Annotated in this window: 106 protein-coding genes, 1 pseudogene and 2 riboswitches (2 of these 109 running past the window's edge); of the genes and pseudogenes, 56 read left to right on the top strand and 51 right to left on the bottom strand. The window is 66.4% G+C overall.

Features of this window, described 5'->3' with window-relative positions; genetic code table 11:
* The 3 genes from BDI24065_RS18315 to BDI24065_RS18305 all read left to right on the top strand — a co-directional run.
* Positions 1-839, top strand: partial view of a phage late control D family protein gene (locus BDI24065_RS18315; protein WP_175032471.1) — the 3' portion only. It extends 250 nt beyond the left edge of the window; the window shows 839 of its 1,089 coding nt (coding positions 251-1,089); its start codon lies beyond the left edge, outside the window; its stop codon occupies positions 837-839.
* A gap of 379 nt (positions 840-1,218) precedes the next feature.
* Positions 1,219-2,082: a hypothetical protein gene (locus tag BDI24065_RS18310; protein ID WP_254609793.1), complete on the top strand. Its 864-nt coding sequence runs from the start codon at positions 1,219-1,221 to the stop codon at positions 2,080-2,082.
* Positions 2,083-2,119: 37 nt separating this feature from the next.
* On the top strand, positions 2,120-3,217 hold the full coding sequence (locus BDI24065_RS18305) for a patatin-like phospholipase family protein (protein ID WP_175032469.1): 1,098 nt from the start codon (positions 2,120-2,122) through the stop codon (positions 3,215-3,217).
* A gap of 158 nt (positions 3,218-3,375) precedes the next feature.
* Here the strand turns inward: BDI24065_RS18305 and BDI24065_RS18300 are convergent, their stop codons facing one another.
* Positions 3,376-3,885, bottom strand: coding sequence for an IS21 family transposase (locus tag BDI24065_RS18300; RefSeq protein WP_175032468.1), 510 nt, complete (start codon positions 3,883-3,885; stop codon positions 3,376-3,378).
* Positions 3,886-4,138: 253 nt separating this feature from the next.
* Between BDI24065_RS18300 and BDI24065_RS18295 the strand changes: the two are divergent.
* A pseudogene (locus BDI24065_RS18295) lies at positions 4,139-4,585 on the top strand (helix-turn-helix domain-containing protein); the annotation flags it as partial.
* Between the two features lie 46 nt (positions 4,586-4,631).
* Here the strand turns inward: BDI24065_RS18295 and BDI24065_RS18290 are convergent.
* From BDI24065_RS18290 to BDI24065_RS18230, 13 genes are all read right to left on the bottom strand, one after another.
* The gene (locus BDI24065_RS18290) at positions 4,632-5,222 is read right to left on the bottom strand and encodes a PqiC family protein (RefSeq protein ID WP_254609792.1); all 591 of its coding nucleotides are present in this window, start codon (positions 5,220-5,222) and stop codon (positions 4,632-4,634) included.
* A complete protein-coding gene (locus BDI24065_RS18285) occupies positions 5,219-6,838 on the bottom strand; it encodes an intermembrane transport protein PqiB (RefSeq protein WP_175032467.1) in 1,620 nt (539 codons plus the stop codon). Before BDI24065_RS18285 ends, BDI24065_RS18290 begins: the two co-directional genes overlap by 4 nt.
* Positions 6,813-8,132 carry a paraquat-inducible protein A gene (locus BDI24065_RS18280; protein ID WP_175032466.1) on the bottom strand — a complete coding sequence of 440 codons (1,320 nt, stop codon included), beginning with the start codon at positions 8,130-8,132 and terminating at the stop codon, positions 6,813-6,815. The genes BDI24065_RS18285 and BDI24065_RS18280 overlap by 26 nt, the downstream gene beginning before the upstream one ends.
* On the bottom strand, positions 8,129-9,622 hold the full coding sequence (locus BDI24065_RS18275) for an efflux transporter outer membrane subunit (protein WP_175032465.1): 1,494 nt from the start codon (positions 9,620-9,622) through the stop codon (positions 8,129-8,131). The genes BDI24065_RS18280 and BDI24065_RS18275 overlap by 4 nt, the downstream gene beginning before the upstream one ends.
* A 1-nt stretch (position 9,623) precedes the next feature.
* Positions 9,624-12,818: an efflux RND transporter permease subunit gene (locus BDI24065_RS18270; protein ID WP_175032464.1), complete on the bottom strand. Its 3,195-nt coding sequence runs from the start codon at positions 12,816-12,818 to the stop codon at positions 9,624-9,626.
* Positions 12,819-12,830: 12 nt separating this feature from the next.
* The gene (locus BDI24065_RS18265; protein WP_175032463.1) at positions 12,831-14,012 is read right to left on the bottom strand and encodes an efflux RND transporter periplasmic adaptor subunit; all 1,182 of its coding nucleotides are present in this window, start codon (positions 14,010-14,012) and stop codon (positions 12,831-12,833) included.
* Positions 14,009-14,419: a hypothetical protein gene (locus BDI24065_RS18260; RefSeq protein WP_175032462.1), complete on the bottom strand. Its 411-nt coding sequence runs from the start codon at positions 14,417-14,419 to the stop codon at positions 14,009-14,011. The genes BDI24065_RS18265 and BDI24065_RS18260 overlap by 4 nt, the downstream gene beginning before the upstream one ends.
* 87 nt (positions 14,420-14,506) lie before the next feature.
* On the bottom strand, positions 14,507-15,124 hold the full coding sequence (locus tag BDI24065_RS18255) for a YSC84-related protein (RefSeq protein ID WP_254609791.1): 618 nt from the start codon (positions 15,122-15,124) through the stop codon (positions 14,507-14,509).
* 101 nt (positions 15,125-15,225) lie between these two features.
* Entirely contained in the window at positions 15,226-15,612 is a 387-nt protein-coding gene (locus tag BDI24065_RS18250) for a response regulator transcription factor (RefSeq protein ID WP_175032461.1), read from the bottom strand.
* 120 nt (positions 15,613-15,732) lie between these two features.
* On the bottom strand, positions 15,733-16,365 hold the full coding sequence (locus BDI24065_RS18245) for a response regulator transcription factor (RefSeq protein ID WP_175032483.1): 633 nt from the start codon (positions 16,363-16,365) through the stop codon (positions 15,733-15,735).
* A complete protein-coding gene (locus BDI24065_RS18240) occupies positions 16,362-17,993 on the bottom strand; it encodes a sensor histidine kinase (RefSeq protein WP_175032460.1) in 1,632 nt (543 codons plus the stop codon). Before BDI24065_RS18240 ends, BDI24065_RS18245 begins: the two co-directional genes overlap by 4 nt.
* 118 nt (positions 17,994-18,111) lie before the next feature.
* A complete protein-coding gene (locus tag BDI24065_RS18235) occupies positions 18,112-19,452 on the bottom strand; it encodes an SLC13 family permease (protein WP_175032459.1) in 1,341 nt (446 codons plus the stop codon).
* 17 nt (positions 19,453-19,469) lie between these two features.
* Positions 19,470-20,504: an amino acid ABC transporter substrate-binding protein gene (locus tag BDI24065_RS18230; protein ID WP_175032458.1), complete on the bottom strand. Its 1,035-nt coding sequence runs from the start codon at positions 20,502-20,504 to the stop codon at positions 19,470-19,472.
* A 638-nt stretch (positions 20,505-21,142) separates the two neighbouring features.
* On the opposite strand from BDI24065_RS18230, the gene BDI24065_RS18225 reads away from it, so the two are divergent.
* Complete coding sequence (locus BDI24065_RS18225) at positions 21,143-21,802, top strand: response regulator transcription factor (RefSeq protein WP_175032457.1); 660 nt, start codon at positions 21,143-21,145, stop codon at positions 21,800-21,802.
* Here the strand turns inward: BDI24065_RS18225 and BDI24065_RS18220 are convergent.
* Positions 21,769-23,817 carry a sensor histidine kinase gene (locus BDI24065_RS18220; RefSeq protein WP_175032456.1) on the bottom strand — a complete coding sequence of 683 codons (2,049 nt, stop codon included), beginning with the start codon at positions 23,815-23,817 and terminating at the stop codon, positions 21,769-21,771. The genes BDI24065_RS18225 and BDI24065_RS18220 overlap by 34 nt on opposite strands.
* A gap of 579 nt (positions 23,818-24,396) precedes the next feature.
* The gene (locus tag BDI24065_RS18215) at positions 24,397-25,371 is read right to left on the bottom strand and encodes an NAD(P)H-dependent flavin oxidoreductase (protein WP_175032455.1); all 975 of its coding nucleotides are present in this window, start codon (positions 25,369-25,371) and stop codon (positions 24,397-24,399) included.
* A 144-nt stretch (positions 25,372-25,515) separates the two neighbouring features.
* On the opposite strand from BDI24065_RS18215, the gene BDI24065_RS18210 reads away from it, so the two are divergent.
* From BDI24065_RS18210 to pal, 5 genes are all read left to right on the top strand, one after another.
* A complete protein-coding gene (locus BDI24065_RS18210) occupies positions 25,516-26,514 on the top strand; it encodes a GlxA family transcriptional regulator (RefSeq protein WP_175032454.1) in 999 nt (332 codons plus the stop codon).
* A gap of 164 nt (positions 26,515-26,678) precedes the next feature.
* A complete protein-coding gene (locus BDI24065_RS18205; protein WP_175032453.1) occupies positions 26,679-27,134 on the top strand; it encodes a VOC family protein in 456 nt (151 codons plus the stop codon).
* A 42-nt stretch (positions 27,135-27,176) separates the two neighbouring features.
* Entirely contained in the window at positions 27,177-27,755 is a 579-nt protein-coding gene (locus tag BDI24065_RS18200) for a hypothetical protein (protein ID WP_175032452.1), read from the top strand.
* Positions 27,756-27,996: 241 nt separating this feature from the next.
* A complete protein-coding gene (locus BDI24065_RS18195; protein WP_175032451.1) occupies positions 27,997-29,208 on the top strand; it encodes a porin in 1,212 nt (403 codons plus the stop codon).
* A gap of 409 nt (positions 29,209-29,617) precedes the next feature.
* Complete coding sequence (pal, locus tag BDI24065_RS18190; protein ID WP_175012020.1) at positions 29,618-30,109, top strand: peptidoglycan-associated lipoprotein Pal; 492 nt, start codon at positions 29,618-29,620, stop codon at positions 30,107-30,109.
* A 107-nt stretch (positions 30,110-30,216) separates the two neighbouring features.
* Here pal and BDI24065_RS18185 read toward each other — a convergent pair whose 3' ends face one another.
* The gene (locus BDI24065_RS18185; RefSeq protein ID WP_254609790.1) at positions 30,217-30,633 is read right to left on the bottom strand and encodes a hypothetical protein; all 417 of its coding nucleotides are present in this window, start codon (positions 30,631-30,633) and stop codon (positions 30,217-30,219) included.
* Positions 30,634-30,888: 255 nt separating this feature from the next.
* Here BDI24065_RS18185 and BDI24065_RS18180 point away from each other — a divergent pair, with 255 nt between their 5' ends.
* The gene (locus tag BDI24065_RS18180; RefSeq protein WP_175032449.1) at positions 30,889-31,059 is read left to right on the top strand and encodes a hypothetical protein; all 171 of its coding nucleotides are present in this window, start codon (positions 30,889-30,891) and stop codon (positions 31,057-31,059) included.
* A gap of 89 nt (positions 31,060-31,148) precedes the next feature.
* On the opposite strand, the gene BDI24065_RS18175 is transcribed toward BDI24065_RS18180, so the two are convergent.
* From BDI24065_RS18175 to BDI24065_RS18165, 3 genes are read right to left on the bottom strand one after another with little or no spacing between them, the layout of a single operon-like run.
* On the bottom strand, positions 31,149-32,408 hold the full coding sequence (locus BDI24065_RS18175; protein ID WP_175032448.1) for a cytochrome c: 1,260 nt from the start codon (positions 32,406-32,408) through the stop codon (positions 31,149-31,151).
* Complete coding sequence (locus BDI24065_RS18170) at positions 32,405-33,100, bottom strand: (2Fe-2S)-binding protein (protein ID WP_175032447.1); 696 nt, start codon at positions 33,098-33,100, stop codon at positions 32,405-32,407. The genes BDI24065_RS18175 and BDI24065_RS18170 overlap by 4 nt, the downstream gene beginning before the upstream one ends.
* A complete protein-coding gene (locus tag BDI24065_RS18165; RefSeq protein WP_175032446.1) occupies positions 33,097-35,973 on the bottom strand; it encodes a xanthine dehydrogenase family protein molybdopterin-binding subunit in 2,877 nt (958 codons plus the stop codon). Before BDI24065_RS18165 ends, BDI24065_RS18170 begins: the two co-directional genes overlap by 4 nt.
* A gap of 521 nt (positions 35,974-36,494) precedes the next feature.
* Between BDI24065_RS18165 and BDI24065_RS18160 the strand changes: the two genes are divergently transcribed.
* The 11 genes from BDI24065_RS18160 (at position 36,495) to BDI24065_RS18110 (ending at position 47,834) form a co-directional block, all read left to right on the top strand.
* On the top strand, positions 36,495-38,045 hold the full coding sequence (locus tag BDI24065_RS18160; protein ID WP_175032445.1) for a sensor domain-containing diguanylate cyclase: 1,551 nt from the start codon (positions 36,495-36,497) through the stop codon (positions 38,043-38,045).
* 245 nt (positions 38,046-38,290) lie between these two features.
* Positions 38,291-38,566, top strand: coding sequence for a hypothetical protein (locus BDI24065_RS18155; protein ID WP_175032444.1), 276 nt, complete (start codon positions 38,291-38,293; stop codon positions 38,564-38,566).
* Positions 38,567-38,824: 258 nt separating this feature from the next.
* Positions 38,825-39,865: a succinylglutamate desuccinylase/aspartoacylase domain-containing protein gene (locus BDI24065_RS18150; RefSeq protein WP_175032443.1), complete on the top strand. Its 1,041-nt coding sequence runs from the start codon at positions 38,825-38,827 to the stop codon at positions 39,863-39,865.
* A gap of 103 nt (positions 39,866-39,968) precedes the next feature.
* Positions 39,969-40,265 (top strand): type II toxin-antitoxin system MqsR family toxin, encoded by a 297-nt coding sequence (locus BDI24065_RS18145; RefSeq protein ID WP_175032442.1) that lies wholly within the window; start codon positions 39,969-39,971, stop codon positions 40,263-40,265.
* Positions 40,266-40,267: 2 nt separating this feature from the next.
* Positions 40,268-40,669 carry a type II TA system antitoxin MqsA family protein gene (locus tag BDI24065_RS18140; RefSeq protein WP_175032441.1) on the top strand — a complete coding sequence of 134 codons (402 nt, stop codon included), beginning with the start codon at positions 40,268-40,270 and terminating at the stop codon, positions 40,667-40,669.
* 317 nt (positions 40,670-40,986) lie between these two features.
* Entirely contained in the window at positions 40,987-41,547 is a 561-nt protein-coding gene (locus BDI24065_RS18135) for a GNAT family N-acetyltransferase (protein ID WP_175032440.1), read from the top strand.
* Positions 41,548-41,603: 56 nt separating this feature from the next.
* Entirely contained in the window at positions 41,604-42,551 is a 948-nt protein-coding gene (locus BDI24065_RS18130) for an ABC transporter substrate-binding protein (RefSeq protein WP_175032439.1), read from the top strand.
* Between the two features lie 48 nt (positions 42,552-42,599).
* A complete protein-coding gene (locus BDI24065_RS18125; RefSeq protein ID WP_175032438.1) occupies positions 42,600-43,649 on the top strand; it encodes an LLM class flavin-dependent oxidoreductase in 1,050 nt (349 codons plus the stop codon).
* 7 nt (positions 43,650-43,656) lie between these two features.
* Entirely contained in the window at positions 43,657-45,009 is a 1,353-nt protein-coding gene (locus BDI24065_RS18120) for an LLM class flavin-dependent oxidoreductase (RefSeq protein WP_175032437.1), read from the top strand.
* 64 nt (positions 45,010-45,073) lie between these two features.
* Entirely contained in the window at positions 45,074-46,864 is a 1,791-nt protein-coding gene (locus BDI24065_RS41380; RefSeq protein WP_175032436.1) for an amino acid ABC transporter permease/ATP-binding protein, read from the top strand.
* Positions 46,865-46,898: 34 nt separating this feature from the next.
* Complete coding sequence (locus BDI24065_RS18110) at positions 46,899-47,834, top strand: ABC transporter substrate-binding protein (protein ID WP_175032435.1); 936 nt, start codon at positions 46,899-46,901, stop codon at positions 47,832-47,834.
* Between the two features lie 100 nt (positions 47,835-47,934).
* Here the strand turns inward: BDI24065_RS18110 and BDI24065_RS18105 are convergent, their stop codons facing one another.
* Together BDI24065_RS18105 and BDI24065_RS18100 are read right to left on the bottom strand one after the other, a co-directional pair.
* Positions 47,935-49,029 carry an LLM class flavin-dependent oxidoreductase gene (locus tag BDI24065_RS18105; protein ID WP_175032434.1) on the bottom strand — a complete coding sequence of 365 codons (1,095 nt, stop codon included), beginning with the start codon at positions 49,027-49,029 and terminating at the stop codon, positions 47,935-47,937.
* A gap of 52 nt (positions 49,030-49,081) precedes the next feature.
* Positions 49,082-50,047 (bottom strand): ABC transporter substrate-binding protein, encoded by a 966-nt coding sequence (locus tag BDI24065_RS18100; RefSeq protein ID WP_175032433.1) that lies wholly within the window; start codon positions 50,045-50,047, stop codon positions 49,082-49,084.
* A gap of 301 nt (positions 50,048-50,348) precedes the next feature.
* Between BDI24065_RS18100 and BDI24065_RS18095 the strand changes: the two genes are divergently transcribed.
* Positions 50,349-51,266 carry an alpha/beta hydrolase family protein gene (locus BDI24065_RS18095; RefSeq protein ID WP_175032432.1) on the top strand — a complete coding sequence of 306 codons (918 nt, stop codon included), beginning with the start codon at positions 50,349-50,351 and terminating at the stop codon, positions 51,264-51,266.
* Positions 51,263-51,694: a MarR family winged helix-turn-helix transcriptional regulator gene (locus BDI24065_RS18090; protein ID WP_175032431.1), complete on the top strand. Its 432-nt coding sequence runs from the start codon at positions 51,263-51,265 to the stop codon at positions 51,692-51,694. Before BDI24065_RS18095 ends, BDI24065_RS18090 begins: the two co-directional genes overlap by 4 nt.
* A 105-nt stretch (positions 51,695-51,799) precedes the next feature.
* On the opposite strand, the gene BDI24065_RS18085 is transcribed toward BDI24065_RS18090, so the two are convergent.
* Positions 51,800-52,306 (bottom strand): 6,7-dimethyl-8-ribityllumazine synthase, encoded by a 507-nt coding sequence (locus BDI24065_RS18085; protein WP_175032430.1) that lies wholly within the window; start codon positions 52,304-52,306, stop codon positions 51,800-51,802.
* A 66-nt stretch (positions 52,307-52,372) separates the two neighbouring features.
* A riboswitch (FMN riboswitch) is annotated at positions 52,373-52,529 on the bottom strand.
* Between the two features lie 366 nt (positions 52,530-52,895).
* On the opposite strand from BDI24065_RS18085, the gene BDI24065_RS18080 reads away from it, so the two are divergent.
* The 3 genes from BDI24065_RS18080 to otsA all read left to right on the top strand — a co-directional run bounded on the left by BDI24065_RS18080 (position 52,896) and on the right by otsA (position 59,110).
* Positions 52,896-54,974 carry a TonB-dependent receptor gene (locus BDI24065_RS18080; RefSeq protein ID WP_254609789.1) on the top strand — a complete coding sequence of 693 codons (2,079 nt, stop codon included), beginning with the start codon at positions 52,896-52,898 and terminating at the stop codon, positions 54,972-54,974.
* A 452-nt stretch (positions 54,975-55,426) separates the two neighbouring features.
* The gene (locus BDI24065_RS18075; RefSeq protein ID WP_175032429.1) at positions 55,427-57,061 is read left to right on the top strand and encodes a methyl-accepting chemotaxis protein; all 1,635 of its coding nucleotides are present in this window, start codon (positions 55,427-55,429) and stop codon (positions 57,059-57,061) included.
* A gap of 642 nt (positions 57,062-57,703) precedes the next feature.
* Positions 57,704-59,110: an alpha,alpha-trehalose-phosphate synthase (UDP-forming) gene (gene otsA / locus BDI24065_RS18070; protein ID WP_175032428.1), complete on the top strand. Its 1,407-nt coding sequence runs from the start codon at positions 57,704-57,706 to the stop codon at positions 59,108-59,110.
* 16 nt (positions 59,111-59,126) lie between these two features.
* Here the strand turns inward: otsA and BDI24065_RS18065 are convergent, their stop codons facing one another.
* Together BDI24065_RS18065 and ftsH are read right to left on the bottom strand one after the other, a co-directional pair.
* Positions 59,127-59,594 carry an OsmC family protein gene (locus BDI24065_RS18065; protein WP_175032427.1) on the bottom strand — a complete coding sequence of 156 codons (468 nt, stop codon included), beginning with the start codon at positions 59,592-59,594 and terminating at the stop codon, positions 59,127-59,129.
* 83 nt (positions 59,595-59,677) lie between these two features.
* Complete coding sequence (gene ftsH / locus BDI24065_RS18060) at positions 59,678-61,660, bottom strand: ATP-dependent zinc metalloprotease FtsH (protein WP_175032426.1); 1,983 nt, start codon at positions 61,658-61,660, stop codon at positions 59,678-59,680.
* 480 nt (positions 61,661-62,140) lie between these two features.
* Here ftsH and BDI24065_RS18055 point away from each other — a divergent pair, with 480 nt between their 5' ends.
* Entirely contained in the window at positions 62,141-63,805 is a 1,665-nt protein-coding gene (locus tag BDI24065_RS18055) for an acid phosphatase (protein ID WP_175032425.1), read from the top strand.
* A 93-nt stretch (positions 63,806-63,898) separates the two neighbouring features.
* Here BDI24065_RS18055 and BDI24065_RS18050 read toward each other — a convergent pair whose 3' ends face one another.
* Together BDI24065_RS18050 and BDI24065_RS18045 are read right to left on the bottom strand one after the other, a co-directional pair.
* Positions 63,899-65,395, bottom strand: coding sequence for an FAD-dependent oxidoreductase (locus BDI24065_RS18050; protein ID WP_175032424.1), 1,497 nt, complete (start codon positions 65,393-65,395; stop codon positions 63,899-63,901).
* A 253-nt stretch (positions 65,396-65,648) separates the two neighbouring features.
* Positions 65,649-65,858 carry a hypothetical protein gene (locus BDI24065_RS18045; protein WP_175011990.1) on the bottom strand — a complete coding sequence of 70 codons (210 nt, stop codon included), beginning with the start codon at positions 65,856-65,858 and terminating at the stop codon, positions 65,649-65,651.
* Positions 65,859-66,319: 461 nt separating this feature from the next.
* Here BDI24065_RS18045 and BDI24065_RS18040 point away from each other — a divergent pair, with 461 nt between their 5' ends.
* The 5 genes from BDI24065_RS18040 to BDI24065_RS18020 are packed head-to-tail and all read left to right on the top strand — an operon-like array spanning position 66,320 to position 70,237.
* Complete coding sequence (locus tag BDI24065_RS18040; protein ID WP_175032423.1) at positions 66,320-66,736, top strand: nuclear transport factor 2 family protein; 417 nt, start codon at positions 66,320-66,322, stop codon at positions 66,734-66,736.
* A gap of 3 nt (positions 66,737-66,739) precedes the next feature.
* Positions 66,740-67,597: an SDR family NAD(P)-dependent oxidoreductase gene (locus BDI24065_RS18035; RefSeq protein ID WP_175032422.1), complete on the top strand. Its 858-nt coding sequence runs from the start codon at positions 66,740-66,742 to the stop codon at positions 67,595-67,597.
* Positions 67,598-67,637: 40 nt separating this feature from the next.
* Positions 67,638-68,396, top strand: a complete 759-nt coding sequence (locus BDI24065_RS18030; protein WP_175032421.1) for an SDR family oxidoreductase — start codon at positions 67,638-67,640, stop codon at positions 68,394-68,396.
* A gap of 40 nt (positions 68,397-68,436) precedes the next feature.
* Positions 68,437-69,270, top strand: a complete 834-nt coding sequence (locus BDI24065_RS18025) for an SDR family NAD(P)-dependent oxidoreductase (protein WP_217481823.1) — start codon at positions 68,437-68,439, stop codon at positions 69,268-69,270.
* 58 nt (positions 69,271-69,328) lie between these two features.
* A complete protein-coding gene (locus tag BDI24065_RS18020) occupies positions 69,329-70,237 on the top strand; it encodes an NAD-dependent epimerase/dehydratase family protein (protein ID WP_175032419.1) in 909 nt (302 codons plus the stop codon).
* A gap of 97 nt (positions 70,238-70,334) precedes the next feature.
* On the opposite strand, the gene BDI24065_RS18015 is transcribed toward BDI24065_RS18020, so the two are convergent.
* The 5 genes from BDI24065_RS18015 to BDI24065_RS17995 form a co-directional block, all read right to left on the bottom strand.
* A complete protein-coding gene (locus tag BDI24065_RS18015; protein WP_175032418.1) occupies positions 70,335-72,200 on the bottom strand; it encodes a phosphoenolpyruvate carboxykinase (GTP) in 1,866 nt (621 codons plus the stop codon).
* A gap of 525 nt (positions 72,201-72,725) precedes the next feature.
* Complete coding sequence (locus BDI24065_RS18010) at positions 72,726-73,502, bottom strand: glucose 1-dehydrogenase (protein WP_175032417.1); 777 nt, start codon at positions 73,500-73,502, stop codon at positions 72,726-72,728.
* A 113-nt stretch (positions 73,503-73,615) separates the two neighbouring features.
* Positions 73,616-74,371 carry an SDR family NAD(P)-dependent oxidoreductase gene (locus BDI24065_RS18005; RefSeq protein ID WP_175032416.1) on the bottom strand — a complete coding sequence of 252 codons (756 nt, stop codon included), beginning with the start codon at positions 74,369-74,371 and terminating at the stop codon, positions 73,616-73,618.
* A 9-nt stretch (positions 74,372-74,380) separates the two neighbouring features.
* Positions 74,381-75,247, bottom strand: coding sequence for an SDR family NAD(P)-dependent oxidoreductase (locus tag BDI24065_RS18000; protein ID WP_175032415.1), 867 nt, complete (start codon positions 75,245-75,247; stop codon positions 74,381-74,383).
* A 50-nt stretch (positions 75,248-75,297) separates the two neighbouring features.
* Positions 75,298-75,798 (bottom strand): nuclear transport factor 2 family protein, encoded by a 501-nt coding sequence (locus BDI24065_RS17995; protein ID WP_175032414.1) that lies wholly within the window; start codon positions 75,796-75,798, stop codon positions 75,298-75,300.
* Between the two features lie 212 nt (positions 75,799-76,010).
* Between BDI24065_RS17995 and BDI24065_RS17990 the strand changes: the two genes are divergently transcribed.
* Complete coding sequence (locus BDI24065_RS17990; protein ID WP_175032413.1) at positions 76,011-76,523, top strand: nuclear transport factor 2 family protein; 513 nt, start codon at positions 76,011-76,013, stop codon at positions 76,521-76,523.
* Positions 76,524-76,573: 50 nt separating this feature from the next.
* Positions 76,574-77,290: an EthD domain-containing protein gene (locus BDI24065_RS17985; protein WP_175032412.1), complete on the top strand. Its 717-nt coding sequence runs from the start codon at positions 76,574-76,576 to the stop codon at positions 77,288-77,290.
* 211 nt (positions 77,291-77,501) lie between these two features.
* On the opposite strand, the gene BDI24065_RS17980 is transcribed toward BDI24065_RS17985, so the two are convergent.
* The 3 genes from BDI24065_RS17980 to BDI24065_RS17970 form a co-directional block, all read right to left on the bottom strand.
* Positions 77,502-77,867, bottom strand: a complete 366-nt coding sequence (locus BDI24065_RS17980; RefSeq protein WP_175032411.1) for a hypothetical protein — start codon at positions 77,865-77,867, stop codon at positions 77,502-77,504.
* Positions 77,868-78,061: 194 nt separating this feature from the next.
* Entirely contained in the window at positions 78,062-78,616 is a 555-nt protein-coding gene (locus tag BDI24065_RS17975; RefSeq protein WP_175032410.1) for a GNAT family N-acetyltransferase, read from the bottom strand.
* A gap of 11 nt (positions 78,617-78,627) precedes the next feature.
* Positions 78,628-79,392 (bottom strand): alpha/beta fold hydrolase, encoded by a 765-nt coding sequence (locus BDI24065_RS17970; protein WP_175032409.1) that lies wholly within the window; start codon positions 79,390-79,392, stop codon positions 78,628-78,630.
* Between the two features lie 214 nt (positions 79,393-79,606).
* Between BDI24065_RS17970 and BDI24065_RS17965 the strand changes: the two genes are divergently transcribed.
* A complete protein-coding gene (locus tag BDI24065_RS17965) occupies positions 79,607-80,026 on the top strand; it encodes an NUDIX hydrolase (protein ID WP_175032408.1) in 420 nt (139 codons plus the stop codon).
* A 189-nt stretch (positions 80,027-80,215) separates the two neighbouring features.
* Here the strand turns inward: BDI24065_RS17965 and BDI24065_RS17960 are convergent, their stop codons facing one another.
* Together BDI24065_RS17960 and BDI24065_RS17955 are read right to left on the bottom strand one after the other, a co-directional pair.
* Positions 80,216-81,127, bottom strand: a complete 912-nt coding sequence (locus tag BDI24065_RS17960; RefSeq protein WP_175032481.1) for an alpha/beta hydrolase — start codon at positions 81,125-81,127, stop codon at positions 80,216-80,218.
* Between the two features lie 346 nt (positions 81,128-81,473).
* Positions 81,474-82,394 (bottom strand): proline dehydrogenase family protein, encoded by a 921-nt coding sequence (locus tag BDI24065_RS17955; RefSeq protein ID WP_175032407.1) that lies wholly within the window; start codon positions 82,392-82,394, stop codon positions 81,474-81,476.
* A 772-nt stretch (positions 82,395-83,166) separates the two neighbouring features.
* On the opposite strand from BDI24065_RS17955, the gene BDI24065_RS17950 reads away from it, so the two are divergent.
* The 4 genes from BDI24065_RS17950 (at position 83,167) to BDI24065_RS17935 (ending at position 85,773) form a co-directional block, all read left to right on the top strand.
* The gene (locus BDI24065_RS17950) at positions 83,167-83,670 is read left to right on the top strand and encodes a YbaK/prolyl-tRNA synthetase associated domain-containing protein (RefSeq protein WP_175032406.1); all 504 of its coding nucleotides are present in this window, start codon (positions 83,167-83,169) and stop codon (positions 83,668-83,670) included.
* Positions 83,671-83,732: 62 nt separating this feature from the next.
* Positions 83,733-84,371, top strand: a complete 639-nt coding sequence (locus BDI24065_RS17945; protein WP_175032405.1) for a helix-turn-helix transcriptional regulator — start codon at positions 83,733-83,735, stop codon at positions 84,369-84,371.
* A gap of 61 nt (positions 84,372-84,432) precedes the next feature.
* Positions 84,433-85,407: a threo-3-hydroxy-L-aspartate ammonia-lyase gene (locus tag BDI24065_RS17940; RefSeq protein ID WP_175032404.1), complete on the top strand. Its 975-nt coding sequence runs from the start codon at positions 84,433-84,435 to the stop codon at positions 85,405-85,407.
* Between the two features lie 117 nt (positions 85,408-85,524).
* Positions 85,525-85,773 (top strand): hypothetical protein, encoded by a 249-nt coding sequence (locus tag BDI24065_RS17935; RefSeq protein ID WP_175032403.1) that lies wholly within the window; start codon positions 85,525-85,527, stop codon positions 85,771-85,773.
* A gap of 35 nt (positions 85,774-85,808) precedes the next feature.
* Here the strand turns inward: BDI24065_RS17935 and BDI24065_RS17930 are convergent, their stop codons facing one another.
* The 5 genes from BDI24065_RS17930 to BDI24065_RS17910 are packed head-to-tail and all read right to left on the bottom strand — an operon-like array spanning position 85,809 to position 89,551.
* Entirely contained in the window at positions 85,809-86,633 is an 825-nt protein-coding gene (locus BDI24065_RS17930; RefSeq protein ID WP_175032402.1) for an SDR family NAD(P)-dependent oxidoreductase, read from the bottom strand.
* Between the two features lie 5 nt (positions 86,634-86,638).
* Positions 86,639-87,514, bottom strand: coding sequence for an SDR family NAD(P)-dependent oxidoreductase (locus BDI24065_RS17925; RefSeq protein WP_175032401.1), 876 nt, complete (start codon positions 87,512-87,514; stop codon positions 86,639-86,641).
* A gap of 31 nt (positions 87,515-87,545) precedes the next feature.
* A complete protein-coding gene (locus tag BDI24065_RS17920; protein WP_175032400.1) occupies positions 87,546-88,538 on the bottom strand; it encodes an NADP-dependent oxidoreductase in 993 nt (330 codons plus the stop codon).
* Positions 88,539-88,584: 46 nt separating this feature from the next.
* On the bottom strand, positions 88,585-89,217 hold the full coding sequence (locus tag BDI24065_RS17915; RefSeq protein ID WP_175032399.1) for a Dabb family protein: 633 nt from the start codon (positions 89,215-89,217) through the stop codon (positions 88,585-88,587).
* Positions 89,207-89,551, bottom strand: coding sequence for a hypothetical protein (locus BDI24065_RS17910; RefSeq protein ID WP_175032398.1), 345 nt, complete (start codon positions 89,549-89,551; stop codon positions 89,207-89,209). Before BDI24065_RS17910 ends, BDI24065_RS17915 begins: the two co-directional genes overlap by 11 nt.
* 167 nt (positions 89,552-89,718) lie before the next feature.
* On the opposite strand from BDI24065_RS17910, the gene BDI24065_RS17905 reads away from it, so the two are divergent.
* The 7 genes from BDI24065_RS17905 (at position 89,719) to BDI24065_RS17875 (ending at position 96,773) form a co-directional block, all read left to right on the top strand.
* The gene (locus BDI24065_RS17905; protein WP_175032397.1) at positions 89,719-90,777 is read left to right on the top strand and encodes an AraC family transcriptional regulator ligand-binding domain-containing protein; all 1,059 of its coding nucleotides are present in this window, start codon (positions 89,719-89,721) and stop codon (positions 90,775-90,777) included.
* An 89-nt stretch (positions 90,778-90,866) separates the two neighbouring features.
* A riboswitch (cobalamin riboswitch) is annotated at positions 90,867-91,059 on the top strand.
* Between the two features lie 89 nt (positions 91,060-91,148).
* Positions 91,149-91,316 (top strand): hypothetical protein, encoded by a 168-nt coding sequence (locus tag BDI24065_RS17900; protein ID WP_175032396.1) that lies wholly within the window; start codon positions 91,149-91,151, stop codon positions 91,314-91,316.
* Between the two features lie 83 nt (positions 91,317-91,399).
* Positions 91,400-93,328: a TonB-dependent receptor domain-containing protein gene (locus BDI24065_RS17895; protein WP_175032395.1), complete on the top strand. Its 1,929-nt coding sequence runs from the start codon at positions 91,400-91,402 to the stop codon at positions 93,326-93,328.
* Positions 93,329-93,551: 223 nt separating this feature from the next.
* Positions 93,552-94,121, top strand: coding sequence for a YdeI/OmpD-associated family protein (locus tag BDI24065_RS17890; protein WP_175032394.1), 570 nt, complete (start codon positions 93,552-93,554; stop codon positions 94,119-94,121).
* A 113-nt stretch (positions 94,122-94,234) separates the two neighbouring features.
* Positions 94,235-95,080: a GNAT family N-acetyltransferase gene (locus tag BDI24065_RS17885; RefSeq protein ID WP_175032393.1), complete on the top strand. Its 846-nt coding sequence runs from the start codon at positions 94,235-94,237 to the stop codon at positions 95,078-95,080.
* Between the two features lie 95 nt (positions 95,081-95,175).
* Positions 95,176-95,748 carry a TetR/AcrR family transcriptional regulator gene (locus BDI24065_RS17880; protein WP_175032392.1) on the top strand — a complete coding sequence of 191 codons (573 nt, stop codon included), beginning with the start codon at positions 95,176-95,178 and terminating at the stop codon, positions 95,746-95,748.
* A 29-nt stretch (positions 95,749-95,777) separates the two neighbouring features.
* Complete coding sequence (locus BDI24065_RS17875) at positions 95,778-96,773, top strand: alpha/beta hydrolase (RefSeq protein ID WP_175032391.1); 996 nt, start codon at positions 95,778-95,780, stop codon at positions 96,771-96,773.
* A gap of 53 nt (positions 96,774-96,826) precedes the next feature.
* On the opposite strand, the gene BDI24065_RS17870 is transcribed toward BDI24065_RS17875, so the two are convergent.
* On the bottom strand, positions 96,827-97,459 hold the full coding sequence (locus BDI24065_RS17870; protein ID WP_175032390.1) for a LysE family translocator: 633 nt from the start codon (positions 97,457-97,459) through the stop codon (positions 96,827-96,829).
* A 116-nt stretch (positions 97,460-97,575) separates the two neighbouring features.
* On the opposite strand from BDI24065_RS17870, the gene BDI24065_RS17865 reads away from it, so the two are divergent.
* The gene (locus BDI24065_RS17865) at positions 97,576-98,037 is read left to right on the top strand and encodes an Lrp/AsnC family transcriptional regulator (protein WP_175032480.1); all 462 of its coding nucleotides are present in this window, start codon (positions 97,576-97,578) and stop codon (positions 98,035-98,037) included.
* Positions 98,038-98,159: 122 nt separating this feature from the next.
* Here BDI24065_RS17865 and BDI24065_RS17860 read toward each other — a convergent pair whose 3' ends face one another.
* Positions 98,160-99,551 carry a collagen-like triple helix repeat-containing protein gene (locus BDI24065_RS17860; RefSeq protein ID WP_175032389.1) on the bottom strand — a complete coding sequence of 464 codons (1,392 nt, stop codon included), beginning with the start codon at positions 99,549-99,551 and terminating at the stop codon, positions 98,160-98,162.
* 352 nt (positions 99,552-99,903) lie between these two features.
* Between BDI24065_RS17860 and BDI24065_RS17855 the strand changes: the two genes are divergently transcribed.
* Positions 99,904-100,368 (top strand): cupin domain-containing protein, encoded by a 465-nt coding sequence (locus tag BDI24065_RS17855; RefSeq protein ID WP_175032388.1) that lies wholly within the window; start codon positions 99,904-99,906, stop codon positions 100,366-100,368.
* A gap of 22 nt (positions 100,369-100,390) precedes the next feature.
* On the opposite strand, the gene BDI24065_RS17850 is transcribed toward BDI24065_RS17855, so the two are convergent.
* From BDI24065_RS17850 to BDI24065_RS17820, 7 genes are all read right to left on the bottom strand, one after another.
* Positions 100,391-100,690 carry a hypothetical protein gene (locus tag BDI24065_RS17850; protein WP_043186617.1) on the bottom strand — a complete coding sequence of 100 codons (300 nt, stop codon included), beginning with the start codon at positions 100,688-100,690 and terminating at the stop codon, positions 100,391-100,393.
* Positions 100,691-100,970: 280 nt separating this feature from the next.
* Positions 100,971-101,219, bottom strand: coding sequence for a hypothetical protein (locus BDI24065_RS17845; RefSeq protein ID WP_175032387.1), 249 nt, complete (start codon positions 101,217-101,219; stop codon positions 100,971-100,973).
* A 98-nt stretch (positions 101,220-101,317) separates the two neighbouring features.
* Complete coding sequence (locus BDI24065_RS17840) at positions 101,318-101,845, bottom strand: transferase hexapeptide repeat family protein (RefSeq protein ID WP_175032386.1); 528 nt, start codon at positions 101,843-101,845, stop codon at positions 101,318-101,320.
* A 3-nt stretch (positions 101,846-101,848) separates the two neighbouring features.
* On the bottom strand, positions 101,849-102,793 hold the full coding sequence (locus BDI24065_RS17835; RefSeq protein WP_175032385.1) for an electron transfer flavoprotein subunit alpha/FixB family protein: 945 nt from the start codon (positions 102,791-102,793) through the stop codon (positions 101,849-101,851).
* A gap of 16 nt (positions 102,794-102,809) precedes the next feature.
* Positions 102,810-103,559, bottom strand: a complete 750-nt coding sequence (locus tag BDI24065_RS17830; RefSeq protein ID WP_175032384.1) for an electron transfer flavoprotein subunit beta/FixA family protein — start codon at positions 103,557-103,559, stop codon at positions 102,810-102,812.
* Between the two features lie 38 nt (positions 103,560-103,597).
* Positions 103,598-104,386 (bottom strand): SDR family NAD(P)-dependent oxidoreductase, encoded by a 789-nt coding sequence (locus BDI24065_RS17825; RefSeq protein WP_039350771.1) that lies wholly within the window; start codon positions 104,384-104,386, stop codon positions 103,598-103,600.
* A gap of 66 nt (positions 104,387-104,452) precedes the next feature.
* Positions 104,453-105,289 (bottom strand): alpha/beta fold hydrolase, encoded by an 837-nt coding sequence (locus BDI24065_RS17820; RefSeq protein WP_011355066.1) that lies wholly within the window; start codon positions 105,287-105,289, stop codon positions 104,453-104,455.
* A 137-nt stretch (positions 105,290-105,426) separates the two neighbouring features.
* Between BDI24065_RS17820 and BDI24065_RS17815 the strand changes: the two genes are divergently transcribed.
* From BDI24065_RS17815 to BDI24065_RS17785, 7 genes are all read left to right on the top strand, one after another.
* Positions 105,427-106,206, top strand: coding sequence for an SDR family oxidoreductase (locus BDI24065_RS17815; RefSeq protein WP_175032383.1), 780 nt, complete (start codon positions 105,427-105,429; stop codon positions 106,204-106,206).
* A gap of 155 nt (positions 106,207-106,361) precedes the next feature.
* Positions 106,362-107,927, top strand: a complete 1,566-nt coding sequence (locus BDI24065_RS17810; RefSeq protein WP_175032382.1) for a DUF1302 domain-containing protein — start codon at positions 106,362-106,364, stop codon at positions 107,925-107,927.
* Positions 107,928-107,967: 40 nt separating this feature from the next.
* On the top strand, positions 107,968-109,350 hold the full coding sequence (locus BDI24065_RS17805; RefSeq protein ID WP_175032381.1) for a DUF1329 domain-containing protein: 1,383 nt from the start codon (positions 107,968-107,970) through the stop codon (positions 109,348-109,350).
* 109 nt (positions 109,351-109,459) lie between these two features.
* Positions 109,460-110,242: a 2-oxopent-4-enoate hydratase gene (dmpE, locus tag BDI24065_RS17800; protein ID WP_174915519.1), complete on the top strand. Its 783-nt coding sequence runs from the start codon at positions 109,460-109,462 to the stop codon at positions 110,240-110,242.
* Between the two features lie 13 nt (positions 110,243-110,255).
* Complete coding sequence (locus BDI24065_RS17795; RefSeq protein WP_046547936.1) at positions 110,256-111,155, top strand: acetaldehyde dehydrogenase (acetylating); 900 nt, start codon at positions 110,256-110,258, stop codon at positions 111,153-111,155.
* A 16-nt stretch (positions 111,156-111,171) separates the two neighbouring features.
* Positions 111,172-112,203 (top strand): 4-hydroxy-2-oxovalerate aldolase, encoded by a 1,032-nt coding sequence (gene dmpG / locus BDI24065_RS17790; RefSeq protein ID WP_175032380.1) that lies wholly within the window; start codon positions 111,172-111,174, stop codon positions 112,201-112,203.
* A 453-nt stretch (positions 112,204-112,656) separates the two neighbouring features.
* Positions 112,657-113,811 carry the 5' portion of an MFS transporter gene (locus BDI24065_RS17785; RefSeq protein WP_254609787.1) on the top strand. 177 nt of this gene lie beyond the right edge of the window, so the window shows 1,155 of its 1,332 coding nt (coding positions 1-1,155); its start codon is at positions 112,657-112,659; its stop codon lies off the right edge, out of view.

Here is a 113,811-nt window from a genome sequence, read left to right as displayed (position 1 = left end):
AACCATTGGTCGACAAGGGCAGTTTTACGGTCGATGAAGTCGAATTCCACGGCGCGCCGGATCAGATCACGATTAGCGCGCGATCGGCATCCATGACGGGAGCCATGCACGAACGCCGGGATAAAAGTTGGCACGCGCAGACCATCAGCGCGATTGTGAAGGCGGTCGCGGTGCGCCACAAAATGACGCCAGTTGTCGGCGAAGCGCTCGGCAAAATCAAGATCGATCACATCGACCAAACGGGCGAAAGTGACCTGTCATTTTTGACGCGGCTCGCGAAGCGGTACGACGCCGTTATGACCGTGAAGGATGGGCGGCTGTTGTTCCTGCCGATCGGCGCGGGTGCGACCGCGAGCGGTAAGCCGTTGCCGACGATTCAGATTCGGCGGTCGAGCGGCGACTCGTACCGTTATCACGTTTCGCAGCGCGAAAGCTATTCGTCTGTTCGCGCGCGCTGGCACTCATCGAAGAAAGGGCGCACGCAATCTGTCACGGTCGGCGGCGACAACGGCAGCAGTGTGAAGCTGTTACCGGAAACCTACGCGACGCAGGCGGAAGCAACGGCCGCAGCGAAAGCGGAGTACACGCGCACGCAGCGCGGGCAGGCGACGTTCGACATTTCGCTGGCGCTCGGCCGTGCCGATGTGTACCCGGAGATGCCCGCAATCGCGAAGGGGTTCAAGCCCGACATAGACGAAACGCCGTGGCTCGTGAAGCGCGTAACGTCCCGCCTGGACGGAAATGGCGGGTTCACTACGTCGCTTGAGATGGAGATGCGCGACGATCCGACGACGAGTCGGCACCGTACACATTTCCGAAAGGGAGGGAAATCGCAGTAGGTATGCCCGTCAGGGTTAACCGCAGCACCGCTGGATTCGGGTAGCACGGTTGCGCGCGAGGCGCAACAGCAATTATCAATCCCGACGCACTGAAAGTTGCGAAATTTCCGCATGTAGTGCATTGACCGCTAACGGAACCCCACATACAGTATTAACACCTCTGCACGAGAGGGATAATCGATCCGCAGCAGCCCCCACAAAAGGAGACACTGCGCGGCGCTAAATTCAGATCGCTGGTAGCGGAGACATGACTTGATGGAGCACGGCTCTTGGGAGCGGTGCCCCCCGATTTCGTGTCGCCGTTAGATAACAAGACCTAGCATCTGCACCGGGGTTCCACATGTCTATCGTCAAGAGCTTTTCCGTTGGAAACGGCGACATGTTCTACATCAAGCACAACAGCGATAACTTTACAATTATCGACTGCAATCTCACTGATGAGAACAAGGACGCAATTATCGCCGAGCTGAAAAAAGAGTCGGCCGGCAAGGGCATAACTCGCTTCATTTGCACCCATCCAGATCAGGATCACTTTGGGGGTATAGAAATACTCGATGATGAAATGCCCATCCTAAATTTCTATGTCGTTAAGAATCAGGCCATAAAAGATTCGAATACGGACTCGTTCAAACGCTATTGCAAGCTTCGAGACGATACCGATAAGGCGTTCTACATCCATAAAGGCTGCAAGCGAAAATGGATGAACGAGAAGGACGATACGCGCGGCGCGTCTGGCATCAACGTCCTGTGGCCGGATACCAACAACGCTGATTTTAAAGAGGCTCTGGAATTCTGCGAAGCAGGTGAGTCGTATAACAATACGTCGGCTGTAATCCGATACTCGCTTGAAAACGGAGCAACAGTGATGTGGCTGGGTGATCTCGAAACGGAATTCATGGAGAAAATCGAGGCACACATCAAGCTGGAAAAAACTACGATCGTTTTCGCCTCACATCATGGTCGTGAATCAGGGAAAATTCCTGACTCGTGGCTTGAGAAGCTGGACCCGCAAATCATCGTGATCGGTGAAGCTCCGTCACGGCACTTGAACTACTACACGGGCTACCAAAAAATCACCCAAAACCGTGCAGGCGACATCACTATGGAATGCGTGGAAGGCAAGGTTCATTTTTACGTTTCCAATTCTACATACAATGGGCCGAGCAATCTCAATGACGAGTCGATGGCCAATTTCCCCAACTACATCGGTAGTCTCGACGTAGAAACGGAATACACGCTCTGACTCTTAAGTCGACATGTAATGCTCGTCGGGATAGCGTATGAACAGCAGTAGTGTCGCGCCGGATCAACTTGAAATCGCGCTGGCACTGTCAGGTGGGGGCGCTCGCGCTATGGCGTTCCATCTCGGCGTGCTGCGGTACTTGGCTGAGCAGGGTGTGTTGGAGCGCGTTTCGCGAGTTTCGACTGTCTCCGGCGGCAGCTTGCTTGTAGGCCTCATCTTTAGCCAGTGCAATATGAATTGGCCGTCGTCCGCAAGCTTTAATGAACAGGTGTACGAGCCGCTTCGTATGCAGATGAGTCGACGTAGCCTCGTCTTCGACGCGATATGCAAACTGGCGTTTCCGCAAAACTGGCGCTATATATTGTCTCGTGCGAATCTGATCGCGAAATCGCTAAGCGGCTGGGGTGTTACACATTGCCTCAAAGATTTGCCCGTGCGTCCGGAGTGGTCGATAAATGGGACAACTGCGGAGACCGGGAGACGGTTTCGGTTTAAGCGTGACTCCATCGGAGATTGGAAATCTGGGTACGCTTACGGGGGAGAGTTCGCGCTAGCGAGTGCGATGGCAGTGTCGGCGGCATTTCCCGGATTGATCGGTCCGCTCTCGATCAAGACTAGACCATTCTCATGGATGCGCCGTAAGGAATGGGGCGCCAGCAAGCCAGCGGAACCTGTCACGTTGCCCTTTAGGAACCTGCATCTTTATGATGGAGGCGTCTACGACAACCTAGGGCTAGAGCCGTATTTCGATGTCGGCAAACAGCAATCCAAAATTGACGGGACCGTCATTTACGTTTCGGATGCAGGGGCCCCACTTACCGATTGGCAAGCATCCTTCTTCAGCTTGTTTCGGGCGAAGCGCCTCGCCGACATCATGTCGGAACAGTCGCGGACATTGCGGGTGCGTTCGTTTGTTAACTACCTCGAACGATCAAGCAACGCGGGCGCTTACACCTACATTGCGAGGAAGATTCAAGGTGGAGGCCAAGAAAATGCAAAGCTCGCACGCAGTTTCCCGACAAATCTCTCACGAATGAAGGTTGAGGATTTTGATGCGATTGCAGGCCACGGATACGCTCTTGCGCAGGACATCGAACGCCAATATGGCTTACTCACAAGTTTGAAGAGGTGCTGATTGCGCGACGCCAACTGCGTTGGCAAGCGATAGGACAGGTACAGGCGACAGAATGCGCGCCGCATGCGCGGCGTCCCCGGAATGGTCACGTTATTTCCCTATTTTTCAGTTGCTTGAGCGGCGGCGGATCGCAAAGCGCCGTGCTTGTGCGATCCGAATCACTTCCGCCTGTACGCTGGTGGTCCGATTCCGGCCCACATCGGGCCAGATCGCCACATGCGCGGTAGTTCGACGGCGAGCAAACGCCAGCGAGCCAGCACGGCGGCAAACGTACCTTCGGACTTCGCGCGCCGAATCTTGTCGATGACGTTCCAGCCGCGCACGTAATGCGCGAGGCTTCGTTTGCTGGACAGGTGATGTGGCGAATGAACGCCGACCCATGCAAGCATGTCGTCGGGCGTTACGTCCGGTGCGGACGGATCGGGATCGAGTGTGGCAGCGACGGGAGTTTCATCGGCGGCTGACGCACGGCCGATATCCCCAAGCGCCTCAAGCGCAAGCAGGCGTAGCATTTCAATGCGGTGCCAAGGGATCGGGGCGCGCCCGGCAAGGTAATTGCGGACAGTGCGTGTGCAGCAGCGCAATCGGCGGGCGATTTCGGCGGTTGCTAGACCGTCGATCAGGTCGAGAAACTCCCGCAGCGTGCCGTGGCGTGTTTGGTCAGACACGGGGTATTTTGTAGGGCTACGGAAAGGCGGCGGTAAACTATCGTAAACCCGCGATCTTTGCTCAGACGAAACCCGTTTCGCGGCCGATGGTAGGTATCGGGAAAGTTAGCGACCAAACTTTACATAACGTGAATTATCAACAGTTTATGTTGTAGCAGCCATATCCTAATGTCGTGTTCTGGCTATTTACAGATGTCGTGTTTTTGACTGCTGCCATGCTGAACGGCTCATTGAGCAAGCACGGGAGCCGACCATGCAGCCAGCTGGATTGGTGACACTGACGATGCGGGAGCTGGATCGTCTGAAGGTCGTGGAAGCTGTGATCGAGCGGCGTCTGATGCCTTGGCGAGCCGCGGAGCGGCTCGGGATCAGTCGACGGCAGATCGAACGGCTGGCCGCCCGGTATCGGGCTGCTGGCCCGGCCGGGCTGCTTTCGCAGCGGCGTGGCCACGCGAGCAACCATCAACTACCCGAGGATTTGGCACATCGTGCCTTGAGCCTGATTCGGGAGCGCTACGCCGATTTTGGCCCGACGCTGGCGCGCGAGAAGTTGTCCGAGTGCCATGGCATCCAGTTGGCCAAGGAAACGGTACGGCGGCTGATGACGGATGCCGGTTTGTGGATGCCACGCCGGCAGCGGCCGCCCAAGGTCTACCAGCCGCGGGCGCGGCGCGCATGCTTGGGCAAACTGATCCAGATCGCCATTCGCGACCTCCTCGGCGTCCTCGATCACGCACGATCCACCGTCATCGAATCGGGTTCGTCCGGATGACCGATGCGATATCGCGACTCACCGCCCCCAGCGCGCGGTCGTGCGCCGTGACCAGCGCGTCGTAACCCTGCCCGTGCACCGGTTCATGCACGACGGAGCGCCCCATTACCACGCCCGGCTTCCCCGGCGGACGGATCGTCCACTGCGCGTCGACCGTGACCGAATCGCCTGGCGTGGAATCGAAGCGCATCACGTCCACGCGCACGCGCCACGCCGGCGCAGCACCCGCGCCGGCATCGAACACGTTCACCTGCGCCGAACCAAGCAGCGTCCCGAGATCGGCCGCGATTACGCGCGCGATGTCCGTCTTCAGCGGCTCGGCCCAGCGCGCAAATTCGTCGATGTTCACGCGGCTACCGGCACCGCGCGTGACGATCTGCGGACGGTCGACCAGATCAGGAACCGTGACCGGGCCGACCACGACACGGACCGCCGCGATGTTTTCGGTGCTCGCGAGCATCGCATCGGGGGCCAGCGTGTAGAAGCTCGCCTTCGGCGAACTGCCGCAGCCGCCCAGCGATCCGACGATCATTACGGCAGCGAAGATCATGTCAATGCGTCTCACTGCGCACCCTCCGTCTTGCCGCGCACCATCGCTTCCGGATGCCGTTCCAGGTAATCGGCGAGCGTCCGGAACGCCGCGGCCGTACGCGCGATCTCGCGCATCGCATCGCCCGTGTTCTGCTGCAGCTCCGAGCCCGGCTGTAGCGCACTGTTCGCCGAATCGAGCGCGGAATGAGCTGATGCCAGCGTATCGCGCGCCTGCGGCACCACGTCGGAATCCAGTTGCTTGAGCAGCAGATTGGCACTGGCAAGCGTCTGCTGCGCGTTCTTGCCGATCGCGTCGAGCGGAACACCATTGAGCTTCGCCATCACGCGCGTCACCGAATCCTGCAACGATTGCAACGTCCCGGGAATCGCCGGTATCTCGGGCGGATTGGCCGCCCAGTCGATGGTCGCCTTCTGCGCGTCGGGAAAGAAATCGAGCGCGACATAGAGTTGTCCTGTCAGCAGGTTGCCGGTCCGCAACTGCGCGCGCAATCCGTGCTCCACGAGCGTGTTCGCCAGCTGTTCGGGGTGCTGGGACAGGCGCCCGCCCTTCGCGCCGGTCCGGTATCGCGATGTGAAGCGTTCCGGATACAGGTTGATTTCGACGGGAATGCTGAATTTGCGGGTTCCGCGATCGAAGCGTGTATAGATGCCGGTCACTTCACCGACCGTCACGCCGTGGAAATCGACCGGCGCACCAACGGCCAGCCCGCGCACCGAATCGGTAAAGTCCACGAGGTACTTCTCGACGATGCTGTCGTGGCGCTTCATCGCCTCTGCACGATCGTGATACAGCATGAACGTCGTGTCGGTCGGCGCCGCTGCCTGTTGGAGCGGCTCGCCGGGCGTCTCGAACGCGATGCCGCCGATCATGATCGACACCAGCGACTGCGTCTCGACGCGCACGCCGGTTGGATCGAGCGCGACATCGATGCCGCTCGCATGCCAGAACCGCGAATCCGCATTCACGAACCGATCGTAGGGCGCATTGACGAACGCCCTCACCGTCACGCCCTTGCCGTCCGAATCGAGCGTGTAGGAAACGATCTGCCCGACCTGGAGCCGCCGGAAAAAGACCGGCGTGCCGACGTCGATCGATCCCATGTCCGCGCCTTTCAGCACGAACGCCCGGCCCGGCTCGTCGCTCGTGAACACCGGCGGTGTCTCGAGGCCGGTGAAGTCGCGGCGCACCGCCTTCGCGTCGCCGACGTCCGTCCCGATGAACGAGCCTGACAACAGCGTGTTGAGGCCTGACACCGTCCCGCCGGAAATGCGCGGGCGCACGACCCAGAAGCGGGTGTTGTCGACCAGCAGCGACGTGGCGTCCTTGGTAATGTCCGCAGTCGCCAGCACACGCTTGTGATCGGCGGACAGCACCACCGACTTCACCACGCCGATGTCGACGTTCTTGAACTTGATCTTCGTCTTGCCCGCTTCGAGCCCCTCACCGGTCTTGAAACTGATCGTGATGGTCGGGCCCTGCTCGATGACGGCCTTCACGGCCAGCCACCCGCCGATCAGCACGGCGACGATCGGCACGAGCCACACGAGCTGCAGGCGCCAGCGCGAACGCGCGGTGGCAACGGCATCCGGTATGTCGGGGACGTCAGGCTTCTGTTCGGGGCCGCCCATGATCATGCTCCGCTGTGTCCCAGATCAGGCGCGGGTCGAACGTCATCGCCGCAAACATTGTCAGGACCACCACTGCGCCGAAGGCAATCGCCGCCGGGCCGGCCTTGATCGTCGCGAGTGCCTGGAACTGCACCAGCGCGACAAGCATCGTGATCACGTAGATGTCGAGCATCGACCAGCGCCCGACGAATTCGACCATGCGATAGATGCGCGTACGCTGCTCCGGCAGCCATCGCGAATGTCGCTGCGCGGTGAACGCGAGGTACGCGAGCGCCAGGATCTTGAGCATCGGCACCGCGACGCTCGCGACAAACACCACGATCGCGAGCGGCCATGATCCGGAGACCCACAGATAGACGACTCCACTCATGATCGTGTCCGTCTGTGCACCAAACAGCGAACTCGTGTACATCACCGGCAACACGTTCGCGGGCACGTACAGCACGATCGCGGCAATCAGCAGCGCCCATGTGCGCGACACGCTCGCGGGCTTGCGCACATGCAGCACGGCACCGCAACGCGGGCACGCGAGATTGTGTGCATGGCCGGGTACCTTCGCGAGCAGTCCGCAATCGTGGCAAAGCACGAGGCCGCATTCGGCCGCGGTGACGATACGGGACGGGTCAGGCGCGCACGTCCCGCCCTCACCCTCACCTTCACATTCGCCCACGCCCTCACCCGCCACGCCGCGCACCGCGCCGATGCGCGCCCAAAAGTCGCGCGCGTCGAACGCCGCGCGGGCGGCCGCGAGCACCAGCATCAGCGCGCCGAACGAATACAGCGCGACGCCAATCACGACACTCGCGATATGCGCGAGCTTGACCAGCGCCACCAGCAGGCCGACGATCAGCACTTCCGTCATCCCCCACGGTTCGGCAAGATGGCACATGCGAAACACGAGCGCCGCGCGCGCGGGCACGCGTGTCGCCCGCAGCGGCAACAGCAGCCAGAGCATGCCCGCGATCTGCACGACCGGCATCAGGATCGTCGTCGCGAACACGAGGCCGGCAAGTGGCCACATGCCGTCGTCGTACAGCACGCGCACGGCGCCCGCCAGCGTCGTCTCGACGAGTGTCCCGCTGACCGACAGGCCAACGATCGGATAGAGGTTGGAAATCACCAACAGCACGATCGACGCCACCGTGAACGCGAGCGCGCGTTCGAGGGTGTCGGTGCGGTTGCGGTATAGCTGCGCGCGGCAACGACGGCAGCGCAGCGTGCCGCCGGGCGGCACCGGCACGTCGCGCTGGAGCAAGTCGCATTCGTGGCAGGCGACGAGACGAGCGTGGCTCATTGCGTCACTCCCGCGCCCGGCGCCGCAGCGACAGGCTCGCCGGCGGCAGGCTCGCCGGCGGCAGGCGGCGGCGCCGTCATTCGTTCGGCCATGACGACCCAGCCGCCGCCCATCGCCACGTAGAGGTTGACGAGCGACGTGAGTGTCGTGCCACGCGTCTGCGTATACGACAGCTCCGCATTGAACAGCGTGCGCTCAGCGTCGAGCACTTCGATATAGCTTGTGTAGCCTTCCTCGTAGCGCATCCGGGCGAGGCGCTCGTAGGTGTGCAGTGCTTCGATCTGCCGGCCCTGCGTATCCAGCTGCTCGCGCGATTTCTGCAGCGTGATCAGCGCGTCCTCGACTTGCTGGAACGCCACCTCGATCGCCTTCTGGTAGCTGTAGAGCGCTTGCTGCTGCCGTGCGTTCGCCTGCCGCACCTGCCCCGCGATGTTGCCGCCCGTGAAGATCGGCACCGTCACCGAGCCTGCAAACGACCATACGCGCGCGGGCCCCGTGAAGAGATTCGAGAACCGCGAGCTGACCGAGCCGAACAGCCCGGTGAGCGAAATCGACGGGAAATACAGCGCACGCGCCGCGCCGATCAGCGCATTCTGCGCAACCAGGTTCTGCTCGGCCTGAAGCAGGTCCGGCCGGCGTTCGAGCAAGTCCGACGGCAGGCCTGAGGGCACCGCCGGCGTCGCGAGGTCGGCCAGCTCGCGGCCGCGCACGATCGGCCCCGGATTTCGGCCGAGCAACACGGACAGCGCGTCCTCCTGCTGTGCGATCTGCGTTTCGAGTTGCGGGATGGCGGCCTGCGTCGCCTCGTATTCGGACTGGCTTTGCGCCAGTTCCATCTGTGATACCTCGCCGCCCTTGAAGCGCGCGGTGAACACACGGACGGATTCCGCGCGGCTCGCGGTCGTCGCTTTCGCGATCTCGAGCTGGCGATCGAGGCTGCGCAGCGTGATGTAGGACGACGCGACCGACGCCACCAGCGTGAGGATCGTCGCGCGGCGCGCGTCCTCGCTCGCATGCAGGTTCGCGCGTGCGGCCTCGGTCTCGCGCCGGACCTTGCCGAACAAGTCGATGTCCCACGACGCAGACACGCTCGCCTGGAACTGGTTGGAAACCGGTGAAACGGTCGCCGGTAGCGGCACCGGACCACTTTGCGACGAGCGCTGGCGCGACACGTCGACACCCGCGCCGATCTGCGGCAGCAACGCGGAACGCGTCGACACGAACTGGCCGAGGAATTCGTCGACGCGCGCCGATGCGATCTTGACATCGCGATTTTCCGCGAGCGCGGCCGCAATCAGGTCGTTCAACGCCGGATCCTGAAACTGCTGCCACCACGCGGTATTGGCAACGTCCTCCGCCTCGGCCGACTGGAAGCGGAAGGTGGCCGGCACATCCACCTTCGGCCGCACGTAGTCCGGGCCGAGCATGCAGCCGCCCAACCCGGCCAGCAGGAACGGCGCACCGAGGCGCCAGAGTGCAGCGCGGCGCATGTCAGTCGTCCTTGCGCCGCGCCGAGGGCGCAGCATGCGGCGAGCCCGGTCCCGATTCGGACGGCGGCGGTGCGGCCTTGTCGCGCGAACGCGACGACATCGATTCGAGCAGGTAATAGAACATCGGGATGAAGAACACGGCGATGGCCGTCGCGCCGAGCATCCCGCCGATCACGCCCGTGCCGATCGAGTGACGGCTGTTCGCCGACGCGCCGAGCGCGATCGCGAGCGGCACGACGCCGAGGATGAACGCGAGCGAGGTCATGATGATCGGCCGCAGGCGCTCCTCCGCTGCCGTGAGTGCCGCGTCGAACGGCGAAGCGCCGGCCTCGCGGTTGATCACCGCGAACTCGAAGATCAGGATCGCGTTCTTGGCAGCGAGCGCGACCAGCATCGTCATCCCGATCTGGAAGTACACGTCGTTGTTGAGCCCGCGCAGCATGATCGCGACCAGCGCCCCGAACAACGCGAACGGCACGGCCATCAGCACGCCGAACGGCAGCGACCACTTCTCGTATTGCGCCGCGAGGATCAGGAACACCATGATCAGGCCGAAAACGAACACGAGGCCCGACGTGCCGCCCGACTGGCGCGCTTCGTACGCCTCGCCGCTCCACGCGACGTCGTAGCCGGCCGGCATCTGCGCGGCAAGCTCCTCCAGCGTGGCGATCACCTGGCCCGAACTGTAGCCGGGCGCCGCGTTCGCGGTGATCTTGACGGCGGGGAAATTGTTGAAGCGCGTGATCAGGTCGGGACCCGTGACGTACTTGTAGGTCACCACCGACTTGAGCGGCACCATGTTGCCGCTGTTGCTGCGCACGAAGATCTGGTCGAGATCCTGCGGCTTGAGCCGGTACGACGGTTCGGCCTGCAGGATGACCTGCCAGAGCCGGCTCGCACGGTTGAACTGCGATACGTAGAGCGAGCCGAACATCGTCTGCATCGCACTGTAAACGTCCTGCACCGGCACGCCGAGCGTCTCGGACTTGTCGCGATCCACGTCGACCAGCAACTGTTGCGACGATGCGTTGAAGGTCGACGTCACGCCCACCAGCTCGGGCCGCGCCTTCGCCTTGCGCACGAAGTCGTCCACGACGTCGGCCAGCTGCGCGATCGATGCGTCGCCCTTGCTCTGCACCCACACCTCGGTGCCGCCCGTCGTGCCGAGCCCCGGAATCGACGGCGGGTTGACCGGAATGACGATCCCCTCGCGGATCCCGGACAGCGTCTTGTATGCGTCGATCAGCACCGCGCGCGCGTTCTGCGTCCTGATGTTCGCGAACTTGTAGCGTTCGTCGAAGCCTTTGAGACCGACGAAGAAAGTACCCGCGTTGTTCTTGTTCTGGCTGTCGAGCAGGCTGAACCCGTCCACCGTCGTAATGCTGTCGACCGCCGGCTGCTTCATGAAGTAGTCGCCGACGCGCGCCGACACATCGCCCGTGCGGTCGAGGCTCGCCGCATCGGGCATGATGATCGCGCCGAGCAGGTAGCCCTGGTCCTCCGGCGGCAGGAACGCGCCGGGCACCGTCCGGAACATCACCACCGTCAGCGCGATCATGCCGCCGAACAGGATGAGCGCCATCACGAAGCGCTTGATGACGAACCTGACCGCGTGCGTGTAACCGGCCGTCATCCTCGCGAACACGCGCTCGAACCACCGGAAGAAGCCCTTCTTCTCATGGTGCCCGCTCTTGAGCAGCAGCGCGGCGAGCGCGGGCGACAGCGTCAGCGCGACGATGCCCGAGATCACGACCGAAATCGCGATCGTGATCGCGAACTGCTTGTAGAGCTGCCCCGTGATGCCGCCGAGAAACGCCACCGGCACGAACACCGCGCACAGCACCAGCACGATCGCCACCACCGGCCCGGCCACCTCGTCCATCGCGCGCTTCGCGGCCGCCTTGGGGTCGAGCTTGTGCACCGTCATGTTGCGCTCGACGTTCTCGATCACCACGATCGCGTCGTCGACCACGATGCCGATCGCGAGCACCATGCCGAACAGCGTCAGCATGTTGATCGAAAAGCCGAGCACGGCCATGCCCATGGCCGTGCCGAGGATCGACACCGGCACCGCCAGCACCGGGATGATGGTTGCGCGCAAGCTTTGAAGGAACACGAATACGACGATCACCACCAGGATCAGCGCCTCGAAGAACGTGTGGACGACGTCCGTGATCGACGCGCGCGTGAAATCCGTCGTGTCCATCGCGATCTTGTAGTCGAGCCCTTCCGGAAACGACTTCTTCATTTCCGCGAGCGCCGCGCGCACGTCGCGCGACACGTTGAGCGCATTCGCGCCCGGCTGCTGGTACACCGCGATGATCGTGGCCGGCTTGCCCTGGAAGCGGCTGCGGATCGAATAATCCTTCTGCCCGAGTTCGGCGCGCCCGACGTCCTTCAGGCGAACGATTGCCGCGCCCTGGCTCGCGGCGCGGATGATGATGTTGTCGAAGTCGGCCGGCTCCGCCAGGCGCCCCGGTGTCGTCACCGCGAACGATTGTTCGACCGGGTTGCCCGTCGGCGCCTGCCCGAGCCGCCCGACGGCGAACTGCTGGTTCTGGTTCGCCACCGCTCGCTGCACGTCCGCCGCCGTGATGCCCAGTTGCGCCATGCGGTCCGGCTTCAGCCAGATGCGCATCGCGTAATCCGGCGTGCCGAAGATCGACGACTGGTTCGCCCCGCCGATGCGCTTGATCGCATCGAGCACGTAGATGTTCGCGTAGTTCGCGATGTAGGTCGCGTCGTAGCGCTGCTCGGGCGAATAGATCGCGATCACCATCATGAACGCGGACGATTTCTTCTGGATCTGCACGCCCTGCGACTGGACCGACTGCGGCAGTTGCGGCAGCGCCAGGTTCACGCGGTTCTGCACGTCGACCTGCGCGAGTTCCGGGTTGGTGCCGATCTCGAAGTACGCGTTGATCGTCAGGCTGCCGGTCGACGAGCTCGACGAGTTCATGTAGATCATGTTGTCCGCGCCGTTGACCTGCTGCTCGATCGGCGCGGCCACGTTGTTGGCCACGACGTCGGCGCTGGCGCCCGGGTACGACGCGGCGATCGTGATCTGCGGCGGCGTGACATCCGGGTACTGCGCGACCGGCAGCGCGAGCATCGTCAGCGCGCCGCCGAGCGTGATCACGATCGAGATGACGGACGCGAAGATCGGCCGGTCGATGCAGTAGTGGGAGATGCTCATGTGGCCGCTCCGTCATGGCGTCGCCGTGCCGCCCGACCCGTTCGACGAAGTCGCCTGCGCGGCCGGCGCCGGCGCCGACACGATCTTCAGCGGCGTGTCGGGTGCGACACGGATCGCTCCGTCGACGACGACGCGCTCGCCGGCCTTGAGCCCGTCGGTGATGAACCAGTCGTCGCCATGCCATTCGCCGACTTCGACGACGCGCTGGTGCGCCTTCGATTCGTTGTCGACGACCCAGACAAAATGGCTCCGCGCCCCCTGCAGCACCGCGCGTTGCGGCACGAGCACCGCCGCCGGTCGCATCGCGCCTGACACGCGCGCGCGTACGAACTGTCCGGGCCGCAACGTGCCTTTCGGGTTGTCGAATACCGCGCGCACGAGGAACGTGCCTGTCTCGGTGCTGAACGCGGGGTTAGCGAAATTGATCCGCCCGCGCTCCGGAAACTCGGAACCGTCCGCGAGCACGAGCGTCACGACGAACTCGTCGTTCGGCGGAAAACGCAGCCGTCCGCGCGTGATTTCGTCGCGGTACTTCAGCAATTCGTTTTCCGAGATGCTGAAGTTCACCCACATCGGGTCGAGCTGATACACATAGGTCAGCAGCCCGCTGCCCGTGGCCGTCACGTAGCTGCCGTCCTGCTGCCGCGCGAAGCTCGACAGCCCGGTGATCGGCGACTTGATCGTCGTGTAGCCGAGATTGAGCTGCGCGCTCTGCACCTGCCCCTGCGCGGCGATCACCGCGGCTTCCGCCTGCTGTGCGTTGCCCACCGCGTCGTCGAGATCCTTCTTGCTCAATGCGTTCTGTGCAGCGAGCGGCCTGACCCTGGCCAGATTTTCCTTCGCGACGTTGAGCCGCGCCTGCTGCTGCGCCAACTGGCCCTTCGCCGTCTGGAGCGCGGCCTCGAACGGCTTGTGGTCCATCAGGAACAGCGTCTCGCCAGTCTTCACCATCTGGCCTTCCACATAGGTACGCTTGTCCAGAAAGCCGTCCACGCGTGCGCGAATCTCGACTTCGTGCGAGCTCTGCGTCTGCGCAGTGAATTCGAAATCGACCGGCGTGTCGCGCGGCGCGACCGCGACGACCGTCACCTGAGGCGCGCCGAGCGCCGGGACGCCCGCCGGCTTCTTGCATCCCGCGCACAACGCGAGAGCCACGATCAGCGGCATCGAACTGAGAACGGATACGGGCTTCATGAGTTGATCCCCGAGCGCCACTTCGCCATGCAGCTACCGAATACCACGACGGCATCGTCGCGATTCACGAGCGTCGCGGCACCCGCTGCGGCACCGCCCGCGGCCCCTCGGAGCATGCCGCCCTGCGGCGGCGGAGCGGGCGCATACGCGCTGCGCTGCGCGAGGGCCACCGGGTCGATGCCCGTGGTCTGCTTCGCCCACCCCTGGCATTCCGCCGTATCGGTCTGCTGCTTCCGGGCGCTCCGGTCCTTCGCGGGGTAGTCGATCGGCTGCTGCCGGGCGAATGACGCACCGACGATCGTCAAGGCGACGACGCCGGCCACGACGCGCGTGAACCGCCGGATGCGCACGACGCTCGCATGCGTGCCTTGCCACGTCCCTTTCCCTCGCTGTCGTCCGGATGCCATGTCCGGCCTCGCTTCCGTCCGATCTTCCGTCGACCTGCCAGTCGTCGTGCGCGCGTGGATCGCGGCCTCACGACCCATGACATGCCGTCATCGCCGATTGAGGCGGGTAATCTTCGATCCCCTGAGGCCGATCCCGGCCATCAGCCCTTTCTGATCGAAGATGAACGCGTAAATGTCGGATTGAAGCGTCGCCGTCGTCAGGTTCTTCGCGGCGCCCGCATCCCCGATCACCACTGTCGGTGCCATGCCGACCTCGAATCCAGCGCTCGTCTTCAGGTTGTCGAGCGCCTTGTCCGACATGAACATCATCACGTAGCCGTAGGTCTGCACGCCGGCCTGTAGACCGTAGGTCACCGAGGTGGTTGCGTAGTAACCGGTGACCTTGCCTCCCTCGATCAACTCGCCGGTGCCGTGCGACGCTCCGGCAATGAACCCTGCCCGGACCACGGTCGGAAATACCAGGATGCCCTTCGCCTTTTGCGCGACGTCCTTGGCCTGCGGCGTGCCGGCATAGAGGTTCGCCAGTGCGGCCTGCACGTCCTGGTCGAGCACGGCATCCTCCGACGACGAACCGGATGGCGATTGCCCGGTCGAGCAGGCGGCCGTCACGGCGAACAGGGAGACTATTGCCAGCTTGCGAACACAATCGAACATGATGCGTACTCCCGTTGATTTCCAGCCGTCGAGCGAGCGTGTGCGACGCATGCGCCGACAATTCGCGCGTTGTCGCATTTCAGTGTGGTTGGCGTACCTGCCGAAGACAATCGGACTTTGGTCCCATGTCGCGTCACCGCGCGGGCGGGAATTCAGAGCGACGACGGGATGCCCAGCGCCGTCTGTACGGTCTTGATCAGCAGTGCGTCGTTGAACGGCTTGCGCAGATATCCGGCTGCGCCGGATGCGAGCCCATGCTCGCGCACGGCGACGTCGTCGTAGGCGGTGATCAGGATGACGGGCATGCCGCTCCCGACCAGGCGCCGCTGTACTTCAAGGCCGTTGAGGCCAGGCATCTGGATGTCGAGGATCACGCAGGCCGGGCGGTAGGCGGGCATGGCCGCCAGTGCGTCGAGAAAATCGTCGCCGCTCGAGAAGGTGTCCGAGCCGATGCCGACGGAACGCAGCAGGCGCTTGATCGCCCGACCCACCGATTCATCGTCGTCGACCACCGCAACGAATGGCTTGACGTTACCCATTGTGATCTTTCCGGATTCGACAAATGACTGGGTCGCAGCGATCCCGCAGATTGAGGCTATCAGCCGCGGGGCGAAACCGGTATAGGACTTTGGTCCACCGACCGTGCGCCGCACGTTCCCTCAGCGAAGCGCGCGGGCGTTCTGCATTGCGCCGATGCCGACCTTGTCGGCGAGTCGCACGAGGTCGGCGAGCGACGCCGCCTCCATTTTTTCCATCACGCGTGCGCGGTGGATCTTGATCGTCTTCTCGGCGATACCGAGATCGTCCGCGACCTGCTTGTTCAGCCGTCCGCTTACCACCAGCGCCATGACTTCCCGCTCGCGTGGCGTCAGGCGGCCCACCCGCGCCTGAATGGTCTCGATCTCCCTGCGGTACGCCCCCATCTGCATCGACCGTCCGAGCGCACGCGCAATCGCGTCGAGAAGCACCGCCTCGTCGACCGGCTTCGGCAGGAAGTCGGTGGCACCGGCCCTCATCGCGTCCACCGTCTTGCCGATGTCGCCGTGCCCCGTGACGAAGACGATCGGCAGCACCGCGCTCAGTACACGCTGCAGTTCGAGCCCGCTCACGTCAGGCAGTTCAAGGTCCAGCAACAGGCACTCGGGGCAACTGGTCAGATCCGCGCCGGTCAGGAGCGCGCGCGCCGACTGGAATGACTCGGCACGATAACCGACCGAACGCGCAAGCCGTGTCAGCGCGCGGCAAACCGACGGGTCGTCATCCACGACGAATACGATTCCGGAAGCGTTCATGGTTCGCGACACGCGCCCTCCGACGGCAATGCAACGTAGAACGACGCACCGCGGTCCGCATTGTTTTCCGCCCAGAGACGGCCGCCGTGCGCGGTGACGATCGTGCGGCTGATCGACAGGCCAAGCCCCAGCCCGTGCGGCTTCGATGTATAGAACGGCTTGAAGATCCGGTCGATCTGATCGATCGTCAGACCGTGCCCCCGATCCCGCACCCCCATGCGCACCGTCGCGTCCGGCTCGGCCCACACGCGCACCGCGACGACCCGATCCGACGCGAATCCGCCCTGCACTGCATCGAACGCATTGAGCAGGAGATTGAGCACGACCTGCTGCAACTGCACCTTGTCGCCGCGCACGGCCGGCAGGTCGCCGTCGACGTCGAACGTCGTCCGCACACCGCGCAGCACTGCATCGCTGTGCACGAGCAGCACGACATCGCTGACGATGCCGCCGAGGTCGAGTGGTTGCAGGTCCACATCGCCCTTGCTGACGAGCGCACGCATCTTGCGGATGATTTCCCCGGCGCGACAGTTGTCCGCCACGATGTCCTCCAGGGTTTCGCGAATCTCCGACAGGTTGATCGGGTCTGCGTCCATGAAGCGCTGCGCGGCCTGAGCGTTGCTCAGGATCGCGGTGAGCGGCTGGTTCAGTTCGTGCGCGAGCGATCCCGCCAGTTCGCCCAGTGCCGAGATGCGCGTGAGGTGCGCAAGCTCGCGTCGGTTGCGGTTAAGCTCGACCCGCTCGCTGCAATCCACGATCACCGCGAGCCGCGTCGGCATGCCGTCGACACGGCTCGTGCTCGTCGTGACCTCCGCCGGAAATACGCCGCCGTCGCGGCGCTTCGCGACGACCGTTTGCGTGGTCTGCCCCACCGACTGCGCATGCGACATGACAGGCGCTCGCGCTTCGGGCGCCGTATCCGAAAACAATCCGGGAAACAGGTCGTGCTCCGACCTGCCGATCAACTCGTCGGCGCGGTAGCCAAACATCGCCCTCGCCTGAGCATTCGCAAAACCGATCCCTGCCTGCACGTCGAAGCCGACAATGGCGACCGGCACGAGTTCCAGCGCATCGCGCACGGAAGCCGCCGCGTCCCGGCTGCCGCCCCCAGGTCTGAGGCGTTTGCCGAACCACGGAATGTATCCCGCCGCGCGGGTCGCGCGAAACAGCGTCGGTGCGATGCGCCGACCGGACGCCGACAGCATCTTGCCGCTGCCCCATTTCCGGTGTGGCACGGCACGCGGCGGCGTGTCGATCGTGTCGCGCTCACTGGATACAGGCGACACCTGGATCGCCGAATCGGCTACCGCGCCGTTTGCCGAGGGGTCTGGACGGCGCCAGTTAAGTAATCGCCAAAAGAATGGCGGCAACCTATGCGCCGGAACGAGGTCGGTACGCAGCGAGGACAGAGACATGGCCATTTTTCTCCGTGACGACGCGCGGAAAATCCGGCACCTGTCGAGCGTTCCACGGTGCGCAACGGCGATGGCTGAGCGCGTGATCGATGCGACAAACGGGCAGCCTTGATGGCCCCGGCGTGCCCGAATCCCGATCGACGTATTGATTGTTTGGTCTCGCGCGACAGACCGCCTGGACATCGGCGTCGGGGGCCGCGATTCACGGCTCACCCGGAATCAATTCTAGGTATACGCGTGCATTGCATGCCAGGACAACGGGAATAATTTGCCGTTGGCACGCGCAGGATGCGCGGATTTTGTCTATGTAATCGCTTCGACAGGATTCCTGCTAATGCATCAGTCGCGATACCGCCATCACGTAAAGCGCAGATGCCGTGAGTTGACAAAGCGTGACGGGCAACCCGAAGCGCAGGAACCGCGCGAACGTCACCGGCGTGCCGTTGCGAGCGCACGCACCGGCCGCGACGATGTTTGCGGACGCACCGATCAGCGTCGCGTTGCCGCCGAGCGTCGCGCCAAACATCATCGCGATGAACACCGGAATCGTCGCGGACGGCCATTGCGTGAAGTGCGCGGACAGCGCACTCTCGGGCACGATCTCGGCCGCCACCAGATAGCCCTTGATCATCACGACGGACGCCGCTGCCACCGGCACATTGGCGAGCAGGCTGGACAGGAAGCCGATCCCCGCGATCACCGTCAGTGCGACGAGCGTCAACTGCGTGCCGAACAGGTCATACAGCCGCAACGCCAGCATCTGAAGCATGCCCGTCTTGACCGTCGCCTGAACGAGACAGAAGATGCTCGCCAGAAAGACCAGCGTCCTCCAGTCGACATCGCGTAACACGTTGTCGGTGGGCTCGACGCGCGCCGCGAACCCGACGAGCAGCGCCAGCGCGCTGGCGATCAGCGCAGCGGCCGGCGGAACGATCGGCGCCGGCAGATGCTCGCCGAAGATGAACAGCACCACCATCGCGGCCAGCACGGCGAGCGTGATGCCCGCATAGATCGGCCGTGCAACGCGCGTTGCCGCTTCGCGCGGCGGCAACGCACGTTGCATGCGCCACACGCCCGGCATCAGCCGGGGCAACAGCGGCACGATGATCGCCAGCGCCATCACGCCGCCGAGGCTCACGTGACGCAGATACGACGCAAACGTCATGCCGATCGAGCTGCCGACGAGGTAGGTCGCCGGATCACCGACGAGCGTCAGCAGGCCGGCGGAATTGCTGACGATCGCGGTCAGGATCATCGGCTCGGCGATGTCCACGTCGAGCGCCTTCGCGACACGAATGATGACAGGCGCGAGCAGTACGACCGTGGTCGCATTCGGCAGGACGGCGCACAGGGGCGCGACGATCGCGATCAGGAGCAGCAGGAAGCGCCGCCCGCTCCCGCCCGTCGCGTGCAGGTAGTAGTCGCCGAGCAGATCGAACACGCCCGTTGTGCCGAGGATGCGAGCGACGACCATGCCGCCGAACAACAGGCTCAGCGGTCCGTTCGAACTGCCGAACGCGACGGCGATGTCCTGCGCGGTCAGGATGCCGAGCGCGACGAGCAGGCACGTTCCCACCAGCGCGGCGACCGCCATGTCGATCAGATTGAACGCGATGGCGAGAATGACCGCTGCAAAGACGGCCAGCGCGATGACGATCTGTGCTTCACTCATGCGTCGGCTCCCTTCACCTATCGCACCGGTGGCGCGGCCATCAGGCCGCCACCGGACTCGAGCGCGTTGAGCCCGCGCTCGAGTCCGAGCGGGCTGTGCTGCCCCAGATTGCGGTCGAACATTTCGCCGTAGTTGCCGACGGCCTGCACGGCGCGCAGCATCCACCCCGACGTGACGCCGAGGTTGCGGTTGACTTCGTCGTCGGCGAGCAGCGCGGCCTGCACGTCGGCTTCATGCGAGCGCTGCGCCACGTTTGCCCGCGTGACGCCAAGCTGCTCGGCGCGCACCAGTGCGATCAGCACCCAGCGCACGAGCACGAACCACTTCGGGTCGTCGTCGCGTACGACGGGCCCGAGCGGCTCCTGCGAAATGCGTTCCGGCATGATCAGCCAGGATTGCGGGCCGCCGGGCGCGGTCAGGCGCGCGGCGCCGAGCTGCGACGCATCGCTCGTCCACGCGCGGCACCGTCCGGAGAACAAGGCCGTGCTCGCTTCGCCTGTCGATGCGACGACGACCGGCCGCAGGTTCAGGCCATGCGCCGCGGAATACGCCGCCAGATGATCCTGGCTCGTCGTCTCTTTCTTCACGCACACGAGCGCATCCTTGAGGTCGGCTGTCGTCCGCGGCGCGCCGTGCGCCCTCACCATCAACGCCTGGCCGTCATAGAAGAGCACGCCCGCGAATTGCACACCGAGCGCGCCCTCGCGCAGCAGCGTCCAGGTCGTGTTGCGGGCCAGCAGATCGATCGCGCCTTCGCGCAGTGCCGGGAAGCGCTCCGACGCGCGCAGCGGCACGAAGGCGACCTTGTCCGGACTGCCCAGTGCCGCGGCCGCGACTGCACGGCAGAAATCGACATCGATCCCGGACCACCTGCCGGCGGCGTCGCGCACGGAAAACCCCGCGATACCTTCGCTGACGCCACAGCGCAGCACGCCGCGCGCGCTTGCTTGCGCAAGCGTGGCACCCTCCGCCGCATGCGCGCCGGGAAGCACGGCGATCACGAGTGCGCAGGTCGCGACGATCCGTCCGAGCAATCGATCCACGCGCGTCATGGTTCTCCTCGTTCTTCAAGTCGGCTGTCGGGCAACCTGGCCGGGCCCCTGTCAAAGCGTCCACGGCGCCGACGACGCCACGCAGGTCGGAGCGATGGCGGCCGGAGCGGCGCGACGACCAGGCCGCCGACAACCGGTGCCGGGATGGTGTAGGTCTGACGCACCGGCCATGATCCGGCGACCGGCAGACAGGACAAGGGATGCGTCGGCCAGGGTTTCCGGTGAGTTCAGGTGGACGATGTTCGTGTCACGGGATGACGTCGGCCGGTGGTCCGGCGCGATGGCGCATGGGTCCGGCACCGGGTCTACCACGCGCGGCCGGCCGGGGATCGACGGTTGGATTCCCTCGCAAAGATAGTATCGAATCCCCCGTCGCCAATTGACAATAGGCCCTTGGTCCCATCCGGTGACACGTATCCAGCTTGCCGGCCGTACGATCACGGCATATTCGCGATCGCTACGCTGATTTCGGGCCGGCCATCGACTTTTTGCCGGCGGACACCGTCGCCGCGGCCTCGGTCGGCTAAAATCCCCGCGCTTGCGAAGTGCAAGCCCATGCAGGGCCGATGACGGGTGCATCGCGCTATCCAGCGCGGCATGGCCGCCGATCGGAGCAAGCACAAGGAAGGGCTCCACAGATGCACAAGGTGCTGTTGCTCGACGACGAGGTCGAGTTGCGCGAGGAAATCGCCGCATTCCTGGAAAAACGCGGCTGGACGGTCGATCAGGCCGGCACGGTCGCGGAGTTCCAGGAACGGGCGTCGGGGCTCGCATTCGCGATCATCGACGTGATGCTGCCGGACGGAAGCGGCTTCGATGCGGCCGCGTGGCTCAGGGCTCGCCATCGCGACTGCGGCATCGTCATGCTGACCGCGCGCGGGGACACGCAGGACAAGATCGACGGCCTGATTGGCGGCGCCGATCACTATCTCGTCAAGCCGGTGAAACTGCTCGAACTCGACGCGATTCTGCAGGCGCTCGGCCGCCGGGTGGCAAACGACTGGCGGCTCGACTGCCAGGCACGCGTGCTGACCGCGCCGGCCGGTGGCCGGCTCGATCTGTCGGCAAGCGAGATCGCCCTGCTCGCCCTCCTCGCACGGCATCCATCCAAGGCAGTCAGCCGGCGGCAGATCGCCGAGGATTTCGGCTTCAACTGGGTCGACTACGACGAGCGCAGGCTGGAGACGATGGTCAGCCGTCTGCGGCAGCGCTGGCGAAGCGAGGCGGGTTCGGAACTACCGTTGAAGACCGTCCATCGCACCGGCTACTCGTTCGCCGCGCCGCTGATGCTCGCCTGACCGGCAACGGCCGCCCTGTCCGCGTTAGGGTCAGCGGGCAAAAAGACCGTCGCCCGGCAGCCGTGCCCCGCCTCACTGACCAGGTTCAACGTACCGCCCTGCATCTCGACCATTCGACGCGCCAGCGGGAGACCGAGGCCCGTTCCCGGCTTGCGGCCCACGTTGCGGCCGCGATAGAAACGGTCGAACACGTACGGCAGGTCGGCCGGCGCAATGCCGGCGCCGTCGTCCTCTACTTCCAGCGCCACGCCGCCCGGTACACGCCGGCCGCGCAATACGATCCGGGTGCCGCCGGGCGTGTATTTGACGGCGTTGTCGGCGAGCGTGCGCAGCACGAGGCGCGTCAGGCTCGCGTCACACGCGAAGGTGTCCGGCAGGTCTTTCGCGTCGATCTCGAGGCGGTGGCCGTCGGACAGCGCTCCGGCGGCAGCGGCCGCATCGTCGAGCAGCGCCGCCAGCCGGGTGTCGCCGATGCGGGTTCCGCGTCGCAGCAGCTCGAACCCGTCCTCGTGCAGCGAGTCATTGATCAGCACCGTCAAACGCTGCGTCGCGCGCAGGATCTTCTGGTAGCGCGACGAGGTCAGCGGATCGGCGCGGGAGTCGTCGAGGTCGAGGTTTTGCGCGGTGGCGTCGATGACTGCCAGCGGCGTCCGCAGCTCGTGCGACACGGTTGCCAGAAGCTGGCGCTGCTCGTCCTGTGCCCGCTTTTCCATCGCCAGCGACGCTTCCACTTGTTCCATCGCCTCCCGAAGCGCCTGAGTGCGCAGCGCGACCTTTGCTTCCAGGTCGCGCTCGGCCTGGCGGGCGACGCGCAACGCGTCGGCCTGTGCCGCTTCCATCGCATTGCGCATCGCGTTGTAGCGCGAGCTGATCGCCGAATTCATGATCAGCATGAACGCGAGCATCCCCAGATATCCGGCGTTGTCGGCGAGCAGGCCCGGCGGGATCCAGCCGACGTTGCGTGCGACACGTAACGCACTGCCGCCGAGCAACAGCAGCAGCACGAGCACGACCACGCGTGCATGCCGGTGTCCGCGCGCAGTCAGCCAGAGCGCCACGCCCATCGTGACGAGGATGACCGCGATCTGCCAGAACAGATAGAGCGGGCGCACCCACCAGACATTGACCACCAGCATCAGGGGCGCGGCAGCCAGCGCGACGACGATCGTCAGTGCGGAGAAAGCGATCGTCGGACGCCGCCAGCGCCCGTTGAACAGGCCGAGGTAGTGCGCCGTGAACAGCGTGCCGGCGGGCGTGCCGAGCAGCCAGCTGAGCAGGTAGACCGCGTTGCTCGCGACCGGAAAGTCCGGCAGCAGGTATTGATAGATGTAGCCTTCGGCGCCGAGCGCGGTGAGCAGGTTCACGACGACGCTCAGCCCGTAAAGCCCGAACGACGCATCGCGCGTCACCCGGAAAAGCCACAGGCTCGACACGAGCAGCACGAGATGCGCGGCGTCCAGCAGGCCGAACAGCAAGGATTCCTTGCTCGTGGCGGAGATGAACGCGTCGGGCGACCAAAGCACCATCGAGAAACTCATGGTGCTGGTGCTGCGGATGCGGAGATAGAGCGTGACCGGTTGGCCCGCCGGAAGATCCAGGCGAAATACGGGGTTGCGGTACGCGATGTCGCGCTGCTCCACCGGCTTGCGATCACCTGCGACGTGGCGCCGGTACCCGCCGCCCGGCTGCGGTACGTACAGCGTGACGTCATTCAGCAGCGACGACCGTAATTCCAGCAGCCACATCGGCGGTGCGCTCGCCGGGCGGGTCACGGTCAGGCGCAGCCACGCCGTGCCGTCGACATAGCCGAGCGCGGGTTCCGACGTCTGGCCGACGAACGCGCGTGCGATCTCGGGCTGCGACATGCGCTCGACGGTGAGCGTGTTGCCCGGATCGCGTAACAGATCCCAGCCGTTCCGGATGCTGACCTGCCCTCCGTCCGGCAGCGCAATCGGCGTTGACGCGAAGGCCCCCGAGGCCCAGGTAATCAAGATGAGGAAGATGAGCCGGAACATCACGCGATTCGTACGAGTGTCTGCGATCGGGCGACACTATAACCGAACACGCGACGCCCGCCGGTGCCCCGATGCCGCCCGCGTCCGGGATGTCAGAACTTGTCAGCTTTCGCTGCGTACGCTCATTTAAGATGCACGCCAATCAAGGACGCGCGGGCGCAGTTCACCGACAGCGGATGCCCGACGCCCTTGACCAGCGGCGCCACCCTTGCCTGCACCCCGCACGACGACGGCGCATCGACGCCGACAACAACGATACGGCCGGGCTGGCGGCGGCATTCTGACGAGCATTTATAAAAAACCAGGCACGAGGCGCTCGTTGGACAGCAATGCCGTCGCCGTCGACGGAGGTCGGCAGGGTTTGGCGGGCTTCGGCGGTGTCGCGCGTGAAGACGGCGGGCAATGGTTCGTCCTTCTCCAGCCTCGCCTGGCCCAATGGGGCCGGGCGGGGCCGGAAGCGCCGCGATGCCCGACTTGCGCTGCGCTTCGTCGCCGCTCTTCGGCGAACCCGGCTCTCGCGCGAACCGACCGCCGGAGATTCTTCAGCGAAGGCCGGCGGACCTCGGCTCGACAATCAGATCAAACAACGACACGTGCCAACCGACTGCGAATGATCTCCGTCGCCTCGCTCACGATGCGATCGACGAGTTCCTTCACGGTCGGGATATCGCGGATCAACCCGACGACCAGGCCGCACGACCATGCGCCCGCGTCGAGCGCCCCCTCCTTCATGATGCGCGGATACACGCCGGCGACCTCTTCGACGATATCGTCGAACCGGATGCTCGCGCCGAGCCTGCTTTCCTTTTCGAGGATGCGGTCGACCGCGGCATTGCGCAGCACGCGCTCGGTATTGCGCAACGGGCGCATCACCAGACGCGTGTCCAGTTCGGTGGCCGCGACCAGCGCCTGCTTCACGTTCTCGTGCACCGGCGCCTCGCGGGTGGCAATGAAGCGCGTGCCCATGTTGATGCCATCCGCGCCCAGCGAAAGTGCCGCAACCAGCGACCGGCCATCCGCCATGCCGCCGGAGGCCACGAACGGGATCTTGAGCTCGTCGGCCGCCCGCGGCAGCAGGATGAAGTTCGGAATGTCGTCCTCGCCCGGATGGCCGCCGCATTCGAATCCATCGACGCTGACCGCATCGCAGCCAATGGACTCGGCCTTCAGCGCATGACGAACCGACGTGCACTTGTGGATCACCTTGACCTGCGCGTCCTTGAGCGCGGCCAGGTATGGCTGCGGGTTGTTGCCGGCCGTTTCGACGATCCTGACCCCGCCTTCGACGATGGCCCGGATATAGCCGGGGTAGTCGGGGGACGTGACGGTCGGCAGGAAGGTGAGGTTCACGCCGAACGGCTTGTCGGTCATCTCGCGGCACCGCCGGATTTCGGCAGCCAGATCCGCCGGCGATCGCTGCGTCAGGCCGGTAATGATGCCGAGGCCGCCGGCGTTGGAGACGGCAGCCGCCAGCTCCGCGTACCCGACGTGGTGCATGCCGCCCTGGATGATCGGATAGTCGATGCCGAAGAGTTCGGTGATCCTGGTTTTCATGATGTTTTCGGTTCAGGTTGAGACGAAAGCGCGTTCGCATGCCGGAAACGCGACTGGCTCCCGGTGGACATGGACAGTGTCCTCTCAGTTCGAATTGCCGTACATTGGCTAAACTGACACATTGAATGCGATATCCGACACACCATGCCCCGCGCCGCCATCCTTGCGTATGACGATTGCTACGCTTCCAGCCTGGGCGGGTTCGCCGACATCCTCCAGATTGCGAACGCGCATTTGCGGCGACAAAGGGGCGATGGCAATGCGCAGTTCGAATGGCGGTTCGTGTCGCCGACCGGGCAGCCCGTGATGGCCAGCAACGGTCTTCAACTGAACACGGAGCCGATCCGGCCGCGCGAGCAGTTCGACCTGGTTTTCGTTCCCAGCGCGCACTACGCGAGCGGCAAGGCGTTCGACCAGTTGCTGGCACGACAGTCTGCCGCATGCGACTGGCTGGTTTCGCAATGGCACGCGGGGGCCTACCTCGCGGCAAACTGCACCGGCACGTTCGTACTGGCCAACACCGGCCTCCTGGACGGACGGCCCGCGACGACCACATGGTGGCTGGCCGACCAGTTTCGCAGCCGGTTTCCCCGTGTCGACCTTCAGCTGGAGCCCGTCGTCACCGAAGCGGATCGGCTGATCTGTGCCGGCGCGTCAGCGTCCTACCTGCTGCAGACCATCCATGTCATCGAGCGGTTCTCCGGGGCGGCCATTGCAGCGCAGTGCGCCAAGACGATGCTGATCGACGTCAGCCAGACCAAGCAATTGCCCTATCTCCCGTTGCTGACGGACAAGACGCACGCCGACTCGCTGGTTCACCGCGCGCAGCATTGGCTGCAGAAGAACATGACGAAGGACGTGAAGATGTCGGCGATGGCGCATGACCTCGGCGTGAGCGAGCGCACGATCATCCGCCGCTTCCACGCCGCGCTGAATCTGTCGCCGTTGCGGTATCTGCAGAGCCTGCGCGTCGAAGCCGCGCGCAGTTTGCTGGAGGCCGGCGATCTCAGCCTCGAGCGGATTACGGCCCAGGTGGGATACAGCGATACGAGTTCGTTCTGCCGGCTGTTCAAGGAGAAGGTCGGACTCAGCCCGGGTGCTTACCGAGATCGCTTTCGCCCCGCAGCGGAATCGCAACAATGACCGACCGGTGGATCGCGGGCGACAGCCCACCGGTCAGCATCCGCTCTCCCTCACCGCCCTTCCCCGGGCCACGCGATTCGTTTGTAGAATCGGCGTGTTCGCCGTTCACGACACGGTAAAAGACATGACCCCGGCGGCGTCCACACCATCAACCGGAGGGCACCATGGCGATTCACGAAGTCTTTCCCTATTTGCGGGCCAAGCGCGCGGAAGATGCCATCGCGTTCTATGCAAAGGCGTTCGGCGCGCAAGAGAAATTCCGCCTCGTCGAGCCGTCGGGACGCATCGGCCATGCGGAATTGCAGCTCGGGCCGTGCACGCTGATGATCTCGGACGAGTTCCCCGAATACGATATCCTTGCCCTCGACCCGGATGGCAAGGCGCCGATGTCGCTTCACCTGCATGTCGACGACGCCGACGCGACGATCGCCGCCGCGATCGCGGCCGGCGCGCAGCTGACACGCGCGATCCAGGACCAGTTCTACGGCGAGCGTTCCGGCAAGATTCGCGACCCGTTCGGATACGAATGGCTGATCGGGCATACGATCGAAGCGATCGAACCCGACGAAATGCAGCGCCGTTATACGGCGCTGCTGTCCGGCGATCAGCAGAAAACCTGAACGGCGCACCGCGCGCGCCGGTCGATCACTCCGACATTCGCGATGCACTATCACCCCGACGACATCCACCGGCTCTACCGAAGCGTACCGACGCTGCTGCTGAACCGTCCTGCCCCGGCCGAACAATTCCTGGCCGCTGCCGTCGAGACCGGCGCCGAACTCGGGCATGTGCTGCGCGACTATCCGCAGGTCCGCTACCAGCCGCTCGACTTCCACTACCTGTGCCAGCAAAGCCTGTCCGTGCTGGACGACACGCTGCTGGCCGACCTCACGCGAGACATGAACCTTGGATGGCGCGGCGCGCACTGGGCCGCGCTGTTGATCGCGTTGTCGAGCGACGCGCAGCATCTGTCGCATCTCGACGAGGTCAGGCACCATCGCGGTGTCGCGTGGGCGGCCGAGCTTGCGGATGCTGCGACCGGCGCCGATGCGCGCACGTCGGCATTCCGTGGCTGCCGGTCGATCGTGCACCTGCGCGATCAGCTCGCCACGTTGCCGCGCGTCGCGGTCCGCTTGCGGCGCGGGTTCTCGCCTGAAGCGCTCGAAGCCAGGGCGATCGCCGTCCGTGCCGCGTATCGAAGTGGTGGCGTCGAAACGGCGCTGCCGGTTGCCCGCCGTTAACCTGCGCGCCGTCCGTCGCTTGACAGCGAATCACGCGACGGCGGCCTGAATCACCCGACGTCGCCCGCGCACGGCGACGCGCTTTCCTCCGCACTGCCCACCCCGTCTCCTCCCCGCCGCGATTCCACACGATTTCGCAGAGGACCTTTCCTGTGCAACGCCTTAATCGACCGGCGCAGGATCTCCAATAATGGCCGCTCGATCCGCCGGCCACCGGGCCGGAAAAACGATAAAAACTCCTATGCATTCCTACAAGATGAACAAGCACGCCACCACTCGACTCGCGGGGACCGCCATTGCCACCTGCCTGACCGCCCTCGCGTCGGGCGGTGCGCACGCACAGAGCAGCGTGACGCTGTACGGCCTGATCGACACGTCGATCACCTACGCGACCAACCAGCGCACGCACGGCGCCGGCTCGCCGGGCAGCGGCACCGTCGCGATGACGAGTGGCGCACTGAACGCATCGCGCTGGGGGCTGCGCGGCCGGGAAGATCTGGGCGGCGGGATGGCCGCGGTCTTCGCGCTCGAGAACGGCTTCTCGGGCACCACGGGCGCGCTGTCGCAGAAAGGCGTCGACATGTTCGGCCGCCAGGCATGGATCGGCGTGAGCTCGAAGACGGCCGGCACGCTCACGTTCGGCCGCCAGTACGACCTGATCCTCGATTTCGTGACGCCGCTCGGCGCGTCCGGCCCCGGCTGGGGCGGCAACCTCGCGGTTCATCCGTACGACAACGACGATTCGAACCGCAACCTCCGCATCAACCACGCGGTGAAATACACGAGCCCGACGTACCGCGGGCTGACGTTCGGCGCGATGTACGGGTTCTCGAACACGGCCGGCCAGTTCTCCAACAACGCGGCGTGGAGCGCGGGCGTGTCGTACGCGAACGGGCCGCTGAAGCTCGGCGCCGGCTACCTGAAAATCAGCCGCGATCGCAATGCACCGAACCCGAATGGCGCGCTCAGCACGGTCGACGGCTCGGCGACGATCACGGGCGGCAACCAGCAGATCTGGGCCGCAGCCGGCCGTTATGCGTTCGGGCTGCACTCGGTCGGCGCCGCGTGGTCGCACTCGACCACCGACGGCGTGACGGGCGTGCTCCAGGGCGGCAGCATCGCGCCGCTGAAGGGTGAATCGATGGTGTTCGACAACTTCACGGTCGACGGGCGCTTCTTCGTCACGCGTGCGTTGAGCCTCTCGGCCGCGTACACGTACACGATGGGCCGCTTCGACACGCGCACCGGCCAGACACGCCCGAAATGGAACCAGGTCGTCGCGCAAGCCGACTATGCGCTGTCGAAACGCACCGATGCGTATCTCGAAGGCGTCTACCAGAGCGTGAGCGGCGGCAACGGCAATCCGGCGTTCAACGCGACCGTCTGGACGCTGACGCCGTCGGCGAACAGCAACCAGGTCGTCGTCGCACTGGGGCTGCGGCACAAGTTCTGACGACGCGGTGCGGTGCGGTGCGGCGCAACGCCGTTGCACATGCCGCGTAACGCATGCGTTCCGGCACCGCCCGATGATCGTCACGCCCCTGAGCCGGAAAGGCCGCGCCCGTGCGCGGCCTTTTCGCTGTGGCATCGCCCCGCCCGGAGGCAGGAATGCCGCCCGGTCTGTCGCGTCGGCGCAAAAAAATGCGGAGAAACTGGTCACGCTGTGACATTTTTCCTAATCTGTTTGCAGCGACGCCGTAATTTGGCGTTCCGGTCGCGACACTCTTTCATATGGCGCACCACCGGCTTACGAACATGATTCACGTCGTGCGTGCCGGACCTTTCGCGCCGTTGCGGCCGGCTACGGGCGTGCCGATCGCACGCCCCACGCGTTCAACGCAGTCAACCGCTGGAGACGAACGATGAGCAAAACGAACCGATTTGCGGTCCTGGCAACTGTCGTACTGCTGGCCGGTTGCCACCACGCGGCGAAGACCCCCGAGAATGCCGGTATGGCGCCGACGCCCTCGAGCGAAGCCGTCGCAACGGTGACGGCCGACGAACTCAATAATCCGAACAGCCCGCTCGCGAAGCGCAGCATCTACTTCGATTTCGACCAGTACTCCGTCAAGCCAGAATACCAGTCGCTGCTGCAGGCGCACGCCGACTACCTGCGCAGCCACCCGGCGCGGCACGTGCTGATCCAGGGCAACACCGACGAACGCGGTACGTCCGAATACAACCTCGCGCTCGGCGAACGCCGGTCGCAGGCCGTGATGAGCGCGCTCGAAACGCTCGGCGTGCAGGCCACGCAACTCGAGGCGGTCAGCCTCGGCAAGGAGAAGCCGGTCGCGCTCGGCCACGACGAGGATTCCTGGGCACAGAACCGCCGCGCCGATCTCGTCTATCGTTGATCGCGGGCCGCCGCGACGGCGGCATCCGCTTCGGGAACAGCATGGCAGGCCGCGGAAGCGGCCGCGCGGTGCATGCACGCCGCCGACGACGCCGTCCCGCTTCTCGTTCAACGCCGACGTTCGAGCCGGCGATGCAGCCAGTGCGACATCACGGCCGACGCCACGATTGCATTGAGCGTGGCGCCCGCCGTGAGGGTGCCGAACTTGTCGGTCTTCGCCAGGCCATTCACGATTTCGACGAAGCCGAGCGCTGCGCCGGCACCGACGACCATCCCCAGCAGCACGAACCAGCGCCGCCGGATTCGCGTGCCGATCGCGCCCATGATGCCGCCTGCCACGGCCGCCGGCAGGAAAAAACCAAGCAGGAACGACCCGAAGAAGATTATCGGCACCATGCCGGCGCTGACATTCAGTCGCTCCCACGATGGGCCGTCGAATAACGACCCCATGATCAGCGTCACGGCCGGCCAGGCGAGCGATGTGACCAGCGGGCCGCCGATGGCAAACGACACGCAGCCGAACACGACGGGATGGGACAGACGCGACGGCGAACGTTCTGCGGTGGCACTCATGTTTTTTGTAGTCGGAATCGGAATGGCGGCTTGCCGGAGTGTACCAAGGCGCCGCGCCCGGCTCCCCCGGATCGGGCCCCGTCACGCATGCTCACGATACGCAAAAAGCATGGAATAAACCGCCCGCCAGAGACGTCTAATCTGCGCGCAGACGTGAGGTTCGCGCGAACCGGTCTGTCCCGCGGCCTGCGCGACAAGGAGCGTGACATGAAATCGGTAACGTTGGCTGCGGCGCTGATCGCCGCGCTGGTGCTCGTGCTGTCGGCGGGATGTACGTCGTCGACCAGCAGCCCTGCGCAGGGACCGGGCATGAGCCGGTATGGCGGTGGCGGCTCGGGAGGCAGCGGAGGCGGAGGCGGTGGTGGCAGCGGCTACTGAAGAACCGCTGCAAAAAAACGGGCGACGCGTCGCGCGCGAGCACCGGAAACCGGCTGAATCGCGCGCGACGCCCCGCCCTTCGGCACGACTTAACGCATGGCCTTCACGTCGGCCGGCGTGACGCTCGCGGGCTGGCCGCCCCACGTCGCACGCAGGTAGTTCGCGAGCTGCGCGAGTTCGTCGTCGCTCAGCGTATGTGCGAAACCGGGCATCGGCTGCAGGTTCTCGAACCCGGCAAACTTCTGTTCGCCGATGCCGTCGAGCATCGCGACCAGCAGGTTGCGCGAATCACCCTGGCGCACCGTCGAATTGCCGTTCATCGGCACTGCCACGTGCGGCTTGCCTTCGCCGTTGAAGCCGTGGCAGCCCGCGCAGACCGCGAGGTACACCGAGCGGCCGGCCGCGAGTTGCGCGGCGTCCGCCGACACCGGCTTCACCGGTTGCGGCGCGGGCGGCGTATCGCCCAGCAGGTACACGGACAGCGCACGCAGGTCGTCCTTCGTCATGTACTGCGTGCTCAGGTGCACGACCGGGTACATTTCGCCGAATGCCGAACCTTGCGGCGCGATGCCGACACCGAAGAACGTCTGCAGGTCGGCGCCCGTCCACCCGCGCGCAGCCAGGCCGGCCGGCGTGATGTCGGGCGCGGCCACGCGGCCGAGCGCCGCGCCCGCGAACGGCTTCGCGCTGTCGAGCTGGCCCGTGAACGCACGCGGCGTATGGCATTCCGCACAGTGGCCGAGCGCACCCGCCAGATAGCGGCCGCGCTGCCAGTCGGCGGACTGGCCGGCCGATGCATCGGGCAGGCTGTCCTTCAGGAACACCATGTCCCAGAAGACCATCCCGAAACGCAGGTTGTACGGAAACTTCAGCTCGTGCTCGCGGTTTTCCAGCGCGACCGGCTTGACGGTCTTCAGGTACGCGTACATCGCATCCGAATCGGCCCGCGTGAGCTGCCGGTACGACGTGTACGGCATCGACGGATACAGGCGCTTGCCCGGCGCCTTGCCGTCGTGCAGCGCGGCGTAGAAATCGTCCGCGCTCCAGCTGCCGATCCCGTGATCCTTGTCGGACGTGATGTTCGAGCCGTAGAACGTGCCGAACGGCGATTCGAGGGGCGCGCCGCCGGCGAACGGCGCGCCGTCCTTCGCGGTGTGGCACGCCGCGCAGTCGGCAGCCTTGACGAGATAGCGGCCGCGCGCGACCTGGTCGGCACCGGGTGCGCCGGACGCCGCGTTCGAGGCCGGTGCGTCATGGCCGCCGCACGCAGCGAGCAGCAGCGCGCAGGCGGCCGCGAGTGCGGGGAAGCCCGCAGCCCGCGCGACACGATGAGCGAATGTGCGTTTCATGCGGCGTCCTTCACGAGTCCCGGCGTCGTCAGCACCACGTCCTTGACGGCTTCGTAGTAGCGGACATAGCCCGTGCAGCGGCAGAGGTGCGCATCGAGCGCCTCGGTGATCGTGCGCTCGACGTCGGACTTCGCAATCGGCTCGCGCTTCAGGCGTTCGATCAGCACGGTCGCCGCGTTGACGAAGCCCGGCGTGCAGTAGCCGCACTGGAAGCTGAAGTGCTCGAGGAACTTCTGCTGGATCGGCGACAGCTCGACCACTTCGCCCGCTTCGTTGCGCTTCGCGTGGCCTTCGATCGTGCGGATCGAGCGGCCGTGGAAGAAGTGCGCGCCGGTGATGCAGGTGCGCATTTCCTCGCTCGTACCGTCCGGCTTGTCGACGATCACGACGCACGCGTGGCAGATGCCCTGCCCGCAGCCGAGCCGCGAGCCGGTGAGGCCCGCGTATTCGTGCAGGAACTCGATCATCATCAGCCCTTCCGGCACCTGCATCGGGCCGACGGACTTGCCGTTGATATTGATCGACAGCGGTTTCGACTGGAACCGGACGAGCGGACGCTCGACAGCGGCCGGTGCCGAGGCCGGTACAGCCGGTGCGGACGCCGGGGCGGCCGAAGCCGCCGCCGGTGCGGAAGCGCCGGTCGCAGCGGCGCTGGCGCTCGCGGCCGAAGCCGCGGTTTGGGCGGTCGTCATGCGAGCACCTCCTGAATCTTTTGCGGGGTCACCGGCAGGTCGGTGAAACGATGGCCGATCGCGTGCGCGATGCCGTTCACGATCGCGCCGACGACGGGAATCATCACCACTTCGGCGACGCCCTTCGGCGGATCGGTCTCGGACAGCGGCGGCAGCACGTCGCCCGTCTGCGTCCACACGGCAACGTCGGACGCGCGCGGCAGCTGGTAACGGTTGAAGTTCCACGTGCCGTTGCCCGGGCCGTCTTCATACAGCGGCAGGTACTCGTGCAGCGCATGGCCGATCCCCATCGCGAGACCGCCCTGCAACTGACCCGACACGAGCTGCGGCGAAATCTGGTTGCCGCATTCCATGATCGAGTGGTGCGTGAGCAGCTCGACCTTGCCGGTCGCTTCGTGCACGGCCAGCTCGACCAGCGTGCCGACTGCGGTGTAGTACGTGACGGCCGCGTTGTTGCGGCTCGTCGGCGGGATGAACACGCGCTTGCGGTCCAGCACGCGGTAGCCGTTCGCGGTCGGCGCCAGCGTGCCGCGCATCGCGGTCGCGCCGGCCGGCGCGGCGGTGCCGGGCACCGGGCCGTTGTCGCCCGTCTTCGGCGCGCCGACGCGCAGCGACAGCCCGTCGATCGGCAAGCGCTCGACCGTGCCGCCCACTTCGAACTCGGCGTCGGTCCACTGCCAGCGGTTGAACACGTGCACGACCGCGCCGGTCGGCAGGCCGAGCGCATACGCCTGCTTCGCGAGCTGTTCGAACGACAGCGGCTCGAGGCCGTCGGCCGTCAGCTTGCCGTCGACCCAGCGCGCGTCCTCGATGCGGATCGAGTACGGCGCCGCCTGGCCGCCGCCGAGGCCGCGCGTCCAGATCGATATCGCCGCCGGCCACAGGCCGTAGCGGAACACGGCGCGCGCGGCTTCGCGCGTGCTGTGCGTGAAGTAGTACGCGGAGTTCGTCGCGCTCGACGGCGACGCATAGCTCGGCGACCAGCGCGGGTTCGCGCTCAGGCGATCCTGGTCGGCCTGCGACATGATGTACGGATCGCCGCTGGTCTCGACCGGCAGGTCCGGCCATTCGGTCACGGCCACGCGCACTTCCGTCGCCGGGCGGCCGAGCCATTTCGCGACCGCGACGGCCTGCGACGTCGACATCCCGGTGCCGATCTCGGCTGCCGTGTGCTGCAGCGACACCTTGCCGTTCTCGTCGAATTCGACCTTCGCGAACGACGCTTCCGCGCCCGTGCCGAAATCCTTCTGCACGCATGCGAAGCCGACGCCGTAGCGCTTGCCCGGGTTCGCCGCTTCGAATTCGGCCTTGCGCGCGACGCGACGCGTCCACAGCGGATGCTGCTTCGAGCGCTCGAGCACCTCGTCGACGCGCAGCGCGCCGGCGGGAATTGCACCCTGCGTGTTCTTCATCCCCGAACGCAGCGCGTTGCGCAGGCGGAAATCGATCGGATCGATGTTCAGCTGCGCGGCGATCTCGTCGACCGCCATTTCGGTCGCGGCCATGCTCTGCAGCGTGCCGTAGCCGCGCGCGGAACCGGCATCGATCGCGCGCGACGCGATCGCCACCGCGGCCAGGTCGCTCTTCGGGAAGTAATAGATCGATTGCGCGGCCGTTGCGCCGACCATCGCGACCGACGGCGAGAAGTTCGAGCGCCCGCCGCCGTTCGCCTCGAAGTCGCCCTTGAACGACTGCAGCAGGCCCGTGTTGCGGTCCACCGCGATCCGGTAGTGCATCTTGAACGCGTGGCGCTTCAGCGACGTCTGGAACTGCTCGTAGCGGTCGTTCGCGAAACGCACCGGGCGGCCGTCCGCGTACAGCGCGCAGACGAGGCCGTAGAACGGCACGTTGAAGTGATCCTTCGAGCCGTAGCCGACCGTGTAGCACGGATGCACGAACAGCTTCTTCACCGGGAAGCGGCACTTCGAAACCATCGCGGCCGCGTTCTCCGCCACTTCGAGCGGCGACTGGGTCGGCACGACGAGGTGCAGCGACTGCGTCGCGGTGTCGTACCAGCAGTTCGCGTTGTCCGGTTCGAGCGCGGACGTGTCGACCGACTGCGTGTTGTACTCGCGGTCGAACACGAGCCAGTCGGCCGACGGATGGTCGAGCTCGCCGGCGATCTGCCCGGCCAGGAACATGCCCTGCTCGTCGAGCTTGCCGTGCTCCTTGCCGTCCGGCCACACCGGCAGGTGCTTGCGCATCATGCTCGGGAAGATCGGCGCATCCTTCAGGCTCGAATAGACGTCGTCGTCGTAGGCCGTCTTGCCGCCCACGCGCACGTAGCGGAAGGTGCCCCACGGATCGCGCTCGAGCGGGCCCGTGACCGCGCCGTAGCGGATCACGTCGTCGCGGAACTTGAGCGCGTTCTTCGCGAAGCGGAAGCGCGCGAAGTCGTGGTAGATGAGGATCGCGACCGCATGGCCGAGATACGCGGGCGTCTTGCCGGCCGGCAGCAACATGTCGTCGCCGTAGAACGTCGGGAACGCGACGCCGTCGCGCACGAGATCGTCGGCCGTGACCACGCGGTCCGGCTTCAGGTCGTCGCCGAGCAGCGACAGGTCGAAGCCTTCGTACGTGCGGTCGGCCTGCGTGACACGCAGGATCAGCGCATGCGACTGCTGCTGCGGCCAGTGAGGCATGTCGGCGGCGCGCACGTCACGGGCGAACACTTTCGAGCCCGTGACCTTCGCGATGCCGTCGATGCGGAATTGGGGGATGCCGGTGACGCTATCCCATTTGACGGGGGTGAGGAGTTTTTCTTCGAAGAGCGCCGCGAATGCGCGGCTGCCCAGGGGCGCGACATACACTGCGACGCCCGCCAGCACGCTGGCTTTCAGAAAACCCCGCCGTGACAGGCCGTGGTTTTTCATTGGGGGGAACCTCCTGATGCGGCTCGGACGGCGATCGGGTGTCGCGACGTTCGGAGCGGCGCGCATTCTGGCATTGTTTTAGATATATCGCCTATAGTATTTCTCGCATGAAATACTTATTGAATTTCTTATAATGGCATTCAGCCGGGCTGCGGCAGCCGGTCGCGGGTGTCGATTCGACCGCGTCGCGTGCCCGTTCGCAGCGGGTTCGATCGTATCGGCCGCGCCCGGCGGGCACACGCCCTGTCCATGGCGACCGGTCTCCCGCCAGTCGCCGACCCACGCTCCGTTCGCAACGATGCTGCCCCGGCGTCGGTGAATGCGCAAGACTTTCGCGGGCGTGGTTTACGACTAGTGGCCGGCGCGGCGCGGTGTCGCCGGCCTCCCCGGGCAACCACCCGGGCAACCCGCGCCGCCCGTGTTTCATGGTAATGTCGTGCGCATCCGGCCTGGCCGGGCTTCCGCCATGTGCCGTGCGGGTGCCGCCAGCCATCGCGACATCGTGTCGAGGTTAAAAAACCATGGCAGTCAGGGCATCTCTCCTGCACTCCGTTCTCGCCACTCCCCCCTCCGGCAACCACCGTGTGACGGCCGCGCTGCGCCCGTCGATGCTCGTCACCCTGTTTGAAGATGTTCGCCCGATGGCGCTCTCCGGGCTCGCGAGCGGCTTCGTCGCGGCCGTCGCGCTGATCCGGCTGCAGCAGCTCTGGTGTCTCGCATGGCTGATCGTCGACGTCGGCCTGCTCGTCGCGCGGCTCTCGATCGCGCGGGCGTACACGGTTCAGCGCAACGCCGGCAACGACCGCGCCGAATACTGGGCGATGCGCTATGCGCCCGTGTCGCTCGTCGCATGCTTCGTGCTCGGCCTCGGCGTGATGGGGTGCGTGCAGGCCGTCGACGTCGAGCTCGGCACGCTGTCGGTGATGGTCGCGGGCGGCGTGTTCGGCGGGATCGCGTCGCGCAATTCGGCGCTGCCGCGGCTCGCGATGATGCAGGTCACGCTCGGCGTGCTGCCGATCGGCGTCGGTGCGCTGCTGGCCCACCGGTCGGGCGCGTGGCTGCTGCTGCCGCCGCTCGCGATCTATCTCGCCGCGATGCGCACGGTCGTCCAGCGTCACTATCGCGTGCTCGTCGCGCTGATCGCCGCGCGCCAGCGCAACGCCGAACTCGTCGCGCGCTTCGATGCCGCGCTCACCTATATGCCGCACGGCCTGTGCATGATCGACGGCGAGCGCCGCGTGATCGTCGCGAACCGGCGCACCGCGCAACTGTTCGGCTCGCCGCGCGAGATCATGCTCGATACGCCGCTGCCCGCCGTCGTCGCGGCGCTTGGCGCGAACGACGCGACCGATCCCGGCGGCGCCCGTCTCGCCGCGCAGTGCGAGATCTGGCTGACCTGCGACGAACCCGCGCCGCTCGACGTCGTGCTCGCCGACGACCGCCAGCTCGAACTGACGCGCCACCGCGTGCCGGACGGCAACGCGGTGATCATCGTCGAGGACGTCACCGCACGCCGCCGGACCGAACAGCACATCCGGCATCTCGCGCGCCACGATGCGCTGACGGGTCTGCCGAACCGCCACGAACTGCATGCCGAGCTCAAGCGGATGCTGGCACGCCGGCCGCGCACGCCGGGCCCCGCGCTCGCCGTCATGTATCTCGACCTCGACGGCTTCAAGGCGATCAACGACCGGTTCGGCCACCAGGCCGGCGACGACGTGCTGATGCAGGTCGCCGTGCGGCTCGGCACGACGCTGCCGCCCGGCGATCTGGCGGCACGCATCGGCGGCGACGAGTTCGTCGTCGCGATCGACGACACGACGATGCATGCGTGCTCGCTCCTCGCCGCGCGCATCATCCGGCAGATCTCGGCGCCGTACACGCTGTCGATCGGCGAGACCGTGAGCCTCGGGATCAGCATCGGGATCGCGCTCGATGACGGGCACGGCTCTCCCGACGAACTCATCCGGCAGGCCGACAGCGCGCTGTACGAAGCGAAGTCGGCCGGCAAGGGCATCTACCGCTTCTATTCGAGCGGCAGCAGCCGGGTCACGCCGATCACCGCGAACTGATCCGGCTGCGCAAGCCCGCTCGCTCCCGCCTCCGCATCCTCCCGACGATTCAATTCCGAAACGCTTTGCGTGGCCGCACGTGGCGTCGCGCGTTCGCGTGTCACGTGACGTGTTCCGTAACATCGCCGGTCGCCACCCGCCACGTTGGCCGCAGAAGCCGGCACGATCGACACAGCGCAAGGCGTTTCAAGCCTGGCACTCTTATTGCTCCCTGTCAGGGAAACAGGTTGTCAGGGAGACCCAACATGAATACCGTCGAAGTCCTCAGCCGCAGCGATACCATCGACGAACTGGATGTGATCGACGGCGAATCGCTGATCCGCCGGCTCGTGTCCGAGCGCCGCATGCCGGTCGCACGCGAGGCCCGATGCGTCGACAATCCGCCGCTGACGCTGTACGGCGCATTTCGCCAGGGCATCGCCGATCACGGCGCACGCCGCGGGAATCCGTATCGCGCCGGCAGCCGTTTCTGGGCTCTGTGGGAAGAAGGACGTCTCGAAGCTGAAACATCGGGCCGCTAAGCCGGCTGCGTGCGCCGGCCCTGTCGCGACAAGGGACCGGCGCGAAACATCGGGCGCGAATGCAGCCGGTCGCCCCACCGGCATGCGTTCATCGCTGCAACATCGCACGGGGTTTCGCGTATCGGCCGTGCAACTCGCCCGCATGCGCGATCCATGCGCCTGGCGGTTGATGGCCTCCGGCATGGCGCGCGTCGGGCGCGCCGCGTGATGGTCGTTTCCCGATAAGATGGCGAATTCCGTTCATCGAACGATGCCGCCATGACCGCCTCTTCCTCGCACCGCAATCCCATCCACTGCGAAATCGATCTCGACGCACCCGGCAAGCACGCGGGCTACCTGCGGCTGCCGCATTCCGTCCACCGCTCGGCGTACGGCTGGCTGCCGATCCCGATCGCGTCGATCCGCAACGGCGACGGCCCGGTCGCACTCGTGATGGCCGGCAATCACGGCGACGAGTACGAAGGCCAGATCATCGTGTCGCAACTGATGCGCGAGATCGAACCCGAGATGGTCAGCGGGCAGCTGATCCTGCTGCCGATGGCGAATTTCCCGGCGGCGGATGCCGGCCTGCGCGTGTCGCCGCTCGACGAAGGCAACCTGAACCGCAGCTTTCCCGGCGACCCGACCGGCACGCCGACGCAAATGATCGCCCACTACATCGAGCATGCGCTGCTGTCGCGCGCGGAGTATCTGGTCGACCTCCACTCGGGCGGCAGCTCGCTGCTGTACCAGGGCGGCAACATGCTCGCGATCGATCCGCTCGACGCCGACGAAGCCACGAAGCTCAACGGGCTGCTGGTCGCGTTCGGGCTGCACAATGCGCTGCTGCACGCACCGAACCCCGTGCATTCGGCATCGGCCGCGCGCCGCCAGGGCGCGATCTCGATCGTGACCGAACTCGGCGGTGCGGGCATGGCCGACCCGTCGCTGATCCGGATGGGCCGCCATGGGCTGCTGCACTACCTCGGCTATATCAGCCTGCTGCGCGGCGCGCTCGTGCCCGACGCGCCGCCGACCGTCACGCGCTTCATGCGGGTCGACGGCGAGCGCCATTTCGTCTACGCGTACGAGCGCGGGCTGTACGAGCCGCTCGTCGAACTCGGCGACCAGGTGAAGGCCGGACAGCCGGCCGCGTGGGTGCATTTCCCCGATACGCCGCTGCGCGAACCGGTGCTGCACCGGTTCAAGGGCGACGGCGAAGTGGTGTGCAAGCGCGTGCCCGCGCAGGTGCAGCGCGGCGATTGCCTGTTTCAGCTGGCGGAGTTGTCGGCGCCGCCGAGCATCGGCCAGACGGCCTAAATCCGGACCCATCTCCTTTCCACGCTGTCTGCCAGTCATGGCGGACGGCATGCGCTCGCCATTAACCAACTTGACAAATTAACTTACTTGGTTATGATCGCAAATGGAAAAGAGAACACCTCATTGCAAGCTGCTTCGCATCAAAGCGCTCATCGAAACCGGCAAGGTCCGGTTGACCACGAGTGCGGTAGTCGGCGCTCGACAACTGGGTTTCACGGAAAGGGAAGCGCTCGATGTCGTGATGTCGCTGACCGATCTCGACTTCCACAAGAGCATGACGACGTACGCCGACCACACGATCTGGCAGGACGTCTACCGGCCTTTTACGGTGCATGGCGACGTGTACCTGAAACTGACGGTAATCGACGGTGTGCTGATCGTGTCTTTCAAGGAGCGATGAACATGAAGTGCCCTGCATGCGGTGCGGCCAAGCTGGTCCGCGACACGCGAGACATCCCTTATACCTATAAAGGCCGGTCGACTGTCGTCCGCGATATCACCGGCGATTTCTGCCCGGCCTGCGGGGAATCGGTACTGGATCTCGACGAGGCGACCCGTCTCGGCGAAGCGATCACCGAGTTCAACAAGCAGGTGAACGCAACCATCGTCGACCCGAAGTACATCGCGAAGGTGCGCAAGAAGCTGAGGCTGGATCAGCGCGAGGCGGCCGAGCTCTTCGGCGGCGGAGTCAACGCGTTCTCCCGTTACGAGACAGGCAAGACGAATCCGCCGCTGGCGCTCGTGAAATTGCTGAAACTACTGGATCGCCATCCGGATCTCCTCGCCGAAGTACGAGCCGCATAGGCGCTCGTGCGTCGGGCTCGCGCATGCGTCTGGCACACGCGTCGGCGCATGCGCTCTCCCCCTTCATCCCCACCCCACTCCCGCTGCAAGCCTTCTGACGTCCGCCGCGAAATCCTTATCGAAATTGCTTCGTTCGCCTTTGCCGGCCGCGCCGCTAACGTGTTCCAAACGGCGGCGGCCCGCCATCTGCATCGCAGCAGGACGTGCACCGGCCGCCGCCATCACGACAACCGCGTCGCGATAACGGAACAGACCGGACGGGCCGCGTGCCCGCACCCCGCCAGGAACGTCCGCATCGCGCGCCCTTCGCGATGCCCATGGCCACGACCGACCGCATCATCGACACGACGACGCTCGACGTCCGCGCGCAACCGCTGATCGACGCGCTGATCGACGAATATTCGACCCGTTACCACGCCTATCGCCCCGACAGCCGCGCGTCCGCACGCGAAGAACTCGCACGCTACCCGGCCGAACTGTTCGCGCCGCCCGAAGGCGCCTTCGTACTGCTGCTGCGCGACGGCGAGACGATCGGCGGCGGCGCGTTCAAGCGCTACGACGCGCAGACCGCCGAGCTCAAACGTATCTGGACCCGCTCGGACCTGCGCCGCCAGGGCCTGGCACGCCTCATCGTCGAAGCGCTCGAACTGCGCGCCGCGCAGCAAGGCTATCGCCGCATCTACCTGACCACCGGTTTTCGCCAGCCCGAGGCGTGGGCGCTGTACGACCGCACCGGCTATACGCGGCTGTTCGATTCGTCGATCGCCCCCGAAGCGTATTTCCACCTGCGGTTCGGCAAGGATCTCGCCGATCCGTCACGCACGTCGACGCTGGCCGACCTGTGGGCGCCCGTGCCCGAACCGGTGCTGTCGCGCTGACCGCACCGCGCCCCCTTCATCCCACCGATTTCCGCTTGCCACCACAGGACGCTTTCATGCAACGAGCCGTACCGCTTTCTTCCCGTGCCGTGCGCACGCTGGCCACCGCGCTGATCGGCCTGACCGCGTTCGCCGCAGCCGCGGCTGCCGCCACGTTCGACCTGAGCCCCGAGCAACGCGGCCGCCCGCGCGGCGTGGCCGATGCCGCGGTCGAGCGCGCGGTGCCCGCATCGTTCAAGTTCGCCGAACCCGGCACACTGACGATCGGCATCGCGCCGAGCCTGCCGCCGATCAGCTCGTATGCGACCGACGCGCGCACGGTGATCGGCTTCGACGCCGACGTCGGCCAGCTCGTGTCCGACAGCCTCGGCCGCAAGCTGAAGATCGTCGCGCTCGCGTGGGCCGACTGGCCGCTCGCGCTCGAATCCGGGAAAGTCGACGCGGTGATCTCGAACGTCACCGTCACCGAGGAGCGCAAGCAGAAGTTCGATTTCTCGACCTATCGCAAGGATCAGGTCGGCTTCTACGTGCGCAACGACAGCAAGATCCAGGCGATCCGCGAGCCGAAGGACGTCGCGGGGCTGCGCGTCGTGACCGACGCAGGCACCAACCAGGAAAAGATCCTGCTCGCGTGGGATCGCGAGAACGTCGCGCACGGGCTGAAACCCGTGCAGATCCAGTACTACGACGACCAGGCAATGCGCATCGTCGCCGTGCAGTCGGGCCGCGCCGATACCGTGTTCAGCGTGAACTCGGTGCTCGCGTACCAGAGCGCGCAGCAAGGCAAGACGCGGCTCGTCGGTGCAATCAGCGGCGGCTGGCCGCGCACGGCCGACATCGCGATCGCGACGCGCCGCGGCAGCGGGCTCGCCGATCCGCTGACCGTCGCGCTGAACGGGCTGATCCGGAACGGCCGCTACCAGCAGGTGCTCGACCGCTGGAACCTCGCGTCCGAGGCGATCGACCAGTCGCGCACGAATCCGCCGGGGCTGCCGAAGAGCTGAGTACCGCCCCCACCCTCCCTTCACGCTCACGCAGGAACGCCGCTCACCATGTCTTATTCGCTTTCGTTGCTGGACAAGAGTCCGATCGCCGACGGCGCGAACGCCGCCGACGCACTGCGCTTCACCACGACGCTCGCGCAGCGCGCCGAACAGCTCGGCTACGAACGCTTCTGGGTCGCCGAGCATCACGGCACGCCGGCTTTCGCGAGCTCGGCGCCGGAGATCGTCGTCGCGCACCTGCTCGCGCACACGTCGCGCATCCGCATCGGCTCGGGCGGCGTGATGCTGCAGCACTACAGCCCGTTCAAGGTCGCCGAGACGTTCAAGGTGCTGGCCGCGCTCGCGCCGGGCCGCGTCGATCTCGGCATCGGCAAGGCACCCGGCGGACTGCCGCTGACCACGCGCGCGCTGCAGTGGTTCCACGACAAGGCGCGCAAGCCGGACTTCGCCGGCCTGTTGGCGGAACTCGACGCGTTTCTCGGCTGGGGCGTCGCCGAGGATCACCCGCTCGCCGGTGCGGTCGCGCTGCCGGTGCCGCCGCAGCCGCCCGAACGCATCCTGCTGGGCGGCTCGCCGGACAGCGGCGCGCTCGCCTCACGCAACGGCTGGCGCTTCTGCTACGCGGGACATTTCAACGGCGACGACGCGAATATCGAACGCTCGCTGGACGCGTACCGCAGCGCGGGCGGCACCCGGCCGCTGGTCGCGCTGTACGCGGTGGCCGCGCCGACGCGCGACGAGGCCGAGCGGCTGATCGGGCCGCTGAAGATCTTCAAGCTGCAGCTCGCGGGCGGCCAGAGCTTCAATCTCGCCAGCGCGCAGGCGGCCGCCGAATTCGCGCGGCAGAGCGGCGCGTCCGACTACCGGATCGACGAGTTGCGCCCGACGGTGCTGGCCGATACGCCCGAGCGCGTGCATCGCGCGCTCGACGCGCTGAGCCGGCGGCTCGACGTCGATGCGTTCGTGATCGATTCGCCGGTGACCGACTACGCGGCACGGCTCGCGTCGGCCGAATGGCTCGGCGGCGCGCTGTCGGCCACGCCGTTGCAGGCGGCCCTCGCGGCCGACCGCTCCCTTTCCCCTGACCAGAACGCGTGACGCTCCCATGACGACCCGACGATCGATCCCCTTCGGCCTGATGCTGCAAGGCGCAGGCAGCCACATGAACGCATGGCGGCACCCGAGCAACCCGCCGGACGCGAGCATCAACCTCGACTTCGCGATCGGCATCGCGCGCAAGGCGGAAGCCGCCGGCATCGCGTTCGCGTTCGTCGCCGACGGCCTCTACATCAACGAGAAGTCGATCCCGCACTTCCTGAACCGCTTCGAGCCGCTGACCGTGCTGTCGGCGCTCGCGGTCGCGACGAAGAAGATCGGGCTCGCGGGCACGATCTCGACGTCGTACAGCGAGCCGTTCACGGTCGCGCGCCAGCTCGCGTCGCTCGATGCGATCAGCGGCGGGCGCGCGGGCTGGAACGTCGTGACGACGCCGCTCGAAGGCACCGCGAAGAATTTCGGCAAGGCGCATCCCGATCACGAACTGCGCTACGAGATCGCCGACGAATACCTCGACGTCGTGCAGGGCCTGTGGGACAGCTGGGACGACGACGCATTCGTGCGCGACCGCGCGACCGGCCGCTTCTTCGACCGCGACAAGCTCCACACGCTCGACCACCACGGCCGCTTCTTCCAGGTCGCGGGCCCGCTCAACATCCAGCGCTCGCCGCAGGGGCAACCGGTGATCTTCCAGGCCGGTTCGTCCGACACCGGCATCGGGCTCGCGGGCAAGTATGCGGATGCCGTGTTCACGCATTCGCCGTCGCTCGACGAAACGGCCGCGTTCACGCGTCGCGTGAAGCAGAGCGCGATCGAGCACGGCCGGCAAGGCAGCGACGTGAAGATCTTCCCCGGCATCGGGCCGATCGTCGGCCGCACGGCGGCCGAAGCCGAAGAAAAATACCAGGCGATCCGCAACCTGCTGACGATCGACGAAGCGCTCGCATATCTGGGCCGCTATTTCGATCACCACGATTTCACGCAGTACGCGCTCGATGCGCCGTTCCCGGAACTCGGCGAGCTCGGCCGCAACAGCTTCCGCTCGACCACCGACCGGATCAAGGCCGACGCGAAACAGAAAGGCCTGTCGCTGCGCGAGACGGCGCTCGCGGTCGCCACGCCGCGCCCGAACTTCATCGGCACGGCCGAGCATGTCGCCGACGAGCTGATCCGCTGGCACGACGCGGGCGCGGGCGACGGCTTCATCCTCGGCTTTGCGGTGCAGGCACAGGGCGTCGAGGATTTCGTCGAACTCGTGATCCCGGCGCTCGAGGCGCGCGGCCGCTACAGCCGCGACCTGCCCGGCGCGACGCTGCGCGACCATCTCGACCTGCCGCGCAAGGCCAGCCGCCACGCGGCGCCCGGCGCCGCGCAGGAAACGGCAGCCGAAGCGCACGCCTGACGCCCGCCGCCGCGCCGCCCGCGCGCGGCGCGCCCGCCCGACCGATTCGAGGATTTCCACCGACATGAGCGACACGACCCATCTCGGCGGCGCGCTGCCGCCGCTCTCTTCTCCCGGCGCACGCGACGCCGGCACGCGTTTCCGGATCGTGCCCGCACGCCACCGGTCGCGCACGGTCGGCACCGTGCTCGCCGTCGCGCTGATCGCGATCGTCCTGCATTCGATTCTCGCCAATCCGCAATGGGGCTGGCCGGTATTCGCCGAATGGTTCCTGTCGCCGCCGGTGTTGTCGGGGCTCGTGCGCACGCTGGTGCTGACGCTGCTCGGCGCGGTGTTCGGCCTCGTGCTCGGCGCGTTCGTCGCGCTGGCCCGGCTGTCGCGTTCGCGGTTGCTGTCGGCAAGCGCGTGGGCGTTCGTGTGGCTGTTCCGCTCGATTCCGCTGATCGTGCTGCTGCTGATCCTGAACAACCTCGGCTACCTGTACGAGCATGTGCGGCTCGGCGTGCCGTTCACCGATATCGTGTGGTTCGACACGCCGACGACCGACCTGATCAGCCCGTTCCTCGCGGCCGTGCTCGGCCTCACGCTGCATCACGCGGCGTTTTCCGCGGAGGTGATCCGCGGCGGCATTCTCGCGGTCGATCAGGGCCAGCTCGAAGCAGCCGCCGCGCTCGGGCTGCCGCGCGGCCGCCAGACCACGCGGATCGTGCTGCCGCAGGCGATGCGCGCGATCCTGCCGACCGCGTTCAACGACCTGATCATGCTCGCGAAAGGCACGTCGATGGTCTACGTGCTCGCGATGCCGGAGCTGTTCTATACGGTGCAGGTGATCTATCGCCGCAATCTCGAAGTGATTCCGCTGCTGATGGTTGCCACCGTCTGGTACCTGATCATCCTGACCGTGCTGTCGGCCATCCAGGTGCAGGTCGAGCGCCACTATGCACGCGGGGCGCTGCGCAACCCGCCGCCGTCCGTCATCACGTTCGCGCTTGCGCGCCTCGGCGTGCTGTGGCGGCGCGTGACCTCCCGTCACGCGGCATCGGTCGCACCGGCGCCGGGCGATAGCGACGCCGCGACCGCCGTCGCACCGCGCGCCGGCGGCGAAGTGGCCGTGCATGGCGTATCGAAGCAGTTCGGCATGCAGCGCGTGCTCGACAACGTGTCGTTCGTCGCGCCGCGCGGCAGCGTGACCGTGATCGTCGGGCCGTCGGGCTCGGGCAAGTCGACGCTGCTGCGCACGATCAACCATCTCGAGCGCGTCGACGACGGCTTCATCGACATCGACGGCGAACTGATCGGCTATCGCCGCGACGGTGACGTGCTCTACGAGTTGAAGGAACGCGACGTGCTGACGCGGCGCACGGCCGTCGGGATGGTGTTCCAGAACTTCAACCTGTTCCCGCACCTGACCGTACTCGAAAATCTGATCGAAGCGCCGGTCGTCGTCGGCGGCATCACGCGCGACGCGGCCGAACGCATCGCCCGCACGCTGCTCGCGCGCGTCGGTCTCGCGGATAAAGCCGATGCGTACCCGCGCCAGTTGTCCGGCGGCCAGCAACAGCGTGTCGCGATCGCGCGCGCGCTCGCATTGCGCCCGAAGGTGCTGTTGTTCGACGAACCGACGTCGGCGCTCGATCCCGAGCTCGTGAACGAGGTGCTCGACGTGATCAAGGAACTCGCGCGCTCGGGCACCACGCTCGTGATCGTCACGCACGAGATCGGCTTCGCGCGCGAAGTCGCGGACAACGTGCTGTTCATGGAGCGCGGACGCATCGTCGAAGCCGGGCCGCCGGCCGCCGTGCTCGACGCGCCATCGCATCCGCGCACGCGCGCGTTCCTGTCGCGGGTGCTGTGATGCGCGCCGCTCCCGACCTGCGAGAGGCCGCACGATGATCGACCGACGCCAGTTCATGACCGCCGCGCTGGCCGCGGCAGCGGGTAGCCTTCCTTGGCACACGGTACATGCCGCCGCCGCGACCGCGGATCTCGATCCGCGCCAGGCCGGCCGCATTCGCGCAACACGCGACGACGCAGCCGTTCATCAGGCAGCCGGCTACCGCTGGGTACGCGACGGCGCGTTCACGGTCGCGATCTCACCGCACGCGCCGCCGGTGTCCACCTACGCGACCGACGCGCGCACCGTGGTAGGCGCCGATCCCGACTATGCGCAGCTCGTCGCCGACGCGCTCGGCCGCACGCTCGTGCTGCTGCCGATCGCGTGGGCCGACTGGCCGCTCGGGCTGACGTCCGGCAAATACGACGCGGTGATCTCGAACGTCGGCGTGACCGAGAAGCGCAAGGAGAAATACGATTTCACGACCTACCGGCTCGGGCTGCACGGCTTCTACGTGCGCACCGGCAGCCCGATCGCGAAGATCGCCGAGCCGAAGGACATCGCCGGCCTGCGCATCATCACCGGCGCGGGGACGAGCCAGGAGCGCATCCTGCTCGAGTGGAACAAGCGCAACGCCGCGCAGGGGCTGAAGCCGGCCGACCTGCTCTATTTCGACGACGATGCGGCGTCGCGCGTCGCGCTGCTGTCGGGCCGTGCCGATGCGGAGCTGAACCCGAATGCGTCGCTCGCGTACGAGGCCGCGCGCACCGGCAAGATCCGCCGCGTCGGCGTCGTCAATGCGGGCTGGCCGGCCAATGCCGATGTGGCGATCGCGACGCGGCGCGGCAGCGGGCTTGCGTCCGCGCTGACGCTGGCGACGAACGGGCTGATCGGCAGCGGCCGCTACGGGCAGGCACTCGCGCGCTGGGGTTTGCAGAGCGAGGCGATCGCGCGTGCGGAGACCAATCCGCCGGGGTTGCCGTCGTTCTGAAGGCATCGATGGGGCGATGCCCGGCATGACATCGCCCCGGCATTCCACGATGGCAATGCCGGGGCGCGTCGATGCAGCACCATTGGTCGTAGCGCCGAACCTACGCCGTCACCGCCGCGTGATACCGGTCGAGTTCCGCGACCTGCGCATGAATCGCCGGAATCAGGTCGCGCCCGTAATCGAGCGCATCGTCGAGCGGATCGAACCCGCGAATCAGGAACGTCGACACGCCGAGCCGGTAATACGCGCCGAGCGCCCGCGCGACCTGCTCCGGCGTGCCGACCAGCGCAGTCGAATTCCAGCGCGCGCCGGTCAGGTTCGCGACGCCCATCCACAGCCGCTCGTCGAGCACGTCTCCTTGCGCGGCGGCCGCCATCAGCCGTTGCGAACCGGCATTCTGCGGCGCGTGGCCGGCGATCGGCTGGCCGTTCGCGAGCCGCGCCGCACGCACGCGCTCGCGGATCGCCTCGGCCTTCTCCCAGGCAGCCGCCTCGGTGTCGGCAACGATCGGCCGGAACGACACGCTGATGCGAGGCGCACGTCCGAACGGTGCAGCGGCAGCGTGCACGCGCGCGATCTGTTCGCGCACCGACGCGAGCGGCTCGCCCCACGTCATGTAGACATCGGCGTGCTCGCCCGCGACCGCCAGCGCGGCCGGCGACGACCCGCCGAAATAGATCGGCACGTGCGGCCGTTGCGCGCCCTTCACGAGCGGCGACGCGCCGCGCAGCCGGTAGAACGCGCCATCGTGGTCGACCGGTGCGTCAGCCCGCCAGATCCGTTTCAGCACATCGAGATACTCGCCGGTGCGGCGGTAGCGCGCATCGTGCGGCACGAAATCGCCGTCGCGCTGCAGGTCCGCATCGTCGCCGCCCGACACGACGTTAAGCGCGAGCCGGCCACCGCTGAACACGTCGAGCGTCGCGATCTGCCGCGCGGCGGCCGACGGCACGATCACGCCCGGCCGGTGTGCAAGCAGGATGCGGATGCGTTCGGTCGCGGCGGCCGCGAACGACGCGACGATGAAGCCGTCCGCCGCGTTGCTGAAATGACCGACCAGGATCTGGTCGAAGCCCGCGGCCTCGTGCGCCTGCGCGAAGCGGCGCACGTAGTCGGGCTGGACGGCCGCGCCGCCCGGTACGTCGACCTCCGCGCCGGGTGTCGCGGTGATCATGCCGATGATGTCGACTGGCATGTCGGGGTGTCCTTGTGGTTCTCGTTTCGGAATCGTGGCGGTGACGGTCCGCTTACTGCGCGGCGGCCGTCTTCTGCGCGGGCGCCGCGAATGCGCCCGCATACGAGCGGTCGAGCAGCTTCGACGTGTCGTACGCCGCCGGAATCACGCCGGCCTTGTGCAGGAAGTCGGCCGTGTTCTGCGCGTCCTTCGCGGCTGTCTCGTCGACCGGGCCGACGCGCTGCTTCGCGTTGTTGAGCCAGCGGTACGCCACGTCGGGTTCGAGCTTCGCGCGCTTCGCCCACAGGTCCGCGTACTCGCGCGGATGGTTGTCGACCCACTGGCGCGCGGCAACCACGCGCCGCAGGAAATCGGTGATCTCGGCGCGCTTGCCGGAGGCGGCCTGCTCGTTCGCGGCGACGAAGCTCAGCGCCGGCATCAATCCTTGCGCGGTCGTCACCGGCCGTGCGCCCTGCCGCAATGCGAGCGTGCTGACGAACGGCTCCCACAGCGACACGGCGTCGACCGAGCCGTTCGCGAGCGCGTTGGTCGCATCGATCGGCATCAGGTACGCGTACTTGACCGAATCGGCGCGCAGGCCCGCGTGTTCGAGCGCGCGCAGCACGAGCTGCTGGCTCCATGCGCCGCGCCATACCGCGATGGTCTTGCCCTGCAGGTCGGCCACCGTGCGGACCGGCGAATTCTTCGGCACGAGGATCGCGACGCCGTCGAGGCTTTGCCGCGACACGGCGACGACCTTCACCGGCGCGCCGCGCGCGGCCAGCGTGAGCAGCGCGGAATCGCCGAGAAAACCGACGTCGATCGCATTGCCGTTCAGCGATTCGGCAACGGGTGCGGCGGCCTGGAAGTGCTTCCACTCGATCGTATAAGGCAGGTCCTTCAGCACGCCGGACGCCTCCATCGACGCCTGGATGTTGAAGTAGTTCTGTTCACCGACACGCAACGTGACGGTGTCTTTGGCCATGCCCGGCTGCGCGGCGAGCGCCAGCAAGAGTGCCGTAACGATTCGGCTCGACAACGTGATCTCCCGGAGGGTTGGCGGGCGGCCGCGCGACGGCGGCGCCCTGTTGTTCCGCCGTGCGCGGCGGCCGGCGGAACGGATGGAACCGGTGAAGATACGTCGATCCGCTTCATGAAACAAACGCAATATTCTTCTATGTAAAGATGCAAATATTTTATAAAGTGGCTGACGTTGCCGGATGCCGCCCGCGGCCTTCCCGGGAACCCGGTCGAATGAATCCTCGACAGATATTTCGCGCACGAAATAAATTACGGACTATATTTCGCATACGAAATAACTACCCGGAACGAGGACGGCCATGACCTCACAACCCATCGAGTTTTCCGCCATCGACGGCTACGCGCTGCACGGCACGCTGTGGTCGCCGGACACGACGCCGCGCGCGCTGGTGCTGATCCATCCGGCGACGGCCGTGCCGGAGCGGCTGTATGCGGGCTTCGCGCGCTTCCTGACCGAACGCGGCTTCGCGGCGCTCACCTACAACTACCGCGGCATCGGCGCGTCTCGCCCCGCGCGCCTGGGCGCGCTGCAGGCCCGCATGCGCGACTGGATGGAACTCGACGTGGGCGCCGCAACCGCGTGGGCACGGCAGGCGTATGAAGGGTTGCCGCTGCTGGCGGTCGGGCATAGCGTCGGCGGGCATGCGATCGGCCTGTCCGCCTCGACGCCGCACCTGCGTGCGGCCGTGCTCGTCGCCGCGCATGCGGGCAGCACACGCTTGATCACGCAGGCGGCCGAGCGCCTGAAGGTGCGGCTGATCCTGCGTGTGCTCGGCCCGTTGATGTCGGCGCTGCTCGGCTACGTGCCCGGCAAGCGGCTCGGGCTCGGCGAGGACATGCCGGCCGGCGTGTTCCGCGAATGGAGCCGCTGGACGACACTGCCGCGCTATTTCTTCGACGATCCGACACTCGGCGCGGCCGAGCGTTACGCGAAACAGCAGTTGCCGATCCTTGCGCTCGGCTTCGACGACGACCCGTGGGCGAACCCGACTGCGATCGGGCTGCTGGTAAGCTATCTGACCCGCGCGGCGGTCGAACGCCGCCAGATCGATCCGCACACGGCGGGCAGCGGCCCGGTCGGGCACATGGGCTTCTTCCGCAGCCGCCCCGGCACCGTGCTGTGGCCCGCCGTGGCCGACTGGCTTGCGCAGGCCCTGGACACGCCGCGAACCGCGGGTCGTCCCTCCCTTTCCATTGCAGCCGGGAACCCAGCTTGAGCGAAGACCGACGACTGTTTTTCATGTTGAACATCGGCCAGCGGCGCGTGCAGCGCTGGATCGACCGCAAGGCGGAGACCGAGACGCGCGCGAGCGCCGCGCAGGCAGGCGCCTTGTTCTGTCTCGCGAAACAGGATGGCGCGCTGATCGGCGAAGTCGGCGCCGCGCTGCAGCTTGCGCCGTCCGCGATGACAGGGCTCGCCGACCGGATGGCGAAAGCCGGCCTCGTTACGCGTCATGCCGATTCGGACGACGGCCGCGCGACGCGCCTGTACCTGACCGACGAAGGCCACGCGGCACTCAAGCGTGCGCGCGTGCTGCTGCGCGAACTCAACGGCAAGCTGTGCGACGGCTTCTCGGACGACGAACTCGATGTCGTCGCCCGCTGGCTGCATGCGCTACAGGAACGGTTTCCGACGGAGCGCTGAGCGGCGGCAATAACGCCGTGTCGTCACCGCCTTCTCAGGCTCGCCGTACCAGCGATCGCACGTGCCGCCGCGCAAACGAAGCAGCGGCACGTACCCGGCCAGGCGTCAGGCAGCCTGCGCCAGCGCTGCGGCAACGGCTCCCGTCTTCAGCGCCGCGACCTTGCCGATCGTATCAACGCACGCGTGCGCGAGTTCCGCGCCCTTCACGAGGAAGTGCTCGTGGAAGTAGGCGACATGCTCCGCACCGTGGAAATGATGCGGCGTCAGCACCGCCGACAGCACCACCACGCCGGTTTCGAGCTGCACCTGCATGAGACCGGAAATCACCGCTTGCGCGACGAAGTCATGGCGATAGATGCCGCCGTCGACCACCAGGCCGGCGCACGCGATCGCCGCGTATCGGCCGGTTTGCGCGAGCAGTTTGGCATGCAGCGGAATTTCGAACGCGCCTGCCACTTCGAAGAAATCGCAATCCGCCTGGCTCAGGTTCGCGTTGACGAGCCCGTCGACGAACGCGTTTCGGCATTGGTCGACGATCTCCTTGTGCCAGCACGACTGGACAAAGGCGATACGCGGAGCGGCAGTGTGGGAGGGGGAAGCAGGTTGGGTCATCGATAGGTCCTGTGTGAGTTGAATGGGCGCACAGGGACAAGCCGCGTACCTTGCGTACGCAACGAACCCCGCTCTCTCTCATCCGGACTTTAACCGTCGGCCCCGGAATCGAACCGGGTCTGCTGACCTTGCCGGGCACAGGCGTGCCGGCAAGCGCTCGCGGGCTACGCGCAATCGCGCGATTACCGCCGGTGGGGAATTTCACCCCGCCCTGAGAACGTTCGCGGCACATTGGCCGCGCCGGAAATCTATCACACTCCCGTCGTGCAGGTGCTCGACGTCACCGCACGTGCCGTGCACCGCACGAACCCACGGCCCGCCTCTCCTGCGCTCGACTCGCCGCTCCAGCCGCCTTTTCGCCGATCCGACGGAAACCTTGCGGCGACCTGCCATCCGGCTTGGAATTTGAAATGATATAACATATCATTCCGCGTGCTCGTCCGCCTGACGCCGTTCCACTGTGGGCGGTCGAGCCTCGCCGAGCCATGTTCCAACGGGTCACTGCGCGTCGCAGACGCAACAATATATCGTATCCAGCCGTGGCCCGCATCGCTCGTTATCCGATCCGATTCCAACCGATTCACCGACCATGCGCGACCTCCCTCGTCTACCGCTTCGCCCGCTCTCGTCCCTCTCGCTGATGCTGTTCGCCGCCGTCGCACACGCGCAGACCGAATCACCCGCCGCATCCGGCACGCCGCCGACCACCCCGCTCGCACCGATCTTCGTGACCGCGAACCCGCTCGGCGACAACGAGCTGATCGCGCCGACCGTCCAGCTTTCCGGCGATGCGCTGACGCGCCGCCAGGCCGATTCGCTCGGCGAAACGCTCAACGGGCTGCCCGGCGTGTCGACCACCACCTACGGACCGATGGTCGGCCGCCCGATCATCCGCGGGATGGACGGCGACCGGATCCGGTTGCTGCAGAACGGCGTCGCGGCTTACGACGCGTCGTCGCTGTCGTACGACCATGCGGTGCCTCAGGATCCGCTGTCGATCGAACGCGTCGAGATCGTGCGTGGCCCGGCCGCACTGCTGTACGGCGGCAACGCGGTGGGCGGCGTCGTCAACACGATCGACAACCGGATTCCGCGCGAAGCGATCCAGGGCGTGACGGGGGCGCTCGACGCGCGCTACGGCGGCGCGAACTCGGTGCGCGCCGGCGCCGCGCAGGTCGAAGGCGGCAACGGCCGCTTCGCGTTCCACGTCGATGCGTTCGACCGCGAAACGAGCAAGCTGCGCATTCCCGGCTACGCGCGCAGCAGCGCACAACGCGCGATCGACGGCCCCGACACGCCGCAGCCTTACGGCAACGTGCCGAACAGCGACGGCCGCGTGCACGGCGGCGCGGTCGGCGCGTCGTACACGTGGGCGGACGGCTTCGCGGGCCTGTCCTACAGCGGCTACGAATCGAACTACGGCTCCGTCGCGGAAAGCGACGTGCGGCTGCGGATGCGCCAGGAACGCCTGGCACTCGCGTCCGAGGTGCGCAACCTGAGCGGGCCGTTCACGAAGCTGAAATTCGACTTCGCGTACACCGACTACCGCCACAAGGAAGTCGACAACGGCGAAACCGCGACCACGTTCCGCAATCGCGGCTACGAGGCGCGCATCGAGGCAACGCATCGCAAGATCGGCCCGTTCGAAGGCGCGATCGGCGTGCAGTTCGGCCAGAACACGTTTTCCGCACTGGGCGACGAGATGCTCGTGCCGTCCACGCGCACGAACAGCGTCGCGCTGTTCGGCCTCGAGGAATGGCAGGTGATCCCGGCGCTCAAGCTGAGCCTCGGCGGCCGCTTCGAGCACGTGAAGGTCGATCCCGATCCGGCCGGCGTCGAGAAATTCGCGGGTGCGCAGCCGCGTGAATTCAACGCGGGCAGCCTGTCGGCCGGCGCGCTGTTCTCGCTGACGCCCGTGTGGTCGGTGGCGGCCAACGTCGCGTACACCGAACGGGCTCCGACCTTCTACGAGCTGTATTCGAACGGCCCGCACGATGCGACCGGCCAGTTCCTGATCGGCAACCCGAATGCGTCGAAGGAAAAAGCCGTGTCGACCGACCTGTCGCTGCGCTACGCGAGCGGCCCGAACCGCGGCAGCGTCGGCGTGTTCTACAACCGCTTCTCGAACTACCTGACCGAGTACAACACGGGCCGCGTGGTGAACGACGACGGCGAACCGGTCGCGCCCGGCGCCGACGGATCGCTCAACGAGGCGATCTATCGTGGCGTGCGCGCCGAGTTCTACGGCATCGAGCTGGACGGCAAATGGCGCGCCTTTGCGCGGCGCGGCCATACGGTCGACCTGGAACTGACGGCCGACTACACGCATGCGCGCAACGTCGACACGGGCCAGCCGCTGCCGCGCATCGCGCCGCTGCGCGCGACGCTCGCGGCCGACTACGGCTACGGCCCGTTCGGCGCACGCGCGCAGGTCACGCATGCGTGGTCGCAACACCGTGTGCCCGACAACGACTTCTCGACCGACGGCTACACGTCGCTCGGCCTGATGCTGACCTACAAGTTCCGCGTCGGTGCGACGCGCTGGCTCGCGTACCTGCGCGGCGACAACCTGACGAACCAGGAAATCCGCTACTCGACGTCGGTCGTGCGCGGCTTCGCACCGGAAGGCGGCCGCAGCGTGATGGCCGGATTGCGCACCACGTTCTGACCCCCTCATGGTCCGCGGCGCCCGCCGCGGGCCTTTTTCCGGCGAGCCCATTTCGCCGCGAATTTCCGTTTATCGTCCATTACCGCCAATTGCGCAGCGCACCCAAACGATACGCATCGGCTCCCTCCCCCATTAGTCCGCAACGAAATTCATTTATTTACCCATAAATCGAAATATATTCATCTGACAAATATTAACAAAGAGACTGTTTTTGTTTCACCCAATAAAACCGGTTTCAAATTTCACATATAAACCTTTGAGTTACGGGCGCTCCGGCCGTTTTTGATCGAAATCAAGAACGCCCGCCCGGTAAGGTTTCCAGTGCTAAAAAAACTAATATCAGGGTTTTCAACGGGTAAAGAATCATCCGGGATACCCGTTAAAGCCGGCACGAGCCCGTATCTGGTCGAACAATAATTTCAATTCGCCAACCACAAGCACAGAGGCACACTGTGAAAATCGCCAGAATAAGCATCAAAACAAAACTCCTTGGCGGCTTCGGCCTGCTCTCCGCGGTCGTCGTGATCGTGTCGGGCATGGCACTCAAGGCGCTATCCGATACGAACGCCGAATTCTCCCGCTACGTCAACGGCATCAATGCACGGGCGACCCTGTCCGCGCAAATCCGCACCGCAGTCGACCGGCGCGCGATCGCCGCGCGCAACCTCGTGCTCGTGACCAAACCGTCCGATGTCGAGCTCGAACTGGCCGAGGTGAACCAGGCGCACAAGGACGTGCAGGATCACCTCGCGAAGCTCAAGGACATGATGGCGAACGCGACCGACACCTCCGATCGCGCGCGCGAACTGGTGGCCGACATCGTGCGCATCGAAACCAGCTACGGGCCCGTCGCGCTGCGCATCGTCGGGCTCGCGCAGGCCGGCAAGAAAGACGAGGCGACCGCCGACATCGACGACAACTGCCGGCCACTGCTCGCGCAGCTGGTGCGCGCGACCGACGCGTACGCGACCTATACGCATGAGCGCGAACTCGCGATCGCGCAGCAATTCGCGGATCGCTATGCGATGGAGCGCAACCTGCTGGCCGCCATTTGCCTGATCGCGGTCGTGGTCGCGATCGGCGGCGGCTTGTGGCTGACACGCAAGATCACGGCGCCGATCGGCTCGGCCGTGGACGTTGCGCGCACGGTCGCGAACGGCGATCTCGGCAGCCGCATCCAGGTAAGCGGTAACGACGAGACGCGCGATCTGCTCGAAGCGTTGCGAACGATGAACGAGCGATTGATCGGCATCGTCGGCCGCGTGCGCGATTCGTCGAACAGCATCGCGCATGCGGTCGGCGAGATCGCGTCCGGCAACCTCGACCTGAGCCAGCGCACCGAGGAACAGGCCGCATCGCTGCAGGAAACCGCCGCGACGATGGAGGAATTCACGTCGACGGTGCGCTTGAACGCGGAGAACGCGCAACAGGCCAGCTCGCTCGCCGCGAACGCATCGGACGTCGCGCAACGCGGCAGCTCGGTGGTCGGCCGCGTGGTCGACACGATGACGGTGATCGGTCACAGCTCGTCGAAGATCGCGGACATCACCGGCATCATCGAAGGCATCGCGTTCCAGACCAACATCCTCGCGCTGAACGCGGCCGTCGAAGCCGCGCGTGCGGGCGAACAGGGCCGCGGCTTCGCGGTGGTCGCGAGCGAGGTGCGCAGCCTCGCGCAACGTTCGTCGACGGCGGCGAAGGAGATCAAGGAACTGATCTCCGCATCGGTGCAGACGATCCGCGACGGTTCCGAACTCGCGGGCGAAGCCGGCAAGACGATGTCGGACGTCACGCAGGCGGTTGCGCGCGTGACGGACATCATGGGCGAGATTGCGGCCGCGTCGGCCGAGCAGAGCCGCGGCATCGACCAGGTGAACCTGACGATCACGCAGATGGACGAGACGACGCAGCAGAACGCGGCGCTCGTCGAGCAGGCCGCGGCCGCGTCGAAATCGCTCGAGGCGCAAGGTCGCGAGCTGTCCGAAACGGTTGCCGCGTTCCGGGTGCCGTCCGGCACGCACGTGACATCGCCGGGCGCGTATGCACAAGAGCCCGCCACGCATCACTGGCAACTGGCCACCGCGTAACCGCGTAACCGATACCGCAAGGAGACGACGATGCGCATGCTGTCCCGCCGGTCCGCCTGCGTCACGCTTGCGCGCACCGCGCGAAGCGCGGCCGCACGCGGCACGCGGTGCGGCCGTGCATCGTCGCCGTCCGGCACAGCCGGTTCGCACGCACGACGTCGCGCTTCGCCGATTCGCGTCGCGCGTTCGCGGCACGCGTGCGTGTAGCTCGCACGTTGGCGTGACCGCCTCATCGACGGTCGTTTCTACCGGCCGGCGCGGCATCGTGCGCGTGTCCGGCAATGCGCGTCGTCACGAACGATCGCGCGCGCTGTGCGCGCCTCCGCATCGCATGGCGCACGCTACGGTTGCAGCATTGCGCAAGTTTCGATCCCGCCCCGTGTATCGCGCGTTGCCATGCCGACGACATGGAGATCGCGCTGCATTCGCACGCGCGTTGCTCGCCGACGCAGACTTTTAAAACGCACGAATGACGAGTATGCTTAAAAAAGCACTCCCCGTTCGGACGGCGAATCGCATGCCCTGACTCCCGTCCGATCGCATTGCGGCCCCATCGCAGCGCGCACCGCGCGTCGATGGCGGCGTCCGCTTCTCGCGCCACGGCCGCACGAACCTTTCCCCCAACAATCGTCAGGAGAGCTGGTGAGCCGACTCGTCGTCGTATCCAATCGCATTGCAGATCCCCGTAAAGCCGCGGCCGGCGGGCTCGCCGTCGCCGTGAAGGACAGCCTGCAGGAATCCGGCGGCGTCTGGTTCGGCTGGAGCGGAAGGCTACGCGGCGGCGACGATCAGCCCACGCATGGCGACGAGGTGCAGATCCAGAACGTCGGCGGCATCCAGCTCGCGACGATCGATCTCGACCCGCAGGATTACGACGCGTACTACCTCGGTTATTCGAACAACGTGCTGTGGCCGGTGTTTCACTACCGGCTCGATCTCGCGCAGTTCGACCGCCGCTTCGCCGACGGCTATCGCCGCGTGAACCAGCTGTTCGCGCGCAAGCTGCGCACGCTGCTGCGGCCCGACGACACCATCTGGGTCCACGACTACCAGCTGATTCCGCTCGCCGCCGAGTTGCGTGCGATGGGCTGTACGAATCCGATCGGCTTCTTCCTGCACATTCCGATGCCGCCGCCGCCGATCATGGCCGCGATCCCGGAACACGAATGGCTGATGCGCTCGCTGTTCGCGTACGATCTCGTCGGCTTCCAGACCGAGTCGGACCTGCTTCACTTCGAGCATTACGTCGAAGCGGAAGCCGGAGCCGCGCGGCTGCCCGACGGTCGCCTGCAGGCGTTCGGCCGCACGCTGTCGGCCGGCGCATTCCCGATCGGCATCAACGTCGACGAGTTCGAATCGCTCGCGCGCGATCGCGATGGCCTCGACATGTTCGAGCGGATGCGCGACGAGTATTCGCGCCGCCAGTTGCTGGTCGGCGTCGACCGGCTCGACTACACGAAGGGGCTGCCGCAGCGCGTGCAGGCGTTCCGCCAGTTGCTCGAGCAATATCCGGAGAACCGCAATCGCGCGACGCTGATCCAGATCGCCGCGCCGAGCCGCGAGGATCTCGGCGCGTACGACGACCTGCGGCGCGAAATGGACAGCCTGTGCGGCGCAATCAACGGCGACTACGGCGAGCTCGAATGGATGCCGATGCGCTACATTCACCGCACCGTCGCGCGCAAGCGCTTGCCGGGCCTCTATCGCGCGAGCCGCGTCGCGCTCGTCACGCCGCTGCGCGACGGGATGAACCTCGTTGCGAAGGAATTTCTCGCCGCGCAGGATGCAGCCGATCCCGGCGTGCTCGTGCTGTCGCGTTTCGCCGGCGCGGCCGAGCAGTTGAAGTCGGCGCTGCTCGTCAATCCGTACGACACGCAAGGCACCGCGCAGGCGATCCAGCGCGCGCTCGCGATGCCGCTCGAGGAACGCCGCCAGCGTCACACGGCACTGATGGCGATCGTGCGCAAGACCGACGTGCACTGGTGGCGCACGCGCTTTCTGGACGCACTCGCCGAGGCGGCCGAAGTCGCGGCCGCGACCGAATCCTGACCCACCTGACACACGTTCACGCGTCCGTCGCCGCGTATTCGAGCGCCGCGCCGTTCATGTCGCACAGGTCGACCGAAACCGGAATGCCTTCGCGCAGGCTCTCGGTCAGTACGCAATACGCATCGAACTGATCGAGCACGCGCGTCGCCGCCGCGAGATCGGCCCACGTCTTGCCGATCGACAGCCGGACGGCCATCGCGCCCACCCGCACCCTGCCCGCTTCGTTCTGCACCATGTCGACGTCGATATGCGCGGCAATCGGCTGCGGATCGACATGCTGTTTTTCCAGCGCGAACTGCAGGCTCGCCGCGAGACAGGTCGCGACGGCCGCGGCCAGCAACCGGATCGGGTTCGGCCCGCGTCCGTCGCCGAGCGGCGGCGGTTCGTCGGTGAGCACCGGCGCGAGCGTCGTGCCGGCGAATGCCACTTCGAAACAGAAACGCGCCTGCTGCGCGATATCGACCGATACGTGCGCCTCGCTCATGGCGACTCCGTGGAGATCAACGGGGAAAGGAATACCGGCACGCAGTCGGGTCGACGCGCGCCGCTCGCCGGTTCGCGGCACCTTCAGCGATCGGGTTCGCGTGGCGGCCCATACGCGACGAAATCGCGCTCGACCGCGGAAGCCTGCTCCGTTTCGATCGCGCCGCCGCGTGCGCCGGCTTCGTCGTCCGGCGCCGGCACCGACGCCGTTGCGGACGACGGTTCGGTGCGCCCGTCGATCAGCGCCTGCAGCGCATCACGTTCGAGCACCTCGCATTGCAGCAGCCGGCGGGCGATACGTTCGAGCGCCTCGCGGCGTTCGCCGAGCGTCGTCGCAACGCGCGCATGCGCGTCGGCGAGCAGCGTGTGCACTTCGTCGTCGATCATCCGCGCGGTGTGCTCGCTGCAGCGCACGTCGCCCGCATGCCACGCGCCCGGTATGCCCTGGCGCGTATCGCCGTCGTCGAACGTCGCGAGCCCGATCTTCTCGCTCATCCCGTACTGCATGACCATGTGGCGCGCCATCGCGGTCGCGCGTTCGAGATCGTTCTGCGCGCCCGTCGACACGTCGCCGAACACGAGCTCTTCGGCAACGCGCCCGCCGAGCAGCGCATCGATCCGGTCGAGCAGCTCGCTCCTGCGCAACACGTAGCGATCCTCGGTCGGCACCTGCTGCGTATAGCCGAGCGCCGCGACGCCGCGCGGAATGATCGACACCTTCTTCACCGGATCGCAATGCGCGCGGCTTTCCGCGACGAGCGCGTGGCCGGCCTCGTGATACGCGATGGTCAGCTTCTCCTGTGCGTTCATCACGCGGCTCTTGCGTTCGAGGCCCGTCAACGCGCGGTCGATCGCCTCGTCGAAGTCGGCCATGCCGATCGCCGGCTTGCCGAGTTCGGCCGCATGCAGCGCGGCCTCGTTGACGACGTTCGCGAGATCGGCGCCGACGAAGCCCGGCGTGCGCGACGCGAGTTCGCCGAGATCGACGTCGGCCGCGAGCTTCACGCGCTTCACGTGCACGCCGAGGATCTGCCGGCGGCCGTTGACGTCGGGCCGGTCGATCGCGATGTGGCGATCGAAGCGGCCGGGCCGCAGCAACGCGGGATCGAGGATCTCGGGCCGGTTGGTCGCGGCCATGATGATCACGCCGGAGCCGGCCTGGAAACCGTCCATCTCGACGAGCAACTGGTTGAGCGTCTGCTCGCGTTCGTCGTTGCCCGACATCGGGCCGACACCGCGCACCTTGCCGAGCGCATCGAGCTCGTCGACGAACACGATGCACGGCGCCTTCTGCTGCGCCTGCTCGAACAGGTCGCGCACGCGCGCCGCGCCGACGCCGACAAACATCTCGACGAACGCCGAGCCGCTGATCGAGAAGAACGGCACGGCCGCCTCGCCGGCCACCGCGCGCGCGAGCAGCGTCTTGCCGGTGCCCGGCGCGCCGACCACGAGCACGCCCTTCGGGATCTTGCCGCCGAGCCGCTGGTAACGATCGGGGTTGCGCAGGAACGCGACGAGCTGCTGCAGCTCGGCCTTCGCTTCGTCGATGCCCGCGATATCATCGAACGTGATGCCGGTTTCCTGCTGCACGTACACGCGCGCGCGGCTCTTGCCCATCCCGGTGAAATCCTGCAGCCCGCCGCGCCTGCGCAGCATCATGTTCCAGATGAACACGAACAGCACGAGCGGCAGCAGCCACGACGCAAGCGATGCGATCCAGCTCGTGTCGGGCGCGCCGTGATAACGGATGCCGGCGGCGGTCAGCGTGTCGGTCAGGTGCTCGTCGGTCACGCGGTTGGTCGTGAAGTGCCACGGCGCACCGGCCTGCTGCACGGCTGCCGCTTCGGACGCCGGCAGCATCGTGCCGGCCTGCGGCATCTTCAGCGTGCCCGAGATCGCCGCGGGGCCGACCTCGAGATCGTCGACGAGCCGTGCGGCGACGAGCCGGTGGAAATCGCTGTACGCGATCGACGCCGACGTCGGATGCAGCATCAGCAACTGCGCGGCGAACAGCACGAAGAAGCCCGCCGCGATCATCAATCCCGGGTAGTCGAATTTCCTGTCCATGGCATCGGGCCGGACGTGCGCGCTACGCTACGTTGCGCGGCACGGCGGACGTGTGCGGGCACGCGCGCAACCGGCGCGCGGCATCGGCGGCCATGCGGAAGCGGCATTCATCCACGCCATCGTCGCCTCGCTTCATCGCCTCGTTCGTCGCATCGACGGCACCACGACGACGCCGTGAGCCGGCGCCGCCGGGCAATCCTCGCCCGGGCGGCACGCTTGCGGCGCGCCGCCCCTGAATCCAGTCTAGCTCGCGCGCGGGCGTCGCGCATGGCCCGAGGCACGCCTCGAATCGTCCGACAAACACCTTTCATCTGCCCCCGTTGCCGCGTTATAGTCGCGTTCATGACATTTTTGTGACAGTCATCCCGACGCGGCCGGCTTGCAACACCGGCCGTTGCTTTCCATCCTGCGGCGCGGCAGCCTGTGCGACGCCGCAGCGCATAACGCCCCCTCCACCCGCCCATTCGAGGAACCCACAGCGTGAACGACACCTCCGATCGCCCCGACGACCTTCCCGCCGATCCCGACCGCCGCCGTGTGCTCGGCGGCCTCGCCGCGCTCGGTGCGGGTGTCGCGCTCAGCGGCTGTGAAACCACGGCAGGGAGCGCACCGCGTTCCGCCGCCGACCAGCGCATCGACGAAGCATTGCGCCAGCGCGTGCGCCACATCGTCGTGATCTATGCGGAAAATCGCAGCTTCGCGAACCTGTACGGCGATTTCCCGGGCGTGCGCCATCCGCTGAGCGAGGTGCGGCCCGAGCACGCGCAGCAGCTCGATCGCGACGGCAAGACGCCGCTGCCCGTGCTGCCGAAGATCTGGGGCGGGCTCGTGCCGCAGGCGCAGGAAGTGGACGGCAAGCGCTACGCGATCGCCGAGCGCGACATCGACAAGCTGCCGAACGCGCCGTTCCTGATTACGGACGCCCAGGGCAAGGCGCTGCCGAACGGCGTGATCACGCGCGACCTGTGGCACCGCTTCTACCAGAACCAGATGCAGATCGCGGCCGGCCGCAACAACCAGTTCGCCGCGTGGGCCGATTCGGGCGGCCTCGTGATGGGCCATTACCGCAATTCGGCCGACACGCTGCGGCTGTGGAATCTCGCGCGGCAATACACGCTGTGCGACAACTTCTTCATGGCGGCGTTCGGCGGGTCATGGATGAACCACATGTTCCTGATCTCCGCGCAGCCGCCGCTGTATCCGGACGCGCACAAGCATCCGCATGCGGCGAAACTGCTGTCGAAGGTCGAAGGCGACGATCCGGCCGGCACGCAACTGAAGCTCGCCCACGATTCGCCGGCGTCCGCGCTCGACGGCCCGCCGAAGTTCGCGGCCGACGGCCCGCTGACGCCCGACGGCTACGGTGTGAACACGATGGCGCCGCCGTACCAGCCGAGCTACGTGCCGCCGCCCGACCCGGGCAATGCCGCGTATGCGGATCCGGCCGACCATCGCGTGATGCCGCCGCAGGGCTATGCGACGATCGGCGACCGCCTGTCGGAAAAGAACGTCGACTGGGCGTGGTACAGCGGCGCGTGGCAGTACGCGCTCGAGCATCGCGACACGGGCACCGTGCCCGATTTCCAGTACCACCATCAGCCGTTCAACTATTTCGTGAACTACGCGCCGGGCACCGATGCGCGCGGCAAGCACCTGCGCGACGCAGGGCTCGGCGACGAGCCGTCGACCAACCGCTTCATCGCCGACATCGACGCGGGCCGCCTGCCGGCCGTCACGTTCTACAAGCCGCAGGGCAACCTGAACATGCACGCGGGCTACGCGGACATCGAATCGGGCGACCGTCACATCGCGACCGTGATCGACCATATCCGGCGCGGGCCGCAATGGGACAACACCGTGATCGTGATGACGCACGACGAGAACGGCGGCTGGTGGGATCACGTCGCGCCGCCGGAAGGCGACCGCTGGGGCCCGGGTTCGCGGATTCCCGCGCTCGTGATCTCGCCGTTCGCGAAGAAGGGTTTCGTCGATCACACGCTGTACGACACGAACTCGATCCTGCGCTTCATCAGCCGCGTGCACGGGCTCGCGCCGCTCGACGGCGTGGTCGCGCGCAACAAGGCGTTCGCCGCGCGCGGCGCGACGCCGCCGGGTGATCTGACGAATGCGCTCGATCTCGGCTAAGGGCTGACTGGTCTGACTGGTTGGCTGCTTGATACGACAACGCCCCGGGCAATGCGATTGCCCGGGGCGTCGTGCATGTCCGGCCTGAAAAACCTACGCGGCGCTACGCAGAGCATCGCACTCCATTTGCGCAGCATGACGCCCGGCCTGCCGGCCGAAGAACGTCGCGTCGGCCAGCGACAGCCCCGAGCTGTACCCGGCGCCCCAGCGCGGCAGCCCGCAGGTCGTGCGGCCGGCCGCATAGAGCCCCGGCACCGGCGCGCGCGCCGCGTCGACCACCTGCCCGGTCGGCAGCGTGTCGAGGCCGCCGAGCGTGAAGTGCGGATAGAACGCGTAGTCGATCCGGCAATCGAGCGCGACGAACGGCGGCTCGATCAGCGGCTGCAGCCACTTCTTCGCCTTGTGGAACAGCGGATCGGTGCCTTCCGCCGCATGGCGGTTGTAGACGTCGACGGTCGCCGTCAGCGTACCGGCCGGCATCTGCAGGTCGCGCTCGACTTCGTCCCACGTTTCGCCGGCCGCCGCGATGCCGATCCGCGCGATCGCGGGCGGCTCCTGGTAGGTGGCCTGGTCGACGAGCAGGTAGATCCGGTCGTCGGCCTGGTGGAACGCATGGTGGCCCGTGCGGCCGTGATAGCCGTCCTCGTTGATGAAGCGCTGCCCGCGCGCGTTCACGAAGATCCCCTTGATCAGCGATTCGGGCGCGTAGAACGGCAGGCTCACGAAACCCTGATCCATGTGAATCGCGGCGCCGCCCGCGCTCTGGCCGAGCAGGATGCCCGAGCCGTCGTCGCCGGGGCTGCCGATCGGCTCGTCCGAACGCAGGAACTGCGGCGCATGCCGGCGCACCATGTCGCGGTTCATCGCGAAGCCGCCCGCGCACAGGATCACCGCGCGACGCGCCCGCACGAATGCCGTCTCGCCATAGGCGCGCAGCACGACACCGCATACGGTGCCGCCGTCGTCCACGATCAACGCAAGCGCGCGCGTGTCGTAGCGCGTCGCGACGCCGAGCGCCGCCACGCGTTCGGCCAGCACGCGCATCAGCATCTGTCCGCCGCCCCAGCCCGGCCATTGCGGCGTGTGCCCGCGCGGGCACGGCTTCGCCGTCTCGCTGAACGGCCAGGCTTCCTCGCTGCCCGACCAGATCAGGCAGTCGTCGGTTTCCGGTTCGACGATCCGCTCGGCGATGAACGTGTTCTTGTAGGTCAGGCCCTGTGCGACGAGCCAGTCGTGGTGCGCCAGGCTTTCGTTCGCGTAGAGGCGAACTTTCGCATCGTCGGCATCGCGACCGCCGGCCAGCATCAGGTAGCGGTACAGATCCTCGGTGTCGTCGGCGAAGCCGGCCTGCCGCTGCGCGGGCGTGCCGCCGCTGCCACCGAGGTAGATCTCGCCGCCCGACAGCGCGCTCGTGCCGCCGTAGCTCGACGCGCGCTCGACGATCAGCGTGTCGGCGCCCGCACTCGCGGCCTCGATCGCGGCACAGGCACCGGCCGCGCCGAAGCCGACGATCACGACATCGTGTTCGGCATCCCAGCGATGCACGTCGCGGGTATTCAGGGGGTGAGTCAGGGAATAGTCGGATGACATGAGGAATGGGTCAGCGTTTGGGAAATCTGCGGAAAGCGGTGGAGGTGGCGACGACCTGACGCGGACGTCGCCGCGGGCACCACTGCCGAGACGGGCGTGCGACGGTGCGCGAGCAAGACGCACGCCGTCCCATGTCCGCTTGAAGTCGAACCGCTTGAAGCGGGATCGGCGCGTGGTGATGCAGCCGTGGTCGTAGCGAAAGGCATCGCGCCGCCACGGCTTTCGCCCTGCGCGGCGCGCGGCCGCGCCGGCGTCACATGCCGCGCATCGCGGCGAAACCGAAGTGCGACGGATCGATCGGCACGCAGCCGGTCGGCAGGCCGCTCGCGTCGACCGAGCGGCATTGCAGGATGCCGGCCGCATACGGCGGCGACGGGACCTGATCGGCGCCGTATCGCGCCATCGCCATGGCCGCGAACGTGCCCATCGCCAATACGCACAGCTTGCGAGTCGTCAGTCTCATGATCGTCGTCCCCTCCGGTTGTCCGCTGGTGCGGTTCGTGTCCGGCGTGCATCGCATGCGGCACCGGATGACTGCACGGTAGCCAGCGCCCGGCCGCCGGCCATCGTCCGTTTCGACTAGGGGCAAACGCTGAGCGGACGATGCGCAACCTGCCGCATCGCAACATCGCGCACCACGGCTTCGCATCCGTGAAGGAAACGCGGCACGTCGCGCACCTGTCGCAGCCGGCCGCACGAATCGTCAGACGCATGTCGCGCACCGGTCGCTGCGCCGCACCATCCATGCGCCCTCACGTGACGCGCGGCGGCCGGCCCCGGTGTTTTCCCCGACCCTCGCCCTGCTCCGTATGGATGATGAATCCCGGCCGGCCCGGTGCGAACCTGCGCGTCGACGTCGCAATGCCGCCGCGTCGGCCCGCCTCGTGCGGTCGACGCGTTCCGTTCTTCCACGGGAGCCCACGCATGACCGATTCCAATCCCCGCCACGCGCTGTACGACCTTGCGTGCCGCTACGCGCAAGCCGTCGACCGGCGCGACTGGCCACGACTCACCGCCCTCTTCACCGCCGATGCCACGCTGGCCGGCCCCGGCTTCCGCTTCGACGACCGCGACGCGATCGTCGCGGGCATGCGCGTGATCGAGCGCTACGAAGCGACCCAGCATCACGTGCACAACCAGCTCGTCACGCTCGACGGCGGCGAGGCCGACGTCGAGACCTATGGCGTCGCCTGCCACGTCTATGTGCGCGACGGCGTGAAGCGCAAGCTCGACTGGGGGCTGCGCTATCGCGATCGCTGCGTGTTCGACGGCGGCACGTGGCGCTTCACCGCGCGCACGCTGCACGTCGACTGGGCGCAAGACCTGCCGCTGGAGGGCTGAACGATGCGCACCTCCGCTCCCCTCGACGGCCGCACCGCGCTCGTGACGGGCGGCGCCGGCGGCATCGGCGCGGCCTGCGCGCACGCGCTCGTCGCCGACGGCGCGGCCGTCGTGCTGATGGGCCGCCGCCGCGATGCGCTCGAACGCACGCAGCGGCAACTGACCGACGCCGTGCCCGGCAGCCGCGTCGCGATCCATGCCGGCGACGCCTGCGACGAAGCCGACCTGCAGGCCGCGCTCGACCGCGCGTGGGCGCTCGACCATCGCCTCGACATCGTCGTGCCGACGGTCGGCGGCGCGGGCTTCCGGCCGCTGCTGCTGCACGACGCCGACACCTTCCGCGCGGAAATCGACCTGAACCTGCACAGCGCGTTCACCGCGATCCGTCATGCCGCGCCACGGCTTGCCGACAGTGGCGGCGGCGCGATCGTCTGCATCTCGTCGACGGCCGCGCAGATCAATTTCCGCTGGCTGTCCGCGTACTGCACCGCGAAGGCCGCGCTCGAAGCGCTCGTGCGCGGCGCGGCCGAGGAACTGGCCGGCGCGAAGATCCGCGTGAACGCGGTGCGCCCGGGCCTCACACGCTCCGAAGCCACCGCGCCGATGTTCGACAACCGCGCGCTCGTCGACAGCTTTCTCGAACAGATCCCGCTCGGCACGCTCGGCGAACCGGAAGCGATCGCGCATGCGGTGCGTTATCTCGCCGGCCCCGAGTCGGGCTGGGTGACCGGCCAGAGCTTCGCGGTCGACGGCGGCCACGAACTGCGCACCAACCCGCGTGTGGACGACACGATCGCGCAGATCTACGGCACGGCCGCGCTCGACGCGATCAAGGCCGGCCGCTTACCGGGCGCCGCATGAGCACCCGCCTTCTTTCAACGTCAAAGGAATTCGACCGACCATGAATCGAGTCGCAAACAAGGTCGCGCTGATCACCGGCGCGGCAAGCGGTGTCGGCCGCGCGGATGCGCTGTTGCTCGCCGCCGAAGGCGCGCGTGTCGTGCTCACCGACATCGACGAGGACGCAGGCCGCGCGCTCGCGCGCGAGATCGGCGACGCGGCGCTGTTCGTGCGCCACGACATCGCCGACGAGGACGGCTGGCGGCATGCGATCGCGTCGACGCTCGACCGCTTCGGGCGACTCGACGTGCTCGTCAACAACGCCGCGATCTGCCCGGTCGGCTCGATCGAGGACACGAGCCTCGACACGTGGCGGCGCGTGATGCGCACCAATGCGGACGGCTATTTCCTCGGCTGCCAATACGCGATCGGTGCGATGAAGGGCAACGACACGCCGGGCTCGATCGTAATGATGTCGTCGGTCGCCGCGCTCGGCGGGCTGCCGATGATGTGCGCGTACACCGGGTCGAAAGGCGCGGTGACGGCGCTCGCGCGCAGCGTCGCCGTGCACTGCAAGCGCAGCGGCTACCGGATCCGCTGTAACTCGATCCATCCGGACGGAATCTGGACGCCGATGACGCAGGCGCTGATGCCCGATCTCGACCCGGCTGCGCTCGGCATCGGCAGCGATCCGATGGCGCGCATGTGCGACCCGCAGGACGTCGCGAATCTCGTGCTGTTCCTCGCGTCCGACGAATCGCGTTTCGTGAACGGCGCGGAGCTGCGGATCGACAACGCGCAACTGGTGTCGTCGCTGTGACGCGACGCCCCGCCTTCCCGTTCATAGGAGTCCATCGATGATTTCATTCACCGGCAAGACCGTGCTGGTCACCGGCGGCGGCGCGGGTATCGGCCGTGCGTGCGCGGAAGCGTTCGGCGCGGCCGGCGCGCGCGTCGCCGTGGCCGAGATCGACCCGGTCCGCGCGCAGGACGTGCGCCAGGCACTCGAAGCGGCGGGCGTCGATGCGCTCGTCGGCACCGTCGACGTCACGCGCCGCGACGAGGTCAATGCGTTCGCGCGCACCGTCGACGCACGCTTCGGCGGCCTCGACGTGCTCGTCAACAATGTCGGCGATTTCCTGCAGATCGCGAAACCGTTCGACGACTGCACCGACGACGACATCGCACGGCTGTTCGACGTGAACCTGCGCCAGGTCTTCATCGTCACACGCGCGATGCTGCCGTTGCTGCGCAAGCGCGGTGCGGGCAGCAGCATCGTCGGCGTGTCGTCGATCGAAGGCTTCCGCGCGATTCCGAACTGCACCGTGTACGCGTCGTTCAAGGCCGCGCTGACCGGATTCACGAAGAGCCTGTCCCTCGAACTCGGGCCGGCCGGCATTCGCGTGAACCAGATCGCGCCCGAAACCACCGAGACGCCGCAGGTGCCCGTTAGCGCGATGGTCGCGGCCGAGCATCACAGCCATATCCCGCGCTGGATCCCGCTCGGGCGCTTCGGTGCGGCCAGCGATATCGCGGGGGCCGCACTGTTCCTCGCGAGCCCGCTCGCTGCGTGGGTCACCGGCACGACGCTGCATGTCGACGGCGGTGCGCTCGCGGCCGCCGGCTGGTATCGCGACCCGAATGGCTTCTGGACCAACCTGCCCGTCGTCACGGGTAACGGCTTCAATTTCTGAGCGGCACCGCTCGCCTGTTCATTTCACGCGGCGCGGTTGCGCCGCTACCGGAGACTCCATGAATATCCTGATCGTCGGCGGCACCGGCCTCATCGGCGGCCATGCCGCGCTGCACCTGCACGCGCAGGGCAACCACGTCACGCTCGCCGCACGCAAGCCGCCCGCGGCCGGCAGCGCGCTCGCGCAGTTCGACGTGCTGCTGCGCGACTACGTGGCCGGCAACTTCACGCGCGACGATCTCGCGCCGTTCGACGCGGTGGTGTTCGCCGCCGGCAACGACATCCGCCACCTGCCGCCCGGCACCGACGAAGCCGCGCACTGGGAACGCGCGAACGTCGACGCGGTGCCGCGCTTCTTCGCGCTCGCGCGCGACGCGGGCGTGAAGCGCGCGGTGCTGGTCGGCAGCTTCTATCCGCAGGTTGCGCCGGCGCTCGTCGACACGGTGCCGTACGTGCGCTCGCGCCATCTCGCCGACGAACGCGTGCGTGCGCTCGCGACGCCATCGTTCGCGGTGTGCAGCGTCAATGCGCCGTTCGTCGTCGGGTCGGTGCCGGGGCTGCGCAACGAGATGTTCGCGGCGTACACGGGCTATGCGCAAGGCCAGTTCGCGGGGCTGCCCGTGTTCGGGCCGGCCGGCGGCAGCAACTTCATCTCGACGCAATCGCTGTCGGAAGCGATCTGGGGGGCACTGCAGCGCGGCGAAGCGGGCAAGGCCTACCTCGTCGGCGACGAGAACCTCAGCTTCGCCGACTACTTCGCGGCCTTCTTCCGCGCGGCCGGCAATCCGCAGGACGTGCCATCGCTCGACCAGGAGCATCCGCTGCTGCCCGACATGGCGATCTACACGGGACGCGGCAACGTCGTGTCGTACGAGCCCGATCCGGCCGACAGCGCGCTGCTGCGCTACCGGCGCGGCGATGTGCAGCGCGCGGTGGACGAAGTCGTCGCGCATTGTCGCGCGCAGTGAGCGAACGGCGCGTGCGCGGCGTGGATGCAAAAACGTCCCGCCGCCGGCGATGCATGCCGGCGGCGGGACGTCAGGACAACGCTGTCGATGCGGACCGTCAGGCGCCGACGCGCTGTTCGATCTTCTTCATCGTGTCGGTCATTTCGGCCGGCAGGCGCAGCTTCAGCGTATCGAACAACGCCGCATGCAGTTTCAGCTCCTCGCGCCATTCGTCGGCATTCATCGACGTCACCGCGTCGAACTGCTCGCGCGTGAAATCGAGGCCGTCCCAGTGCAGGTCCTCATAAGCCGGCGACACGCCGAACGCATGCTCGCCGCCACCGCCGGTGCCTTCGAGACGATCGAGCATCCACTTCAGCACGCGCATGTTCTCGCCGAAGCCCGGCCACACGAACTTGCCGTTCGCATCCTTGCGGAACCAGTTCACGCAGTAGATCTTCGGCAGTTTGGCGCCCGCGCCTTCGAGCTGCTTGCCGAGCTTCAGCCAGTGCGCGAAATAATCGCTGACGTTATAGCCACAGAACGGCAGCATTGCGAACGGATCGCGGCGCACGATGCCTTGCTGGCCGACCGCCGCGGCGGTCGTCTCCGAGCCCATCGTCGCGGCCATGTACACGCCTTCGACCCAGTCGCGCGCCTCGGTCACGAGCGGCACGGTCGTCGAACGGCGGCCGCCGAAGATGAATGCGTCGATCGGCACGCCGGCCGGATTTTCCCAGTCGCCGTCGATCGACGGACACTGCGCGGCCGGCGCCGTGAAGCGCGAATTCGGATGCGCGGCCTTGCGGCCGGTTTCCTTGCCGATCTCCGGCGTCCACGGGTTGCCCTGCCAGTCGGTCAGCTTCGCGGGCGGCGTGTCGGTCAGCCCTTCCCACCACACGTCGCCGTCTTCCGTCAGCGCGACGTTCGTGAAGATCACGTTTTCGGTGAGCGTCGAGATCGCGTTCGGGTTGGTCTTCACACCGGTGCCCGGGGCGACGCCGAAGAAGCCGGCTTCCGGGTTGATGGCGTACAGTCGGCCGTCGCGGCCCGGCTTCAGCCACGCGATGTCGTCGCCGATCGTCGTGACCTTCCAGCCATTGAAGCCCTGCGGCGGAATCAGCATCGCGAAGTTCGTCTTGCCGCACGCGGACGGGAACGCAGCCGCGACGTGATACTTCTTGCCGGCCGGCGACGTCACGCCGAGGATCAGCATGTGTTCGGCGAGCCAGCCCTGGTCGCGCCCCATCGTCGACGCGATACGCAGCGCGAAACATTTCTTGCCGAGCAGCGCGTTGCCGCCGTAGCCCGAGCCGAAGCTCCAGATCTCGCGCGTTTCGGGGAAATGCACGATGTACTTGACCGGGTTGCACGGCCACGGCACGTCCTGCTGGCCGGCTTCGAGCGGATGCCCGACGCTGTGCACGCAGGGCACGAAATCGCCGTCCTCGCCGAGCACGTCGTACACCTCGCGGCCCATGCGGGTCATGATCCGCATGTTCACGGCGACGTACGGGCTGTCGGACAGTTCGACGCCGACGTGCGCGATCGGCGAGCCGAGCGGGCCCATCGAGAACGGCACCACGTACAGCGTGCGGCCGCGCATCGAGCCGCGGAACAGGCCGTTGAGCGTCTCGCGCATCTCGGCAGGCTCGATCCAGTTGTTGGTCGGGCCGACGTCGTCGCGCGAAGCCGCGCAGATGAACGTGCGATCCTCGACGCGCGCGACGTCGGACGGATCGGATTGCGCGAGATACGAGTTCGGGCGCTTCGCCGGGTTCAGGCGCGTGAGCGTGCCCTGGTCGACCATCGCCTGGCACAGCGCGTCGTTTTCTTCCTGCGAACCGTCACACCACACGACACGCTCGGGCTCCGTGAGCGCCGCGATACGCGACACCCAGTCGATCAGCTTGCGATGTTTGACGAAAGACGGCGGAGCGATCAGCGGGCCGTGTGTTGCTTCGGCCATGGTGTTTTGCGACATGAGGATGTCTCCAGATTATTGGGCGGGGATGGGGATTGCGGGGCGAGCCCGCGAGATGGGGTATGCGATTGGAGCGCAGGGTGCGGCGGCGCGCAGGACGGGACGCGCGAGCGGAGCGCGCGTCGATGCCGCGATGCGTGCGAGAGAAGGTGATGTCTCTTTAGTAGGTGCGAACGCGAGTTTCGCCATACAAGCAACCTGCCGTACAACTCCATGACGGCCAGCATACCATCGCCGTTATTCGGCAAACGTTGCGTTGCAACAAGAAACAACTATGTCGGCGAACCGGCACGCCGGTTGCGTGTGAGTCCTTTTTACAGCGCCATTGCGCGCGCTTTGCGGACGAAATGGCCGGAACGACCGTCCGGCAAGGGTTTTGCGGAAGCGGCAAAATCGGCCTGCCGCTCCCGCGCCTGGCAAACGCGAACGCAAGCCGTGCGAATTCGCGTTTTCGCTACTGCGGGAAACCCCGAATTAGGTTGCGTACACAAACATCTGATCTGAGCGCATGACAAGCGCCCCTGCTCAAAACGGTGCGCCCGGCAATCCGGGGTAATACGCGCCCGCCGCCATCCCGCCGTCGACAGCCAGTTCGGCGCCGTTGCAGTACGACGCCTCGTCGCTCGCGAGGAACAGCGTCGCACGCGCGATCTCGTCGGGCAAGCCGACGCGTTGCAGCGGCACGTTCGCATAGTGCTTGTTGATTTCCTCGAGCGGCGCGCCGGTCGGGTTCGACATCGCGGTATTCACGCCGCCCGGATGGATCGAATTCACGCGCACGCCCTGATGGCCGAGTTCAAGCGCCGCGACCTTCGTCAGCCCGCGCACGCCCCACTTGCTCGACACGTACGCGGCCAGCGCATTCACGCCGCGCAGCCCGTCCACCGACGAGATGTTGACGATCGACCCGCGCTTCTGCGCGATCATGCGCGGCGCGATCGTCCTGATTCCGACGAACGTGCCGACGAGATTGATCGACACCGCGCGCTCGAAGTCGCGTTTCGACAGCTCGGTGATGCCACCGAACGTCAGCACGGCCGCATTGTTGACCAGCACGTCGATACGGCCGAACTGCTCGACCGTCGCTTCGGTCACGCGCACCCAGCTCGCTTCGTCGGCAACGTCGAGCCGCATGAAGCGCGCCGCGTCGCCGAGCTCGCGCGCGAGCGCTTCGCCTTCCGCGTCGAGCACATCGCCGATCACGACGCGCGCGCCCTCCTCGACGAACAGCCTGCACGTCGCCGCGCCCATGCCACGCGCACCGCCCGTGACGATCGCTACCTTTCCTTCCAGTCGACCCATGTCGTCCTCTCTTCGATTCCGGATTGCCGGCCGCTGCCTACGCGCATGCGTGAGCGTGCTGGCCGGATCATGATTGGCACGCGGCCAGCGCCGCGCGCCGGCGGCCCCCGCCGTCAGCCCCAGTAAGCCTGCCCGCCGTCGAGCGGCAGCGTCGCGCCCGTCAGGTATGCCGCGTCACGGCTCGCCAGAAACACGATCGCGCGCCCGATGTCCTGCTCGCAGTCGCCTACACGGCCGAGCGGGATCGTGCGGAAGAACGCGGCGGCTTCATGCGGATTCGCGTCGACCCAGCCTTTCAGGCCCGGCGACAACGCGTGCGGTGCGACCGCATTCACGCGGATGCCGTCCACGCCCCATTCGCAGGCGGCCGCGCGCGTCAGCGCACGTATCGCCTCCTTGGTCGCCGCGTACGCGCCGTAGCCGGACGCGTCCCAGCGCACCGCGGCCGACGACGCGAAATTGACTATCACGCCGTCGCCCTTCAGATGCGGATGGCACGCGCGCATCATCCGCAGCGTCGCGATCGGCCCCGATTCGAGCCCCGCCAGGAAATCCGCGTCGGTCACGTCGAGCAGGCGGCCGAGCGGCACGACCTGCGCGTTGTTGATCAGGATCTGCACGCCACCGAACCGCGCGACGACGCGGTCGACGCACTGCTCGATCTGCTCCGCGTCCATCACGTCGCACACGAACGGCTCGGCCACGCCGCCGCGCGCACGGATCGCTTCGCAGGTCGCGAGCAGCTTGTCGCGGGTACGACCGACCACCGCGACGGGCGCCCCTTCCGCCGCGAGCGCCTGCGCGACGCCCTGGCCGACGCCCTGCCCCGCGCCCGTCACGAGCGCGACCTTGCCTGTCAGGATGCCCATGCGCGCTCCTCAGGCGACGATCGCCGGATGCGCCTGCACGGGCCCGCCGAGCAGTTCGCGGTACGACGGCGGCTGCTTGCCGTCGAGATCGGCGATGCCATACTGCAGCGCGGCTTCCGCACCGACGAGCACCTGCCCCGACAGCGTCATGCGCTGCGGATCGCCGTGGATCGCATGAATCACGCGGCCCGTGAATTCGGGGCTTTCCGCGACGAGCGAGAATTCCTTGTACAGATCCGGGTGTTCTTCCCACACGCGCGTCGTGCGCTCGGTGCGCAGCGGGCCCATCCAGATCGACACGGCCGCGACGTCGAACGGCTTCAGGTCGACGGCCATGTCCTTCGCGAACTTGTCGACGCCGGATTTCTGCGCGCCGTAGGCCGCGCCGTGCATGTAGCAGCTCGCGCCGAACGACGACGTGAACGCGATCAGCCCGCTGCGGCGCTTCGCCATCAGCGGCGCCGCGTGCCAGCTCGCGACATAGGCCGAGCGCAGCCCGACATCGAGGATGTTGACGAGGTCGAGCGACTTCTCCCAGAACGGGCCCGGCAGGATCAGTTGATCGTGCAGGTAGGTCGCGTTGTTGACGAGAATGTCGAGCCGCCCGCTTTCGCGCTCGATCCGCTCGAACAGCGTCTTCACCTGCGCGTCGTCCGCGTGGTCGCAGGCCACCGCGATCCCGCGGCCGCCGAGCGCATCGATCTCGCGTGCGGTCTCGTGGATCGTGCCGGGCAGCGGCGCATCGCCTTCGTTCTGCGAGCGGCCCGTTACATAGACGGTCATGCCGGCCGCGCCGAGCGCGCGCGCAATGCCCTTGCCCGCGCCGCGCGATGCGCCCGTCACGACGGCGACCGGCGCATCGTGGTTCTGTGTCATGTTCGATGTCTCCTGTGGAATATGCGCCTCATGCGTGGCGCTGGCGTGCGTCAGGCGGCCGGCGGCTGCGCACCGGCGAACAGCACGCCCGGCGCATCGCCTTCGTAACGGGCCGACAGCGTCGACGTGACGACGCAGCGCGTGCCCGCGATCTTCCATTCGCCGTCGACCTTCCGGTATTCGTCGTCGTAGTACGCGCCGAGCTGCGTGAGCGTGCGCGCGTTCGTGTCGATCATCTGGTAGTGCAGGCCCCATGTGCCGCGTGCATGCGTGTCGTCGACCACGTCGATCTCGGGATTCACGCCGTGGTGCATCTCGACGATGTGCGGATGGCAGCCGAGTTGCGCGAAGATGTCGACGAGCGCGTCGCGCGTGTCGAACGTGCCGATCCGGCCGTAGTCGATATGCACGTGGCCCGGCGCGAAGCAGTCGCGCATCCCTTGCGGGTCCTTGCGGTCGCAGCACGTGAAGTAGCGCGCCTTCAGCCGGCGGATCGCGTCGGCGTCCTCGAGCCGGCGCACGCGCGCTTCCAGCGATTCGATGAGGGTCATCCTGTCTCCTTGTTCGGTGCCGGCGCGGTTCGAAGGCCGCGTCGACGCCACGTTACCGCCGCGCGATGCGCCGGCCATCACCCGTTCGGATGAAACCGGCGATTCATTTCGGCAGCGCCGACCGCATGTGTGCGCCGCATTCGTCCGAACAGACGATGTGATGCAGGTGGCTTCGTTCCTACCATCGAACGACACCACCACGAGACCCGGCGATGGACGACACGACCCGCACGCTCCATGAGTACGAGCAGATCCGACAGCTGAAGTACCGGTATTTCCGCGCGGTCGACACGCACGACTGGGCGCTGCTCGCCGATTGCCTGACCGAAGACTGCGAGGCGCGACTGTACGGCGGCCGCTATGCGTACGACGGCCGCGACGCGTTCGTGTCGAGCCTGCGCGAGCTGATCGGCAAACCTACCTTCCTGACAATGCATCACGGCCATCACCCGGAGCTCACGCTGGTCTCGGCCGATCACGCGTGCGGCGTGTGGTTTCTCGAGGATCATGCGATCAATCTTGAGGATAGCTACCTGCTGCACGGCACCGCGTTCTACGACGACCAGTACGTGAAACGCGATGGCGTGTGGCGCATTCACGCGACGCGCCACGAGCGGCTGTTCGAAACCGTCACGTCGCCGATCCCGCCGTCGTTCACGCTGACCGCGAACCGGTTCGCGCCGGGCGCACACCAGCCGGCCGGATCGCCTGAAACCGCTTCCTGAACCCCGGCGGCACCGCCGCCGAACCCGTCATTCCCCCTGGAGCCGGAACAATGGAGAAAGTCATTTACGTGTTGTGGCGCGATGCGCAGGCCGCTCCCGATCAGTGGAGCCGCACGGTGCGCGCGCAACTCGCCGACAAGCTGCTGTCGCTCGGTGCGCACGGCGTGCAGGTGAACGTCGCCGATGCGGATGTCGCGCCGGCCGTCGGCCTGAAGCAGACCAACACGCACCCGGGCATCGACGGAATCGTCGCGGTGTGGATCGATAGCGCGAACGCGATGTTCCGTCAGCCGTTCGACGATGCGGTGCGGGCCGTGGTCCCGCACATGGCGGCGTATCTCGTCACCGAGTCGCAGCCGATTCCGAATACGCGCTTTCCGGCGCGGCCCGGTGAGCGCACGACGGGCTTTTCGCAGCTCGCGTTCCTGAAGCGGCCGCCGCGGCTTACGCACGAAGCGTGGCTCGACGTATGGCACGGGCATCACACGCGCGTCGCGATCGATACGCAGGACAATTTCCTGTACGTGCAGAACGTCGTCGTGCGCGCGCTCACGCATGCGGCGCCGGGGTACGACGCGATCGTCGAGGAGTGCTTCCCCGCTGCGGCGATGACCGATCCGCATGCCTTCTTCGACGCGGTCGGCGATGATGAGAAATTCCAGCGGAATGTGGCGGAGATGATGGACAGCTGTGGACGCTTCATCGATTTCGACAAGATCGATGTGGTGCCGACGAGTCAGTATGTGGTGAAGGCTGTGCGGGGGTAAGTTCAGGTGATCGCGTGGTGCGGTCGCCTTTCTGTGGATTTACTGCTGTGTTCGATTGAGGGCCGGTGGAGCGCTTGTGCGCGTCGCCGGCTTATTCCTTGCCGCTTCGCGGATTTCCGTGATTGGCGTTGATCAATCTCGAGCCGTCCCTGCGGGCTACCGGGAGCCGTCGTTCGCCGTGGTTGCGCAAGCTTTCCCGGCCCTCTTCAACTCACTCGAACTGGCTGAAATCCACGACTTCCTTGACGAACCTCCCCGTCGACAGGAGTGCGCTTTCGATGTCCGCGACGATGCGCGAATTGTCGAGCGTCGCTGTGACGAACAGTGCCCAGATATCGTCGTCTATTTCGTAGTTGCCCCGGGCATATGTCCAATAGCTGAAGAAACGGTCCTGAGACAGTGCGACCACGGGTTCGTCAAGGCCGTCCGGATGCGGGACCTGGACAGAATGCAGCGCGTTTTTCAGGATCACGGCGACGTTTGGAAAGTCCGCTGCGCGATGGTCGTCAAGTACCTCGACCAGAAGATCGCTGCCGTGAAATACCGGCCGAACGCGGAATCGAATCAGGTTTGTCATGGTTCGTTTTTTTGCTCCCGTGCATCGGTGTCGAACGACTGCCTTTAGCCGTTTGCCGGCACCCGCAAGCGGCAGCCTCCCACCTCAACGGCCTTCCATGTTCGTCGAAAGGGGACACGCCCGGGTTACATGGGTCGCGTCAATGGCAACACACTTTCCTGCGCCCAACAGCGCTTCATGGCCACAAGAGATGGTCAGCCCCTTGCGACCATGATCTTGTTCTCGTGCCGGATCCCGTCCAGCTCAAAGTAAGCGATCCCTTCCTGCGTCATGCCACGAGAATGGTAGAAAGCGATTGCCTTCTCGTTTTGCGAGTTGACGCTGAGCCAGAACGAGCGCTTTCCGGTTCTTTCCTCTGCCATGGCGCTCGCATGAGTCAGCAATGACGATCCGATTCCGCGACCGGCAAAAGACGGCTGGACGTAGAGCGTTTCAATCTCGACGGGAACGTCCGCGTGGTGCGAACCCAGGCGGATGACGATATATCCGGCAAGATTTCCGTCTGCCTCGGCAACCAGCAGAACGATCTCGGGATCGTTCACCAGAGCCAGGATCCGTTCGCGCGTAAAGGTCCTCAGCACATACTGGGCAATGACCTCCGATACGCCCGCCGCTGCATAGGTATGCACCCACACATGCGCGCCAAGCACGGCAATACGCGCGGCGTCTTCCTGCCTCGCTGTTCTGATCGATAACATCGCGTTCATCTCGTTCTTTGTGCGGAAAAAGGCCGACCCCGGGCTGTACATCGATTTTCCGGTTACTCGAGCGCCTGCGCGATCGCCGACGCGAGCCCCGCCGGCTTCTCCCAGGCCATCGAATGTCCGGCATTTTTCACGATCGCAACGCTCACCCCTTCCGCGGGAAGACGTTCGGTATCGACGTCGGGCAGCGAGCGCTCGCCAAACACAACGGTTCTCGGCATCTGCATCGCATAGAGCTGCTCACGCCAGCTGGGATGGCTGCCCTCGATGAGCGATACCGCACTTCGGTGAACGGCATACGGCGCACTGGCCGACAGTGAAGCGGCCCAGATATCGCTGCCCTCGGCGGCGGATTCGGCTATCAGCGCTGCATGCCCGGTTTGCACATACACCACTTCCGTCATCGCCGCGATTTTTCTGCTGAAGAAGCCGCCGCCCGGCTCCAGATTGGGCTCGCCCAGCACGAGATGTCGCACCCGCTCACCAAGCAGCGCCGATGCAGCAATGGCAACAGCGCCGCCCATGCTGTGCCCGAACAGGTTAAGTGAGGACAGCCCCAAATGATCGGCCAGTGCCACGATCGTTTTGGCATGGTCTTGCATGCTGTAGGAAAAGTCCGTGGGGCGATCGCTGAACCCGAATCCAAGCAAATCGACCAGCACCCTCCGATGCCGCGACAATGCAGGCGCCGCCACGACGCTCGGATAGTCGCAGGAGGACGCGCACCCTATGCCGTGAACGAAGAGCGTCGGCACGCCTTCCCCGGGGAGATCGTGATACCGGAGACCCCATGGGCCGTTCTTGATCGCAAAAGTCTTCATTTTCGATGGTCAACCTTTGACTGCAGCATCGGCTGCCCGCGCCGGTCGGATAGTCGGATTCGTCGCTGGCCGGTTTCAAGCTGACGAGCGGGAACAATAGCGGCGCGCGCTGTCGTCGCCGTCGTGCCCGACGGATGCTTATATTAAATCGAGCGTACGCATGGATACCCGGGAATCTACACTGACAGCCCCGCTTCCACGATATGGATCATGCATGGAATCGCTTGCCCCCTTCAGTGGTTCGAAGATCGCGCTCTTCAAGGACCGGGAAATCCTCGTCTATCGACGCGACGACAAACCCGACATACCGTTTCCCGGGCTGTGGGATCTGCCCGGCGGAGGCCGGGAAGGTAACGAGACGCCTGAAGCGTGCGCGTTGCGTGAGCTCCATGAGGAATTCGGACTGACGATACCGGGCAGCCGGATCGGTTGGTCCAGGGTCTATCCGTCGAACCGGCCGGACCGCCTGCCGCACTGGTTCTTCGCCAGTTGGCTGAGCGATGCGGAAATCGCCGCGATCCGTTTCGGCAACGAAGGCCAGGAATGGACGCTGATGAATGTCGACGCATATCTGCGGCTCACCGATGCGATCCCGCATTTGCAGGCGCGCGTGACGGATTATCTGCGGCGTTGACGGCGCACGATTTCCGGCGATTGGCGTGTGTCCGTCAAGTGTCGTCTGATGGCCGACGCCTGCTCGATGCATTCGGCCGACGCTAACTGAAGCGCCACGCTCGGTTCCCGACAGCAAACGCTCAGCGTCATCTGACGCTTACCGGCCCCGTTACAGGCCACCCGCCGAATCAACCGGATTCGACCGAGATTAGCGCCGGCTCGCTGCCGATGTGTGCACGAACGCCGAAATAGCCGCCACGACACCCTCCGCCAGCGGCAGATCCGGGTTCGAATAAGCAGCAAGGTTTTCTTGCAGATCCGGCGTGCGGACGGTCTTGAGAACGTGATTGGCGTCGGCGATCAGCACCATTTCGGCCCGCGGATTGGCCTGCTTCAGACGTTCCGCGTCCTGTACGCCAACCTGGATATCCCGCGCTCCCTGCACGATGAGCACGGGCTTCATGCAATCGGCCAGTCGCGCTGCCGGGTCGATGGTCAGCTCGCTCATCAGGAAGCGCTGGACTTGCGGCCTGAACAACGGCATGAGTGCTGGATCGATTCTGGCTGCGTCTACCCGCTCCCCGGTTTCCAGCGACGCGAGGATCGACATTGCATTTTCCAGGAACGGGGCATTTGCAGGATTCGATTGCAGTTGTTGCCTCAATACTTGCCCCAACTGGCGTCCCGCCGTGGATACCAGGATCAGGCCGGCGATGTCGGCCGATTGCCGCGCCGCCAGCAACGCAACCAAACCGCCCTCGCTGTGCCCCAACACCCATACGCCGGAAGTGCCTGTCCGCGCGCGGATGGCGGCTACCCACGAATGGACGTCGGCCGCGTACTCGTCGATCGTGACGTCATTTGCATCGGGTACTGCCGACGCGCTGCCATACATGCCGCGCTTGTCGATTCGTACCGACGCGATCCCTTCTTCGCACAATCCTTCCGCGAGCAATCGATAAGTCGACGCCTGAAGCCAGTTCGGCGCATTGCCATTTCGATCGGTCGGGCCCGAGCCCGGCACGATCAGCACCACCGGAGTGTCGCCGGTGCCCGGGGACAACAGCGTGCCTTTCAGCGGGCCAGATGGGCCCGGCGCTTCGATTTCCGTCTGCATGATTTGTAAAGGGTCTGTCGAACAAAGCACCATAGCCGTTGCGATGCGAAACTTGCCGCCCTCATTGGCTCCCGATGTACTTGGGATCGTCGATGCGGTTCAAGAATGGCAACGGCGTCGTGGCAACGCAGCGATCAATTGTCAACGATGACGTCGGCTGCGTCGAGCGCCCGCAGCTACCGGTTGCGGCAGGCTGAGCCCCCGAACCGGCCACCCCGTCCTCTCCCAAGCAGCCATTCGCAACATGGACTGCCTTGCGATAGGGAATTGTTTTACAGGCGACCTCGATCAACATGAAAGTGGGACCACCAACCTGGCTGGTCCCAATCCGTCGATCGTGCTGCGATGGCTAACGCATCCGATCGTTCCGCATCATCGCGGCCAGGATATATCCTGCGATTCGCGGATTCTCCTTGATTCGCCGAGTGCTGTAGCCATACCAGTCCCGGCCGTACGGCACATAGACGCGCACATTGAAGCCTTGCGCAAGCAGCGCATCACGCTCCGGTTCGCACACGCCCAGCAACATCTGGAATTCGAACCTTGACCTGTCGATCCGCTCGCGTTGCAGCCAGCCGGTCAGCGCATCGATCAACTGTGCATCGTGGGTGGCAATGCCCACGAACGATCCCGCCTGTATTGCACTTGCAACGTGCCGGACGAAGTGCGCATTGATCGCGGCCCGATCCCTTGACGCACCGTCGACGAGATGCTCGTTCGCCTCCGCATAAATTCCCTTGCAGATACGCATGCGGCTTTTGCGTTCAAGCAGAGGAACGATGTCATCGCTCGTGCGCTTCAAATACGCCTGCAATGCAATTCCGATCGCATATCCGTCGGCTTCAAGCTTCGAGAACGCATCGAGCGTTTTCTGCGTGCAATGGATGTCTTCCATGTCGATGCATGCGCTGATCCCGTGCGCGGCTGCCGATCGCAGTATCGCCGAGACGCGCGCCATGCATGCGTCTTCGTCGAGATGCAACCCGAGCGCGGTCAATTTGATCGAAAGCTCGGCGGGCTCATGTGCTGAACCGAGCGCATCGACGAGATCGAGATAATCACGCGTCATCGACTCTGCGTGTTCAGGCGATGACGCCGTCTCGCCCAACACATCGACGGTGGTTCGGAAGCCTGCCGCGTGAAGCGTCCGGATGCGCGTGCGCGCATCGCAAAGCGTTTCGCCGGCGATATAGCGGCGGGAGATCTTGCGGATCAGCGAACGGGGAACGAGCGGGATGGCGTGAGCCGCCATCGTATTGAGAATACGCATGTTGTGGTCTCTTGAAAACGCAGTCGCACGAATAAAGACACGATCAGTCCATTCGAGCGATATCACCGGACTGTTGCTCACAACAGTTCGGGACGAATACCAAGGCCGATGCAATCACTGCATCGCCGCTGGTTTTCAGTGCGTTTTCGAGGGAGGCCAGGCTGCTGCGTACATGGTTCGGGTGGAGGCTGTTGCTGTTCGCGACGGGTTGGTCAATGCCTGCTTTCGGCCCGTCATTCAGACACGGCGAATCGTAGCACGCGCAAACGAACGGCGGTCGTGAACCGAACCGAGGTGCCGACCATCATTTTGTCCGTAGCGGGCCTTCACGCAGCAGCGAAAGTTTCATCCGGCTCGCAGTCGAATGTCAGTGTCAGTCGCCGGCGACGCGCCGCGGCTGATACGTCTTCCCATATATGGGTCGGTCGACCGGATTTTGCAAAACATCGATACCTGACATTGGGGCGTGTCGGTTCCACTGCAGAGGCCGAAAGGCCGAACCTGACGGCGACATTCCACGCAGGATTGGACATCCAGAGAGAGGCGCCGAAATCGATTGGCGAGCGTACACAGGACTTGCTCGATACCCGTCACAAAATGGGTCGAGTGACACATTTTCGTCGATGCGCCCGACCGCCCTCCACCTCCCAGTCTCCCCCTTTTGCCACACCCATGACAAAACGTCTATAATTGGACAATCCATCGACCGGCACGCAGCAGCATTCGAACCCGAGCGCGCCGCGATTCCCCGGCCTCACCTGCCCGGAGCGACATGAGCGACTACCCTGTTTTCGACACGCTTTGCGATCTGCTGAACACATCCGGCGCGCGCTTCCGCGTGCTGGAGCATCCGGCCGAAGGGAAATCCGACGCGATCGCCGCGCTGCGCGGCACACGCCCCGAACAGGGCGCGAAGGCGATGCTGTGCACGTTCAAGGATGGCGGCGACACCACCGCGCTCGCCGTGATTCCCGGCCACCTGAAGATCGATTTCCGCAAGGTCGCCGATGCGGTGGGCCGCCGCAAGGCCACCCTCGCGTCGCCCGACCTCGCGGCCACCGTCACGCGCTGCGTGATGGGCGCCGTGCCGCCGTTCGTGTTCGACCCCAGCGTGACGCTCGTCGTCGATCCCGCGCTGGTCGAACGCAACGCCGAGATCGCCTTCAACGCAGGCCGCCTCGACCGCTCCGTCGTGCTCGACGCGGCTGACTACGTGCGGATCGCGCAGCCGCTGCTCGCCGACATCACGCGGCCGGAAACGGCGGACGGCGAGTAACACGCCGGTCGCCCCTGTTCCCGAAGCCGTCGCATCGATCCGAAACTGAACGCGAAACCATCATGACCACCACCCGGAAACTCGTGCTGTCCGAACAGGCATCGCTGATTGAACAGGTGCAGCGCATTGCCGAAGGGCTCGGCGCGATGTTTGCGCCGTTCACCGAGGTCGTGGTCCACGACCTGCGCACGCCGAAGCACGCGATCCTCGCGATCCACAACAACCTGTCGGGGCGCGCAGTCGGCGATCCCGCGACCGAGCTCGGCCTCGCCCGCATCGCGGACGACGATTTCCCGCCCGTGCTCGCCAATTACCCGAACCGCTTCGCCGACGGCCGCACCGCGAAAAGCACGTCGATCGGCATCAAGGATTCGACCGGCCGCTATGTGGCCGCGCTGTGCCTGAATGCCGACGTCACGCTGTTCCGCGGCTTCCAGGGCATGCTGAACCAGTTCTGCAGCACGGACGGCGAAGCCGTCGCCGAAACGCTCGATCCGGCCGGCGCGGACGCGATCCGGCAGCGTATCGACGCATTCGCGATGCGCCTCGCGACGACGCCGCGCGAACTGAAGACCGACCAGCGCCGCGAACTGTTGCAGACGTTGAAGGCCGACGGCTTCCTCGAAGTGCGCCGCGCGATGGAGATCGTGTCGCAGCATCTCGGCGTCTCGCGCGCGACCGTCTACAACGATGCGAAATGACGCAAGCGCGTGGCACGCGCTGCTTTCCTGCTGAACGATTTCAACGACCACCAGGCAATCCATGAACGCTCCCACTCTCCCCACCTACGACGACGTTGCCGCCGCCGCGGCCCGGCTTGAAGGCCATGCGCACCGCACGCCGGTGATGACGTCGCGGACGATCGACGAAGCGCTCGGCGCGCAAGTGTTCTTCAAGTGCGAGAACCTGCAGCGCATGGGTGCATTCAAGTTCCGCGGCGCGTTCAACGCGCTGTCGCGCTTCGACGCGGAGCAACGCCGCAACGGCGTCGTCGCGTTCTCGTCCGGCAACCATGCGCAGGCGATCGCGCTGTCGGCGCGCATGCTCGGCATTCCCGCGACGATCGTGATGCCGCAGGATGCGCCGGCCGCGAAGATGGCCGCGACGCGCGGCTACGGCGGCAAGGTCGTGACCTACGACCGCTACACCGAGGATCGCGAGCAGATCGGGCGCGATCTCGCGGCGCAGCACGGGCTCACGCTGATCCCGCCCTACGACCACCCGGACGTGATCGCCGGCCAGGGCACGGCGGCCAAGGAACTGTTCGACGAAGTCGGCCCGCTCGACGCGGTATTCGCGCCGCTCGGCGGCGGCGGGCTGCTGTCGGGCACCGCGCTCGCCACGCGCGCGCTGTCGCCGCATGCGACGCTGTACGGCGTCGAGCCGGAAGCCGGCAACGACGGCCAGCAATCGTTCCGTTCCGGCGCGATCGTGCATATCGACACGCCGCGCACGATCGCCGACGGTGCGCAGACGCAGCACCTCGGCAACCTGACGTTCCCGATCATCCGCCGCGACGTCGACGACATCCTGACCGCGACGGACGCGGAACTGGTCGACTGCATGCGTTTCTTCGCCACTCGTATGAAGATTGTGGTCGAGCCGACCGGCTGCCTGTCGTTCGCCGCCGTGCGACGGATGAAGGACGCGCTGCAGGGCAAGCGCGTGGGCGTGGTGATCAGCGGCGGCAACGTCGATCTCGAGAACTTCTGCGCGCTGGTGTCGGCGCCGGCATGACCGTCGCGGCGCGCATGAATATTCCGTCATACGCGCCGCACCACTCCTTCACGCCGCGTTAAGTTTCGCGCCCTAGACTGATTACGTTGTCCCGTAGTCAGTCGTGAAGGAGCCACCATGAAAACGCACGCGATCGTCGCCGCCGCCCTGGCGGCTGCTTCCCTTTCGGCGTTCGCTCAACCGGGCGTGACGTCATCCGGTTTTCCCGCCGCGTCGCCGCACGACGCCATCGCGCAGGCGACGCACCGCTCGCCCGGCGCGTTGCCGCACGCCGGCTTCGTGCTCGCGAAGATCGATCAGAACAATACGCCCCCCGATCGCGGCGGCGACCCGAGCGGCCGCACGCACTCCGGCATGCACATGTGACGGCGCGCGCCGGGCGCGGCTGCCGCGCCCGGCCGTCAGAACGACGGCAGCGACGGATCGCGTGAAGCGAGGATGTCGTCGGTGCGCCGCTGCAGCGCGCCGTCGATCGTCTCCGGTTGCGGAATCAACCAGTAGCGCCCTGCACGAATGCCGTCGAACACGCGCTCGGCGAACGCGTCGGGCGTGAGCCCGTGCGCGTTCAGCATCGAGCGCATCGTGTCGACGAAGCCGCGCACCTCGGGACGATCGTGCGCCGCGCCGAACGGGTCGTTGAAGATGCCCGACTGCACGGGGCCCGGCGCAAGCAACGACACGCCGACCGGCGCGCCGAGCATCTTCAGTTCTCCGTACAGCGATTCGGTCAGCGCGACCACCGCGAATTTCGTCGCCGAATAAGGCGACATCAGCGGGCTCGGCAGGAACCCGCCGACCGACGCGGTATTCACGACGCGCGCCGGCACGTTGCGTTCGAGCATCCGCGGCACGAAGCTGCGGATCCCGTTCAGCACGCCGTGCACGTTGATCGCGAAGCTGCGCTCGAAGCGTTCCGGCGTGATTTCCCAAGTAAAACCGGTCGCCATCACGCCCGCGTTGTTGAACAGCAGGTCGACGCCGCCGAAGCGCTGCCACGCGGCTTCCGCCAACGCGTCGACGGCGTCCGGCCGGCTGACGTCGGTCGGCACGCACAGCACGTCGGTGTCGAGCGTCGCGGCGAATGCATCGAGCTTCGCCGGGTCGAGATCGGCCAGCACGACACGCATGCCGAGCCCGGCCGCGTGGCGCGCGAGCCCGCTGCCGATGCCGCTGGCTGCGCCGGTAATCACGGCGGTGCCGCCGTCGAAGCGAATCGAATTCGTCATATCAATCAGAGTCCTGTCGGGTCGATGTGGGGATGCGCATACGCGGGAATCACCGGCGGCGGCAACACCGTGCGGCCGTCGAGCGAACGCACCGCGAGCTGCTGCGCGAGCGGGAAATGCAGGCTGTGCGTGACGAGGCCCGTGCGTTCGCGCGCCGGCAGGCTGCACAGTGCGAGCGCGGTTTCGGCGAGATACGCGACGTCTTCGGTCGGATAGCCTTCGGGGATGTAGCGCGCGGCGCCCGGCGTGCGGATCGCCGTGCTCGGCGCGACGAGATTCACCGCGATGCCGTCGGCTTCGAGTTCGGCCGCGAGCCCCTGCGTGAAACGCGACAGTGCCGCCTTCACCGCCGCATAGACGGTCGCGCCGCCCGCCCGCGAGAAATCGTCGAACGGCCGCAGCGGCGGCAGCGCCGTCACCGAGCCGACGTTCACGATCCAGCCGGCGCCGCGTGCGCGCATCAGCGGGATCGCGGCCTGCGCCAGCGCAAACGGGATCCGCAGATAGTGTTCGATCGTCGTGTCGAACATCGTCATCGGCATCGCATCGACGCACGCGTAGTCGGCTACGCCCGCGTTGTTGACGAGGATGTCGAGGCCGCCGGCGGCTTGCGCGGCGCGCCCGACGAGCGCGTCGCGCTCGGCTGCGTTCGACAGGTCGGCGGCGAGCGCAATTGCGCGGCCGCCGGCCTGCTCGATCAGTGCGACCGTTTCGGCGAGCGTGCCGGCAGTCGTCGCCGATTGCGTGAGGCTGCGCGCCGTCACGACGACGGTCGCGCCTTCGGATGCGAGGCGCTGCGCGATCGCACGGCCGATGCCGCGGCTTGCGCCTGTCACGAGCGCGCACTTGCCGGCCAGTACGCCGGTTCGGGTATCGGTCATCGTTGTCTCCTGTGATGTGCGTGCGGGCCGCTCAGCCGGCGATATCCGCAACATGAAGCACCAGCTTCGTTTTCGCCTCGCCCGTTTGAACGAGATCGAGTGCGCGGGCCGCCTGTTCGAGCGGGAAACGGTCGAAACGCGGCACGCGCAGCGCGCGCCGTTCGAGTTGCGCCGCGATCCGGCCAAGCGTGCTGCCGCTCGGCATCCGGCTGTAGGTCATCGCGGTGCGCAGGCCGCGCCGTGCGGCTTCGGCGGCCGTCGCGGCCAACCGCTCCGCATCGCCGGCCGCGAGCGTCATGATGGTCACCAGCGTGCCGCCCGGTGCCAGCAGGTCGAGCGCATCGGGCAGCGTGTCGCCGCCGACCGCGTCGAGCACCAGATCGACGCCGCCGGGCGCCCATGCGCGCAGCGCTGCGGCGATGTCCTGCTCGCGATAGTCGATGCTGGCCGCCGCGCCCAGCGATTCGACCGTCTCGCGGTTGCGCGCCGAACACGTCGCCGCGACGCGCGCGCCGGCCTGCACCGCGAGCTGGATCGCAAACGTGCCGACCGCGCCCGCGCCACCGTGCACCAGCACGGTCTGGCCCGCCTTCAGCCCGCCGTCGTCGAACAGGCCGGCCCATGCGGCGAGTGCGGGCGTCGGCACCGTGGCCGCTTCCGCCAGGCTCACCGCGTCGGGCACGCGCACGACCGAGTCGTGGCGCACGGCCACGTATTCCGCATAAGCACCCCAGCGGCCCGCGCCGACGTCGGTCTGTGCGAACACGCGCATGCCGGGCGCGAAACCGTCGACGCCCTCGCCGACCGCTTCCACCACGCCCGACGCGTCGAAGCCGATCACGAACGGAAACGTGTATTGCATGAACGCGCCAAGGTAGCCTTCGCGGCATTTCCAGTCGGCGGGATTGACGCCCGCGCAGGCCACGCGGATCAGCACGTCGCCGGGGCCCGGCGTCGGTGCCGGCACGTCGGCCATTCGCAAGGCGTCGGAATGACCGACGCGGTCGATCAACAGGGCTCGCATCTTCGTGTCTCCAGGGTGGTTGTCAGCTTGATGTGGGGGCTGCACGTCACGGCGCCGTATCGGCCAGCAAGCTCGACGCGAGCGAACAGAACGCATGCGAGATCGCATCGACCGTCCAGTCGGGGCTTTCGGCATCGAACCGGCGGTCGACCCAGCCCCAGTGATACGGATGCATCAGGTATTCGCCGAGCAGATCGCCGACGTGCGCGAATTCCTGCTGCCACACGTGCGTCCACGCGCCGGGCGTCTCGATTCGGCTCAGGCGCCAGTTGCGAATGCCGGGCATGAACGCGGGCATCTGCAGCAGTTCGCGTTCGAGCGCGGCGATTTGCGCAGCGCCAACTTGCGGGCGCACGCGCAGCATCAGCGTGCGCCATACGCCGTCGCGCAGCGCAGGCGCGCGCAAGCCGCCGCCGATCGCGCGGCATTCGGCACCGTCGATGCGCTCGATACCCGGCAGTTGCGCCAATGCAGCGAAATCCGCTGTGTCGCTGGCCACCGACTCGTCGCGCAGCACATCGAGCGTGTAGTCGCCCGCGCCCCAACTACCGTCCAGATTGCGTGCCAGCGCCACGCGTTTCGCGCCAGCCAGCGCGTGCGCCGCTTCGTGCACCGCATGTTCGATCGCGCCGGCGTTGCAACCCGCCGACACGAATACCTGTGCCGTGTCATGCCGCATGGTCGACCTCCGTCAGTCCAGGCAACGGCGCATCGGCATCCGTCATCACATGGCGGCGGCGCACGTCGCACAGCGCGTCGACGGCCATCCAGAAGCCGACCACGTCGGCGTCCGTCAGCGCGCGCATCCGGTAGTAGGCCGGCGCGTCGGCCACGTGCCAGGCCAGCCATAGCGTGCTCGGCTGCCCCGGCACCGCGACGGGCGGCGACACCCAGCGGCCGGCCGCCGTCAGCCCGCGCGCCGCGTGGCCCGGCAGGTAGCGGTCGCGCAGCAGTGCAAGCACGTCGGGAATGCGCTCGGGCGCCAGCGTGATTTCGTCTACGATCTGGATCATTCGCGTGTCGTCCGTGGTCGTTCGTAACAGGAATGCGCGGCCGGTCTACGCCGTTCCGGCGAGGCCGAAGGCGGTCGGCGTGGATAGCATTCTTGCGTGGTGACGGTTAGCTGACCCCTACCGGCCCGCTCACCGGCCCCTGTCGCAACGCTCAGATCGGGAGACTCATGAAACAGCGCGCCATCCCAGCCCGCGGCCGGGTCCTGCCGGGCCTCGGCGCGCGCCTGCTGAGCGAACTCACGCGCAGCGGCGCGCCGCCGGCCGACTGCGATGCGCAGCCGCCGCAACCGGCGGCGACACCGGGCGATTTCGTCGCGCTGTACCGCGACGCGATCGAACGCCTCGAGGCGCAGGTCGCGCGCGGCGACGGCCACCCGCCGATGCGCAAGCGCGAAGTCGACCTGATGTGCCGCTGCCTGCTGAGCTGCGGGACGCTCGCCGACGCGATCCGCTGTGCGCGCGAATTCTGCGAGATGCTGACGCCGCGCGCCGGCGCGCTGTCGCTCGCCGTGCGCGACGGACGCGCGACATTCCGGATGGATTCGCTGCGCCGCACACGCAGCCCGGCCGCATGCCTCGTCGATCTGACGGGGTTGTTCTGCTATCTGCAGCTGTTCGGCTGGCTGATCGGGCAGCCGTTGCGGCCGACCGACGTGTGGCTCGGCCATCCGCGCCGCGACGACGCGATGCCGCTGCTCGGGCTGTTCAATGCGCCGGTCGAAGTCGGCCGCCAAACCTACGGCTTCGCATTCGATGCGGCGCGGCTCGCGTGCCGCGTGATCCGGCAGCCGGCCGAACTCGACGCGTTTCTCGTCGATTTTCCGTTTCGCCTGATCGATGCGGCGCCGGCCGTCGTGTCATGGACGCAGCAGGTACGCGGTTTTCTCGAGGCGGCGCTCGCACACGAGCAGGCGTTGCCGGCGCTCGCCGAGCTGGCCGCGTGGCAGGGTGTCAGCGAGGCGACGTTGCGACGGCGGCTGGTGGCCGAAGGAAACGGCTATCACGTGCTGCGGGAGCAGTGTCTCGCCGAGGCCGCGCAGCGCTGGCTGCGGGAGTCGGACTGGCCGGTCGCACGGATTGCCGCGCATCTCGGGTTCGGCGGCGAGGAGGCCTTCCGCCGCGCGTTCGTCCGGTGGACGGGTGTTGCGCCGAGCCGGTTCCGGCGCGATTGCACGGCGGCGAGCCACTCCGTTTCGTCAGACATGAAACGAAGCGCCGACGCATAACGAAAAGGATTTCGAAAGATTTCGCTTGCCGATGATGTTTTTTCGCATCCCCGCGCGGCCGGACAATTGACGCGCCGGAGCGCACGCCATTACCCTTGCGCGCTGATGGTTCCCAGGGATGGGATCAAAAGGGAACGCAGGAGAGGCCCCGCCTCGAATCTGCGGCTGCCCCCGCAACTGTGAGCGGCGAATCCGTGCCACTGCATGCCACTGGGAAACCGGGAAGGCCGGCACGAATCAGGACCCGCGAGCCAGGAGACCTGCCATCGACCCGAGGTCCAAGCAGCCGCACCGGGCGGGGTGTCCCGATGCGCCAACACCGCCTTTGGCGGTGCCCGTTGCATGGACGGCCCGACCTCAGGATCCGCCCGATGTCCACCGATACCGCATCCGCTTCCGCGCCGGAAGCGTCGCGCCGGCACGCCGCCGGCATGCACGGCCCGCCCGCACACGTGCGCCGTTCCATTTCGATCGCGTCCGCCGGCATGCGCCGCGCCGACGCCCGCGACACCGGCCCGCTCGGCCCGGCCGCGCGATAACCCGATCACCGATAACAAGACTGGCGCTGCCCGCCGCCCGCTTTCGATCGACGCATGCGCAGCCCGACCACAACGACAGCCTCATGAAGATTCGACACCTCCTTGCCACGTCCGCCGCGACCGCGCTCCTCTCGCCCCTCGCGCACGCCGCCGGCGACACCGCGGTTTCGCAACCGGCCCCGGCCGCCGACAGCGCCGACCTGCCGACGATCAACGTGACCGACACGCGTCGGCTGCCCGAGTCGTTCGACCAGCGCTATGCGTCGACCCAGGTGCTGACGCGCACCGATCTCGACCGCCTGTCGCCGAGCGACCCGAGCATCACGGAAGCGCTCGCGACGCTGCCCGGCGTGACCGTGTCGCAGAACGGCGGCCCGGGTTCGTCCGCGTCGGTCAGCATCCGCGGCTCGTCGGCCAGCCAGGTCGCCGTATTCATCGACGGCATCCGGATCGGCTCGTCGACCACCGGCATCGCGCCGTGGTCGGACCTGCCGACCGAAGCGTTCGAGCGCGTGGAGGTGATTTCGGGGCCGGCCGCCGCGTCGTTCGGCGCCAATGCGATGGGCGGCGTCGTGCAGCTCTTCACGCGCCGCGCCGCCAACCAGCCGAACCGGACCACCGTATCGTTCGGCGGCGGGTCGAACAAGACGTTCGACACGCAGCTCCGCACGTCGGGCACGGTGCCGTCGACCGGGCCGCTCGCCGCGCTCGGCGGCCTCACCTACTCGCTCGGCCTGCACTCGTACAACACGGCCGGCATCGACGCGACGCGGCCGGTGTTCCCGTATCACGAGGCCGGCCGCAATCCGTACCACGCGCAGGATCTCGACGCGCGCCTCGGCTATGCGCGCGAGAACTGGTCGATCTCGACGTTCGCGCTGTATCACCGGTCCGATCTGTCCTACGACAACAGCGGCTTTGCGAACCGCCAGCTCGATCATCAGTTGACGACCGGTATCGCGTTCCATCTCGACATCACGCCCGATACGCAGTTCGACCAGTCGTTCGGTTATTCGAACGATCGCGCGTTCATCTACGCGAGCGATCCGACCATCCCGACCGACCAGATCAATTCGCAGCGCATCAGCACGTCGACGTCGCTGACGCATCAGGAGCGCGGATTCCGTCTGTTCGGGCTGCAGCTGTCGGGCGAAACCAAGCTCGCGTACGACTTCACGCGTGAGCAGGCGTTCCTGCCGGTCGATATTCCGAACGGCGTGCCGACGCGCAACGATTCCGCGTTCTCGCTGCATCAGTCGGCGACGCTCGGCAGCGTGACGATGTTCCTCGCGGGGCGGCATGAAATCATCGCCGGGCAATCGGTGAACACGGGCAACGCGGCGCTGTCGTGGGCGATCACGCCGGTCTACACGGCGCGCGTGTCGTACGGCAATGCGTTCCGGTTGCCGACGTTCAACGACCTGTATTACCCCGGCTACGGCAATCCGAATCTCAGCCCGGAACGCAATACGTCGGTCGAGGCGGCGGTCGATGCGAACACGTCGTATGGCACATTCACGGCCGCGATCTACGACACGCGGGTCACCAACCTGATCGCGTACAACCCGGCGACGTTCTCGCCGATGAACATCGGCCGCGCGCACATTCGCGGGATCGACCTGTCGTACAAGGGGACGATCGGCCGCTCGACGCCGGTCAGCCTCGCGGTCGGGATCCTGAATCCGCAGGACGAAACCAACGATTCGTGGCTCAACCGCCGGCCGCGCCAGACGGTCAGCCTCAACATCGATCACACGTGGGATGAGCTGCACCTGCATGCGTTGAGCACGGGTGCGTCGCTGCTTTACGGCGGCACGACGTTCGACGATCCGGCGAATTCGACCTATCTGCCTTCGTATCTGACGGTGGGGCTGCGTGCTTCGTATCGGATCAATTCGCACCTGACCGTGTCGGCTACGGTGTCGAATCTGTTCGATCGGCAGTACATGACCGCGTATGGGTACAACACGCTCGGGCGGACGGCATTCGGGAAGGTGAGTTATACGTTCTGATGGGGGATGGGGAGGCCTTGGCGCAGGGTGTTGTCAGGCCTCCCTTTGGAAAAGGGCGCCGCTGGATTGTTGAAACGGGTAATTCCGACCCTAACCAGGCAAAGTGCGAGTGGCTACCGAAGGGCCGGTCTTTGGTTCCGCCACGGACGTTGATGTCAGTATCGACGCTGTTAGACTGCGGACGCCTTCCCCGCACATCTCGTCAACCATTCAGGACAGTGACATGACCGAATGCGCGCTAACCTTTACCAGTCAGATCGAATGGGAAAGCTGGTTGACGCAAAACGGCACCACTTCGACCGGAGCATGGCTGCGTCTGGCGAAAAAAGGCGCTGAGCAGCGCACCGTCACCTACGAACAGGCGCTGGAAAGCGCCCTCTGCCATGGCTGGATCGATGGTCAAAAGCGGGCTGAGAACGAGCAATACTGGTTACAGCGCTTCACCCCGCGCTCCGCAAAAAGCATCTGGTCCCAACTCAACAAAGACAGGGCTGAAGCACTGATTGCCTCAGGCAGAATGCGCCCGTCCGGCATGGGCGAAGTCGAGAAAGCCAGGAAGGACGGCCGCTGGCAGGCTGCTTATACGTCGGCAAGCAATTCGACCGTGCCGGACGACCTGCAGGCCGCTTTGGACGCCAATCCGGGCGCCACGAAGTTTTTCGCAACGCTGAACAGCCGTAACCGCTATGCCATTCTGTTTCGGGTACAGAATGCCAAAAAGCCGGAAACACGGGCGCGTAAAATCGGGGAATTCATCGACATGCTGAACCGTGGCGAAACCATCCATCCCTAGATTTTTCGCTGACGGAGAGGTTGCCAAACTGGGCATATGACCCGTCATGGCCGCTGCGGGTCAGCAGCCGGTAACGCAACGCGCTCTCTCGAGCGCAGCGACTGGGGTGAACCATGGACCAAGGCGGAGACTTCATCGTACGCACCATGTCGGCCGACGAGGTCGCCATGTCGGTCGAATGGGCGGCTGCGGAAGGCTGGAACCCCGGCCTGCATGATCCTCATAGTTTCAGGGAAGCAGACCCGGCCGGGTTCTTCGTCGGCGTCTGGCGCGGCGAACCGGTCGCGTGCCTCTCCGCTGTCGCCTACGACGAACGCTTCGGCTTCATCGGCCTCTACATCGTCAAACCCGGGTTTCGCGGCCAAGGCTTCGGCATGCGAATCTGGCGACACGGCATGCGTTACCTCGGCGACCGCAACATCGGGCTCGATGGTGTCCTGGCCCAGCAGGCGAACTACAGGAAGTCCGGGTTCGCGCTCGCGTACCGCAACATCCGCTACCAGGGGCGCGTGGACGGCATCGGATGCGCGCACGCGGCGGCAGCGGCCGACGTGCCGTTCGAGCAGTTGCTTGCCTACGATCGCGAGTGCTTTCCGTCGGCACGCGAGCGTTTCGTGTCCACCTGGATCGCGCAGCCGGATGCCGTTGCGCTCGCAACGGTCGACGGCGGCCGTGTCGCCGGATACGGTGTCGTGCGCCGCTGCAAGGCGGGCTGCAAGATCGGCCCGCTGTTCGCCGACGACGCAGGCGTTGCCACCGGGCTGTTGCGCGCGCTCGCGGCACGCATGCCCGGCGAGGTCGTCGTGCTCGACGTGCCGGAAACGAACCCCGCGGCCGTCGCGCTGGCGGAGCGGCACGGCATGACGAGCGTCTTCGAAACCGCACGGATGTACACGAAAGAAGCGCCGGCGATTGCGATCGACCGCGTGTTCGGGGTGACGTCGTTTGAGTTGGGGTGATCGTCACGAGCATGGCGGCGGCCGAGCTCGTGAAATTGACATCGCCACAAAAACTAATAGAATTAGTTTTTTGACTAATCCGAGTAGCATCTGCCATGCCACGTGCCGGCATCACCCTGGACAAACTGGTCGAAGCCGGCGCACAACTCGCCGATGAAACCGGCTTCGAGCACCTGACCGGCGCCGCGCTCGCGCGCCACTTCGACGTCAAACTCGCCAGCCTGTATTCCCACGTCCCGAGTTTCGACGACCTCAAAAGCCGCATCGCCCTGTTCGCACTGAAGGAACTGGCCGATCGCGCGACCGACGCATTGGCCGGCCGCACCGCCAAGGACGCGCTGACCGCACTCGCCAACGTCTATCGCGACTACGCGCGCGAGCACCCCGGCCGTTTTGCGGCCGCGCGCCACCCGTTGAGCGCCGAACGCGCCGCCGAAAGCGCGGGCGGCCGGCTCGTCAGGATGACCTCGGCCGTACTGCGCAGCTACGCGATTCCTGAAGCCGAGCAAGCGCATGCGATCCGCCTGCTCGGCGGCATTTTCATGGGCTACGTCACGCTCGAAAGCGCGGGCGGCTTCGCGCACAGCACACCGGCATCCGACTCGTCGTGGTCGCGCAGTCTCGATGCGCTGGACGTGATGCTGCGCCACTGGCCTTCTGCCGCATGACTCGCCCAACGTCCAACGGAACCGAATCGATGAAAGACAAACCCGACGGCATCGTCCTGCCGAGCCGTGTCGTCCCCTTCCCGGCCTCGATCAGCGACGAAGCGCGAACCGCGTTGCAACGACTGGTCGGCAGCGACGGCGTGCCGCTGAACGCGCTGCACGTGATGCCGTCCCCCGACGATCCCGAGGCATGGAAGCGCGTGAAGGCGGCCGCCGATGCGCACTACGCGGCAGCCATCGAGCAGCTCGGCGGCTATCTGCGTTCGAGCGTGGAGACGATCCGGGCCGGCGCGGCGGACGTGCATGTCGCCACGCCCGAAGCAACGGCGTCCGGCGAATGCGCGTACATCGAGCTGCATGGCGGCGCGCTGGTGCTCGGCGGCGGCGCCGCGTGCCGCGCCGGCGCGCAAATGCAGGCCGACCGGCTCGGCATTCGATGCTACGGCGTCGACTATCGCCTGCCGCCCGAACATCCGTATCCGGCCGCACTCGACGATTGCATCGCCGCGTATGCATATGTGCTGGAGCGCTACGCACCGGAAAACATCGTCATCGGCGGACGCTCGGCAGGCGGCAACCTCGCCGCCGCGATGGTGTTGCGCGCCCGCGACGAAGGCTTGCCGCTGCCGGCCGCGCTGGTGCTGCTGTCGCCGGAAGTCGACCTGACCGAATCCGGAGACAGCTTCGAAACCAACCGTCTCGTCGATGTCGTGTTGCCGGCGTCGCTGATGCCGAACAACCTGCTCTACGCGAACGGCGCCGATCTCGCGCATCCGTATCTGTCGCCGCTGTTCGGCGATTTCTCCGCCGGTTTCCCGCCGACCTTCATCCAGAGCGGCACGCGCGATCTGTTCCTGTCGAACGCGGCCCGCCTGCATCGCGCCTTGCGGCGCGCGCAGGTGCCGACCGAGCTTCACGTCTTCGAAGGGATGCCGCATGGCGGGTTCATGGGCGCGCCCGAGGACCGGGAGCTGAGCCAGGAAATCGCGCGCTTCGTGCGTGCGCATTTGCCGGCATTGAATTGAAGCCGTCGAGCGTCAATCGATGAACGGCGGCGCGATCCGCGCGACGAATAGCCCTAAATGACACCCCGCATGCCCGCGACCACCTGAACCGCGCCGAATACCGCAATCACCGCAGCCGACACGCGCGACAGCCCGTGCATGAACGCGAACGACATCTTCGTGCGCAGCGCGGCGGTCGTCCCGCTCAGGCACAGCCACCACGTCGCGGAGCCGATGAACACACCGGCGACCATCAGCGCCACGGCCGGCCACATCGCCCCTTGCCGCGCGCCCGACAGCGGGCCCAGCGCCGCGACAATCCCGACGAACGACAGGATCGTCATCGGGTTCGACAGCGTCAGACCGAACGTCGTCACGAAATCGCGCAGGACGGTCGTGCGCGGCAGGTCGCGCTGCGCCGTCGATGCGGCCGGCGCCTGACGCGCGATGGTCCACGCCAGCCACACGAGAAACGCACCGCCGCCGATTTTCAACCCGACGGTCAACATCGGGAATGCCGTGACGACACCCGCGATGCCGAGCGCGCCGAGCAGGCCATAGATCGCATCGGCGCACGCGGCGCCGACGCCCGTCGCGAATCCCGCCTGGAAGCCGCGGCTCAGGCTGCGCTGAATGCACAGCATGCCGATCGGGCCGACGGGCACCGCGATCGACAGCCCCATCACGACGGACTTGATGAACAGCATCGCCTGCTCCTTGCAACATGCAACGGGTGGAACAGGCATCGTAGGGAAAGTCCCGTCATCGCTGAATGCGGTTTTTAAGGAAAAATGGCCACTTCACCTTAAAAAATCCCGCCGCGATGGACGATCTGGACTGGAAGGTAGTGGCGCTGTTGCAAGCCAACGGCCGCATCAGCTACACGGAGCTGGCGCGCCAGGTCCACCTGTCGGTGCCGGCGGTGACGGAACGCGTGAAGCGCCTTGAAGCGACCGGTGTCGTCGAGGGCTACACGGCCCGGATCAATCCTGTCGCGGCCGGCTATCCGGTCAGCGCGCTGATCGGCATCACGGTGCCGCAACCGGCAAAAGCCAAATTCCTCCGGTTGCTGGAGACGATTCCCGAAGTCGTCGAATGCCATCACGTGACCGGCGCGGACTCCTATGTCATGCGACTCGTCGCGATCAGCATGACCCATCTCGAACAACTGATCGAACGCATCAACCTGTACGGCGAAACACGCACGTCGATCGTGATGTCGACCCCGCTGCCCGCACGCGGGTTGGCGCGGCCGCCGTCGCAGCGCGACGTCGTTCGCGATTGACGCATCGAGAGGCCCCGTCCGATCCGCTTCCCGCAGGGGATCATCAAGCAATGTTGTTCGGCGGTAACCGGAAGCCGATTGTCGGTTGGCCGGTTACCGCCGTGACGATCTGAATCGATCGACTACTTGCCGGCCAAGCCACCCAAGCCGCCAAGCAGGCCGCCCACCAGCCCCGTAACGGGCGCGAGCGGGTTGGAGAGACCACCCAACGGTGAGCCGCCGCCCGTGCCGGTCGCCGAACCGTTGTGGACGGTCGCCGGAATGCCGCCGACCACGCTCGTCACCAGGCCCGCGACCGGCACCGCGCCGTTCGCACCGCTCGGGTTCACGAGGCCGCCCGCATTGGTCACGGTGTTGCCGACCGCGCGAACGAGTTCGCCGACGCCGCTGACCAGCGGCTGGGGCGACGTGGACGTCACCTTCCATCCCGCCGACGTGATCGCGCCGCCGATCTGCCCGAGCAGGCCCGCGACCGGCTGCCCGAGACCGGTCGCCGTGCCGACCTGCTGCGTGACCTGGCCGACGGTCGTGACGAGCGGCGTGATCGCCGTGCTGATCGCCTGCGTCGTCTGCTGGACCGGGCTCGACGAAAGTGCCGAGCCGAGCATCGTGCCGCCCGTCTTGAGGCCGCCGGCCACGGTATCCAGCAGGCCGCCGACCGGCGTCGTGAGCGGCGCCAGCGGCGACAGCGGACCGGTGCCGAGCGCCTTCACCGTGTCGCTGAGGCCGGTGACCGGGTTGCTGGTCGAGCCGACGATGGAGCCCAGCCCGGCGACCGTCGTGCCGACGGGGTTCGCCGTGAAGCCGGTCTGGCCGATGCCGTTGCTCACGGCGTTGGTCGTGTCGCGGATGATCGTGCCCGCGCCCGTGACCGTGTTGCCGAGGCCGGTGGTCACGCCCTTGCCCACGGGCGGGGTCACGCCGCTGATCGTGATGCCGGCGTCCATGACGACCGCGCCGACGGAGCTGATGATGCCGTTCGTGCCGGGAGTGCCGCTTGTGCCACTCGTACCGCTCGTACCGCTGGTTCCGCTTGTGCCGCTGGTTCCGCTTGTGCCGCTGGTTCCGCTCGTGCCACTGGTCCCACTCGTGCCGCTGGTCCCACTTGTACCGCTGGTTCCACTCGTGCCGCTGGTCCCACTTGTACCGCTGGTCCCACTTGTACCGCTGGTCCCACTTGTACCGCTGGTCCCACTTGTACCGCTGGTTCCACTTGTACCGCTGGTTCCACTCGTGCCACTGGTCCCACTCGTGCCGCTGGTTCCACTCGTACCGCTGGTCCCGCTCGTACCGCTGGTCCCACTCGTGCCACTGGTCCCACTCGTACCGCTGGTCCCACTCGTGCCACTGGTTCCGCTCGTGCCGCTGGTCCCACTCGTACCACTCGTGCTCGTTCCGATGTTGTTACCGCTCGGTGTCGGCGCCGTCACATCGCTACCGCCACAAGCAGCCAGTGCGCACGCCGCGGCAATGGCGGCAAGTGCAACGTTCGCCCTGATGAAATGATTTTGCATGGAAGCCCCCGTTCGCTTTTAAGCTCGATCATCCGGACAAGCATCGATCGTGCCATCGCGATCGGCATCAACGGCGACTTCACACCCACCCCGGACCACCGCATCCCGTCGGCCGTCCGGGGCGCAAAGCCGGGCATCCGGGCCCGACCTCACGGCCGTGATCAAGCCTTGCTTCCCTGGTAACGCGCGCGTAACACCGGGCCCTGCGTTACGTAGCATCGCGCGGCGAAAGGCGCAGTCCCGCCCTATATCGCCATCATTCAAGCGCGCGAAACGACGCTGTCGCCAGCACCCGCCCCATAATTCACACTCGCCGCACGAGTGGCGCCCCGATTCCCGCAAAGGACAGACGATGAACACCTCGCGTGAAGTGCTGAAAGCCGCCGACATCGCAGCGATGGAACCGGAACATTCCGTTCATCCGTTGAACGAGAATGCCGTCCGCCTGAAGCGGTCGCTTGGCGACGCAACCGGGCTGACGCAACTGGGCTTCCATCTGATGACCTTGATGCCCGGACACGAATCCACCGAATACCACCGGCATCTCTACGCGGAGGAATGCGTCTACGTGCTGTCGGGAACGGGCGAAGCAATCATCGATGGCCAGACCCATGCGATCGGCCCGGGCGACTTCATGGGATTTCCGCGCGGCGGCACCGCGCACACGATGCTGAATACCGGCGATCTGCCGCTGGTCTATCTCGTGGCGGGCGACCGGCCGGAACACGACGTGTGCGACTATCCGAAGCTCGGCAAGCGGCTGTACAAGGCAGGTGCCGACAAGGTCTTCGTGGATCTCGGCAACGCGCCTGAGTGATGCACGCGTCGCCCGACGAACCTCACACGACCAGCGACGCGACGATCGCGCACCACAGCGCACTTGCACCGCACAGAAACACGCGCCGCGCGACGAACATCCGCGACTCGTCGTCGGGTGTCTTCATTGGCGATGTGGCGAGAAACGGCACGCTGACGAGGCACGCGAACCCGGCCAACGCCGGCAGGATCACGACGTAGTCGCCGAACCGCCACGGCAGCGGCTCGTGCCAGCCCCAGTAGCCGAGAAACAGCATGCCCATCGAAAACATCGTCGCGGCAGCCGAACTGAGCGCGACGACCGATCCCGTCGGAAATTGCATGGGAGCCTCCCCTCGCGCAACATGCGCGACGCCGGATCATTATCCCGGCACGGAAGGAAAAAGCACAACGACAGCCGATGGCGGCGGATGGAGATCGAGGCCCGTAGCGACGACCGTGCCGCCCCGTGCATCGACGATCGAAAGAACCCCGAACCTGTTGGCCGGTTGCGCCCGCGTCGCGAGGATCCCGGCGCGGCTCTCGCCATTGCGGCGACGCTGCACCGATGATCGTTGTCACGGATTGACAGCGATCAGTTTCGCGGGAGAGAAGCGCCAGCCGTCAACCCGGCTTCTTCGCGGCCTGCATGACGGAAATCCAGCCCACCACCGCCGCGGCGACCCAGCAGCACGCGATCATCAGGTCGAGGTCCATCCAGCCTTCGAAATTCGTGCTGTTTTCGAAACTGCAGCGCTGATGGCCCCTGACCCACACGCAGCCACTGATGAACTGCTGGATGTGCATATAGACGCTGTAGACGGCAAAAGCCGATGCAATGATGGTGAGCCGAAAACGGACGTGCTTTTTCATGTGACGCGGATGCCGGTGGGAAAGCCTGTGCCGATCTTACGGCAACGGCAACCTGCCCGGCAATCCGTCGCATCCTGGGTCGCCCGGATGCCCGCTGCTCACTCGTCGATCCGCCGGATCGTCCTCAGGCAATCCGCTGCCAGTTGCTGATAAATCCGCGTGCCGTTCGCCTTCGCGTCGATCTCCGCGTCGCTGAGCCGTCGCACGACGCGCCCCGGCATACCCGCGAGCAGCACGCCGCGCGGCACGTCGTAGCCGGCCTTCACGAACGCGCACGCGGCGACGATCGTCGTGGCGCCGATCGTCGCACCGTCCATCACGACCGCGTTCATCCCGATCATCGTGTCGGGTTCGAGCGTCGCGCCATGCACGATCGCGCCGTGACCGATGTGGCTGTTGACGCCGAGCCGGCACGTCTCGCCGATCCCGACGTGCAGCACGCAGCCGTCCTGCACGTTGCTGCCGTCCTCGACGACGATCGCGCCGAAGTCGCCGCGCAGGCTCGCATGCGGGCCGATGTAGCAGCGCGCGCCGATGGTCACGTCGCCGATCACGACGGCGCTCGGGTCGACATACGCGGACGGATCGACGCGCGGCCGCATCCCGTTGAATTCGAACAGCGGCATCGGTCAGAGCGCCGCGGCCGCTTCCGGCACGAGCGTGAACAGGTCGCCGACCACACCATAGTCGGCCACGCTGAAGATCGGTGCCTCCGGATCCTTGTTGATCGCGACGATCACCTTCGAATCCTTCATACCGGCCAGATGTTGAATTGCACCCGAGATACCGACCGCGATGTACAGCTGCGGCGCGACGATCTTGCCGGTCTGGCCGACCTGGTAGTCGTTCGGCACGTAGCCGGCGTCGACCGCCGCGCGCGAGGCACCCAGCGCAGCGTTCAGCTTGTCGGCCAGCGGCTCCAGCACCTTCGTATAGTTCTCGCCGCTGCCCAGGCCGCGGCCGCCCGACACGACGATGCTTGCGCTCGTGAGTTCCGGACGGTCCAGCTTCGTCACTTCACGGCTCACGAACTGCGACTTGCCGACGTCGGCTGCCGCTTCGATTTTCTCGACAACTGCATTGCCGCCTTCCGCTGCCACCGGATCGAAACCCGTCGCACGCACCGTGATCACCTTGATCGAATCGCCCGACTGCACCGTCGCGATCGCGTTGCCCGCGTAGATCGGGCGCTCGAACGTATCGGCCGACACCACCGCCGTGATCTCGGAGATCTGTGCGACATCCAGCTTCGCGGCAATGCGCGGCGCGATGTTCTTGCCGTAGGCCGTGGCCGGCACAACGATGTGCGAGTAGCCGTTCGCGACGTTCATCACCGTCGCTTCGACATTCTCGGCAAGACCATCCGCCAGCTGCGGCGCATCGGCCAGCAGCACCTTCGACACACCGGCGATCTTCGCCGCTGCATTGGCCGCCGCCTGCGCGTCGTGTCCTGCGACGAGCACATGAACGTCGCCGCCGCCCGCCGCATTGAGCGCTCGTGCGGCAGCAACCGCATTCAGCGTCACGGCCTTGATCGACGCATTGCCGTGTTCCGCAATCACCAGAATCGTCATTTCCTTGCGTTCCCTGTTACAGCACCTTGGCTTCGGTCTTCAGCTTCGCGACCAGCGTCTGCACATCCGGCACCTTCACGCCGGCTGCGCGCTTCGGTGGCTCGTTTACCTCGAGCACCTTCAGGCGCGGCGTCACATCCACGCCGAGGTCGTCGGGCTTCACGATCTCCAGCGGTTTCTTCTTCGCTTTCATGATGTTCGGCAGCGTCACGTAGCGCGGCTCGTTCAGGCGCAGGTCGGTGGTGATGACGGCGGGCAGTCGAAGCGACAGCGTTTCCGCGCCGCCGTCGACTTCGCGTGCAACCGTCGCGCAACCATCGGCCACCACGACCTTCGATGCAAACGTCGCCTGCGGCAAACCCGCCAGCGCGGCCAGCATCTGGCCCGTCTGGTTCGAATCGTCGTCGATCGCCTGCTTGCCGAGGATCACCAGCTGCGGCTGCTCCTTGTCGACCAATGCCTTCAGCACCTTCGCGACACCGAGCGGCTCGACGCCTTCGTTCGATTCGACGAGGATCGCGCGATCCGCGCCGATCGCGAGCGCCGTGCGCAGCGTTTCCTGCGCCTGCGCGACGCCGACCGACACGGCCACCACTTCGGTCACGACGCCGGCCTCCTTCAACCGCACGGCTTCTTCCACCGCGATTTCGTCGAACGGGTTCATCGACATCTTCACGTTCGCGATGTCGACGCCCGTCCGGTCGGATTTCACGCCGACCTTCACGTTCGCGTCGACCACGCGTTTTACTGCCACGAGCGCTTTCAACTGCCTGTCTCCTGTTCCGTTACGTGTACCGCGCCGCGTCAGCGCGCGGTAAAGCCGCCGTCGATCACGAGCTCCGCGCCCGTCACGTAGCGGCCCGCCGGCGACACGAGATACAGGATGCCCGCCGCGATATCGCGCGGGCTGCCGATCTTCGCCATCGGCACGTTGGTCTGCATGTACTCGAATGCGCGATCGGGGTCCTGCCCCATCTGGCGGAACGCTTCCTCGAGCATCGGCGTGCGGATATAGCCGGGATGCACCGAGTTCGCACGGATGTTCTTCGCCGCATACAGCATCGCGTCGACCTTCGCCATCATCCGTACCGCGGCCTTCGACGCGTGATACGCGGGCACGTCCGGCCCGCCGACGATCCCGTACATCGACGACAGGTTCACGATCGAACCGCCGCCGGCCGCGTCGATATGCGGAATCGCGGCACGCGTGCACAGGAACACGCCGTTCACGTTGACGTCCTGCACGCGCTGCCACTGCGCAAGCGTGAGTTCGTGCGTCGGCACGTTGTGGCCTTCGATGCCCGCGTTGTTCACGAGCACGTCGAGGCGCCCGAAGCGCGCGACGATCTCGCCGAACACGCGCGCCACGTCGGCCTCGTGCGTGACGTCGAGCGACCAGAACGCGGCCTGGCCGCCCTGCGCGCGGATTTCCTCGACCAGCGCTTCGGCCGGTTGCGACAGCACGTCGAGAATCGCGACGCTCGCGCCGGCGGCAGCCAGCGTGCGTGCGGTCTCCGCACCGATGCCGCGCGCGCCGCCGGTGATCGCGGCCACCTTGCCGCGCAGGTCGAACAGGTCTTCGATGAGCTTCATGTCGTCTCCAGGTATTTGTTCAGACAGGCCGCCTGCATCGAGGCCGGCCTTCAAGGGCATCCGGCGTTATCGCGTATTCCGCGTCGCAAGAAAATCGAGGCATTCCCGATTGAAATAGTCGGCGTGTTCCACCATCACCCAGTGGCCGCACCGGTTCATCAGCACGAAGCGGGCGTCGCGGCAGCGTTCGAGGAACTTCAGCGCGCCGCCGACCGGATTGAAGCGGTCGTCCGTGCCCCAGAAACCGAGCACCGGGGTACGCAGGTCGCCGAGCGCGTCGGTCAGGTTCGGCACGCTCATCGTCGACAGCACTTCGGTCGGCTGTTCGACGCACACCTTCATCCGCTCCGCGACGAGCGCGTCGGTGACGATCGCCGGATCGTGCACGAGCAGCGTCAGCAACTCGCGCATCGTGTCGTCATTCATCTGGCGATTGGTGAACAGCTTCACCATCCGCTGGATGCCTTCCATCCGGAAATAGGTGTCGCGATCCTCGACGCCGCCCGGCGCCATCATGATCAACCCGTCGACCTCGTCCGGATAGTCGAGCGCGTACTTCAGCGCGATCGCACCGCCGAGCGAGTTGCCGAGCAGCACGGCCGGACCGATCCCGAGCGCGTTCAGCTGCGCATGCAGCGCGCCGACGAAGAAATCGAGCGTATAGGCGACGTCGGACGGCTTCGACGACTGCCCGTAGCCGGGCAGGTCGACGACGATCGCGCGATAGCCGGCCGCCGCGAACGCGGGCACGTTGTGCTTGAAGTTGCTGAAACCGCTGGCGCCCGGGCCGCTGCCGTGGATGAACACCACGGGACGGCCTTCGCCCGCCTCGTAGTGGTGCAGGCGTAGGCCGCCCGGCACGTCGGTGAAGATGCCGGCCGGCGGCGTCGTGGGGATCGTCATCGCGGGTTGTCTCCTTCGTCGTTCGATGGATGTCTGCCACGATGATTGCGCCGCCGGCGCCGGCCGGCATCATCCTTTCAGACTACGAAGCCGCGCGCGCTTCTTCCTATCATCGGCCCACCGAAACGGAGGCAACGATGAACGGATTCGACTACAGCGGCAAGACGGTGCTCGTGACGGGCGGCACCAAGGGCATCGGGCGGCGCATCGCCGAACGGTTTCTCGCGGCGGGAGCGCGCGTATTCGTCTGCGGACGCAGCGCACCCGACACACCGCCCTCGGCCGGCGGCCGCACGGCGACCTTCGTCGCGGCCGACCTGCGCGACATCGAACAGGTCGACGCGATGCTCGCGACGATCCGCGCTGCGGCGGGCGGCCTCGACGTGCTCGTCAACAATGCGGGCGGCTCGCCATTCGCGCTCGCGGCCGATGCATCGCCGCGCTTCACCGAATCGATCGTGCGGCTGAACCTGATCGCGCCGCTGCAGCTCGCGCAGCGCGTGAACGCGATCATGCAGCCGCAACCCGAAGGCGGCGTGATGCTGTTCATCGCGAGCGTCAGCGCGTCGCGGCCATCGCCCGGCACGGCCGCATACGGCGCCGCGAAAGCGGGCCTCGTCAACGCGGTCACGTCGCTCGCGGTCGAGTGGGCGCCGCGCGTGCGCGTGTGCGCGATCAGTCCGAGCCTCGTGCAGACGGAATCGGCCACCGAAGGCCACTACGGCGACGACGCTGCGCTCGACGCGATCCGCGCGACGATTCCCGCCGGACGGCTCGCGACACCCGACGACGTTGCCGCCGCATGCCTGTTCCTCGCATCGCCCGACGCGTCGTACACGTCGGGTGCAAACCTGCGGCTCGACGGCGGCGGCGAGCGGCCCGCGTTCCTGTCGGCCGCGCAGGCGGCCGCGCGCTGAGCACATACGGCAATCGGTGCGGCACGAATCGTTGCCAGTCCTAGGGAAGTCATCTAGTTCATTTTGACGATTCCCTGCTACCGCGATCTCCCTACTCTGCCTCTCACGACAACACACACAGTCGACCGTCGTCGATACCCCCAAGAGGAGACACCATGCATCAACGGATTTCGCGCCGTACCGACAAGCGGGCAACCGCCACGCTGTCGACGCTGGCCGCCGCGCTGCTGACGTGCGCCGTTCCCAGTGCGCACGCGGGCAGCACGATCGAGCTGGGCGCCGACACGACGCTGGACTACACGTTCACGCTCAGTTACGGCCTCGGCATGCGCACCCGCGCACCGAGCGGCAATCTCCTCACGCCGGCGAACATCAACGGCGACGACGGCGACCGCAACTTCGCGAAGAACAAGCTGATCGAGAACCAGGTCAGCCTGCTCGGCGAAGTGAACCTGAAGCACGACGACTGGGGCGTGTTCGTGCGTGCCGACACGTTCTACGACCAGGCGTATCACCGCCCGAACTACAACGACGCGCCGGGCACCGTGAACCAGTCGGGCCAGTACAACAACTTCACGAGCGACGCGCGCTACTGGTCGGGCGGCCACACGACGCTGCTCGCCGCGTATGCGTACAACACGTTCCACATCGGCTCGACGAGCCTGAACGTGAAGGTCGGCGACCAGGTCGTCGCGTGGGGCGAAAGCCTGTTCTTCCCGAACATCGCGGGCGCACAGGGGCCGTCCGACGCGACCAAGTCGTACATGGCCGGCGCCGAGGTGAAGGACATCCTGTTGCCGGTGCCGCAGATCTCGACGCAGTGGCAGATCACGCCGAACTTCAGCCTGCTCGGCTACTACCAGTTCTCGTACCAGCAGAACCGGCTGACCGCACCCGGCACGTACTGGAGCTATTCCGACGTCACGGGCCCCGGCGCGCAGTTCATCATCGGCCCGGGCGGGATGATCATTCCGCGCGGCCCCGACGACAAGCCGAGCGCCCGCAACCAGTGGGGTATCGGCGCGCGCTTCCGCGTCCTCGGCGATACCGAGCTCGGCCTGTACCACCTGCACTACAACGACATGAACCCGAGCGTCGTCACGACGTACTTCCCGACGCTCCAGTACCAGCAGACCTACTTCAGCAACATCAAGCTGACCGGCGCGAGCTTCTCGACGCAGGTCGGCCCGGTGAACGTCGCGGGCGAAGTGTCGTACCGCCAGGGCGCGGCCGTGCTCGTCAACACGCCGACGGGCCCGCAGTCGACCCGCGCGAACGTGCTGCAGACCAACCTGTCCGGCATCTACTCGATCGGGCCGAGCTTCCTCGCGAATTCGCAGTCGCTGATCGGCGAACTCACGTACGTGCATGCGGGCAGCATCTCGGAGCTCGACGGCTCGACCACGCTCGCGAATTCGCGCAACGCGCTCGCGATGGAGATCGCGTGGACGCTGAGCTACAAGAACGTGTTCAACGGCTGGGATCTCGACGTGCCGCTGACCTACACGCACGACCTGACGGGCACGTCGCCGCTCGCCGGCGCGCTCGGCTCGCTGACGGGCCAGGGCGACCACCGCGTGACGGCCGGCGTGACTTTCACGCGCCTGAGCAACCTGCAGCTGTCGCTCGTCTACGCAAAGTTCCTCGGATCGCCGAACCCGGTCACGCGCCCGCTCGCGGATCGCGACTACGTGCTGGCCACGGCGACCTACCACTTCTGAGCGGCCCGGCCGCTCGTCATTCAGCACTATGAGGATCGACATGAAACGCATTCATCTCCCCCTCCTGCGCGCGTCGGTGATGGCCGCGTGCGCGGTCGTCGCGACGGCATCGTTCCCGAAGGTCACGCCGGACGACCTGAAGGCGCTCGACGGCCCGCTGACGCCGATGGGCGCGGTGCGCGCCGCGAGCAAGGACAGCGGCGTGCCCGAGTGGTCGGGCAAGTGGCTCGGCACGCCGCCGGACGTGCAGTACAAGCGTGGCAGCCGCTACCCCGATCCGTTCGCGAGCGACAAGCCGGTCGCGACGATCACCGCGGAAAACATGGCGCAGTACGCGGAGCACCTGACCGACGGCCAGAAGGCGATGTTCAAGCGCTACCCGACCACCTTCAAGATCAACGTCTACCCGAGCCATCGCGACTTCCGCTATGCGGATTCCGTCTACAAGGACATCCGTGCGTACGCGCCCGATTCGACGATGACGTCCGACGCGAACGGGCTGACCAACGCGCCGCCGCAGGTGCCGTACCCGATCCCGAAGACCGCCGCCGAGCTGCTGTGGAACCAGCGCTTCTCGTCGGCGATCGGCGCCGAGCAGGCGACCTACGACCAGGCAGTCGTGTACTCCGACGGCAACATCGCGTGGGGCAAGGTGCGCTACGACATCTACTCGCCGCGCAACGTCGGCAAGTTCGACGTGAAGAGCGACCTGAACAACCGCACGTATTACCGCAACGCGACGGAGCTGCCGCTGTCCGACCGCGGCTCGCTGATCGTCGGCTTCACGAACTGGGACAAGGCCGGCGCGGACAACTCGTCGCGCACGTGGATGTACAACCCCGGCACGCGGCGCGTGCGCCAGGCGCCCGAGTACGGCTACGACCAGCCGCAGGGCCCGGGCGGCTTCCGCACCGTCGACGACGACCGCCTGTACAACGGCCCCGGCGACCGCTACGACTGGAAGATCCTCGGCAAGCGCGAGATCTACGTGCCGTACGACAACTACAAGGCGATGGACAGCTCGGTGAAGTACGCGGACCTGCTGACCAAGGGCCACGAGAACCCGTCGTACATCCGCTACGAGCTGCATCGCGTGTGGGTGCTGCAGGCGACGCTGAAGAGCAATTACCGTCACCAGTATGCGAAGCGCGTGCTGTACATCGACGAGGATTCGTGGATGACGCTGCTCGCCGACAACTACGACGCGCGCGGCCAGCTGTGGCGCACCAACGTCGCGACGACGCTGTACGCGTATGACGCGAAGATGTTCTACCCGGGCGCCGTGTTCTTCCACGACCTGATCTCCGGCGCGTATATGGCCGACCGCCTGACGAACGAAGGCCCGATGCCGAAACTCGACAACAGCCCGCAGTTCAACGAGGCGTACTTCTCGCCGGATGCCATCCGCAGTTCGGGTAACTAAGCAACTTTTCAACGCGGCACGCCCGCGACCCACGCGCCGGAGCCCCGCTCCGGCGCCCGACGCCGCCCGCGACGGCGGCCTGTTCCATTCGAGATTCGAGGGCCCTTTCATGTCTTCCCGCCTGCATACGACGCTCGGCGACGAGCTGTACGCCGCGTGGCACGCGCGCGCGCCGGTCGCGCCGCTGTCGAGCCGCCCGCGCCGCCTGTCGCTCGACGATGCCTACCGCATCCAGCAGCGCTTCATCGAACGCCGCGTCGAACACGGTGAGGCGGTGGTCGGCAAGAAGATCGGCGTGACGAGCCAGGCCGTGCAGGACATGCTGAACGTGCGCCAGCCCGATTTCGGCATCCTGCTGTCCGGCATGCACTACGCGGCCGGCGAAGCGATCGCCGCCGATTCGCTGATCGCGCCACGTGCCGAGGGCGAGATTGCGTTCATCCTCGCGCGCGACCTGCGCGGCCCCGGCATCGACCGCACCGACGTGATCGCCGCGACGGCCGCCGTCGCGCCCTGCTTCGAGATCGTCGATTCGCGTATCCGCGACTGGGCGATCCGCATCGAGGACACCGTCGCCGACAACGCGTCGTGCGGCGTGTACGTGCTCGGCGATGCGCGCGTCGATCCGCGCACGCTCGATCTCGCCGCGTGCGAGATGACGATCGACAAGAACGGCGAGCCGGTCGCGCAAGGGCGCGGCGACGCGGCGCTCGGCCACCCCGCCGATGCGGTCGCGTGGCTCGCGAACACGCTTGCCGCATACGACGTGCCGCTGCTCGCCGGCGAGATCGTGCTGTCCGGCTCGCTCGCGAAACTGATTCCGGTCACGGCCGGCGACGCACTGTCGATGCATATCTCCGGCATCGGCAGCTGTGACGTCCGCTTTATCTAAAGGAAGAACGCTGATGAAGAAAATCAAATGCGCACTGATCGGGCCCGGCAACATCGGCACCGACCTGCTCTACAAGCTGCGCCGCTCGCCGGTGCTCGAACCCGTGTGGATGGTCGGCGTCGATCCGGCGTCCGACGGCCTTGCCCGAGCGCGCGAGTTCGGCCTGAAGACCACCGACAAGGGGGTCGACGGGCTGCTGCCGCACGTGGCCGCCGACGACATCCGCATCGCGTTCGACGCGACGTCGGCGTACGTACACCGCGACAACTCCGACAAGCTCACCGCGCTCGGCGTGAAGATGATCGACCTGACGCCCGCCGCGATCGGGCCGTACTGCGTGCCGCCGGTGAACCTCGACGCCCATCTCGACAGTGCGCAGGCGAACGTGAACATGGTGACCTGCGGCGGCCAGGCAACGATCCCGATGGTGTACGCGGTGTCACGCGTGCAGCCGGTTGCGTACGGCGAGATCGTCGCGACGGTGTCGTCGCGCTCGGTCGGCCCCGGCACACGCAAGAACATCGACGAATTCACGCGCACGACGTCCGGTGCGATCGAACAGGTCGGCGGCGCACGCAAGGGCAAGGCGATCATCGTGATCAACCCGGCCGAGCCGCCGCTGATCATGCGCGACACGATCCACTGCCTGACCGACGGCCCGCCCGACGTCGACGCAATCACCGCGTCCGTGCATGCGATGGTCAAGGAAGTGCAGCGCTACGTGCCCGGCTACACGCTGAAGAACGGCCCGGTGTTCGACGGCAATCGCGTGTCCGTCTTCATGGAAGTCGAAGGGCTCGGCGATTACCTGCCGAAGTACGCGGGCAACCTCGACATCATGACCGCCGCCGCGGCCGCCACGGCCGAGCGTTTCGCCGAACAGATGCTGGCCGCGACGGCCGCCACCGCTTGAGTTGAGGAGCCACGCGATGTCACTTGCAGGCAAGAAGATCACCGTCCACGACATGTCGCTGCGCGACGGGATGCACCCGAAGCGCCACCAGATCACGCTCGACCAGATGCGCAACATCGCGCGCGGGCTCGATGCGGCCGGCGTGCCGCTGATCGAGGTCACGCACGGCGACGGGCTCGGCGGTGCGTCGGTCAACTACGGGTTCCCCGCGCATACCGACGAGGCGTACCTGAGCGCCGTGATTCCGGAGCTGAAGCAGGCGAAGGTGTCGGCGCTGCTGCTGCCCGGCATCGGCACCGTCGAGCATCTGCGCATGGCGCACGAACTCGGCGTCGGCACGATCCGCGTCGCGACGCACTGCACCGAAGCCGACGTGTCGGAGCAGCACATCGGCCTCGCACGCACGCTCGGGCTCGATACGGTCGGCTTCCTGATGATGGCGCACATGTCGTCGCCGGAGCAGCTCGTCGTGCAGGCGAAGCTGATGGAATCGTACGGCGCGAACTGCATCTACATCACCGATTCGGCTGGCCACATGCTGCCCGACGACGTGACCGCGCGCATCGGCCAGGTACGCGACGCGCTGAAGCCGGAGACGGAACTCGGCTTCCACGGCCATCACAACCTCGCGATGGGTGTCGCGAATTCGGTCGCGGCCGTTGCCGCCGGCGCGAACCGGATCGATGCGGCCGCGGCGGGCCTCGGCGCCGGTGCGGGCAACACGCCGATGGAAGTGTTCGTCGCGGTGTGCGACCGGATGGGGATCGAGACAGGGGTCGACGTATTCGCGATCTCGGACGTCGCCGAGGATCTCGTGGTGCCGATCATGGACGCGCCGATCCGCCTCGACCGCGACGCGCTGACGCTCGGCTATGCGGGCGTCTACTCGTCGTTCCTGCTGTTCGCGAAGCGCGCGGAAGCGAAGTACGGGATTCCCGCGCGCGACATCCTCGTCGAGCTGGGCCGGCAACGGCTCGTTGGCGGGCAGGAGGACATGATCGAGGACGCGGCGCTGACGATGGTGCGGGCGCGGGAGGTGGCGGCCTGAGCTGACGACACCACCGGAGGACGCATGGCAAAACGGGGCGCGAGCCCCGTTTTGCATTCAAGTTGCGCCAGGCACGCTCGAAGGCTATCTCCCGGCACCGTTCTTCAGCCCATGCTTTTCGGTCGACGAGCGAGGCGTCATATCGACCACCCGGCAAAAAGTAGCGCTCGCGCAGCAATACCTTCGTTCGGCCGGCACGCTCGGCGACTGTGGTATCGGCACGGATCTGTGCTCGCAACTGGAACGCTTGTATTCCGTCAGTCAGGTCTGGTCGCAACAGGTTGCGGGCATCGGGATTGCGATCTTTCGTCGTGCATCGGCCCGCCGACTGCTGACACCACGCTGTCAGTTGACGACGCCTAAGCTCGATCGACCGACACCCGAGGAGCACCGCCCGTGGCCCCTACCGGAGAACTCGCCGCACCCGCTGAGCGCACCGTCAAACGACGCGGCATGGCCCTCCTGACCCTCTGCCTCGCCGTGCTCGTCGCGCAGGTCGACACAGCCGTCGTCAATCTCGCGACGCGTGCGATCGGCGACTATTTCCACGCGGGCGTCGGCGCATTGCAATGGGTCGTCGACAGCTACAACCTCACGTACGCGGTGCTGCTGCTGACCGGCGGGCTGCTTGCCGACCTGCACGGCCGGCGCCGCATCTTCATCGCCGGCACGGCCCTCTTCACCGTCGCATCGCTGCTGTGCGCGCTCGCGCCTTCGGTATCGGTGCTGATCGCCGCCCGCGCGCTGGCCGGCGTCGGCGCCGCGCTGCTGCTGCCGGCGTCGCTCGCGATCGTGCGCGTGGTGTGGCGCGACCCGGTCGAGCGTGGCCGCGCACTCGGCATCTGGGCCGCGTGCAACGGCGTGGCGATGGCGATCGGCCCGACGCTCGGCGGCGTGCTGATCCGCCACTTCGGCTGGCGCAGCATCTTCTTCGTCGTCGTGCCGCTGAGCGTCGCCGCGATGCTGCTCGCGATCCCGGCGGTGCCCGAGTCGTCCGATCCGCGCGGCCGGCATGTCGATGTCGGCGCGCAAGTCGCGGGCGCACTCGCACTCGGCGCGCTTGCATATGCGGCGATCGTGTTCCGCGATTCGCCGGCCGCATGCGCGCTCGCGGGCTGCGTCGCGATCGCTTCGCTCGCCGCTTTCATATCGATCGAACGGCGTCACGGCGCGGCCGCGCTCTTGCCGCTCGAACTCTTCCGGATCGGCGCGTTTCGCGGCGCGATGGCGGCCACCTCGGGCATGACGTTCGGGATGTACGGCGTGCTGTTCCTGCTGCCGCTCTACTGGCAAGGCACCGGCCGCCTCGATTCGACCGGCGCGGGCCTCGCGCTGCTGCCGATGGCGCTCGTGTTCGTCGTCGTGTCGCCGTGGTCGGGGCCGCTGTCCGAACGCATCGGCTCGCGCGCGACGACGGCCGGCGGTGTCGGACTCATCGCGAGCGGGCTCGCCATGATCGGCGCGTCGGCCGATTCGTCGAGCCTGCTCGGCGCCGAACTCGGGCTCGGGTTGACGGGGCTCGGCATGGGGATCGCGACGGGGCCGCTGATGACCGTCGCCGTCGGTGCGGTCGACGCCGCGCGCTCAGGCACCGCGAGTGCGCTCGTC

Origin of the sequence: Burkholderia lata (genome assembly GCF_902499025.1) — a bacterium.
Lineage (GTDB): Bacteria > Pseudomonadota > Gammaproteobacteria > Burkholderiales > Burkholderiaceae > Burkholderia > Burkholderia lata_C.
This window is presented reverse-complemented; position numbering and strand designations above follow the sequence as displayed.

What these genes read in the sequence shown, in the direction of transcription:
- BDI24065_RS18310 (WP_254609793.1), top strand. Translation starts at nt 1,219, where the DNA reads ATGTTCTACATCAAGCACAACAGCGATAACTTTACAATTATCGACTGC.
- BDI24065_RS18305 (WP_175032469.1), top strand. Translation starts at nt 2,120, where the DNA reads ATGAACAGCAGTAGTGTCGCGCCGGATCAACTTGAAATCGCGCTGGCA.
- BDI24065_RS18285 (WP_175032467.1), bottom strand. Translation starts at nt 6,838, where the DNA reads ATGGGCGGCCCCGAACAGAAGCCTGACGTCCCCGACATACCGGATGCC.
- BDI24065_RS18280 (WP_175032466.1), bottom strand. Translation starts at nt 8,132, where the DNA reads ATGAGCCACGCTCGTCTCGTCGCCTGCCACGAATGCGACTTGCTCCAG.
- BDI24065_RS18275 (WP_175032465.1), bottom strand. Translation starts at nt 9,622, where the DNA reads ATGCGCCGCGCTGCACTCTGGCGCCTCGGTGCGCCGTTCCTGCTGGCC.
- BDI24065_RS18270 (WP_175032464.1), bottom strand. Translation starts at nt 12,818, where the DNA reads ATGAGCATCTCCCACTACTGCATCGACCGGCCGATCTTCGCGTCCGTC.
- BDI24065_RS18265 (WP_175032463.1), bottom strand. Translation starts at nt 14,012, where the DNA reads ATGAAGCCCGTATCCGTTCTCAGTTCGATGCCGCTGATCGTGGCTCTC.
- BDI24065_RS18260 (WP_175032462.1), bottom strand. Translation starts at nt 14,419, where the DNA reads ATGGCATCCGGACGACAGCGAGGGAAAGGGACGTGGCAAGGCACGCAT.
- BDI24065_RS18255 (WP_254609791.1), bottom strand. Translation starts at nt 15,124, where the DNA reads ATGCGTCGCACACGCTCGCTCGACGGCTGGAAATCAACGGGAGTACGC.
- BDI24065_RS18250 (WP_175032461.1), bottom strand. Translation starts at nt 15,612, where the DNA reads ATGGGTAACGTCAAGCCATTCGTTGCGGTGGTCGACGACGATGAATCG.
- BDI24065_RS18245 (WP_175032483.1), bottom strand. Translation starts at nt 16,365, where the DNA reads ATGAACGCTTCCGGAATCGTATTCGTCGTGGATGACGACCCGTCGGTT.
- BDI24065_RS18235 (WP_175032459.1), bottom strand. Translation starts at nt 19,452, where the DNA reads ATGAGTGAAGCACAGATCGTCATCGCGCTGGCCGTCTTTGCAGCGGTC.
- BDI24065_RS18230 (WP_175032458.1), bottom strand. Translation starts at nt 20,504, where the DNA reads ATGACGCGCGTGGATCGATTGCTCGGACGGATCGTCGCGACCTGCGCA.
- BDI24065_RS18225 (WP_175032457.1), top strand. Translation starts at nt 21,143, where the DNA reads ATGCACAAGGTGCTGTTGCTCGACGACGAGGTCGAGTTGCGCGAGGAA.
- BDI24065_RS18220 (WP_175032456.1), bottom strand. Translation starts at nt 23,817, where the DNA reads ATGTTCCGGCTCATCTTCCTCATCTTGATTACCTGGGCCTCGGGGGCC.
- BDI24065_RS18215 (WP_175032455.1), bottom strand. Translation starts at nt 25,371, where the DNA reads ATGAAAACCAGGATCACCGAACTCTTCGGCATCGACTATCCGATCATC.
- BDI24065_RS18210 (WP_175032454.1), top strand. Translation starts at nt 25,516, where the DNA reads ATGCCCCGCGCCGCCATCCTTGCGTATGACGATTGCTACGCTTCCAGC.
- BDI24065_RS18205 (WP_175032453.1), top strand. Translation starts at nt 26,679, where the DNA reads ATGGCGATTCACGAAGTCTTTCCCTATTTGCGGGCCAAGCGCGCGGAA.
- BDI24065_RS18200 (WP_175032452.1), top strand. Translation starts at nt 27,177, where the DNA reads ATGCACTATCACCCCGACGACATCCACCGGCTCTACCGAAGCGTACCG.
- BDI24065_RS18195 (WP_175032451.1), top strand. Translation starts at nt 27,997, where the DNA reads ATGCATTCCTACAAGATGAACAAGCACGCCACCACTCGACTCGCGGGG.
- pal (WP_175012020.1), top strand. Translation starts at nt 29,618, where the DNA reads ATGAGCAAAACGAACCGATTTGCGGTCCTGGCAACTGTCGTACTGCTG.
- BDI24065_RS18180 (WP_175032449.1), top strand. Translation starts at nt 30,889, where the DNA reads ATGAAATCGGTAACGTTGGCTGCGGCGCTGATCGCCGCGCTGGTGCTC.
- BDI24065_RS18175 (WP_175032448.1), bottom strand. Translation starts at nt 32,408, where the DNA reads ATGAAACGCACATTCGCTCATCGTGTCGCGCGGGCTGCGGGCTTCCCC.
- BDI24065_RS18170 (WP_175032447.1), bottom strand. Translation starts at nt 33,100, where the DNA reads ATGACGACCGCCCAAACCGCGGCTTCGGCCGCGAGCGCCAGCGCCGCT.
- BDI24065_RS18165 (WP_175032446.1), bottom strand. Translation starts at nt 35,973, where the DNA reads ATGAAAAACCACGGCCTGTCACGGCGGGGTTTTCTGAAAGCCAGCGTG.
- BDI24065_RS18160 (WP_175032445.1), top strand. Translation starts at nt 36,495, where the DNA reads ATGGCAGTCAGGGCATCTCTCCTGCACTCCGTTCTCGCCACTCCCCCC.
- BDI24065_RS18155 (WP_175032444.1), top strand. Translation starts at nt 38,291, where the DNA reads ATGAATACCGTCGAAGTCCTCAGCCGCAGCGATACCATCGACGAACTG.
- BDI24065_RS18150 (WP_175032443.1), top strand. Translation starts at nt 38,825, where the DNA reads ATGACCGCCTCTTCCTCGCACCGCAATCCCATCCACTGCGAAATCGAT.
- BDI24065_RS18145 (WP_175032442.1), top strand. Translation starts at nt 39,969, where the DNA reads ATGGAAAAGAGAACACCTCATTGCAAGCTGCTTCGCATCAAAGCGCTC.
- BDI24065_RS18140 (WP_175032441.1), top strand. Translation starts at nt 40,268, where the DNA reads ATGAAGTGCCCTGCATGCGGTGCGGCCAAGCTGGTCCGCGACACGCGA.
- BDI24065_RS18135 (WP_175032440.1), top strand. Translation starts at nt 40,987, where the DNA reads ATGGCCACGACCGACCGCATCATCGACACGACGACGCTCGACGTCCGC.
- BDI24065_RS18130 (WP_175032439.1), top strand. Translation starts at nt 41,604, where the DNA reads ATGCAACGAGCCGTACCGCTTTCTTCCCGTGCCGTGCGCACGCTGGCC.
- BDI24065_RS18125 (WP_175032438.1), top strand. Translation starts at nt 42,600, where the DNA reads ATGTCTTATTCGCTTTCGTTGCTGGACAAGAGTCCGATCGCCGACGGC.
- BDI24065_RS18120 (WP_175032437.1), top strand. Translation starts at nt 43,657, where the DNA reads ATGACGACCCGACGATCGATCCCCTTCGGCCTGATGCTGCAAGGCGCA.
- BDI24065_RS41380 (WP_175032436.1), top strand. Translation starts at nt 45,074, where the DNA reads ATGAGCGACACGACCCATCTCGGCGGCGCGCTGCCGCCGCTCTCTTCT.
- BDI24065_RS18110 (WP_175032435.1), top strand. Translation starts at nt 46,899, where the DNA reads ATGATCGACCGACGCCAGTTCATGACCGCCGCGCTGGCCGCGGCAGCG.
- BDI24065_RS18105 (WP_175032434.1), bottom strand. Translation starts at nt 49,029, where the DNA reads ATGCCAGTCGACATCATCGGCATGATCACCGCGACACCCGGCGCGGAG.
- BDI24065_RS18095 (WP_175032432.1), top strand. Translation starts at nt 50,349, where the DNA reads ATGACCTCACAACCCATCGAGTTTTCCGCCATCGACGGCTACGCGCTG.
- BDI24065_RS18085 (WP_175032430.1), bottom strand. Translation starts at nt 52,306, where the DNA reads ATGACCCAACCTGCTTCCCCCTCCCACACTGCCGCTCCGCGTATCGCC.
- BDI24065_RS18080 (WP_254609789.1), top strand. Translation starts at nt 52,896, where the DNA reads ATGCGCGACCTCCCTCGTCTACCGCTTCGCCCGCTCTCGTCCCTCTCG.
- BDI24065_RS18065 (WP_175032427.1), bottom strand. Translation starts at nt 59,594, where the DNA reads ATGAGCGAGGCGCACGTATCGGTCGATATCGCGCAGCAGGCGCGTTTC.
- ftsH (WP_175032426.1), bottom strand. Translation starts at nt 61,660, where the DNA reads ATGGACAGGAAATTCGACTACCCGGGATTGATGATCGCGGCGGGCTTC.
- BDI24065_RS18050 (WP_175032424.1), bottom strand. Translation starts at nt 65,395, where the DNA reads ATGTCATCCGACTATTCCCTGACTCACCCCCTGAATACCCGCGACGTG.
- BDI24065_RS18045 (WP_175011990.1), bottom strand. Translation starts at nt 65,858, where the DNA reads ATGAGACTGACGACTCGCAAGCTGTGCGTATTGGCGATGGGCACGTTC.
- BDI24065_RS18040 (WP_175032423.1), top strand. Translation starts at nt 66,320, where the DNA reads ATGACCGATTCCAATCCCCGCCACGCGCTGTACGACCTTGCGTGCCGC.
- BDI24065_RS18035 (WP_175032422.1), top strand. Translation starts at nt 66,740, where the DNA reads ATGCGCACCTCCGCTCCCCTCGACGGCCGCACCGCGCTCGTGACGGGC.
- BDI24065_RS18030 (WP_175032421.1), top strand. Translation starts at nt 67,638, where the DNA reads ATGAATCGAGTCGCAAACAAGGTCGCGCTGATCACCGGCGCGGCAAGC.
- BDI24065_RS18020 (WP_175032419.1), top strand. Translation starts at nt 69,329, where the DNA reads ATGAATATCCTGATCGTCGGCGGCACCGGCCTCATCGGCGGCCATGCC.
- BDI24065_RS18015 (WP_175032418.1), bottom strand. Translation starts at nt 72,200, where the DNA reads ATGTCGCAAAACACCATGGCCGAAGCAACACACGGCCCGCTGATCGCT.
- BDI24065_RS18010 (WP_175032417.1), bottom strand. Translation starts at nt 73,502, where the DNA reads ATGGGTCGACTGGAAGGAAAGGTAGCGATCGTCACGGGCGGTGCGCGT.
- BDI24065_RS18005 (WP_175032416.1), bottom strand. Translation starts at nt 74,371, where the DNA reads ATGGGCATCCTGACAGGCAAGGTCGCGCTCGTGACGGGCGCGGGGCAG.
- BDI24065_RS18000 (WP_175032415.1), bottom strand. Translation starts at nt 75,247, where the DNA reads ATGACACAGAACCACGATGCGCCGGTCGCCGTCGTGACGGGCGCATCG.
- BDI24065_RS17995 (WP_175032414.1), bottom strand. Translation starts at nt 75,798, where the DNA reads ATGACCCTCATCGAATCGCTGGAAGCGCGCGTGCGCCGGCTCGAGGAC.
- BDI24065_RS17990 (WP_175032413.1), top strand. Translation starts at nt 76,011, where the DNA reads ATGGACGACACGACCCGCACGCTCCATGAGTACGAGCAGATCCGACAG.
- BDI24065_RS17985 (WP_175032412.1), top strand. Translation starts at nt 76,574, where the DNA reads ATGGAGAAAGTCATTTACGTGTTGTGGCGCGATGCGCAGGCCGCTCCC.
- BDI24065_RS17980 (WP_175032411.1), bottom strand. Translation starts at nt 77,867, where the DNA reads ATGACAAACCTGATTCGATTCCGCGTTCGGCCGGTATTTCACGGCAGC.
- BDI24065_RS17975 (WP_175032410.1), bottom strand. Translation starts at nt 78,616, where the DNA reads ATGTACAGCCCGGGGTCGGCCTTTTTCCGCACAAAGAACGAGATGAAC.
- BDI24065_RS17970 (WP_175032409.1), bottom strand. Translation starts at nt 79,392, where the DNA reads ATGAAGACTTTTGCGATCAAGAACGGCCCATGGGGTCTCCGGTATCAC.
- BDI24065_RS17965 (WP_175032408.1), top strand. Translation starts at nt 79,607, where the DNA reads ATGGAATCGCTTGCCCCCTTCAGTGGTTCGAAGATCGCGCTCTTCAAG.
- BDI24065_RS17955 (WP_175032407.1), bottom strand. Translation starts at nt 82,394, where the DNA reads ATGCGTATTCTCAATACGATGGCGGCTCACGCCATCCCGCTCGTTCCC.
- BDI24065_RS17950 (WP_175032406.1), top strand. Translation starts at nt 83,167, where the DNA reads ATGAGCGACTACCCTGTTTTCGACACGCTTTGCGATCTGCTGAACACA.
- BDI24065_RS17945 (WP_175032405.1), top strand. Translation starts at nt 83,733, where the DNA reads ATGACCACCACCCGGAAACTCGTGCTGTCCGAACAGGCATCGCTGATT.
- BDI24065_RS17940 (WP_175032404.1), top strand. Translation starts at nt 84,433, where the DNA reads ATGAACGCTCCCACTCTCCCCACCTACGACGACGTTGCCGCCGCCGCG.
- BDI24065_RS17935 (WP_175032403.1), top strand. Translation starts at nt 85,525, where the DNA reads ATGAAAACGCACGCGATCGTCGCCGCCGCCCTGGCGGCTGCTTCCCTT.
- BDI24065_RS17930 (WP_175032402.1), bottom strand. Translation starts at nt 86,633, where the DNA reads ATGACGAATTCGATTCGCTTCGACGGCGGCACCGCCGTGATTACCGGC.
- BDI24065_RS17925 (WP_175032401.1), bottom strand. Translation starts at nt 87,514, where the DNA reads ATGACCGATACCCGAACCGGCGTACTGGCCGGCAAGTGCGCGCTCGTG.
- BDI24065_RS17920 (WP_175032400.1), bottom strand. Translation starts at nt 88,538, where the DNA reads ATGCGAGCCCTGTTGATCGACCGCGTCGGTCATTCCGACGCCTTGCGA.
- BDI24065_RS17915 (WP_175032399.1), bottom strand. Translation starts at nt 89,217, where the DNA reads ATGCGGCATGACACGGCACAGGTATTCGTGTCGGCGGGTTGCAACGCC.
- BDI24065_RS17910 (WP_175032398.1), bottom strand. Translation starts at nt 89,551, where the DNA reads ATGATCCAGATCGTAGACGAAATCACGCTGGCGCCCGAGCGCATTCCC.
- BDI24065_RS17905 (WP_175032397.1), top strand. Translation starts at nt 89,719, where the DNA reads ATGAAACAGCGCGCCATCCCAGCCCGCGGCCGGGTCCTGCCGGGCCTC.
- BDI24065_RS17900 (WP_175032396.1), top strand. Translation starts at nt 91,149, where the DNA reads ATGTCCACCGATACCGCATCCGCTTCCGCGCCGGAAGCGTCGCGCCGG.
- BDI24065_RS17895 (WP_175032395.1), top strand. Translation starts at nt 91,400, where the DNA reads ATGAAGATTCGACACCTCCTTGCCACGTCCGCCGCGACCGCGCTCCTC.
- BDI24065_RS17890 (WP_175032394.1), top strand. Translation starts at nt 93,552, where the DNA reads ATGACCGAATGCGCGCTAACCTTTACCAGTCAGATCGAATGGGAAAGC.
- BDI24065_RS17885 (WP_175032393.1), top strand. Translation starts at nt 94,235, where the DNA reads ATGGACCAAGGCGGAGACTTCATCGTACGCACCATGTCGGCCGACGAG.
- BDI24065_RS17880 (WP_175032392.1), top strand. Translation starts at nt 95,176, where the DNA reads ATGCCACGTGCCGGCATCACCCTGGACAAACTGGTCGAAGCCGGCGCA.
- BDI24065_RS17875 (WP_175032391.1), top strand. Translation starts at nt 95,778, where the DNA reads ATGAAAGACAAACCCGACGGCATCGTCCTGCCGAGCCGTGTCGTCCCC.
- BDI24065_RS17870 (WP_175032390.1), bottom strand. Translation starts at nt 97,459, where the DNA reads ATGCTGTTCATCAAGTCCGTCGTGATGGGGCTGTCGATCGCGGTGCCC.
- BDI24065_RS17865 (WP_175032480.1), top strand. Translation starts at nt 97,576, where the DNA reads ATGGACGATCTGGACTGGAAGGTAGTGGCGCTGTTGCAAGCCAACGGC.
- BDI24065_RS17860 (WP_175032389.1), bottom strand. Translation starts at nt 99,551, where the DNA reads ATGCAAAATCATTTCATCAGGGCGAACGTTGCACTTGCCGCCATTGCC.
- BDI24065_RS17855 (WP_175032388.1), top strand. Translation starts at nt 99,904, where the DNA reads ATGAACACCTCGCGTGAAGTGCTGAAAGCCGCCGACATCGCAGCGATG.
- BDI24065_RS17850 (WP_043186617.1), bottom strand. Translation starts at nt 100,690, where the DNA reads ATGCAATTTCCGACGGGATCGGTCGTCGCGCTCAGTTCGGCTGCCGCG.
- BDI24065_RS17845 (WP_175032387.1), bottom strand. Translation starts at nt 101,219, where the DNA reads ATGAAAAAGCACGTCCGTTTTCGGCTCACCATCATTGCATCGGCTTTT.
- BDI24065_RS17840 (WP_175032386.1), bottom strand. Translation starts at nt 101,845, where the DNA reads ATGCCGCTGTTCGAATTCAACGGGATGCGGCCGCGCGTCGATCCGTCC.
- BDI24065_RS17835 (WP_175032385.1), bottom strand. Translation starts at nt 102,793, where the DNA reads ATGACGATTCTGGTGATTGCGGAACACGGCAATGCGTCGATCAAGGCC.
- BDI24065_RS17825 (WP_039350771.1), bottom strand. Translation starts at nt 104,386, where the DNA reads ATGAAGCTCATCGAAGACCTGTTCGACCTGCGCGGCAAGGTGGCCGCG.
- BDI24065_RS17820 (WP_011355066.1), bottom strand. Translation starts at nt 105,289, where the DNA reads ATGACGATCCCCACGACGCCGCCGGCCGGCATCTTCACCGACGTGCCG.
- BDI24065_RS17815 (WP_175032383.1), top strand. Translation starts at nt 105,427, where the DNA reads ATGAACGGATTCGACTACAGCGGCAAGACGGTGCTCGTGACGGGCGGC.
- BDI24065_RS17810 (WP_175032382.1), top strand. Translation starts at nt 106,362, where the DNA reads ATGCATCAACGGATTTCGCGCCGTACCGACAAGCGGGCAACCGCCACG.
- BDI24065_RS17805 (WP_175032381.1), top strand. Translation starts at nt 107,968, where the DNA reads ATGAAACGCATTCATCTCCCCCTCCTGCGCGCGTCGGTGATGGCCGCG.
- dmpE (WP_174915519.1), top strand. Translation starts at nt 109,460, where the DNA reads ATGTCTTCCCGCCTGCATACGACGCTCGGCGACGAGCTGTACGCCGCG.
- BDI24065_RS17795 (WP_046547936.1), top strand. Translation starts at nt 110,256, where the DNA reads ATGAAGAAAATCAAATGCGCACTGATCGGGCCCGGCAACATCGGCACC.
- dmpG (WP_175032380.1), top strand. Translation starts at nt 111,172, where the DNA reads ATGTCACTTGCAGGCAAGAAGATCACCGTCCACGACATGTCGCTGCGC.